The sequence below is a fragment of the Williamsia sp. Y853 genome (assembly GCF_056786495.1).
The window spans coordinates 2458633-2572715 of sequence record NZ_JBXCJC010000001.1; the positions used below are offsets into that span (position 1 = coordinate 2458633).

General features: G+C 63.5%; 110 protein-coding genes, 3 tRNA genes and 1 pseudogene (2 of these 114 only partly in view). 65 read left to right on the top strand and 49 right to left on the bottom strand.

Features of this window, described 5'->3' with window-relative positions; all coding sequences use genetic code 11:
* Nucleotides 1-223 carry the final stretch of a uracil-DNA glycosylase gene (locus AC1TPF_RS11250; RefSeq protein ID WP_482143871.1) on the top strand. The gene continues 458 nt to the left of window position 1, outside the view, so the window shows 223 of its 681 coding nt (coding positions 459-681); its start codon lies beyond the left edge, outside the window; its stop codon occupies nt 221-223.
* A 100-nt stretch (nt 224-323) separates the two neighbouring features.
* Here AC1TPF_RS11250 and AC1TPF_RS11255 read toward each other — a convergent pair whose 3' ends face one another.
* Both AC1TPF_RS11255 and rpmB read right to left on the bottom strand, forming a co-directional pair.
* Complete coding sequence (locus tag AC1TPF_RS11255; protein WP_482143873.1) at nt 324-1142, bottom strand: enoyl-CoA hydratase/isomerase family protein; 819 nt, start codon at nt 1140-1142, stop codon at nt 324-326.
* A gap of 2 nt (nt 1143-1144) precedes the next feature.
* Nucleotides 1145-1336 carry a 50S ribosomal protein L28 gene (gene rpmB / locus AC1TPF_RS11260; protein ID WP_036517975.1) on the bottom strand — a complete coding sequence of 64 codons (192 nt, stop codon included), beginning with the start codon at nt 1334-1336 and terminating at the stop codon, nt 1145-1147.
* Nucleotides 1337-1575: 239 nt separating this feature from the next.
* On the opposite strand from rpmB, the gene AC1TPF_RS11265 reads away from it, so the two are divergent.
* The 4 genes from AC1TPF_RS11265 (at nt 1576) to AC1TPF_RS11280 (ending at nt 7111) form a co-directional block, all read left to right on the top strand.
* Nucleotides 1576-3228 carry a DAK2 domain-containing protein gene (locus AC1TPF_RS11265; protein ID WP_482144087.1) on the top strand — a complete coding sequence of 551 codons (1653 nt, stop codon included), beginning with the start codon at nt 1576-1578 and terminating at the stop codon, nt 3226-3228.
* Nucleotides 3225-5528: an ATP-dependent DNA helicase RecG gene (recG, locus tag AC1TPF_RS11270; RefSeq protein WP_482144089.1), complete on the top strand. Its 2304-nt coding sequence runs from the start codon at nt 3225-3227 to the stop codon at nt 5526-5528. Before AC1TPF_RS11265 ends, recG begins: the two co-directional genes overlap by 4 nt.
* Nucleotides 5529-5550: 22 nt before the next feature.
* Nucleotides 5551-6219, top strand: coding sequence for an HNH endonuclease family protein (locus tag AC1TPF_RS11275; protein ID WP_482135049.1), 669 nt, complete (start codon nt 5551-5553; stop codon nt 6217-6219).
* 157 nt (nt 6220-6376) lie between these two features.
* Entirely contained in the window at nt 6377-7111 is a 735-nt protein-coding gene (locus AC1TPF_RS11280; RefSeq protein ID WP_482135048.1) for an alpha/beta fold hydrolase, read from the top strand.
* 49 nt (nt 7112-7160) lie between these two features.
* Here AC1TPF_RS11280 and AC1TPF_RS11285 read toward each other — a convergent pair whose 3' ends face one another.
* The 5 genes from AC1TPF_RS11285 to AC1TPF_RS11305 form a co-directional block, all read right to left on the bottom strand.
* Nucleotides 7161-8366, bottom strand: a complete 1206-nt coding sequence (locus tag AC1TPF_RS11285; RefSeq protein ID WP_482135047.1) for a CaiB/BaiF CoA transferase family protein — start codon at nt 8364-8366, stop codon at nt 7161-7163.
* Nucleotides 8363-9850, bottom strand: coding sequence for an aldehyde dehydrogenase family protein (locus AC1TPF_RS11290; protein WP_482135046.1), 1488 nt, complete (start codon nt 9848-9850; stop codon nt 8363-8365). Before AC1TPF_RS11290 ends, AC1TPF_RS11285 begins: the two co-directional genes overlap by 4 nt.
* Before the next feature lie 34 nt (nt 9851-9884).
* A complete protein-coding gene (locus tag AC1TPF_RS11295) occupies nt 9885-10820 on the bottom strand; it encodes a TIGR03619 family F420-dependent LLM class oxidoreductase (RefSeq protein ID WP_482135045.1) in 936 nt (311 codons plus the stop codon).
* Nucleotides 10821-10917: 97 nt separating this feature from the next.
* The gene (locus tag AC1TPF_RS11300; protein WP_482143875.1) at nt 10918-11709 is read right to left on the bottom strand and encodes an SDR family oxidoreductase; all 792 of its coding nucleotides are present in this window, start codon (nt 11707-11709) and stop codon (nt 10918-10920) included.
* A 192-nt stretch (nt 11710-11901) separates the two neighbouring features.
* Nucleotides 11902-13479, bottom strand: coding sequence for an ABC transporter substrate-binding protein (locus AC1TPF_RS11305; protein WP_482135043.1), 1578 nt, complete (start codon nt 13477-13479; stop codon nt 11902-11904).
* Nucleotides 13480-13951: 472 nt separating this feature from the next.
* Between AC1TPF_RS11305 and AC1TPF_RS11310 the strand changes: the two genes are divergently transcribed.
* From AC1TPF_RS11310 to AC1TPF_RS11320, 3 genes are all read left to right on the top strand, one after another.
* Complete coding sequence (locus AC1TPF_RS11310) at nt 13952-14710, top strand: SDR family NAD(P)-dependent oxidoreductase (protein WP_482137213.1); 759 nt, start codon at nt 13952-13954, stop codon at nt 14708-14710.
* Nucleotides 14711-14724: 14 nt separating this feature from the next.
* Complete coding sequence (locus AC1TPF_RS11315; protein WP_482135042.1) at nt 14725-15486, top strand: SDR family oxidoreductase; 762 nt, start codon at nt 14725-14727, stop codon at nt 15484-15486.
* Between the two features lie 88 nt (nt 15487-15574).
* Nucleotides 15575-15850 carry a hypothetical protein gene (locus tag AC1TPF_RS11320; protein ID WP_482135041.1) on the top strand — a complete coding sequence of 92 codons (276 nt, stop codon included), beginning with the start codon at nt 15575-15577 and terminating at the stop codon, nt 15848-15850.
* A gap of 67 nt (nt 15851-15917) precedes the next feature.
* On the opposite strand, the gene AC1TPF_RS11325 is transcribed toward AC1TPF_RS11320, so the two are convergent.
* The 10 genes and pseudogenes from AC1TPF_RS11325 to AC1TPF_RS11370 all read right to left on the bottom strand — a co-directional run bounded on the left by AC1TPF_RS11325 (nt 15918) and on the right by AC1TPF_RS11370 (nt 26690).
* Entirely contained in the window at nt 15918-16700 is a 783-nt protein-coding gene (locus AC1TPF_RS11325; RefSeq protein ID WP_482135040.1) for an enoyl-CoA hydratase/isomerase family protein, read from the bottom strand.
* Between the two features lie 107 nt (nt 16701-16807).
* Nucleotides 16808-17782, bottom strand: a complete 975-nt coding sequence (locus tag AC1TPF_RS11330; protein WP_482135039.1) for an NADPH:quinone oxidoreductase family protein — start codon at nt 17780-17782, stop codon at nt 16808-16810.
* A gap of 65 nt (nt 17783-17847) precedes the next feature.
* Nucleotides 17848-19116, bottom strand: a complete 1269-nt coding sequence (locus AC1TPF_RS11335; protein ID WP_482135038.1) for an amidohydrolase family protein — start codon at nt 19114-19116, stop codon at nt 17848-17850.
* Between the two features lie 82 nt (nt 19117-19198).
* A complete protein-coding gene (locus AC1TPF_RS11340) occupies nt 19199-20548 on the bottom strand; it encodes a cytochrome P450 (RefSeq protein ID WP_482135037.1) in 1350 nt (449 codons plus the stop codon).
* Nucleotides 20549-20613: 65 nt separating this feature from the next.
* A pseudogene (locus tag AC1TPF_RS11345) lies at nt 20614-20793 on the bottom strand (ferredoxin); the annotation flags it as partial.
* A 510-nt stretch (nt 20794-21303) separates the two neighbouring features.
* On the bottom strand, nt 21304-22080 hold the full coding sequence (locus tag AC1TPF_RS11350; RefSeq protein ID WP_482143877.1) for an enoyl-CoA hydratase-related protein: 777 nt from the start codon (nt 22078-22080) through the stop codon (nt 21304-21306).
* Entirely contained in the window at nt 22077-23093 is a 1017-nt protein-coding gene (locus tag AC1TPF_RS11355; RefSeq protein ID WP_482135035.1) for a phosphotransferase family protein, read from the bottom strand. The genes AC1TPF_RS11350 and AC1TPF_RS11355 overlap by 4 nt, the downstream gene beginning before the upstream one ends.
* Nucleotides 23093-24394, bottom strand: coding sequence for an acyl-CoA dehydrogenase family protein (locus tag AC1TPF_RS11360; protein WP_482143879.1), 1302 nt, complete (start codon nt 24392-24394; stop codon nt 23093-23095). Before AC1TPF_RS11360 ends, AC1TPF_RS11355 begins: the two co-directional genes overlap by 1 nt.
* A gap of 449 nt (nt 24395-24843) precedes the next feature.
* Nucleotides 24844-25650 (bottom strand): family 1 encapsulin nanocompartment shell protein, encoded by an 807-nt coding sequence (locus tag AC1TPF_RS11365; RefSeq protein WP_482143880.1) that lies wholly within the window; start codon nt 25648-25650, stop codon nt 24844-24846.
* Nucleotides 25647-26690, bottom strand: coding sequence for a Dyp-type peroxidase (locus tag AC1TPF_RS11370; protein WP_482144091.1), 1044 nt, complete (start codon nt 26688-26690; stop codon nt 25647-25649). Before AC1TPF_RS11370 ends, AC1TPF_RS11365 begins: the two co-directional genes overlap by 4 nt.
* Before the next feature lie 318 nt (nt 26691-27008).
* On the opposite strand from AC1TPF_RS11370, the gene AC1TPF_RS11375 reads away from it, so the two are divergent.
* The 13 genes from AC1TPF_RS11375 to holA all read left to right on the top strand — a co-directional run bounded on the left by AC1TPF_RS11375 (nt 27009) and on the right by holA (nt 39206).
* Nucleotides 27009-27503, top strand: a complete 495-nt coding sequence (locus tag AC1TPF_RS11375) for an urease accessory protein UreE (RefSeq protein WP_482135032.1) — start codon at nt 27009-27011, stop codon at nt 27501-27503.
* Nucleotides 27504-27546: 43 nt separating this feature from the next.
* Nucleotides 27547-28338, top strand: a complete 792-nt coding sequence (locus tag AC1TPF_RS11380; protein WP_482143882.1) for a crotonase/enoyl-CoA hydratase family protein — start codon at nt 27547-27549, stop codon at nt 28336-28338.
* A 71-nt stretch (nt 28339-28409) separates the two neighbouring features.
* Nucleotides 28410-29675: a glutamate-5-semialdehyde dehydrogenase gene (locus tag AC1TPF_RS11385; protein ID WP_482135030.1), complete on the top strand. Its 1266-nt coding sequence runs from the start codon at nt 28410-28412 to the stop codon at nt 29673-29675.
* Between the two features lie 59 nt (nt 29676-29734).
* Complete coding sequence (locus tag AC1TPF_RS11390) at nt 29735-30616, top strand: AAA family ATPase (protein ID WP_482135029.1); 882 nt, start codon at nt 29735-29737, stop codon at nt 30614-30616.
* Nucleotides 30617-30621: 5 nt separating this feature from the next.
* Complete coding sequence (locus AC1TPF_RS11395) at nt 30622-32019, top strand: vWA domain-containing protein (RefSeq protein WP_482135028.1); 1398 nt, start codon at nt 30622-30624, stop codon at nt 32017-32019.
* Nucleotides 32020-32042: 23 nt separating this feature from the next.
* A complete protein-coding gene (gene nadD, locus AC1TPF_RS11400; protein ID WP_482143884.1) occupies nt 32043-32699 on the top strand; it encodes a nicotinate-nucleotide adenylyltransferase in 657 nt (218 codons plus the stop codon).
* Nucleotides 32696-33115, top strand: coding sequence for a ribosome silencing factor (gene rsfS / locus AC1TPF_RS11405; RefSeq protein ID WP_482135026.1), 420 nt, complete (start codon nt 32696-32698; stop codon nt 33113-33115). Before nadD ends, rsfS begins: the two co-directional genes overlap by 4 nt.
* Nucleotides 33108-33824, top strand: coding sequence for a histidine phosphatase family protein (locus AC1TPF_RS11410; RefSeq protein WP_482135025.1), 717 nt, complete (start codon nt 33108-33110; stop codon nt 33822-33824). Before rsfS ends, AC1TPF_RS11410 begins: the two co-directional genes overlap by 8 nt.
* A 10-nt stretch (nt 33825-33834) precedes the next feature.
* Nucleotides 33835-34617: a diglucosylglycerate octanoyltransferase gene (octT, locus tag AC1TPF_RS11415; protein WP_482143885.1), complete on the top strand. Its 783-nt coding sequence runs from the start codon at nt 33835-33837 to the stop codon at nt 34615-34617.
* Nucleotides 34614-35462: a DegV family protein gene (locus AC1TPF_RS11420; protein WP_482135023.1), complete on the top strand. Its 849-nt coding sequence runs from the start codon at nt 34614-34616 to the stop codon at nt 35460-35462. The genes octT and AC1TPF_RS11420 overlap by 4 nt, the downstream gene beginning before the upstream one ends.
* A 188-nt stretch (nt 35463-35650) precedes the next feature.
* Entirely contained in the window at nt 35651-36688 is a 1038-nt protein-coding gene (locus AC1TPF_RS11425) for a ComEA family DNA-binding protein (protein WP_482143886.1), read from the top strand.
* On the top strand, nt 36685-38097 hold the full coding sequence (locus AC1TPF_RS11430; RefSeq protein ID WP_482135021.1) for a ComEC/Rec2 family competence protein: 1413 nt from the start codon (nt 36685-36687) through the stop codon (nt 38095-38097). The genes AC1TPF_RS11425 and AC1TPF_RS11430 overlap by 4 nt, the downstream gene beginning before the upstream one ends.
* Before the next feature lie 137 nt (nt 38098-38234).
* A complete protein-coding gene (gene holA / locus AC1TPF_RS11435; protein ID WP_482143888.1) occupies nt 38235-39206 on the top strand; it encodes a DNA polymerase III subunit delta in 972 nt (323 codons plus the stop codon).
* A 159-nt stretch (nt 39207-39365) separates the two neighbouring features.
* Here the strand turns inward: holA and rpsT are convergent, their stop codons facing one another.
* Nucleotides 39366-39626, bottom strand: a complete 261-nt coding sequence (gene rpsT / locus AC1TPF_RS11440) for a 30S ribosomal protein S20 (RefSeq protein ID WP_482135019.1) — start codon at nt 39624-39626, stop codon at nt 39366-39368.
* 415 nt (nt 39627-40041) lie between these two features.
* On the opposite strand from rpsT, the gene AC1TPF_RS11445 reads away from it, so the two are divergent.
* From AC1TPF_RS11445 to AC1TPF_RS11455, 3 genes are read left to right on the top strand one after another with little or no spacing between them, the layout of a single operon-like run.
* Nucleotides 40042-41583 carry a circularly permuted type 2 ATP-grasp protein gene (locus tag AC1TPF_RS11445; protein ID WP_482144092.1) on the top strand — a complete coding sequence of 514 codons (1542 nt, stop codon included), beginning with the start codon at nt 40042-40044 and terminating at the stop codon, nt 41581-41583.
* 2 nt (nt 41584-41585) lie between these two features.
* On the top strand, nt 41586-42566 hold the full coding sequence (locus AC1TPF_RS11450) for an alpha-E domain-containing protein (protein WP_482137211.1): 981 nt from the start codon (nt 41586-41588) through the stop codon (nt 42564-42566).
* The gene (locus AC1TPF_RS11455; protein ID WP_482135017.1) at nt 42563-43411 is read left to right on the top strand and encodes a transglutaminase family protein; all 849 of its coding nucleotides are present in this window, start codon (nt 42563-42565) and stop codon (nt 43409-43411) included. Before AC1TPF_RS11450 ends, AC1TPF_RS11455 begins: the two co-directional genes overlap by 4 nt.
* 108 nt (nt 43412-43519) lie before the next feature.
* Here AC1TPF_RS11455 and AC1TPF_RS11460 read toward each other — a convergent pair whose 3' ends face one another.
* Together AC1TPF_RS11460 and AC1TPF_RS11465 are read right to left on the bottom strand one after the other, a co-directional pair.
* Nucleotides 43520-44056 (bottom strand): type II toxin-antitoxin system PemK/MazF family toxin, encoded by a 537-nt coding sequence (locus AC1TPF_RS11460; RefSeq protein WP_482143890.1) that lies wholly within the window; start codon nt 44054-44056, stop codon nt 43520-43522.
* A gap of 9 nt (nt 44057-44065) precedes the next feature.
* Entirely contained in the window at nt 44066-44716 is a 651-nt protein-coding gene (locus AC1TPF_RS11465) for an alpha/beta hydrolase family protein (protein WP_482143892.1), read from the bottom strand.
* Nucleotides 44717-44846: 130 nt separating this feature from the next.
* Here AC1TPF_RS11465 and lepA point away from each other — a divergent pair, with 130 nt between their 5' ends.
* Nucleotides 44847-46697 carry a translation elongation factor 4 gene (gene lepA, locus AC1TPF_RS11470; protein WP_482135014.1) on the top strand — a complete coding sequence of 617 codons (1851 nt, stop codon included), beginning with the start codon at nt 44847-44849 and terminating at the stop codon, nt 46695-46697.
* Between the two features lie 36 nt (nt 46698-46733).
* Nucleotides 46734-48764, top strand: coding sequence for a M3 family metallopeptidase (locus AC1TPF_RS11475; RefSeq protein WP_482135013.1), 2031 nt, complete (start codon nt 46734-46736; stop codon nt 48762-48764).
* Between the two features lie 92 nt (nt 48765-48856).
* Here the strand turns inward: AC1TPF_RS11475 and AC1TPF_RS11480 are convergent, their stop codons facing one another.
* Nucleotides 48857-50884, bottom strand: a complete 2028-nt coding sequence (locus AC1TPF_RS11480; protein WP_482135012.1) for a glycoside hydrolase family 15 protein — start codon at nt 50882-50884, stop codon at nt 48857-48859.
* Between the two features lie 147 nt (nt 50885-51031).
* Here AC1TPF_RS11480 and AC1TPF_RS11485 point away from each other — a divergent pair, with 147 nt between their 5' ends.
* The 6 genes from AC1TPF_RS11485 (at nt 51032) to AC1TPF_RS11510 (ending at nt 55431) form a co-directional block, all read left to right on the top strand.
* Nucleotides 51032-51232 carry a hypothetical protein gene (locus AC1TPF_RS11485; protein WP_482135011.1) on the top strand — a complete coding sequence of 67 codons (201 nt, stop codon included), beginning with the start codon at nt 51032-51034 and terminating at the stop codon, nt 51230-51232.
* A 143-nt stretch (nt 51233-51375) separates the two neighbouring features.
* A complete protein-coding gene (locus tag AC1TPF_RS11490) occupies nt 51376-51465 on the top strand; it encodes an Ms4533A family Cys-rich leader peptide (RefSeq protein WP_482135010.1) in 90 nt (29 codons plus the stop codon).
* Between the two features lie 78 nt (nt 51466-51543).
* Nucleotides 51544-52692: a sulfate ABC transporter substrate-binding protein gene (locus AC1TPF_RS11495; RefSeq protein ID WP_482135009.1), complete on the top strand. Its 1149-nt coding sequence runs from the start codon at nt 51544-51546 to the stop codon at nt 52690-52692.
* A complete protein-coding gene (gene cysT, locus AC1TPF_RS11500; protein WP_482143893.1) occupies nt 52689-53543 on the top strand; it encodes a sulfate ABC transporter permease subunit CysT in 855 nt (284 codons plus the stop codon). Before AC1TPF_RS11495 ends, cysT begins: the two co-directional genes overlap by 4 nt.
* Nucleotides 53540-54436, top strand: coding sequence for a sulfate ABC transporter permease subunit CysW (gene cysW, locus AC1TPF_RS11505; protein WP_482135007.1), 897 nt, complete (start codon nt 53540-53542; stop codon nt 54434-54436). Before cysT ends, cysW begins: the two co-directional genes overlap by 4 nt.
* Nucleotides 54433-55431, top strand: a complete 999-nt coding sequence (locus AC1TPF_RS11510; protein WP_482135006.1) for a sulfate/molybdate ABC transporter ATP-binding protein — start codon at nt 54433-54435, stop codon at nt 55429-55431. The genes cysW and AC1TPF_RS11510 overlap by 4 nt, the downstream gene beginning before the upstream one ends.
* A gap of 107 nt (nt 55432-55538) precedes the next feature.
* Here the strand turns inward: AC1TPF_RS11510 and AC1TPF_RS11515 are convergent, their stop codons facing one another.
* The gene (locus AC1TPF_RS11515; protein WP_482135005.1) at nt 55539-56381 is read right to left on the bottom strand and encodes an alpha/beta fold hydrolase; all 843 of its coding nucleotides are present in this window, start codon (nt 56379-56381) and stop codon (nt 55539-55541) included.
* Nucleotides 56382-56443: 62 nt separating this feature from the next.
* On the opposite strand from AC1TPF_RS11515, the gene AC1TPF_RS11520 reads away from it, so the two are divergent.
* Complete coding sequence (locus AC1TPF_RS11520; RefSeq protein WP_482143895.1) at nt 56444-57049, top strand: TetR/AcrR family transcriptional regulator; 606 nt, start codon at nt 56444-56446, stop codon at nt 57047-57049.
* Between the two features lie 79 nt (nt 57050-57128).
* On the opposite strand, the gene AC1TPF_RS11525 is transcribed toward AC1TPF_RS11520, so the two are convergent.
* The 6 genes from AC1TPF_RS11525 to AC1TPF_RS11550 all read right to left on the bottom strand — a co-directional run bounded on the left by AC1TPF_RS11525 (nt 57129) and on the right by AC1TPF_RS11550 (nt 63555).
* The gene (locus AC1TPF_RS11525) at nt 57129-57863 is read right to left on the bottom strand and encodes a sirohydrochlorin chelatase (protein WP_482143897.1); all 735 of its coding nucleotides are present in this window, start codon (nt 57861-57863) and stop codon (nt 57129-57131) included.
* Entirely contained in the window at nt 57860-59155 is a 1296-nt protein-coding gene (locus AC1TPF_RS11530; protein ID WP_482135002.1) for a sulfate adenylyltransferase subunit 1, read from the bottom strand. Before AC1TPF_RS11530 ends, AC1TPF_RS11525 begins: the two co-directional genes overlap by 4 nt.
* A complete protein-coding gene (gene cysD / locus AC1TPF_RS11535) occupies nt 59155-60138 on the bottom strand; it encodes a sulfate adenylyltransferase subunit CysD (protein ID WP_482143899.1) in 984 nt (327 codons plus the stop codon). The genes AC1TPF_RS11530 and cysD overlap by 1 nt, the downstream gene beginning before the upstream one ends.
* Complete coding sequence (locus AC1TPF_RS11540; protein ID WP_482143901.1) at nt 60135-60866, bottom strand: phosphoadenylyl-sulfate reductase; 732 nt, start codon at nt 60864-60866, stop codon at nt 60135-60137. Before AC1TPF_RS11540 ends, cysD begins: the two co-directional genes overlap by 4 nt.
* Nucleotides 60863-62566, bottom strand: a complete 1704-nt coding sequence (locus AC1TPF_RS11545; RefSeq protein ID WP_482134999.1) for a nitrite/sulfite reductase — start codon at nt 62564-62566, stop codon at nt 60863-60865. The genes AC1TPF_RS11540 and AC1TPF_RS11545 overlap by 4 nt, the downstream gene beginning before the upstream one ends.
* 281 nt (nt 62567-62847) lie before the next feature.
* Nucleotides 62848-63555, bottom strand: a complete 708-nt coding sequence (locus AC1TPF_RS11550) for a potassium channel family protein (RefSeq protein ID WP_482134998.1) — start codon at nt 63553-63555, stop codon at nt 62848-62850.
* Between the two features lie 71 nt (nt 63556-63626).
* On the opposite strand from AC1TPF_RS11550, the gene hemW reads away from it, so the two are divergent.
* Nucleotides 63627-64799 carry a radical SAM family heme chaperone HemW gene (gene hemW, locus AC1TPF_RS11555; RefSeq protein ID WP_482134997.1) on the top strand — a complete coding sequence of 391 codons (1173 nt, stop codon included), beginning with the start codon at nt 63627-63629 and terminating at the stop codon, nt 64797-64799.
* Here hemW and AC1TPF_RS11560 read toward each other — a convergent pair.
* Nucleotides 64711-65145: a type II toxin-antitoxin system VapB family antitoxin gene (locus AC1TPF_RS11560; RefSeq protein WP_482134996.1), complete on the bottom strand. Its 435-nt coding sequence runs from the start codon at nt 65143-65145 to the stop codon at nt 64711-64713. The two genes, hemW and AC1TPF_RS11560, sit on opposite strands and share 89 nt — an antisense overlap.
* A gap of 111 nt (nt 65146-65256) precedes the next feature.
* On the opposite strand from AC1TPF_RS11560, the gene hrcA reads away from it, so the two are divergent.
* From hrcA to AC1TPF_RS11625, 13 genes are all read left to right on the top strand, one after another.
* Entirely contained in the window at nt 65257-66291 is a 1035-nt protein-coding gene (hrcA, locus tag AC1TPF_RS11565; protein WP_482134995.1) for a heat-inducible transcriptional repressor HrcA, read from the top strand.
* 95 nt (nt 66292-66386) lie between these two features.
* On the top strand, nt 66387-67550 hold the full coding sequence (dnaJ, locus tag AC1TPF_RS11570) for a molecular chaperone DnaJ (RefSeq protein WP_482143903.1): 1164 nt from the start codon (nt 66387-66389) through the stop codon (nt 67548-67550).
* Nucleotides 67551-67560: 10 nt separating this feature from the next.
* On the top strand, nt 67561-68322 hold the full coding sequence (locus AC1TPF_RS11575; protein ID WP_482143905.1) for a 16S rRNA (uracil(1498)-N(3))-methyltransferase: 762 nt from the start codon (nt 67561-67563) through the stop codon (nt 68320-68322).
* Nucleotides 68316-69092: an alpha/beta hydrolase family protein gene (locus tag AC1TPF_RS11580; protein WP_482143907.1), complete on the top strand. Its 777-nt coding sequence runs from the start codon at nt 68316-68318 to the stop codon at nt 69090-69092. Before AC1TPF_RS11575 ends, AC1TPF_RS11580 begins: the two co-directional genes overlap by 7 nt.
* 122 nt (nt 69093-69214) lie before the next feature.
* Nucleotides 69215-70282: a PhoH family protein gene (locus AC1TPF_RS11585; protein ID WP_482134991.1), complete on the top strand. Its 1068-nt coding sequence runs from the start codon at nt 69215-69217 to the stop codon at nt 70280-70282.
* A gap of 76 nt (nt 70283-70358) precedes the next feature.
* The gene (gene ybeY, locus AC1TPF_RS11590; RefSeq protein WP_482134990.1) at nt 70359-70910 is read left to right on the top strand and encodes an rRNA maturation RNase YbeY; all 552 of its coding nucleotides are present in this window, start codon (nt 70359-70361) and stop codon (nt 70908-70910) included.
* A gap of 6 nt (nt 70911-70916) precedes the next feature.
* Nucleotides 70917-72332 carry a hemolysin family protein gene (locus AC1TPF_RS11595; RefSeq protein ID WP_482143909.1) on the top strand — a complete coding sequence of 472 codons (1416 nt, stop codon included), beginning with the start codon at nt 70917-70919 and terminating at the stop codon, nt 72330-72332.
* Nucleotides 72329-72703 (top strand): cytidine deaminase, encoded by a 375-nt coding sequence (locus AC1TPF_RS11600; protein ID WP_482134988.1) that lies wholly within the window; start codon nt 72329-72331, stop codon nt 72701-72703. Before AC1TPF_RS11595 ends, AC1TPF_RS11600 begins: the two co-directional genes overlap by 4 nt.
* The gene (era, locus tag AC1TPF_RS11605; RefSeq protein ID WP_482134987.1) at nt 72700-73620 is read left to right on the top strand and encodes a GTPase Era; all 921 of its coding nucleotides are present in this window, start codon (nt 72700-72702) and stop codon (nt 73618-73620) included. Before AC1TPF_RS11600 ends, era begins: the two co-directional genes overlap by 4 nt.
* 53 nt (nt 73621-73673) lie before the next feature.
* A complete protein-coding gene (locus AC1TPF_RS11610) occupies nt 73674-75050 on the top strand; it encodes a YhgE/Pip domain-containing protein (protein ID WP_482134986.1) in 1377 nt (458 codons plus the stop codon).
* A 63-nt stretch (nt 75051-75113) separates the two neighbouring features.
* Complete coding sequence (recO, locus tag AC1TPF_RS11615; protein WP_482134985.1) at nt 75114-75941, top strand: DNA repair protein RecO; 828 nt, start codon at nt 75114-75116, stop codon at nt 75939-75941.
* Nucleotides 75904-76725: an isoprenyl transferase gene (locus AC1TPF_RS11620; protein WP_482134984.1), complete on the top strand. Its 822-nt coding sequence runs from the start codon at nt 75904-75906 to the stop codon at nt 76723-76725. The genes recO and AC1TPF_RS11620 overlap by 38 nt, the downstream gene beginning before the upstream one ends.
* A complete protein-coding gene (locus AC1TPF_RS11625) occupies nt 76718-77122 on the top strand; it encodes a hypothetical protein (RefSeq protein WP_482134983.1) in 405 nt (134 codons plus the stop codon). Before AC1TPF_RS11620 ends, AC1TPF_RS11625 begins: the two co-directional genes overlap by 8 nt.
* Before the next feature lie 45 nt (nt 77123-77167).
* Here AC1TPF_RS11625 and AC1TPF_RS11630 read toward each other — a convergent pair whose 3' ends face one another.
* Both AC1TPF_RS11630 and AC1TPF_RS11635 read right to left on the bottom strand, forming a co-directional pair.
* Nucleotides 77168-77581, bottom strand: a complete 414-nt coding sequence (locus tag AC1TPF_RS11630; protein WP_482134982.1) for a Fur family transcriptional regulator — start codon at nt 77579-77581, stop codon at nt 77168-77170.
* Nucleotides 77578-77907 carry an ArsR/SmtB family transcription factor gene (locus tag AC1TPF_RS11635; protein ID WP_482134981.1) on the bottom strand — a complete coding sequence of 110 codons (330 nt, stop codon included), beginning with the start codon at nt 77905-77907 and terminating at the stop codon, nt 77578-77580. The genes AC1TPF_RS11630 and AC1TPF_RS11635 overlap by 4 nt, the downstream gene beginning before the upstream one ends.
* A 168-nt stretch (nt 77908-78075) precedes the next feature.
* Here AC1TPF_RS11635 and AC1TPF_RS11640 point away from each other — a divergent pair, with 168 nt between their 5' ends.
* The 5 genes from AC1TPF_RS11640 to dnaG all read left to right on the top strand — a co-directional run bounded on the left by AC1TPF_RS11640 (nt 78076) and on the right by dnaG (nt 83952).
* Nucleotides 78076-79464 (top strand): glycine--tRNA ligase, encoded by a 1389-nt coding sequence (locus AC1TPF_RS11640; protein ID WP_482143911.1) that lies wholly within the window; start codon nt 78076-78078, stop codon nt 79462-79464.
* 67 nt (nt 79465-79531) lie between these two features.
* Entirely contained in the window at nt 79532-80032 is a 501-nt protein-coding gene (locus AC1TPF_RS11645) for a hypothetical protein (RefSeq protein WP_482134979.1), read from the top strand.
* A 150-nt stretch (nt 80033-80182) separates the two neighbouring features.
* Complete coding sequence (locus AC1TPF_RS11650; RefSeq protein WP_482134978.1) at nt 80183-80659, top strand: cold-shock protein; 477 nt, start codon at nt 80183-80185, stop codon at nt 80657-80659.
* 1 nt (nt 80660) lies between these two features.
* Nucleotides 80661-81956, top strand: coding sequence for a deoxyguanosinetriphosphate triphosphohydrolase (locus tag AC1TPF_RS11655; protein WP_482137210.1), 1296 nt, complete (start codon nt 80661-80663; stop codon nt 81954-81956).
* A gap of 49 nt (nt 81957-82005) precedes the next feature.
* Nucleotides 82006-83952 (top strand): DNA primase, encoded by a 1947-nt coding sequence (dnaG, locus tag AC1TPF_RS11660; protein WP_482134977.1) that lies wholly within the window; start codon nt 82006-82008, stop codon nt 83950-83952.
* Nucleotides 83953-83974: 22 nt separating this feature from the next.
* On the opposite strand, the gene AC1TPF_RS11665 is transcribed toward dnaG, so the two are convergent.
* The gene (locus AC1TPF_RS11665; RefSeq protein WP_482134976.1) at nt 83975-84220 is read right to left on the bottom strand and encodes a hypothetical protein; all 246 of its coding nucleotides are present in this window, start codon (nt 84218-84220) and stop codon (nt 83975-83977) included.
* 190 nt (nt 84221-84410) lie between these two features.
* On the opposite strand from AC1TPF_RS11665, the gene AC1TPF_RS11670 reads away from it, so the two are divergent.
* Both AC1TPF_RS11670 and AC1TPF_RS11675 read left to right on the top strand, forming a co-directional pair.
* Nucleotides 84411-84483 (top strand) — tRNA-Asn (locus AC1TPF_RS11670).
* Nucleotides 84484-84703: 220 nt separating this feature from the next.
* Nucleotides 84704-84780, top strand: a tRNA-Ile gene (locus AC1TPF_RS11675).
* 29 nt (nt 84781-84809) lie between these two features.
* On the opposite strand, the gene AC1TPF_RS11680 is transcribed toward AC1TPF_RS11675, so the two are convergent.
* The 5 genes from AC1TPF_RS11680 to AC1TPF_RS11700 form a co-directional block, all read right to left on the bottom strand.
* Entirely contained in the window at nt 84810-86459 is a 1650-nt protein-coding gene (locus AC1TPF_RS11680; RefSeq protein WP_482143913.1) for a DHA2 family efflux MFS transporter permease subunit, read from the bottom strand.
* A gap of 545 nt (nt 86460-87004) precedes the next feature.
* Nucleotides 87005-87334 (bottom strand): histone-like nucleoid-structuring protein Lsr2, encoded by a 330-nt coding sequence (locus tag AC1TPF_RS11685; RefSeq protein WP_482134973.1) that lies wholly within the window; start codon nt 87332-87334, stop codon nt 87005-87007.
* Between the two features lie 253 nt (nt 87335-87587).
* Nucleotides 87588-90416 (bottom strand): AfsR/SARP family transcriptional regulator, encoded by a 2829-nt coding sequence (locus tag AC1TPF_RS11690; RefSeq protein ID WP_482143915.1) that lies wholly within the window; start codon nt 90414-90416, stop codon nt 87588-87590.
* An 81-nt stretch (nt 90417-90497) separates the two neighbouring features.
* The gene (locus AC1TPF_RS11695; protein WP_482134971.1) at nt 90498-91220 is read right to left on the bottom strand and encodes a GntR family transcriptional regulator; all 723 of its coding nucleotides are present in this window, start codon (nt 91218-91220) and stop codon (nt 90498-90500) included.
* A gap of 33 nt (nt 91221-91253) precedes the next feature.
* Nucleotides 91254-92393 (bottom strand): acyl-CoA dehydrogenase family protein, encoded by a 1140-nt coding sequence (locus tag AC1TPF_RS11700; protein ID WP_482143917.1) that lies wholly within the window; start codon nt 92391-92393, stop codon nt 91254-91256.
* 136 nt (nt 92394-92529) lie between these two features.
* On the opposite strand from AC1TPF_RS11700, the gene AC1TPF_RS11705 reads away from it, so the two are divergent.
* Nucleotides 92530-93378, top strand: a complete 849-nt coding sequence (locus tag AC1TPF_RS11705) for a hypothetical protein (RefSeq protein ID WP_482134969.1) — start codon at nt 92530-92532, stop codon at nt 93376-93378.
* Nucleotides 93379-93402: 24 nt separating this feature from the next.
* On the opposite strand, the gene AC1TPF_RS11710 is transcribed toward AC1TPF_RS11705, so the two are convergent.
* Nucleotides 93403-94674: a TetR/AcrR family transcriptional regulator gene (locus tag AC1TPF_RS11710; RefSeq protein WP_482134968.1), complete on the bottom strand. Its 1272-nt coding sequence runs from the start codon at nt 94672-94674 to the stop codon at nt 93403-93405.
* 174 nt (nt 94675-94848) lie between these two features.
* Here AC1TPF_RS11710 and AC1TPF_RS11715 point away from each other — a divergent pair, with 174 nt between their 5' ends.
* From AC1TPF_RS11715 to AC1TPF_RS11735, 5 genes are all read left to right on the top strand, one after another.
* On the top strand, nt 94849-95664 hold the full coding sequence (locus tag AC1TPF_RS11715; RefSeq protein WP_482143918.1) for an enoyl-CoA hydratase-related protein: 816 nt from the start codon (nt 94849-94851) through the stop codon (nt 95662-95664).
* Nucleotides 95665-95726: 62 nt separating this feature from the next.
* A complete protein-coding gene (gene fadD5 / locus AC1TPF_RS11720; RefSeq protein WP_482134965.1) occupies nt 95727-97328 on the top strand; it encodes a fatty-acid--CoA ligase FadD5 in 1602 nt (533 codons plus the stop codon).
* Between the two features lie 154 nt (nt 97329-97482).
* On the top strand, nt 97483-98619 hold the full coding sequence (locus AC1TPF_RS11725; protein ID WP_482134964.1) for an NDMA-dependent alcohol dehydrogenase: 1137 nt from the start codon (nt 97483-97485) through the stop codon (nt 98617-98619).
* 128 nt (nt 98620-98747) lie between these two features.
* Nucleotides 98748-99563, top strand: a complete 816-nt coding sequence (locus tag AC1TPF_RS11730; protein ID WP_482143920.1) for a serine hydrolase domain-containing protein — start codon at nt 98748-98750, stop codon at nt 99561-99563.
* Nucleotides 99564-99703: 140 nt separating this feature from the next.
* On the top strand, nt 99704-100222 hold the full coding sequence (locus AC1TPF_RS11735) for a DUF3145 domain-containing protein (RefSeq protein ID WP_482143922.1): 519 nt from the start codon (nt 99704-99706) through the stop codon (nt 100220-100222).
* Between the two features lie 90 nt (nt 100223-100312).
* Here the strand turns inward: AC1TPF_RS11735 and AC1TPF_RS11740 are convergent, their stop codons facing one another.
* The 6 genes from AC1TPF_RS11740 to aceE all read right to left on the bottom strand — a co-directional run bounded on the left by AC1TPF_RS11740 (nt 100313) and on the right by aceE (nt 108777).
* Entirely contained in the window at nt 100313-101764 is a 1452-nt protein-coding gene (locus AC1TPF_RS11740; RefSeq protein ID WP_482134961.1) for an acyl-CoA carboxylase subunit beta, read from the bottom strand.
* Between the two features lie 53 nt (nt 101765-101817).
* Nucleotides 101818-103083 carry a KasA/KasB family beta-ketoacyl-ACP synthase gene (locus AC1TPF_RS11745; protein ID WP_482143924.1) on the bottom strand — a complete coding sequence of 422 codons (1266 nt, stop codon included), beginning with the start codon at nt 103081-103083 and terminating at the stop codon, nt 101818-101820.
* Between the two features lie 6 nt (nt 103084-103089).
* Nucleotides 103090-103401 (bottom strand): meromycolate extension acyl carrier protein AcpM, encoded by a 312-nt coding sequence (gene acpM, locus AC1TPF_RS11750; protein WP_482134959.1) that lies wholly within the window; start codon nt 103399-103401, stop codon nt 103090-103092.
* Nucleotides 103402-103534: 133 nt separating this feature from the next.
* Nucleotides 103535-104443 carry an ACP S-malonyltransferase gene (locus AC1TPF_RS11755; RefSeq protein ID WP_482137209.1) on the bottom strand — a complete coding sequence of 303 codons (909 nt, stop codon included), beginning with the start codon at nt 104441-104443 and terminating at the stop codon, nt 103535-103537.
* 163 nt (nt 104444-104606) lie between these two features.
* Nucleotides 104607-105905, bottom strand: a complete 1299-nt coding sequence (locus AC1TPF_RS11760; protein ID WP_482134958.1) for a PucR family transcriptional regulator — start codon at nt 105903-105905, stop codon at nt 104607-104609.
* Between the two features lie 106 nt (nt 105906-106011).
* Complete coding sequence (aceE, locus tag AC1TPF_RS11765; protein WP_482134957.1) at nt 106012-108777, bottom strand: pyruvate dehydrogenase (acetyl-transferring), homodimeric type; 2766 nt, start codon at nt 108775-108777, stop codon at nt 106012-106014.
* 295 nt (nt 108778-109072) lie between these two features.
* On the opposite strand from aceE, the gene AC1TPF_RS11770 reads away from it, so the two are divergent.
* From AC1TPF_RS11770 to AC1TPF_RS11785, 4 genes are all read left to right on the top strand, one after another.
* Nucleotides 109073-109507: a hypothetical protein gene (locus AC1TPF_RS11770; RefSeq protein ID WP_482143926.1), complete on the top strand. Its 435-nt coding sequence runs from the start codon at nt 109073-109075 to the stop codon at nt 109505-109507.
* Nucleotides 109508-109612: 105 nt separating this feature from the next.
* A complete protein-coding gene (locus AC1TPF_RS11775) occupies nt 109613-110035 on the top strand; it encodes a DUF3052 domain-containing protein (RefSeq protein WP_482134955.1) in 423 nt (140 codons plus the stop codon).
* Nucleotides 110032-110514: a peroxiredoxin gene (locus AC1TPF_RS11780; protein WP_482134954.1), complete on the top strand. Its 483-nt coding sequence runs from the start codon at nt 110032-110034 to the stop codon at nt 110512-110514. The genes AC1TPF_RS11775 and AC1TPF_RS11780 overlap by 4 nt, the downstream gene beginning before the upstream one ends.
* Before the next feature lie 96 nt (nt 110515-110610).
* Nucleotides 110611-110682: transfer RNA gene (locus tag AC1TPF_RS11785), tRNA-Val, on the top strand.
* An 87-nt stretch (nt 110683-110769) separates the two neighbouring features.
* Here AC1TPF_RS11785 and AC1TPF_RS11790 read toward each other — a convergent pair.
* Genes AC1TPF_RS11790 through AC1TPF_RS11805 form a run of 4 tightly spaced genes read right to left on the bottom strand, consistent with a single transcriptional unit; the run spans nt 110770 to nt 112841 of the window.
* Nucleotides 110770-111867, bottom strand: a complete 1098-nt coding sequence (locus AC1TPF_RS11790) for an SPFH domain-containing protein (protein ID WP_482143928.1) — start codon at nt 111865-111867, stop codon at nt 110770-110772.
* A gap of 24 nt (nt 111868-111891) precedes the next feature.
* Complete coding sequence (locus tag AC1TPF_RS11795) at nt 111892-112125, bottom strand: hypothetical protein (RefSeq protein WP_482134952.1); 234 nt, start codon at nt 112123-112125, stop codon at nt 111892-111894.
* 20 nt (nt 112126-112145) lie between these two features.
* Nucleotides 112146-112355 carry a hypothetical protein gene (locus tag AC1TPF_RS11800; protein ID WP_482134951.1) on the bottom strand — a complete coding sequence of 70 codons (210 nt, stop codon included), beginning with the start codon at nt 112353-112355 and terminating at the stop codon, nt 112146-112148.
* Between the two features lie 27 nt (nt 112356-112382).
* Nucleotides 112383-112841 carry an OsmC family protein gene (locus tag AC1TPF_RS11805; protein ID WP_482143929.1) on the bottom strand — a complete coding sequence of 153 codons (459 nt, stop codon included), beginning with the start codon at nt 112839-112841 and terminating at the stop codon, nt 112383-112385.
* 49 nt (nt 112842-112890) lie between these two features.
* Here AC1TPF_RS11805 and AC1TPF_RS11810 point away from each other — a divergent pair, with 49 nt between their 5' ends.
* Nucleotides 112891-113517 (top strand): ion transporter, encoded by a 627-nt coding sequence (locus AC1TPF_RS11810; protein WP_482143931.1) that lies wholly within the window; start codon nt 112891-112893, stop codon nt 113515-113517.
* Here AC1TPF_RS11810 and AC1TPF_RS11815 read toward each other — a convergent pair.
* Nucleotides 113502-114083 carry the 3' portion of a helix-turn-helix transcriptional regulator gene (locus AC1TPF_RS11815; RefSeq protein ID WP_482143933.1) on the bottom strand. The gene runs 387 nt beyond the window's last position, so only the last 582 of its 969 coding nucleotides appear in the window; the start codon falls outside the window, past its right edge; its stop codon occupies nt 113502-113504. The two genes, AC1TPF_RS11810 and AC1TPF_RS11815, sit on opposite strands and share 16 nt — an antisense overlap.

The window sequence follows — 114083 nt, forward strand, 5'->3', positions numbered from 1 at the left end:
CATCAAGGCATTGGCGGCCCGCGACCAACCGTTGGTTGCCATCTTGTGGGGCAAGGATGCCGCGTCGTTGCAGCCGTGGCTACCCGGGGTCGCGACGATCATCTCGCCGCATCCGTCGCCGCTGTCGGCCCGTCGGGGATTCTTCGGTTCGAAGCCGTTCTCCCGGGCCAACACTGCACTGGTGGAGCAGGGTGGCACGGAAATCGATTGGCGCCTACCCTGACCGGATCCGAGATCTGGCGGCATCCGAACACAAAAAATGGCCACCCGCGGAAAAGCGGGTGGCCATTTTCAGGTGTGAATGTGCTTCAGTTCAAAAAGACTCAGCTGTTGGCGTTGACCGCCGCGTAGTCCGGCTTGGTCTTGCCGACAAACGCGTTGACACCCTCGATGCCGTCCGGCAATGCGGACAGTGCAGCGATCGACTCTGCTTCGGCGTCGAGCTGCTCGGTGAGCGAGCGGGTCGCCGATGCGTTCAGGAGCTTGCGCGTGGCCGTGAGCGTGCGCCACGGGCCGGCCGCGATCGAGGCTGCAGCAGCCTCGGCGGTGACCAGCACCTGATCGTCTTCGACCACACGCGAGATCAGGCCGAGGTCGAGTGCCTCGGCGGCGTCGACCGCGCGGTTGGTCAAGATGATGTCGCGTGCACGTGCGGCACCAATGACCCGCGGCAGCGTCCAGGTGAGGCCGCCGTCGGGGGTCAGTCCGATGCCGAGGTATGCCGGACGGAGCTTCGTCGAGGTACCGGCGATGGCAACGTCACAGTGCGTGACGATGCTCATTCCGGCACCTGCGGCCCAGCCGTGCACCGCGGCAACGATCGGTACGTTCGCAGAGTTCAGCGCGCGGATGAAGTCGTGGAAGTCACCGGCCAGTCCGGCCAGGAACTCGGCACGATCGTCGGCAGAAGCGAAGTCGCGGACGTTGCCGCCCGCACAGAAATTCGCTCCGGTACCGACGAGCAGCACCGCACCCGCCTTGATCTCGCCGCGGGCCAACTGACGCAGCGCAACAGCGCCACGATCGAAGTAGACCCGGTCCAGCGAGTTACCGGCCTTGTCTGAGGCGATGGCAATGCGGAGCACGCCATCGATGAGTTGAACTGAGTCGGAATCGGTCGGAGTGGACCGCAACTCGGTCACACTCAGCCCCGAACGACTTTGCCGGCCTTCAGGCAAGAGGTGCAAACATTGATCCGCTTGCGGTTTCCGGGGGCAACCTGCGCACGCACGGACTGGATGTTGGGATTCCAGCGCCGGTTTGTACGCCGGTGTGAGTGCGAGACCGACTTACCGAAGCCGGGGCCCTTGGCGCATACGTCGCAGACGGCAGCCATCGTCGAACTCCTTCAATGAGAAATTAGGTGGTCATCGGCCCAGAGTTGTCGACACGGATGCCGACGCCCAATGGGCAACCCTGCAAGGATAGCTGTCACCGGGCCCGTGATCCAAATGGTGGTCAAACCCCTGGCCAGAGATGGTCACCGAACGACTCTGTCGGCCTCTCAGATTAGTCTGTGTGTCAGACCACAAGATGGAGGTGCGGCACGTGGTGGATCCGGTCGGGGCGCCTGCAATGGACCCAGGTGTGTTGCGGGATTGGATCCATGGTGCCGTGACCAGCCTCGATCTGGTGCGCGCCGAGATCAACGATCTGAATGTCTTCCCGATTCCGGACTCCGACACCGGCAGCAACATGCTGCACACGATGCATTCGGCTGCTCTGGCAGTTGACGCGCTCGACGACGATGCCGACACCCCGGCCGTCGCCCGGGCCATGGCCGAGGGCGCTGTGGCGAAGGCCCGGGGTAACTCCGGGATCATCCTGTCGCAGGTTCTGGTCGGATTGGCCGACGCGGCCGAGATCAATGCCATCGGGGGCCGGGTCTCCTTCAACAAGCTGTGGGTCGCGGGCCTGAGGCTGGGCTCGTTGGCCGCGACCCGGGCCGTCAGCGAACCTCGTGAGGGCACAGTGCTGACTCTGCTGCGGCGGTCGGCGGAGAACGCTGCCGACCATGCCGAGTCCACCCCCGCCGACCTGGCGCGCGCCATCGCCGACGGTTGTTCCGACGACCTCGAGCTCACACAGTCGCAACTGGATGTCCTGGCCCAGGCGGGGGTGGTGGATGCCGGTGGTCGGGGACTTCTGGTGATCTTCGATGAGCTCGTCAAGGTGCTGACCGGTGTGTCGACCCGCCGCCGTCGGTACCAGGGCGCGTTGGTCGGCGGTGGGGATTGGATCGGGCACCAGGTCGGTGAGTCGTGTGACAGCGACGACGAGATGGACTTCGAGGTGATGTACCTGCTCAACGGTGCCGCCGCCGACCAGATCTCGACGCTGCGCACCAACCTCGGCGACCTCGGCGACGCCGTGGTGATCGTCGGCGACAGCGCGGACGACGGTGCGGGCGAGCGTTTTTCCATCCACGTCCACACCTGCGAGCCGGGTGCCGCGATCGAAGCGGGCGTGGCACTCGGCCGCGTGAGCGACATCAGGATCAGCTGTTTCCTGCTCGATGCCCACCGGGGACAAGAAGACAAGGCCTCGCGTCCACCGCGTCGCAGGCGTGCAGTCGTCGCAGTTGTCACCGGCGACGAGGCCGCGGAGTTGTTCGAGCACGAAGGCGCCGTGGTTGTTCGTGCCGACACCGGTGGCGAGGGCGAGTTGGATGCCGAGGTGCTGGCGAAGGCGATCATCGATGTCGACAGTGCGCACGTGATCTTGATGGGTAACGGAGCGCTACCGGCCCAGGACCTGGTTGCCGTGGCCGCGGCTGCGCGCTCGCGGGAACGTTCGGTGGTGATCTTGCCCGGCGGTTCGATGGTGCAGAGCCTGGCGGCGATGGCCGTCCATGATCCCGGTGAGTTGGCCGACGACGACGCGTACGCGATGGCCGATGCCGCCGCTGCCACCCGATTTGGTGCCGTGGTCACGGCCACCGAGCGAACCCTGACGTTCGCCGGAACCTGCGAACCCGGCGACCATCTGGGTCTCATCGGCGATGGCGTACTCGTGATCCATCCCGAGATCATCGGCGCGGCTGCCGGTTTGATCGATCTTCTGCTGAGCACCGGTGGCGAGATGGTCAGTGTGCTCGCCGGGCGTAATCTCGACCCCGAGGTGCTCGAGCAACTCGAACATCATGTGAACACCGTGCACCCCGGAGTCGAGTTCGTGAGCTTTCCGGGTGGGCAGGTGGGCGAACTGCTTCAGGTGGGAGTCGAATAGCAGTGGTGGCATTGTCGGAGTCGCTCGATGTCGTGTTGGGAGCGAAGGCTGCCGATCTGCTGGCCGAGCAGATCAACGTGAACACCGTCGGCGAGTTGTTGCGGTATGTACCCGATCGCTACGTCAAACAGGGTGACCTGTCCGGCGAACGCAAACCCGAGCCGGGGGAACGTCTGACTGTGGTGGCCCGGGTCGAGGACAGCAAAACCATCCCGATCCGGAACTCGCGCCGCAAGATGACCAAACTTGTTGTCTTCGATGGGAATTTCCGCATCTCGGTGACGTTCTTCAATTCGCCGTGGATCGCGTCGAAGCTCCCGAAGGGCTCCCGCGTGATGATGGCCGGTGAGGTGAAGTACTTCAACAAAGAACTGCAGCTCACCCACCCCAACTGGCTGAAGTTGCCCGAAGACGGCACGTCGATCGAAGCGGACGACGCGGTGGGTTCGGCCCTGATGCAGGGTATCGCGAAGGCGTTGGCGACCGATGCCGGTAGCGGTGAAAAAGTCGACGGCACAATCGATTTCTCAGAGTTCCTGCGCGACGTCATACCGGTGTACCGGGCCACTGCCAAGCTGCAGGCCTGGACGATCTGGCAGTGCGTGCGTGCGGTACTGGGGTATCTCGATCCGATCGAGGATTCCTTGCCCGACGACGAGCGCAAGGCCCGCGGGCTGATCGGCGCCGACGAGGCGCTGCGCAAGATCCACATCCCCGAAGGGCAGAACGACATCGACCAGGCGTCAGCGCGCCTGAAGTTCGACGAAGCGCTGGCACTCCAACTGGCGCTGGCACAACGCAGATATGTGGATCGCGGCGCGGAAGGCCCCTCCTGCCCCCACGTGGACGGCGGCCTCGAAGACCGGTTCCTCAAGCGCCTACCGTTCACGCTGACCGACGGACAGAACGAGGTCATCGACGAGATCACCGCGGATATGGCACGTCCGGAATCTGAGGGACTGACCAAGGTCGCGCCGATGAGCCGACTACTGCAGGGTGAGGTCGGATCGGGTAAGACCCTGGTGGCGTTGCTCAGCATGCTCCGGGTGATCGACAACGGCTACCAGTGTGCACTGCTCGCACCTACCGAAGTTCTTGCCGCGCAGCACTTCCGGACACTGGAAAACATGCTGGGCGGATTGGCCAAAGAGGGCCAACTCGAGGGGGAGGAGGGTGCCACCCGCATCGCCCTCATCACCGGCTCGATGAAGACCGCGGCCAAACGCACCGCACTCCTCGAGACGGTCACCGGTCAGGTGGGCATCCTCATCGGCACGCACGCCCTGCTGCAAGAGCATGTCGACTTCTTCAACCTGGGTTTTGTTGTCGTCGACGAGCAACACAGATTCGGTGTGGAACAACGGGATACGCTCCGCTCGCGGGGCCGCGACGACATCGTGCCGCATCTGTTGGTGATGACCGCGACCCCGATTCCGCGCACGGTCGCGATGACCGTGTTCGGTGACCTCGAGACGTCGACGCTGCGGGAACTGCCGCGGGGTCGTCAGCCGATCACCACCAGCGTGGTGCCCAAGGGCAACCCGAAGTGGGTGCAGCGGGCCTGGGAACGTGTCGACGAGGAAGTGCAGGCCGGGCGTCAGGTCTATGTGGTGTGTGCGCGGATCGGCGATGACGGCACCGCTGCCGGCCAGAAGTCGGCGCAGAAATCGAGTGAGGCGGGTGGTGAGCCGGCCATCGCAGCGGTCGACATGTACAACACCTTGTCGACGGGTCCGCTGGGCAAGTATCGAATCGAGTTGCTGCACGGGCGGCTTCATTCCGATGACAAAGCTCAGGTGATGGCCGACTTCACGGCAGGCGATGTCGACATCCTGGTCTCGACCACCGTGATCGAGGTCGGTGTCGATGTCCCCAACGCCACCACGATGGTGATCGTCGATGCCGAACGGTTCGGCGTGAGCCAGCTGCATCAGCTGCGTGGTCGTGTCGGTCGTGGTGGGTTGCCGGGTCTGTGTTTGTTGATGACCGGCGCGGCAGATATGTCGCCGGCCATGGAACGTTTGCGGGCTGTCGCGGCGTCCAATGACGGGTTCGAATTGTCGCTCGTGGATCTGGCTCAGCGAAGGGAGGGTGATCTGCTTGGCTCGCTCCAGTCCGGTCAGACCTCCTCGCTCCGGTTCCTCTCGCTCCTCACAGACGGTGACCTCATCGACGACACGAGGGCCCTGGCCGACGAGGTGGTCAGCTCGGACCTCACCCTGGTCGAGCACAAACCGATGGCAGCGCTTGTCGATTCGATTCTGGGGCCGGTCCGGCTGGCGTTTTTGGACAAGTCCTAGCGGAGGGCAACTCTCGGCCCGGGTGTGGGCGTTACTGGTTGTTTTTGCTGCCTCGGCTGTTGTGGTCGCCGGTGTCGGGATTGCGATCAACCGCCCGCAAGCCATCTCACCCGACGCGCAGCGGCTGCTCGGTGAGCTGACGCTGATTCCGGCACTCGCCGCCCGGCCGGATGCGCCGGACTACGACCGCAGCGCCTTTGGTACCGCCTGGACGGACGACACCGATGCGGGTGGTTCACGCAACGGATGCGACACCCGCAACGACATCCTTGACCGTGATCTTCAGGACAAGACCTTTGCGGTGACGAGTGGTTGCGTTCGCGCAGTCGCCACCGGCGAGTTCCGTAGCCCCTACAGCGGTCGGTGGGTGGTCTTCCGGCGTGGGCAGGGGACCGGCGCCAAGGTTCAGATCGACCACATCGTCCCGCTGTCTTTTGCTTGGGATATGGGTGCCCGGAACTGGAGTTCGCGAGTGCGGCAACGCTTTGCCAATGATCCGGCGAATCTGGTGGCGGTCGATGGCGACGCGAATCAGGACAAGAGTGACAAACAGCCGTCGCGGTGGATGCCGGAGAACGAGTCATTTCACTGTCAATATGCGGCCCAGTTCGTGGTGGTGATGCGGACCTACGGGCTGTATCTCGATGCCCTGTCCGTGCCGGTGTTGAAGTCGGCACTGCGTCGTTGCTGACGTGGTGTCGCGATCGGGCGGCGCCGATTTATTGCATTGCTATAGATGAATTGCAGAATGCAATCGGTAGGAAATTGTCTATCGCCGACAGATTGTTCATTGGAACAAAAGAGAAATTTGCTTTACTCTTCCGGAAACAACCGTTCAGGAGAAGACAATGGCGCAGTCGTACACATTCGTGCTGGTACATGGGGCGTGGCATACCGGAAAACATTGGGCCCCAGTGGTGGAGTTTCTGGAGAAGGCCGGGCATCGGGTGCATACTCCGACAGTCGCCGGTTTCGGCGAGGAGAAATCGACTGCTTCGCACGCAGATGGCGTTGATTCGGTGCTGCAGTACATCAATGATCGTGAACTAACAGATTTTGTTCTCCTCGGACACAGCTTTGGCGGCACGATCATCTCGAAGGTCGCCGAACAGATTCCCGAACGCATTCGACGTCTTGTCTATTGGAACGCTTTCGTCCTCGCGGACGGAAATAGCATCAACGATGAATCTCCGGCGCATTATGGAGAAATGACTCAAGCGTTCGCGGTGGACGGCATGTTTATGCTTCCGTGGGATGTGTGGCGGGAAGCATTCCTGAATGATGCCGATCGTGATGTCGCGTTGCGAGCCTACGAGACCATCTGCGCGACCCCTGTCAGGATGCTGGAGGACAAGCTCGAGCTGAGCAAGTTCTACGAACTCATCGCGGCCGGTCAACTACGCGCCTCTTACTTGAACTGCACCGACGACACCGCCATGCCTCACGGCGAGTTCGCATGGCATCCCAGGTTCTCCAGCCGGTTGGGCCTGTGCCGGATCGTGCAGACGCCGGGGAGCCATGAACTGATGTTCACCGCCCCTGCTCGGCTTGCGGAAAAGATCGTCGAGGCGGGCCGCGACTGACCGGGGCAGCCCGCCGTCGACCGTGCCGAAGTCGTCGTCGAGCGGGCGGTCAGGTCACTCCGCCCGCGATTTTCAGCGTGACGATGCGATCCCAATCGAAGCCCAGCTCGGCGAGAATTTCGTCGGTGTGGGCGGCGAACTCGGGTCCGGGGCCGAGCTCGGGTGCAGTGACATCGAACTGCACCGGGTTGGCGGCCAGTGTCAGTTCGCCCGCCGGCAGCATATATTCATTGGCCACGACCTGCGCGTCGTTGGACACCTGCAACGAATCCTGCACCGGTGCCCACGGGCCCGCCAAGGTGGCGAAACGCTCCGTCCATTCTGCCAGGGTTCGGCCGGCGAGGACTTCACGAAGAATAGTCACTGCCACATCGGTATTGGCGGCGATCAGCGCGGCGTCGGCGAAGCGGGGATCGTCCGCGAGATCGGGACGGTCGATATGGTGGCACACATCGGCCCAGAATTTGGCAGGCTGCAACATGACGAAGGTCAGGTAGCGCCCATCGGCCGTGGCGTACAGTCCGGACAGTGGATTGGTAAGGGCGCCATGCTCACCGGGCACAGGAGCAACCATCGCTTCGCCGACGTGTGCCGACAATGCGAGCCCGTGTCCCATGGCCCAGACGCCGCTACTCAAGAGAGATACGTCGACGACGGACGTAGCACCCGTGCGTTCACGTTTGAGAAGGGCTGCGGCAACGCCGCCCGCGAGGTTTGTGCCCGAGATCGTGTCTCCGAACGCGGGCCCCGGCGGAAAGACCATCCCCTCCATATCTGGAGGTGTGAGCGTGGCGGCGACACCGGCTCTGGCCCAGAAGGCGGTCATGTCGTATCCGCCCTTGTCTGCCTCCACACCTCGCGGGCCCAGTGCGCTGCCCCGTGCGAAGACGATCTTCGGGTTCACGGAGCGCACATCGTCCACGTCGATTCCGAACCTGGCCCGGGCCTGCGGTAGGAAACTGGTGAGGAACACGTCCGAGGTGCGGATGAGCTCGTTCAGCACCTCCTTGCCTTCCGGTCGGCCCATGTCGAGGCCGATGCTGCGCTTACCTCGATTGGCATGTTCGACATTGGGGTTGGGGTCACCCTCGACCTTCATCGGTCCGATCTGACGAAGGCCACGCTGCGGATCTCCGGTGACCGCGTGTTCGACTTTGATGACGTCTGCCCCCCAGTCGGCGAGCACTGCGCCCGCTGAAGGAACGAAGCCGTACATCGCTACCTCGAGAACACGGAAACCTTCGAGTGGCTTCATTTGGTCACCGTCGCAAAGGCTTTGATCTGCAGGAATTCTTCCAGTCCGGCGGTACCCATCTCTCTGCCGATGCCGGACTGTTTGTAGCCGCCGAAAGGAACATCGGGAGAGAAGTAGCTGCCGCCGTTGACGCTGAAGGTCCCGGTCCGGATCCGGCGGCCGATGGCTATCGCCCGGTCGTCGTCGGCGCCCAAGACACCACCCGAGAGTCCGTACTTCGAATTGTTGGCAATCTGCACGGCGTGCTCGTCGTCATCGAACGGGATGACTGCGAGGACAGGGCCGAAGACCTCTTCCTGTGCGAGTTCGCTGTCCGGGTCGACATTCGCGAGCAGTGTCGGCGTGTAGAAGTATCCGGGATTGACCTGCTTGCCACCGGTCACGAGTGTCGCGCCGGCCTCGATTGCCCGCTGGACCAAGGCGTCCACCTTGTCCCGTTGGCGTTCGCTGATGAGCGGGCCCATGTAGGTCGCCGGATCGGACGGATCACCGTAGGGCACATGCTCGAGCAGACCGGCCACCCTGGCAACGATTTCGTCGTGATGGGCCCGCGGCACGAGCAGCCGGGTGGTGAGCGCGCAACCTTGCCCGGCGTTGGAACAGATTGTGAACGCCGCGAATTGTGCGACCGTGGCAAAGTCTGCGTCTTCGAGCACAATCAGCGCCGACTTGCCGCCCAGCTCCAAGAACACCTTCTTCAGACTCGCGCTCGCTGCCGCCATGATCTGAGCGCCAACGGGTGTGGACCCGGTGAAGGTGACGACATCGACATCAGGGTGCGTGGTCATCATCTGACCCACCTCCACCGCAGTCGAGGACAAGACGTTCACCACGCCTGCCGGGATATCGGTGTGCTCGGCGATCAGCTCGCCCAAGGCCAGCGTGATGAGCGGTGTGTCCGGAGCTCCCTTGAGGATCACCGTGCATCCGGCAGCGAGCGCAGGAACCACCTTGGCCAGCGCAAGCTGGTTCGGGTAGTTGTACGCGATGATCGCCGAAACGACGCCGGCGGCTTCTTTCTCGATCCAGCGGTTGTGCTTCTGTCCCTTGATCTCGACTTCGCCGAGCTCTTCGGTCAGCGGGTACGTGCGCAGCAGGTCGGCGTAGTAGCGGACGATCCCGACAGGTGTGTCGAGCTGGCTACCGAGCGTACTGAGGTGGGACGCGCCGACTTCGGCGATCGTCAATTCGCGAAATTCCTCGATGTTGTCGAGCAGTGCTCGGTGCAGCTGGTCGAGGCACGTGATGCGGAACTCGACGTCGGTGGCCCAGTTGGTGGTTTCGAACGCCTTCCGCGCCGCAGCGATGGCTTGTTCAGTCTCGTCGACACCCGCGTCCGGCGCGTGACCGAGGAGCTCGCCGGTAGCGGGATTGATCGACGCAAACGTCTGCGTGGTCGTGACGAGCTCTCCGTTGATGAGCAGGCGCCGATCGAGAGTGCCCGACTGAGGGTTGTCGGGAACTGAGATGTTCTGAGATGTCATACGTTCTCCTGGGTGGATTCGAGCATTCGGTTGATCACTGTCGAAGCTGTGTTGCAGCCGCTTCTGCGACCTCGTCGAGGAGCGGAAGTATGGTGCTCGCACCGGCTGTGGGGATGTCGATGAGTACTCTGTGAACGCCCAGTTCTCCGAGCCGGTCGATGATCTCACCGATGCTCGGCCGGATCTTCTGGAGTACGACCACCTGCAGGTCCGCGAGGTCCCGGCCGGCTCCATTCCACGCCGAATGCAGCTGGGGGAGTTGGGTTCCGAGGGTGTCGACCACATCGTTACCCATCGGGATCCAGCCGTCGCCCCATTCGGCAATGCGCCGAAAGTTGATGGGACTGGCCCGCGATCCCAGCAGTATCGGTGGATGCGGGTCTTGCAGTGGTTTGGGCCAAACCCTGCTCGGCGACAACCGAACATGGTCACCCGCGTAAGTGGCTTCGTCCGCTGTCCAGAGCGTCTTCATGAGTTCGATCTTCTCGGTGACAACCGCGTACTTGGCCTCCGCAGCGAAGCCGTGATCCTCGGATTCGTCGTTGTTCCAACCAAACCCGACACCCATCACGAATCGGCCCCCCGACATCACATCCAGCGTGGCGATCGCCTTGGCATAGGAGATCGGATCATGGCCACCGGGAAGCGCGACGCAGGTGCCGATGACGAGATTTGTTGTCGCGGCCACCTGCGCGAGTCCGACCAGCGGATCCCACAAACGAAAGTAACGCTCCGGCATTTCTCCGCCACCGGGGAACGGTGACCGGCGCGCACTGGGAATGTGTGAGTGTTCAGGCAAGAACAGGGAATCGAACCCGCGCTCCTCGGCGGCCAGGGCCAGATCGACAAGAGGCATCGACTGGTCGGTGCCACCGTAGTGCAGTCCGACCGCAGGCCGGAAAGCGTCAGTTCCGTTGCTTCGCCGACCGGACCTGCTGCCGTCGTGTGACGCGCGGGCAGCGCTGTTCATCGCAGTACCTTCCTGTCTGGGCTCCGGCGAAGCGGCTGCGTGTGCCGGATTCGGTTGTGGGCTCGAAACACGCTGTCCTGGTGGAGGATCGACTTCATTAAAGCTGGTTTGTTGCTTCGGCACTTGTGCGTATGGTGTCCATCCGGCTCTCGATGGTGTCGAGGTAATGCGGGTGAGTGATGATGTAGGGCAGATTCTGCGCTATGCCTCGGGCCACATGGTCGCCCGCTGTTGCCGGATCCATGGCGCTGTTCCCAGTTCCCTTGTTGTGACCGACATCCGTGACATGGCCACCCAAGCTTGCCGTGTTCTGATCGAGGTTCGACACCACCAAACCAGGGCACAGCACGGATACCCCGATACCGTGCGGCGCCATTTCGGTACGCAGAGCCTCGGATAAGGCAATGACAGCGCTCTTCGCCGCGCTGTACGCGCCCCGGCCCGGGGCGCCCGAGAGCAACCCCATCACCGACGCTGTGTTGACGATGTGTGCGCGCCCGCGTGCGCGCATGTCCGGGCCGAATGTTGCGACGCCGTTGAACACTCCGGTCAGATCGATGGCGATGAGCATGTCGAAAGTCTCCGGGTCCATGTCGATCACATCGCACCCATTGAAACCGATTCCAGCGTTGTTGACCAGGATGTCGACTGGTCCGAAGGCAGCTTCGGATTTGGACTTGGCCACCGCCCATGCCGCGCGATCGCGTACGTCGAGCGCAACTCCCTGGAACCCGGACCCACGCGATCCGATAGCCGTTTCCAGCGATTTCCGGTTGATGTCGGCAATGGTGATCGAGATGCCGCGATCGGCCAGTGCACCGGCGATTCCGAGGCCGATACCGCTTGCGCCACCGGTTATGAATGCGTGACGCGCAGAGGATAGATCCATGCTTTGAACTCCGTTCGAGATGTCCATCGGTGTCATGAAAACTACTGGGAATCTGATGGATTGGACATGCTGTTCGATCGCCACGAAGGCTTCGTGGTGCTCTCCGGAACTCGGCTACTCCCACGTCGAGTGTCAATGCGCGGGAGTAACCGAGTTGGATGTCGTGGCGAGCGGTCGGTGCCGCGTTGGGCGCTAGTTTGTCATCCAGATCTTTTCGGGCAGTGGTGAACCCAGGGTGTACAGCTGAACTCCGTGCACGTTTTTGGCGTACATCACCGAAGGCGCCGCCTTGATGTACCACGATGCCGGCACCAATGTGGTGAGACGCTCCTGAACGGTTTCGTACGCCGCCTTGCGCTCGTCTGTCCCTTCAGCAAGGCGACCGGCATCGAGGGCGTCGTTGAGTTCCGGGTCATCGAGGCCGGAGAAGTTCCCGGGGGAGTCGCCGTGGAAGGCGGTCCACAACGCGTAATCCGGATCTTGGGTGACCGCGGACGAGACGATCATGTCGAAGTCGCGGGCGCCGGCCCGTGCGGTGACAGCACCGTAGTCGCCGACCTCGACCTCGACGTTGACATTGTCGAACTCGCTCAGTTGGGCCTGCACTGATTCGCCGGCCCCTTTCGTTTCCGTTGTGGGGTACGCGAGGAACGAGAAGGAGACCGGGTTTCCCTCTGCTGCAAGCTCATTGAACAGCTCCTGGGCAACTTTTTTGTTCTGCTCATTGAGTGGGATATCAGCGTAATAGGGGGATCCTTCAGGGAACAGTGTCTGAGGAACCTGGCCGGTACCGAAGTAGACGGTTGAGTTGATCACTTCCGGATCGAGGGCGAGTGCGACTGCCCGGCGAGCCCGTTCATCTTGGAACGGCGCGCGAGCAGAGTTCATGACGAGGAGCTGACCGCCACCGGCGGACACGATCTCGGTGGAGATTCCGGCGGCTTCGGCCTTGTCCAGGGTGGACCAGCTGGCCTCCATGCTGAGATCGGTGCCGCCTGTCGATATCGCGTTGAAACGCTGCTCGGTGTCGGCCACGGTGCGGATGTTGATCTTGTCGAGATAGGGCCTGGGTGCATCCCAGTAGTCGGGATTCTTCTCGAGTTCGATCTGGTTTTGGCGGCTCCAGCTGGTCAGGGTGAATGGGCCTGCACCGACTGGGTTTTCGTCGAAGGCCTTCCGACCCTTCTGCAGAGCCGCCGGCGAGGCGATCCAGTTCATCGCGGTCGTCAAGATGCCCTGCGCGAAATGTGGATTGCGTGCTGCCAATGTCACTTTCAGTGTGGTGGGGTCGACCACCTCGGAGTTGCTGACCTGTGCCGCCTGTCGGACGGCGGTGGAGCCCAGGTTGGGGTCGCGCAGTCGGTCCCAGTTGAACTTGACGGCCGCGGCGTCGAGCGGAGTGCCGTCGGTGAAGGTGAGTCCGGGCTGCAGCGTGAGGTTGAAAGTGTTGCCGCCATCGGTGGTGGCGAAGCCCGTTGCCATGTTGTATTCGACCTCGAGTGTCTCGAGATTGTTGATCATCAGCGTTCCGTAGAGGGCGTTTCCGAGTATCGGCTGATGCGCCCAGGTGTTCGACAAGGCGGCCGGGTCCAGGCTGCGCGGTTCACCCATCTGAATCGTGCGCAGCGTTCCGCCCGCCACCGGATCGCCGACGTCGGCCGCCGATCCGGAGCCAGAATTCTCGGAATCCGTGCCGGCGCAAGAGCTCAGGAGCAGCGTGGCGGCGCATGCCGCCGCAACTGCAGTAACAACGTATCTGGATCGGAACATCATCGACCTCTCGGGAAAGGTTGGGAAACCACAGGAACCGCGGACTAGAAAAGTGTGAGGTGTGACTGGTGAGGCGGAGTCTCCACACAGACGATTCGTTGGGAGGGCCTGGGAACCAACGGTTCTCTTCTGTGAACCGTGCGCTCCGCCGACCATCCGAATCAAGCGCGTGACCCTAGTAGGAGAACACAACTCTCGAAAAAAAAGAACAGCGGAGTCGAAACTTTCCGAGACTTCGGCGTACCAGGTGGCCTTTTCTGCTTCGTCCGATAATTCCGGATCGAAATCGTTGACAGAACTGTTTCGATAAGACGCCGAATCGAGTTGTGTATGGCTAGTATACGCAATTCACCGGCGAGGTTCTTCGGGGATCTGAGGCCGGCGGAACGATGTTGTAAATTCCGTTCTCAAAACCGAAAAGGGGCTATTCAAAACGTGTTCACATCGGGCATGATTGACCTCTGTGAACACTTTGGAACATCTCCACGACCTGGCCGGAAAAGTTGCGATCGTCACGGGTGGATCCCGTGGCATTGGTAGAGCGGTTGCCCAAATTCTTGCCGAAGCGGGAGCAGACGTCGTGATCGCGTCCCGGAAGCTCGACTCATGCGAGCGCGCCGCCGACGAAGTGATGGCATCGACTGGGCGCAAGGTACTTCCGATTGCGTGTCACGTCGGACATTGGGATGACTGTGAGCGTCTGATCGACCGGACACTCGAACACTTCGGCAGACTCGACGTGCTGGTGAACAACGCCGGTATGTCACCGCCCTACAAGAATCTCGATGACATCACCGAGGACTTGTACGACAAGACGCTCGGAGTTAATCTGAAGGGGCCCTTCAGATTGGCCGTCCGCGCCGGAACCCACATGGCCGAGAACGGCGGCGGTTCCATCATCAATATCGGTACTGCCGGATCCCTCGTCGCCAGCGTCAGGGAGTTGCCCTACGCATGTGCCAAGGCCGGTCTCAATGCCCTGACAGTTGGATTGGCCGATGCATTTGCGCCGACAGTGCGGGTCAACGCCATTCTGCCCGGTCCCTTCCGGACGGATATCTCCAAGTCTTGGGCGCCGGCCGAGGGGGAAGATGCGCCGTTCGTGCCACTTCGGCGCATGGGACGACCGGAAGAGATCGGTCCACTAGCACTCCATCTGGCCAGTGCTGCATCAAGTTTCACCACAGGGGCGATCATTCGTGTCGACGGTGGAGTCACCCGAAAAGTCTGATGAAGAAGGAATCAATGACCGATAATCAGCTGTTGCAAGGCAAAGTGGCCATCGTCACCGGAGCCGGAGGAGGGATTGGCAGTACGTATTCGAAGGGGCTCGCCGAGGCGGGTGCAGCCGTGGTTTTGGCTGACGTGAATCTCGAAGCCGCGACCGCGGCAGCTGAGAAGCTGTCCGCGGCAGGCCATCGCGTCCTCCCTGTTCGTGTCGATGTGAGCGACGAAGCCAGTACAAAAGAGATGGCGGCCACCGCGGCCGATCATTTCGGGTCGGTCGACATCCTGGTGAACAATGCGGGGTTGATGGCAGAGGTGGTCGGTGAAGGGTCCCTCACCATGATGGATCTCGAACTCTGGAACCGCACTCTCGCAGTGAATCTCACCGGTCCGCTCCTTTGTAGTCGTGCAGTGGTGCCGTACATGAAGGAGCGCGGCTACGGCAAGATCGTGAACCAGTCGTCGAGTGGTGCATTCATGGCCGCACAGGCATATGGCGTTACCAAGCTGGGGTTGGTGAGCATGACGGTGTCACTGGCGCGGGAGTTGGCGCCGTTCGGGATTCGGGTGAATGCGATCGCGCCGGGCATGGTCAACACGGAAGCCGGCTCGATCGCATCGCCCCCGGAGCTCAAGGAAATGGTCAAACACGCAATTCCGTTCCCCTTCGGAGAACCGGAGGAGCTGAATCCGGGTCTGCTGTACCTCGTTTCGTCGGGCAGTGACTGGGTGACCGGCCACACTCTCAACATTGACGGCGGCTGGGTTGTACGGGTCTGAAGTCGCTTCTTCACAACACTTCTAACAGTCAGGAATTCGCATGAAGCATTACTTGCTGGTTGAATCACATCCTTCCCATCCTGATCGATTGGACGAATTCAACAAATGGTACGACGAGGTCCACATACCGGAGGTGGTGGCGCTTGACGGGTTTGTCGCCGGAACTCGACTCGTGGCGGCGGATCCAGACGGCGGTCCGTCGGTGACGCTCTACGAACTCGAGGGTGATCCCCACAAGGCGAAGGAAAATGTACATCTCGCGGCGGCGGCGAAGCAGTTGAACATGTCGGATTCGCTGAGTTATGGACCGATCCCGACAATGCGGATCATGGCTGTGAAGTCGGAGTATTCCAAGCCGCGTTGATTGGGTAAAGGGTAAAAGTATTCGAGGCCGTCATCTCCGGATGACGGCCTCGAATGTTTTTCTAGTGTCAGCTCGGCAGGTTCGCCGGAATCCAATTCGGATCACGCTTTTCCATGAATGCTCGCATTCCCTCGCGCGGCTCTTGCGACGTTTCGAGCGCGCCGAACATCGTCTCGTAGTCGAACAGCCCGTATCGCTCGTTGAGCATTCGTTTGACCTGAGCTCGTGCGATCGGCGCCGATTGCAATATCTCACGTGCTGCCTGGAGTGCGGCCGACCGCAGGTCTTCGTGCGGCACCACCCTGGAGATCACCCCGAGTCGCAGTGCCTCCGCCGCATCGAATTTGCGTGCGGACAATATCAAATCGCGTGCTGCCGCGAGTCCGACATGTGCGGGCAAAGCGGCGGCGAAGGTCGCGTCCGGGATTCCGCGCAACAGTTCGGGCACGCGGAACGTGGCCCGGTCGCTGGCGACGGCGATGTCGGACATCATCGCAACCAGTAGTCCGCCGGCCTGACAGATTCCGTTGACGGCGGAAATCACTGGTGCGCGGCTGTCCCGGATGGTCAGGAAGGGTACGACATCGCTGCCCGAAAGGCCCTCCGGCAGGTTGTCACCAGGCTCGGTGCGTCCACCCAGATCGCCGCCGGGTGCAAATACGTCGTCGACTCCGGTGATGATCAGCGCGGCCAGGTCCCGATCGGAGTTGACGAGGCGAACCGCTCGTTTCAAGCCGTAATACATCGCAGGGGTGAATGCGTTTCGAGCCGACGGCCGATCGATGGTGCACCATCCGATGGAACCGTCGCGCTCGAATCGTAAACCGTTGGCTCCTAAGTCATCTCCCATGGGGACACCTACTCCATTCTTGGTTTTGAGAACGATGATCTCGCAAAGGCGAAGCCCGGGAACACCGTTCCCGGGCTTCCCGAAACTGTTGTTGGTGTGGACTGACGTCAGGCAGTCAGGTCGATGAGCACTTTTCCAATCGCTTGACCATCTGCGACCATCCGGAGAGCGTCTGCGGTCTTGTCGAGTGGGAACTCGGCGCCGATGTGCGGGACCGCACGCCCGGAGACGAGTAGATCGGTGAGCTCGGCCTCATTTCGGCGGAACTCTTCCGGCGGGATGTCTTTGAATTGGAAACCGTTGACCTGCACACCTTTTACCAATATCAGGTTGAGCGGAATCTTCGGAATGACACCGGATGCGTACCCTATCGTGATGAAGCGACCGCCCGGGCGTAGTGCCCGCAGAGCAGGCTCTGAGAGATCGCCACCCACCGGATCAGCAACGATATCGGCACCTTGGGGGAGCGCAGCCTTCAATGCCGTTCGCAGATCGTCGGTGCGATGGTTGATGAGGTTGCTTGCGCCGTACGACGCTGCCACGTCGAGCTTTTGGGTGCTCGACGCTACTGCGGTGACCGTTGCGCCGAGTGCAACGCCGAGCTGAACGGCTGCGATTCCGACGCCACCACCGGCACCGAGAACGATCAATTCGTCGCCAGGCTTGAGGTGAGCCACCGATCGGAGCGTGTGGTACGCCGTCCGGTGGGCCACCCCGAAGGCTGCGGCGACGCGCGTCTCTACACCGTCCGGGATCCGGCGGAGCGTGAGCTTGTCGGAGGCGATGATGATCTCCTCGGCGAAGGCGCCGACGAACCCGGTACCCGCAACGCGCTCGCCCACGGCGACCGAGTCGACTCCGTCGGCGGCTTCGGCCACCACGCCGGCGAATTCACTGCCGGGAGTGAATGGCGTCGGGACGGTGACCTGATACTTGTTGGCCACCAGTAGTACGTCCGAGAAGTTGACGGCTGCGGACTCGATGCGGATCCGTACCTGCCCTGCCTCCAATGGGGGTGAGGGGAGTGCTTCGATCGTGATGGTCTCGGGGGTCCCGTAGTCCGAACAGATTGCAGCGCGCATATGAAATCACTTTCCTGGACGGTTGGGGCGTCGCGACGCTCGGGAATTGCCTGTTGCCGTGGCCGCTACTGCGTGGCAGCGAGTTCGTAGCGGCGGCGGTATTCCTCTTTGGACGTCTCGCGGATGTCGACGTCGGTAGCGCGAGCACGGAGTGCGCCCACTGTGGCGTCCTCGCGCGCAATGTGTTTGAACGGATCCCAGCCGAAGAAGTTCGCGGCATTCTGATGGGTGATCTTGTTGATCTCGTCGTCCGAGCACTCGGAATCGTCGAGCTCGGCCTTCAGGATCTCCGGTGACCGGGGCCAGGTGGAGTCCGAGTGCGGGTAGTCGCACTCCCAGGCGATGGTGTCGATGCCCAACTTGTTGCGGTTGCTGAGACCACTGGGCTCGGTGATGTAGCAGGCGAGGAAGTTGTCTCGCCACACGTCGGTAGGTGTTTTACCCCTGGGTAGGAACGTGAATCCGGTCCACGACTGATTGACGATATTGCGCTCCAGCCGGTCGAGCCACGGTGCGACCCATCCGATGCCGCCCTCACTCATGGCAATCTTGAGTTCAGGGAACTTCTGGAAGGCTCCGCTGAGCATTATGTCGGTTGCGGCGATGGTGGAGATCAGCGGTGTCAACACCATCATGCTGTCGATGTTGGCCCCTTCCGGCCGTTGGATCAGGCTGAAGCCGCCACCGATGTGCAGGCTCAGGACGATTCCGTGTTCCACGCATGCGGCGAAGATCGGGTCCCAGTAGCCGGACGCGAAGTCGGGGTAGCCCGACCCGTAGGGCGTCTCCGGGATACTGATCGACCGGCATCCCATGGCGGCCAGGCGGTGGACCTCTTGGACCGACTCGTCGATGTCGAAGAAGGGGAGGATGCCCAGCGGGATGAAGCGGCCGGGATGGGCGTCGGGGACCTCGCCGACCACCCAGTCGTTGAACGCCCTGCAGGCCGCCAGCGACAGGGCCTTGTCGGGCAGGCTCGCCAGGTGGGTGCCGGCGAAGCCGGGGAAGGTGGCGAACAATGTGGAGGCGAGGATGCCGTTGGCGTCCATGTCCCGAACGCGCAGGTCCATGTCGTAGACGGCCGGTCGCATTTCGGCGTACCCGGTGGGGTCCATGCCCCATTCACCCTTCGGCCACGAGATGACGGCGTTGAGTCCGGAGCTGCCGACCACCTTGTCCTGGAACTGCCAGGCCTGGACCCGCGGGTTCCGTGGATTGGCGGTCAGTTTCGGCGCCTGGTCCATGAGGTGCTTGGGGAAGTGCTTTTCGAAGATGTCGGCAGGTTCGACCACGTGGTCGTCGATGCTGACCATCACCATGTCGTCAATGTTCATCGGGGATCGATCCTCTCCATGGTTGCGCAGAGATGTCGGCAACCTCGTCAATTCAGGTGGTGGACTTAGAGCTGTGTCGGTCCTACTTCTGTGCCGTGATCGGTGCGGCGAGCCCCTGCTCGTCGACGATCCGTTGAATTTTCACCAGCGTCTCGTCGAGTCCGGCGCCGATTCGCGGGCCGGGGGTGAAGGTGGCCGGGAGTTGACGCATGCCCTGGATCATGCCGATGGAGTCGTAGTGCACGGCGCCTTCTGGGTCGCAGTGGTAGTCCGGCATCCGATCGAGCACTGCCACGAGCATGCGCTTGAACACTGTTCGCGCCAGGTTCGACCCGATGCAGCGGTGGACGCCCAGTCCGAAACTCAAGTGCCGGTTGGCTGTACGTTCGAGATCGACCTTGTTGGGCTCGTCGAAGACCGATGGATCCCGGTTGGCCATCGCCCACGAGAGGAACAGGCGCTCACCTTCCTTGAACTCGATGCCGTTGATTTCACCGTCTTCGGAGAAGGTGCGGCCGTCACCGGGTGTCGGACAGAAGAAGCGTAAAAACTCTTCCGTCGCCGAGTCCAACATCGTGTCCCGCTCCCGGCTGAGGATCTCGCGTTGGTCGGGATTCTGTGACAACCATTCAATCGAGTGGGACGTCAGTGCTGTGGTCGTGTCGAACCCTCCGCCAATGAGCAGACTGATGACGCCGAGAAGCTCTGCATCGTCCGGCTTCTCGCCGTTGATGGTGGCGCGGACAATCGCGTCGACGAGCCCGGGCCGCGGGTTCTCCCGGATTTCATGGAGATTGAGCAGGAGGTCTGCACCCATGGCTTGGTGCAGGGCACTGATCCGCTGAATGTCGGGCGAATCAGGCGGGGTGTACATGGCCGCGTGCACAGGTTCGCAGTAGGCGGTCCACTTCACAACCGGGATGCCCAGCATGGCCAGCGTGATGACTGCCGGAACGATATTCGCCAGATCATCGATGAAATCGATGCTGCCCGTTTCGATCTTCTCGTCGATGCTGGCTCGGATCACCTCATCGATGATCGGGACCCACTTCTTGATGGCAGCGGGCGACAGATAGGGGTTGAGGATCGCGCGAAATTCGCGATGTTCGGGATCATCCATTTCCAGGATGCCGCCACGGATGCGGCCTGCCGACCTGATCGCAGTCGGGATCATGATCCCCTTGTATCCGCGGCGGACTCCCTTGATGTCGTTGTCGTTTGACAATCCGACCGATCGGGCGAGGGTGAAGACTTCTTCGGCACCTGCGGCAACCCAGTGGCCGTCGTAGGTGTCAGACCAGGCCATCGGGCACTTGGACTGCATCTCCTCGGTGATCTTCGAGAAGTTGTCGCGATAGTCCGCTGCGTGCCGGTCGAACTGGAATACCGGTGCCCTGCGATTGGTCTGTGCTGCAACGTTGTCGGTGCTCATCGCGCTGTCCTCTCTGGTGTCTTGCCGGCGGCGTTTGCGGATTGGGGGTCGCCCGAAAAGGTGCTGATTGCCTGCTCCGGGCAGGAACGGACAGCCTCTCGCACACTCTCCTCGAGATCGGCAGGAACATCACCGTCGATTGCCGTCGCATGACCATCGATATCGCTCAGATCGAACACGTCCGGTGCGGCCATCGCGCACAACGTGTGCCCTTGGCATAGTTCTGGGTCGACCTTTACCTTCACGATTGCCTCAATTCGTAGCTGAATCATTGTGCGATTTCAGACCGTTACGATTCCCGTTCGGTTTCATCGGTTGACTGGCGGTAGACGCTGTCGGTGCGGGCCTGAACACGAAAAACGTTGTAGTGCAACAGTCTTGCAGGGAACCTGTGTCGGACCATGGTGGTCGATGTCTTCAGATGGTGGGGAACGCGCCAGGATTCGCGGCACCCGTGACGCAAATCACTGATCTGGAGAAGACCATACCGCTGGAAGGGTGGAATGTGAAGGTTTCCGGAGAAATCGATCCAAATTGTTTTCGGCGAGAGATGCTCTACCGCAAGAGAGTTGGTGAAACGACGAGGGATTTCCGGGCGATGGTTTCGCGATGATGATGCCTGGGAGGGCATGGCTGATCCGGACCCGTTGCGTGTCATCAAATGTTGTCTGGAGCACGGGGAACGGGACGCATGTACTCAGGTGCGTTCGTTGTTTGCCGGTTCCTATCCGGGCACGCCGGTACACATCGCAGTGCTACCGTCCCTGCCAGTTCGGTTCGCGTTTCTCGATGAATGCCAGGGCGCCTTCTTTGGCGTCGTCGCTGCGGAAGACGATCTCGCGCTGCTGGGCGAGCCGCTTTTCGGCGGCTGCGGCGTCGGTGACCGAGAGTCGGACGAGCTCTTTGCAGGCTGCCAGGCCCAGAGGAGCGTTGGCCGCGACGCGTTCTGCGTAGGCAATGGCGTTGTCCAGCACGTCTTCCGGTGCGGCGACGGCATTGACCAGGCCGATCTGGTATGCCCGGTCGGCGGTGAAATAGTCGCCGGTCATTGTCATCTCGAAGGCGATACCCAGCGGGATGCGGGTTCCGAGGGACGTCCCGCCGCCGGCGGGGAAGAGGCCGCGCTTGATCTCGGGTAGCCCGAACTCGGCTGTGGACGACGCGACGATGATGTCGCAGCCGAGGAGCAGTTCGAGGCCACCGCCGATGGCGGTGCCGTTGGCGGCACCGATCACCGGCACGGAAAGGCCGCCGGCAGCGAGGCGGGTGAAGCCTTCGGAGGTGAAGTTGCCACCGTCGGCGAAGTCGCGGAGGTCCATTCCGGCACAGAAGGCGCGGTCGCCGGTCCCGGTCAGGACGATGGCGCGGATCTCCGGGTCGGCTTCTGCCTCGAGCGCGGCGCTGCCGATACCGCGAAGCAGGCTGCCGGTCATCGCATTTCGGGCCTCAGGTCGGTTCAGACGCAGGACCAGGACAGCCCCGCGCCGCTCTGTGATGAGTTCGTCAGCGCTTTTCCCGGTCCTGGTGATCATGACTTGTAGTCGCTCGATGCTGCGAACTCGGCTGCTTCCCGCATCAGCTTGGTGATGACCGGGCCGTAGGCCTGCAACTTGATGTCGTCACCGGCACGCTGGAAACCCTGCTCGAGGATGATGGCGAGTTTCCACTTGGCCAGCACCAGGTAGTAGTCCAGATCGTCGACCTGGCGGCCCGACACCTTGGAGTAGTGGTTGACTATCTCATCGCGCGAGGGCATCCCGGACAGGTCGACATAGCTCGCCTTCGATGCCTCGGGTGCGTTGGTGTCCTCGGGCCAGCCCTGAACCATCCAGGCCAGGTCCAGCTTCGGGTCGCCGACGGTACCCATCTCCCAGTCGACGATAGCGGCGAGCTGGGCCGGGGCGCCTTCCTTGAACATGACATTGGCGAACTGGTAGTCGCCGTGCATGATTCCGGGGATGAAGTCGATCGGCTTGTGAGCGTTCAGCCAGGCGGTGGCCTCGCTCATACCCTCGAGTTCACGGCCCTTGATCCGATCGAAGAATCGGGTCCACCGCGACACCTGGCGTTCGTGGAAGCCGTCGGGCCGGCCCAGATCGCCGAGGCCCTGGGCCTTCCAATCGACCTTCGACAGCAGCGCGATACCCTCGGCCAGCTGATATGCCAGGCCTTTTCGCAATTCGAGGTCGGAGGTGAAGGGTTCCTTCCACTGCTTGTTGTCCATCGGCGACCAGCCGTCGACGTAGCCCATCAGGTAGAACGAGCGCCCCAGGACCGAGGTGTCGGAGCAAGCAGCAATCGCTTCGGTGTGCGGCACATCGGTGCCCTCGAGGGCCTCGATGATGCGCCATTCGCGCATGATGCCCTCATCGCGGTCGGCCGGCGCGGCGGTCGGCGGCATCCGGATCACCGAAACATGTTCTCCGCGAGTGAGTTTGTAGATTTCGTTCTGCGTTCCGCCGGAGAGGAACTTGGCCTCGAGCGGTTCGCCCTTGCCGGGCAGTCCGGCCTCGTCCATCCAGTCCGCGAGCTTAATCAGGTCCATCAGAGGTTCCCCACTTCGAGTTCGAGAAATTCGGCGTATTTGGCTTTGGCTGCAGCTTGTTTGCGAGGGATCCACTCGGTGGGCCACAGGTCGTCGGTGCCGGTGTAGTCGCGCAATACCTGCTTGGCGACGGTCATCTTGTGGACCTCGGTCGGGCCGTCGGCCAGACCCATCACCGCGGCGCCGTGCACCATGGTCAGGAACGGCATCTCGTTGGTCACACCGAGGGCGCCGTGTACTTGCATTGCCCGCCAAGCGATGTCGTGCAGGACCGTGGGCATGACCACCTTCGCGGTGGCGATGTCTTTACGGACCTTCTTGTAATCGTTGTACTTGTCGATCTTCCAGGCCGTGTTCAGCACGAACAACCGGAACTGTGCCAACTGGGCGTACGAGTCGGCGATGTAGCCCTGGATGAACTGCTTGTCGGCCAGCCGGCTGCCGGCGGTCTCGCGGCTCAGCACCCGCTCGCACATCATGTCGATCGCCTTCTGCGCCAACCCGATCGTGCGCATCGCGTGATGGATCCGGCCACCGCCGAGCCGGGTCTGCGCCACCGCGAACGCCTGACCTTCGCCGCCGAGCAGTGCGCTGTCGGGGACGCGGACGTTGTCGTAGTGGATCAGGGCGTGGGTGCCTTCATCCATCGGCTCGCCGAACAGTCCGACGTTGCGTTCGATGATGACGCCCGGGGTGTCGGTGGGGACCAGGAACATCGACATGCCCTTGTACGCGCTCACCTCAGGGTTGGTGACAACCATGACGATGAGGAACGACGCGGTCTTGGCGTTCGATGAAAAGTACTTGTAGCCGTTGATGATCCAGTGATCGCCGTCGCGGACCGCGCTGGTCTTGAACTGCGTCGGATCGGCGCCGGCCTGCGGCTCGGTCATCGAGTAGCTCGAGAAGCATTCGCCGTCGAGCAACGGCTGCAGGTACTGCTTCTTCTGGTCCGGGGTGCCGTAGTGGGCGATGATCTCGGCGTTGCCCGTGTCGGGCGCCTGGCAGCCGAACACGATCGGCGCCCACGACGAACGGCCCAGGATCTCGTTGAGCAGGGCCAGCTGCAGCTGGCCGTAGCCCTGACCGCCCAGGTCCGGGCCCAGATGGGTCGCCCACAAACCCTGATCACGAACCTGCTGCTTGAGAGGGTCGATCGCCTTGCGACGTCCCCCGTCGAGCGGGACGAACTGCATATGCGGCCACGCGTGATCGAGTGGTTCGACTTCTTCGCGGACAAATTCATCGGCCCAGTCCAGTTTCGCCTGGTACTGCGGGTCGGTCTCAAAATCCCATGCCATGGAGGCCTCCTCGTTCCGTGCGAGAATAGCATTCTGCTCGTTCGGAATGCAATTCTTATAGTTGGGAAGAGTGTTCCATTGGTGATTGAGAAAATGGGCACGCGGGAGCGACCGGCAAGGTCTGGACCAGGCGGTCTGCTGTGATTTGTGTGTTCGCAAGGGGTCGGCAGCGTTCACGTGAAGTTCGTGCGCCGAGCCGAGCCGAGTCGCGGAGCCTCGTTGAGGCGGTCACGGTTTCTGCGCGGTATCGGCGTGGTCGGACAGTGGCGTGCACGCAGCGATGGGGGCGCAAGAATGTGATCTTGAAACCGCTTGAGAGGACCGATTTCAGGGATTATGGATCGCCGAAATCGTCAGAGATCTAGACCTGTGGAGGCGATGGGTGTTCAACACCGACCTCGGCCGACGCCGCGGGTCGAAGAAGCGGCGCCGGCCCGAGTTGGAGCCGTTCAGATACCGGTGGTCACAAACGGAACCGCTGCCTCACCGGTGTAGACGAGGAAGGTGAAGGACTCCTGGAAGTACAGGTTGATTCCGTTCGCATCGTGGGAGTCGTAGCCGATCGAAACGTCTTGTCCGATGGTGAGATCGAAGTCGCCGCCACGGGTGCTCAGCAGGAACGCCTCATCAATGGCAGGGGCCCAGATGATGTCGCCATCGATCACGCGCTGCAGATGCTGGATGATCGGGTAGCCATGATTGGAGGTCTCGTTGACCTTCAACCACACGTCGGCGCTCAGTGCCAACGAGTACGGACCGCTCACCGACGACAGGCGGAGCCGGCTCAACGCCTGGCTGATCGCCTCGGGGTATTCGCGAACATCGCTGGGTAGCTTGATCGGATCGCCCGGGGCCTGGCTGCGGATGCCCGCGATGCCTGCGGCGGAATAGCCTTCGAAGATGGCGCGGTCCTCGGCCTGGGCAAGGCTGCGCGCCGCCTCGATGACCGGATCCCAATCGGAGTCCTGCGCACCGCGGTCGACGTCGTCGACTGCCTGGCGGCTGACCGTGAACGGAACCTTCAATTCGATGATCGACTGCGACGTGCGGGCGCTGGCTTCGATACCAGCGCGCGGTGCGTCGATGGGAAGGCGACGTCCGGTGGTGACCGCGGCGAGTTCCAACCCGTGCGGACCGTTGACGTCGACGAGTCGACGACCGGCACTGTTGCGCTTGAAGGTTCGGGTCGCCTCCTCCTCGATCTCTTTCCAGGCCGCAGCAGAGATCGGCGCGAGTTCGCGGTGCAGGTTGTTCATTTTTCCTCCGTGGTCAACTGCCGGCGCCGGGAGAGGTCGCCGATTCGAAGCGACCCCAAGTCGGGGACCGTGTCGGTGGTGATGGTTTCGGGATCGTTCGTGTCGTCTTCAGCCGTTTCGGATTCACCGGTCGGGAGCTCGGGCGGATCGTCGAGAAATTCGATGGTGGGCGCAAAGTAGCGACTACCGGTGACGGCGGTGGAGAAGTCGAGTAGCCGGTCGTAATTGCCCTCGGGCTTACCGATGAACATGTTGCGCAACATTTCGTCGGTCACTTCAGGACCGGCCGAGTAGCCGATGAACAACGTTCCGAACTCGTCCTGGCCCACCGTGCCGAATGGCATGTTGTAGCGCACGATCTGCACCTGCTCACCGTCTTCGTTTTCGATGACAGTCAGCGCGGTATGGGAATTGGACGGTTTGGTGTCGTCGTCCATTTCGATGTTGTCCCACTTGGTCCGGCCGAAGACCCGTTCCTGCTCGTCGGTGCCTGTCGCCTTCCAGGCAGCCATGTCGTGCAGATACTTCTGGATCAAGACATAACTGCCACCGGCAAAGTCAGGGTCGTCGTCGGCGTCGACGATCACTGCCCGCACGGCCGCGGGACCATCAGGGTTTTCGGTGCCGTCGACGAACTCGACCATCGAGCGCATGTCGAACAACCGGAATCCGTGGACTTCGTCGACCACGGTTACGGCGCCCTGGAGTGCATCGGTGATCTGCTTGGCCATCTCAAAACAGGTGTCCATGGGCCTGGCGCGGATGTGGAAGAGCAGGTCGCCGTCTGTTGCCGGTGCCGTGTGCACCGCACCTTGCAGCGGGACAAAGGGGGCCAGGCCAGCGGGCCGCCGACCGGTGAACAGTCGGTCCCAGACGTCTGACCCGATGCCGACCACACACGTCAGCTGGGAATCGGGAACTCGTGTGGCGACCGATCGGATGAGCCCGGTGACACCGGAAAGGAAATCCCAGACCTGCGCTTCGGCGCCCTCCTTGACAGTGGCAACCAGGAAGATGGAGGTTTCCGGTAGCCGCGTCAGAATGGGTTGCGGTGTCGGGCCTTCAGAATCGATGATGATCGTTGCCTTCCGCCTGCTGATGGACCTATCCGAATTACGTTAGCGTTCCTCGGAGCCGTTGGGTGCGTTGACACCCCACCTGACAATTGTGCACGGACTGCGTCCCGAATACATGAGTCGAATGTCCCGTGTGGGGATGGCGCGCAAAGATATCGTTAGAACTTGGTGCGCGATGTATTCAAGCCCCGGGACGATGGGTAGAACGATAGACGTGAGACCACATCAAAAGCCGCGTCCCAGTGCAGAATTCGATCCCGACCCACTCCAGCAGGTGGATCTGTGACACTCACGACGATCTTGCCGACCCTGCGCGCGAGCATCCCGGACCCGATCAACAGTTCTTTGTGGCCCGACCACACAACCACCACCGTGACGGACGTTCTTGTCGACGGTCTGTCGATGACACACCTCATCGAATTGTCGGGAACGCCCGCGGTCTATCCGAGTCGCACTCCGGGGCGAGGCGTGGTGATGATGCGCGTGGTGGAAGCCCGCACCATCGGTCCACGCCGTCGGATGATCTGCGTCGATTTCGCTGCCGAACGAGTGCAACTGGTCTGGTCCGAGGCCCGCTTGATCGGCCGGGTATCGACTGCACGAGTGGAGTCGACCGACATCGGTTCGAAGGGGCGAGAATGCGCGCTCACCCTGCCGCGCCCGGCGGATATCTTGCCCGGTGACGTGCTGGCCGCACCCTGTGAGATGCCACTGCAGTTGTGGTTGCCCGACCGGCCCGCAGGATTGGCGGCAGAGGTCTTTTCGCCGACTGCGTAACCGGCTACGTTCGGGGGTGACCCGACCCCGGGAGGTGGCCGAGATGACATCCGCGCCGATATCTATGCCGGTGAAGGTGGACCGAGACGGTCCGGTGACCATGATCAGCATCAACCGGCCTGAGATTCGGAACGCCGTTGACGGCGTGACAGCGCAGGCCCTGGCCGACGCCTTCCGGGCCTTCGACGTCGATCCCGATGCGTCGGTGGCGGTGCTGCACGGTGAGGGCGGAACATTCTGCGCCGGCGCCGATCTCAAGGCCGTGGCATCCGGTCGCAACGTGAACCGGGTGGCGGCCGATGGCGACGGTCCGATGGGGCCGACTCGAATGCGATTGTCCAAGCCCGTCATCGCGGCCATCGACGGGCATGCGGTGGCAGGCGGTTTGGAACTCGCGTTGTGGGCAGACCTCCGGGTCGCCGACGAAGGCGCCGTTCTCGGAGTGTTCTGCCGTCGATGGGGTGTACCGCTCATCGACGGCGGCACCGTGCGGCTACCGCAATTGATCGGAATGTCGCGGGCCATGGACCTGATCCTGACCGGACGCCCGGTGTCAGCGGGCGAAGCCGGTCAGATGGGGCTGGTCAACCGGGTGGTGCCGGCCGGCGAAGCGGTGTCGGCGGCCCGGCAACTCGCCCACGAACTGGCCGCGTTCCCACAGACCTGCATGCGCCACGACCGGCTCTCCGTGCTCGAACAGGAAGGGCTCTGTGAAGAGGACGCCATCCTCAACGAGTACGGCCATGGCGTGAGGTCACTGTCGACAGAGACCGTTGCAGGCGCGACCCGGTTCGCCGGGGGAGCGGGTCGACACGGGTCGTTCGACGAAGAGTGAGGACAAGGATCGAAGCCGGTGAGGTGTCGGTCGGCGAGAACGTCGATCTCATCACCACCTATTCTGGATAAATGAGTGCCACCACCACGACTCCGGCCGACATCGAACAGATCGTGCGCGGCCAGGCGACCGCCGCCAAAGCCGCATCTCGCGTGCTCGCGGGCCTGACCACCGATCAGAAGAACCGGGTTCTGCACGACTCCGCCGAGGCATTGCTCAGGCAGGCTGATTCGATCCTGGCCGCCAACGCCGAAGATGTCGCGAGGGCCGAGGCCGCCGGGACCGAGGCCAGCCTGATCGATCGGCTGCGTTTGACGGCCGATCGGATCGACGGCATCGCCACCGGACTGCGCCAGGTGGCCGGACTGCCCGACCCGATCGGCGATGTGATCGCGGGCAAAACCCTGCCCAACGGCATGCAGTTGCGGCAGGTGCGGGTACCGCTCGGTGTGGTGGGCATGGTTTACGAAGCCCGCCCCAATGTCACCGTCGACGCGTTCGGCATCGCGCTCAAGTCGGGCAATGTGGCGCTGCTGCGTGGCTCGTCGTCGGCGGCCAGTTCGAATGCCGAACTCGTCCGGATCCTGCGCGACACCCTGACCGCCGCCGGTCTGCCTGCCGATGCGGTGCAATTGCTGCCGTCGGAAGACCGGTCCAGCGTCACCCACCTCATCCGGGCCCGCGGGCTCGTCGACGTGGTGATCCCACGCGGTGGTGCCGGCTTGATCAAGGCAGTGGTCGAGAACGCCACGGTGCCGACCATCGAAACCGGAACCGGCAACTGCCACATCTACATTCACTCGGCGGCTGATCTCGACATGGCCGAGGACCTCGTCCTCAACTCCAAGACCCGGCGGCCCAGTGTCTGCAACACCGCCGAGACCGTCCTCATCGATCAGGCGATCGCCCCGGCCGCGTTGCCCCGACTGACCCAGGCGTTGCAGAGCGCCGGGGTGATCATCCACGGCGACGAACCGGGCATGGTCCCGGCCACCGAAACCGATTGGGCCGATGAGTACCTGACGCTCGACATCGCCGTGAAGATCGTCGCGGGTATCGACGAGGCCGTCGACCACATCGATCGATACGGCACCAGCCACACCGAGGCGATCGTCACCGCCGACCTGGCTGCGGCCACGGAGTTCACCCAGCGCGTCGACGCCGCAGCTGTCATGGTGAATGCCTCCACCGCGTTCACCGACGGCGAGCAGTTCGGATTCGGTGCCGAGATCGGCATCTCCACCCAGAAGCTGCACGCCCGTGGCCCGATGGGTCTCCCAGAACTGACCTCCACCAAGTGGATCGCCTGGGGCAACGGCCAGACCCGGCCCCGCTAGCCCAAGCCGCCGGCCCTGAACCCGCTGCCCGTCCAACCAGATACCCAGGAGCAAAAACGATGGCCGTAGAGCCCAGTTTCACCGACGTGCCCGGCGTACGCGAGACGCTAGCCGGCGTTGGGTACCTGGCCGACGAGGCAACCTCGACGTCGGTGTTCCTTGCCGACCGGCTGGGTAAACCGCTGCTCGTCGAAGGCCCCGCCGGTGTCGGCAAAACCGAGTTGGCGCGTGCGATCGCGCAGTCCACGGGCGCCGATCTGGTGCGATTGCAGTGCTACGAGGGCATCGACGAGGCCCGCGCGCTCTACGAGTGGAACCACGCCAAGCAGATCCTGGCGATCCAGGCGACCGGCCAGCGCGGCTGGGACGAGACCAAGGCCGATATCTTCTCCGACGAGTTCCTGTTGCCGCGTCCGCTGCTGAAAGCCATCACCCAGCCCGGACCGACCGTGTTGCTGATCGACGAAGTCGACAAGGCCGACGTCGACATCGAAGGCCTGCTCCTCGAGGTCCTCAGCGATTTCGCTATCACGATCCCCGAGATGGGCACGGTCACCGCCGCGCGGCGACCGATCGTGCTGTTGACGTCCAATGCGACCCGCGAGCTGTCCGAGGCCCTCAAGCGCCGCTGCCTGTTCCTGTTCATCGATTTCCCCGACGCGGCGCGTGAGCGGGAAATCCTGGCCAGCCGGGTGCCTCAGCTCGCCGAGTCGGTCGCGAAGGAACTCGTCCGCATCATCGGGGTCCTGCGCACCCTCGACATCCGCAAGAAGCCGTCGGTGGCCGAGACGATCGACTGGGCCAACACGCTGCTGGCCCTGGGCGTCGGCGAGAAGCCGGGAACAGAGATCGACAACGCGCTCATCGCGCAAACCCTGGGGGTCGTCCTCAAGCACCGTCCGGACGTGGCCACCGCCCTCAAGGAACTGAAGCTGAGCTGAGCACCGTGACCGCTCCCTTCATCACCCAGCTCACCGGGTTCGTCGACGACCTCCGGGCCCGCGGGATCGTGGTCGGGCCTGCGAACCTGATCGACGCCGGGGAGGCAACCGCGGTCCTCGATCTTCTCGACCGCGAAAGCTTCCGCGAGGGGATGGCCTGCACGCTGCTCCACGACAACGGGCACCGCAGGGTCTTCGATTCTGTCTTCAACCTGTGGTTCCCGCTCGGCGCCGGCGACCGCAGCGGCGACCTGGACGAGGCGTTCACCCGGGACGCCGACGGCAAGATCAAGACCGAGGCCGTACGTGACCGCCTCGCCGAACTCCTGGCGGACGATTCACCGGAATCCGAGGCAGAGCTGGCCAGATTCGCGGCGATGATCGTCGCGGAGATGGGCAAATATCAGGCGACCCGGGATTCGGCCTACTCCACCTATCAGGCGATGTCGGCGGTTGATCCGCAGACGCTGATCGCCCGGATCGCCGCGGCGATGGCCGTCGCGGGCGGCGGCACCGAGGCCGACGGCAGAGATCCGGTCTTCCGCAAGGCCGCCGCCGACCGGGTCAGGCAGTTCCGGACGTTGATCGACAACGAGACCAAACGCCGGATGGCCGAGCGCAACGGCCGCGAACGGGTGTCGCAGTACGCGGTGCCGAACCTGCCCGAACGGATCAACTTCCTGTCCGCAGGCGCGGCCGAGGTCGCCGAGGTCCGTCGCACCGTCGCACCGTTGGCGCGCCTACTCGCATCCCGACTGGAGATCCGCAGGCGGCGTGCCCACCGCGGCGCGATCGACGTCCGCAAAACGTTGCGCGCATCGATGTCCACCGGGGGAGTCCCGATCGATCTGGTGCGACGCAAGCCGCGTCCGGGCCGCCCCGAACTGGTGGTGCTCTGCGATGTATCGGGCTCGGTCGCCGGGTTCTCCCAGTTCACTCTCCAGCTCGTTTATGCCTTGCGGCAACAGTTTTCGAAGGTCCGGGTGTTCGCGTTCGTCGACACCGTGGACGAGGTGACCGAGTTCTTCGACGGCCCCGACCTCGACGTCGCCGTTGCGATTCACGACATGGTGAAGAACGCCCGGCTGATCACCCGTGACGGTCACTCCGACTACGGCCATGCGTTCGCAGGCTTCGCCGACGGGCATCTGGACGCACTGACGCGACGCGGTGCGCTGCTCATCCTGGGGGACGGCCGCAACAACTATCGCGACCCGAAGCTCGACGCGCTGACCAAGATGGTCGATCACACCAGGCATGCCTATTGGCTCAATCCGGAGGCCGCTGTCAACTGGGATTCGGGGGACTCGATCGCCGCAACCTACTCCGATGTGATTGACATGCATGAATGCCGGAACGCCTCCCAACTGGCAAAGGTGATCGCCAACCTGCTGCCCGTATGAGCTGATCAGTAGACTCAATCCTCATGCCCGAAACGACACCCCTCTCCCGCGCCTCCAAAGGTCGGAAGATCGGTGTCATGGGCGGCACCTTCGACCCCGTCCACAACGGCCACCTGGTCGCTGCGAGCGAGGTCGCGGACCGCTTTGGTCTCGACGAGGTCATCTTTGTCCCCACCGGCCGGCCCTGGCAGAAGTTCAAGACCGACGCCGGGGTCAGCCCGCCCGAAGACCGCTATCTAATGACCGTGATCGCAACCGCGTCCAACCCACGGTTCTCGGTAAGCCGGGTGGACCTCGACCGCGAAGGCGACACCTACACGGTCGACACGCTGCGTGATCTGCGCCGCATGAACCCCGACGCGGAGTTGTTCTTCATCACGGGTGCGGACGCGCTGGCATCGATCTTGTCTTGGCAGGACTGGGAAGTGTTGTTCGAGTTGTCGAGCTTTGTCGGGGTTTCCCGTCCCGGCTACGAACTCGGCGCAGCACATCTGGACAGGCATCTGCAGAAGCTCCCTCCCGATACCCTCCATCTGATGGAGATACCGGCGTTGGCGATTTCGTCAACGGACTGCCGCGAGCGTGCGGCGGCCGGACGGCCGGTCTGGTACCTGGTACCGGACGGAGTGGTGCAGTACATCAGTAAGAGAAAGCTCTACCAATCGAAAGGCACTCTGTGACAGCGTCACCCGAGGCGGTCGCCATGTCCGCCGTCGCCGCCCATGCGGCCGCCGACAAACTGGCCGCCAATGTGATCGTTCTCGATGTTTCCGAGCAGTTGGTCATCACCGACTGTTTTGTCATCGCATCGGCCGACAATGAACGACAGGTCAGCGCCATCGTTGACGAGGTCGAGGAAAAACTGCGCGAAGCCGGCCACAAGGCGGTCCGGCGTGAAGGCACCCGTGAAGGGCGCTGGACGCTGCTCGACTACATCGACGTGGTCATCCACGTACTCCATGAAGAGGAGCGCGAGTTCTACGCCCTCGAACGTCTGTGGAAGGACTGCCCGGTCCTCGACATCCCAGGGCTCGACACCCCCGTGATCGCGACCGGCGGTGACGACGAAGACACCGAAAGCTCGAACAATGAATGAGTTGTTGCGTCCGGACGGACACGACTCCAGCGTTGAACGGATGACGCCGGTCGTGCGTCGGCTCGTGCTGCTTCGGCACGGGCAGACCGACTACAACGCAACAAGCCGGATGCAAGGACAGCTCGACACCGATCTGTCCGAGCTCGGTATCCGGCAGGCCGCCGCCGCGGCCAAGGTGCTCGCCGCCAGAGAACCGCGTCTGATCATCTCTTCGGACCTGCGGCGGGCGCGAGACACCGCGGCTGCTCTGGCCGAGCAGGTCGGCCTCGAGGTCGGGTTGGACAAGCGGCTGCGCGAAACCCACCTCGGCGAGTGGCAGGGGCTGACCCACCACGAGGTCGATGCACTGCTGCCCGGTGCCCGCCGCATCTGGCGCGACGACGCCACCTGGACCCCGCCCGGTGGCGAGAGCCGCGTCGACGTGGCCCGCCGGAGCATGCCTCTGGTGGAGGAACTCGTTGCCGGACTTGGTGATTGGGGTCGCGGCGACAACGCTGACGCACCGGTTGTCCTGGTGGCACACGGTGGGGCGATCGCGGCCCTGACCGCCGGGCTGCTCGGACTCCCCATCAGTCACTGGCCGCTGTTCGGTGGACTGGCCAACACCAGTTGGGTCCAGCTCAGCGGGCACGGTGAAGACAACGACACCACCTGGCGGCTCGACGTGTGGAATGCGTCCGCCGAGGTCTCCGATCTGGCAGTCCAGTGAGCGGCTTGCAATGAGCCTGGACATCGCGTCGCCGGGGGGCGGCAGTCTGTTGGTGCTGTCGGATTCGCTGGCCTACTACGGGCCCAAGGGCGGATTGCCTGCCAACGATCCGCGGATCTGGCCGACCTTGGTCGCCAAAGAGTTGGGCCTGGAGCTCGAACTGTTCGGACGGATCGGCTGGACCAGCCGCGACGTCTGGTGGGCACTGACCCAGGATCCGAACATCTGGGCTGCGGTCCCGAGGGCGAGCGCGGTCGTCTTTGCTTTCGGCGGGATGGATTCGCTGCCGTCGCCGTTACCGACCGCTTTGCGCGAGCAGATCCGCTACGTGCGGCCGCCGTGGTTGCGACAGTACGTCCGTGACGGCTACGGGTGGCTTCAGCCGCGGCTGGCCCGGACCGGCTGGCCGTTGGCACTGCCACCGGCGCTGACAGCTGACTATCTCGGCAAGATCCACGAGGCCCTGACCGCGATCCGGCCCGACCTGCCGGTGGTGGCCTGCCTGCCGTCGACGCATCGCAGTCCCTACTACGGCAACGTCCACAAGGGGCGACCACAAACGGTGGCCGCAATGACCGAGTGGGCGCAGGCGGCGCAGGTGCCGCTCGTTGATCTGATGCCGCCGACCGCGGCGCATTTCGACCGCGGCGAAGGAAATCCGGACGGCATTCACTGGGGCTTCGGTTGTCACCGCGAGGTGGCTGATCTTGTTCAGGCCGCCGTGTCCGGCGCCCTCACGACTTCCGACGCCCTCACGATTCCCGATGCACCGACGACTAACGTGTCCCTGTGACCGTTGTCATAGTGACCGACTCCTCGGCACGCCTGCCGAATGCGCTGCGCGAGCGGTACCGCATCAGGCAGGTGCCGTTGCATGTCTTGTCGGGGGATCTCGATCTGCGGGAAGACGTCGACGAGATCGGTCCCGACATCTACAACAACCCGCAGACGACCACCTCGGGTGTGACACCCGCCGACCTCGAGGCCGCGTACGCGCGTGCCGTCGAGGAAAGCGACGGCGACGGAGTGGTGGCGGTCCACCTGTCCCGGCGGTTCAGTGGCACGTGGGGTTCGGCGCGTGTGGTTGCCGAGAAGTTCCAGGGCCACATCCGGGTGGTCGACTCACGGACGGTCGGGCTCGGGGTCGGGTTCTCTGCCCTTGCCGCGGCGCAGACTGCCGAAGCCGGCGCCGATATGGACCGTGTGTACGAAGCGGCGATCCGGGTCGGGTCGACGACAGAGTGCCTGCTGTGTGTGCAGCAACTGGAGAATTTGCGGTCGAGTGGACGGATCGGCGCCACCACCAGATTGTTTGCCTCGGCGCTCGCGATCAAGCCCATTCTGAGAGTGGTCGACGGGACGCTGGTCCTCAAGGAGAAGCAGCGGACCACGTCCAAGGCCATCGCCAAGATCATCGATTCCGGTGTCGAGATCGCCGACCAGCGGCCCGTGACCCTCGGTGTACAGCATTGTGAGGCACCGGATCTCGCGGCGCAGATCATCGAAGCGCTGCAGTCCAAGCTGACCATCACCTCGCTGGTGCAGTCCGATTTCGGTCCGGTGTTGTCGCGGCATGTGGGTAGCGGGGCCGTGGGTATCGCGGTGGCGACATCACTGGACCCGATCGACCTCCCCTGAGTTTCCCTCTTTCTCAAACGCTCCAACTGTACGAAGATGCTCCACAAATATGTGGAGCGTCTTCGTATAGGTGGAGCGTCTGGAGGCTGATGCCGAGGTTGTCCACAGTTCGCTGCTGTGCCCACAGGATCGGCGTCGGGGCAGCTTTGTCGAGGTGAAGTGGCGGGCCGGTTTCCTACGGTTCGGCCATGAGAAGCAATCTCGATCGCTTGACGGGACCGGATTCACCCGCGGCGCCACCCGAACCGCTGCAGTCACCGTGGGGGCAGTTCGAACCGACCCAGTTCGAACCGACCCAGTCGGAACCGATGCCGTCGGAACCGGCGCAGATCGATGCGCCCCGGTTTGAAGGGGCACGGTCTGAACCTGCTGCGCCCGACTGGTTGGGGTCGGCGCAGTGGTTGCATGGAAGTCAGTCGTACGAGCCTGAGCCCGCTGATCCCGCTGAGGTCGATGACGGGTATCGGCCACGGTGGGCCGAGGAGGGCGACTACCTTGACCCCGAAGGGCCACTGAAGCGTCGGTGGCGCTCGACACCGGCGGCTGCCATCGCGCTGGTTGCGGTGGGGCTGTGCGCCACCGCCATCGCCTTGTACACGGCCTTTGCCAGTGGCGATACGGGTCCGCAGGTTCCGGTGAACTTTCCCGCAACTGCCGGGGTGGCCGCACCGATCACCAGTTCGAGTGCAGGTGTGGCAGCTCCTGAAAGTGCACAGGCCCCAGTCGAACTCGTGGTCAGTGTGGTGGGTCTGGTGCATCGGCCAGGTCTGGTCCGTCTGTCTCCGCAGTCTCGGGTGGCCGATGCCATCAGCAAGGCAGGCGGTGCGAAGAACGGCGCAGATCTGTTGTCGCTGAACATGGCTCAGCCGCTTCGCGACGGCGATCAGATCCTGGTCGGGTTCGCCGATCCGGAGGGTGGAGTGCAGATGCGCAGCGCGGTGATTCCGGTCGACGGTTCCGGGGGCACCGGTGCCACGACAGCGGCGCCTGCACCAACCGGTTCCGCGCCGGCTGGGACCGCACCTGCAGCAGGGGGACTGGTCAACATCAACACCGCGACCGAGATCGAGCTGGACACCTTGCCCGGCGTGGGACCGGTGACCGCGGCGTCGATCATCGCCTGGCGGCAGGCCAACGGCAACTTCGCTTCCATTGACCAACTGGCGGAGGTCGACGGGATCGGGCCCGGGCGTCTGGAGAAACTCCGGGGCAAGGTCACGGTGTGACGGGTTCTGTGGCATCGACTGGTCGGATGCGCACCCGGCTCGACATGCGGTTGGCGCCCGCTGCGGCCGGGAGTTGGCTGATTTCGACTCTGGGAGTGCTCAGTTCGATCCCGGTCACCGCCGCTGCGGCAGGTACGGCTTCGCTGAGCGTGATCGTGATGATCGTCGCGATGATGCGTGGCTCGCGAATGGTGATGCTGCCCTTGCTGATCGGATTCGCCGGAACTCTGGCCGGGTTCGGATGGGCGATGGTCCTCCGGCAGCATCACATCGCGTCGAATCCGTTGGCAGATCATGGCGTGCGGGGGAGCAAGGCAACCGCCACGGTGCGGATCTCCGACGATCCGAAGATCATCGCACGCACCGACCGGGTGGTCGTGGCGGTGACAGTGGTCGGTGTGCGTGGTCGTTCGGTCCCGACAGTCGGTGCCACCGTGCTGGCCCCGATCGATGGATGGCTGGAATTGATTCCGGGGCAACAGGTATCTGCGGTGTTCACGGTGTCGAAGCCTCGCAGGCCAGATCTGACCGTCGCCACACTCACCACCTCTGGCGCGCCGACGAAAGTCCGTGGCCCACCGGCCCATCAGCGTTGGGCGGGTGCGGTGCGAGCGCAGTTTCAGCAGGTGTCGTCGCAGGCGCTGGGGGAGCCCGAATCAGGCCTGTTGCCGGGTTTGGTGCTGGGGGACACCTCGGCATTGAGTGACGACTTGAAAGACAGTTTCCGGGCCTGCGGGCTGACCCACCTGACGGCTGTGTCCGGAGCCAACTTCGCGATCATCATCGGCGCACTGCTACTGGGGGTGCGTTGGCTCGGTGCCGGTCCGCGTCTTGCGGTGGCACTGACAGCCATTGCCATCGTGGTGTTCGTGATCTTGGTCCGGCCGAGCCCGAGCGTCGTCCGGGCGGCGGTGATGGGTGGGGTGGGGTTGTCGGCGCTGTTGATCCGTCGACGCTCGCAGGCCATGCCTGCGCTCTGTGCGGCGATCATGACGCTGCTGATGATCTGGCCGGCCTTCGCGGTACAGCCGGGCTTCCTGCTGTCGGTGATCGCCACTGCCGGGCTCATCGTGCTGGCACCTGTTGTCGCGGAATGGCTGCGGAATCATCATGTTCCGGTCGGTGTTGCCGAACTGCTCGCGGTGGCGGTGGTCGCGCAGGTGGTGACCACTCCGGTCGTCCTGCTGATCAGTGGACAGATCAGCATGATCGCGATCGTGGCAAATCTGGCGGTGGCGCTGGTGGTGGCACCGATCACCGTGCTGGGTACCTGCGCGGCGGTGGTGGCGATGATGTGGCCACCGGTCGCGGCGGTCCTCGCGCGGTTCACCGGCCCCGAACTCTGGTGGATGGTGTGGGTGGCCGAAAACCTCAGCCGCGTTCCGTTCGCGACGTTGACGCTCTGGTAGTCAACCCGTTTCAGACTCCCGCTCACAAATCTCACGCCCGCGCGGTCTGCAGAGCACGCGGGCGTGAGATCAGCGCGCGGGAGCAAGAGCAGTGAGCGGGGACGGGAAGTCGGGAGGTGTCGCAGCTGTCTGGCACGATGAGGCGTGTGAACAGCGTGCATCTGATCCTCGGTGATGACGAATTCCTGGCCGAACGAGCGACGTCCGCGGTGATAGCAGAAGTCCGTGCGACGGTCGACAACCCCGAGGACATCCCGATCACGCGGCTGCGGGCCGGTGATGCGACGGCTCCGGAACTGGCTGAGCTGCTGAGTCCTTCGCTGTTTGCCGAAGACCGGATCATCATCCTGGATGCTGCCGGTGAGGCCGGGAAAGAGCCGGCGAAACTGGTCACCGAGGTGGGTGAGAATCCGCCGGACGGTGTCACGCTCGTCGTCTGCCATTCCGGTGGTGGGCGCGCGAAGTCGATGGTTCCGGCGCTGCGTAAAGCAGGGGCCGAGATCCATGAATGTGCCAAGTTACCGCCGTGGGAGATGGGCACGTTCGTGCGCAGCGAGTTCCTGCGGCTCGGTGTGAAGGCCAACCGCAACGTGGTCGACAAACTCGTCGAGTCGGTCCGTGCCAACCTGCGCGATCTGGCGGCGGCGTGTGCACAGCTGGTCGCCGACACCGGTGGCAAGGTCACCGTCGAATCCATTACGCGGTACTACTCGGGTCGTCCGGAGATCAAGGGCTTCGACGTCGCCGACCTGGCTGTCGGCGGAGATCGGGCCGGAGCACTGGAGGCCTTGCAGTGGGCACACCATCACGGCGTTGCGCACGTGCTCGTGGCCGATGCGCTCGGTGAATCCATCCACGGGATCGCGCGGGTGTACGGGATGGGTAAATCCAATCCGAATGCCATCGCCTCGGAGTTGGGGATGACGCAGGGCCGGGCCAAGCGTGTCCAGGCGCAGGCAATCGGATGGGACGCACCGTCGATCGCGCGGGCAATGTCGGTGGTCGCCACGCTGAACGGCGATGTGAAAGGTCAGGCTGCCGACGCCGACTTCAGTCTGCAGCGGGCCGTGGCCGAGATTGCTGATCTGCGACCGTCGCCGCGTCGCTAGCGCGTCCACCCCAGAGCAGCTCCACGCCACAGCCCCTCCACCTCAGGGCCTGTCACACGCAACTTTCGGATACAACAAACACCCCGACGACTGCGTGGGAGCCGCCAGGGTGATCGCGTCTAGCTTGAAGTTATGATGCCCGGTTAAGGGCGGGGCACATCAGAGCTTGTTCAGCGCCAATGCCATTGCCGACTTCTTGTTGGCGGCCTGGTTCGAGTGGATGACACCCTTGGTGGCAGCCTTGTCCAGCTTCTTGCCGGTGGCAACCAGAAGATCGGAAGCCTTGTCCTTCTCGCCGGACGCAACGGCCTCGCGGAATGAACGGATCGCGGTACGCAAGGCCGACTTGGTCGACTGGTTACGCAGTCGTGCAGCTTCGTTGGTCTTGTTCCGCTTGATCTGAGACTTGATGTTTGCCACGCGTGTATTTTCCTTAGCTCAAAGATGGTCGTTTCGGTGTCAGCACCAGCGAGCCACGTTACCAGCCGGGCCACTGTGACCCAAATTGTCGACCGGGCCCGAGATAGTGACGCAGCCAATAGCGCGCCGTGGTCAGCCGATATTGATCACTTACGGCACCATATGTCAGATGACGGCGGCAACATCAGCAGGTTCGAAGCGTGCGGGAGCATCTCGGGGTAACGGGAGCAAGCCAATCGCGGGGGACACTCCAACAGTCAAGAAGAAGGCCGCGAAGGTGGCGGGCACACGCGCGGCGCGTGACAAGGCGCCTGCGAAGAAACCTGCTGCCGGCGCGACGACGAAGTCGGCGAACGACGCAGTCGGGATCTTCGAGGGATATGAGGCGGGCCCGTACCGTGCGGCCTTTGACGAGATGTTCGACGGCTATGACAGCGCCGAGGTCCGTGGTCCGTACAAGGGCATCCACAAGGCACTCGGCAGCTATGACGGCGCCGATCTGGACGCCCGGGTCGACGCACTGGGCAGGGCATTCATCGACCAGGGCATCACGTTCTCGCACTCGGGTCAGGAACGTCCCTTCCCGCTCGACGTTGTTCCCCGGGTCATCTCCGCTGGTGAGTGGGCAAAGCTCGAACGCGGCATCACGCAACGCGTGAAGGCACTGGAGATGTTCCTCGACGACATCTACGGCGACCAGGTCATCCTGCGTGACGGCGTGGTGCCGAAGAGGCTGATCACCTCCTGTGAGCATTTTCATCGCCAGGCCATGGGCATCCGTCCGCCCAACGGTGTGCGGATCCATGTGGCGGGTATCGACCTGATCCGCGACGAGCACGGTGACTTCCGCGTGCTCGAAGACAACCTGCGGTCACCCTCGGGTGTGTCGTATGTGATGGAGAACCGGCGCACGATGGCCCGGGTGTTCCCCGACCTGTTCGCCTCCCATCGAGTGCGCGCGGTCGGCGACTATTCGTCGCACCTGCTGCGGGCCCTGCGGGCATCGGCGGCGTTCAACGAGGCCGATCCGAATGTTGTGGTCCTGACCCCCGGTGTGGCCAATTCGGCGTACTTCGAACACTCGTTGCTCGCTCGCCAGATGGGTGTCGAGCTCGTCGAAGGCCGAGACCTGTTCTGCCGTGACAACATTGTCTACATGCGCACCACCGAAGGTGAGCAGCGTGTGGATGTCATCTATCGCCGTATCGACGACGACTTCCTCGACCCCATGCAGTTCCGCCCCGATTCGATGCTCGGTGTGGCCGGGTTGTTGAACGCCGCGCGGGCAGGCAACGTCGTGATCTCCAGCGCCGTCGGCAACGGAGTGGGTGACGACAAGCTGACCTACACCTACGTTCCCGAGATCATCGAGTATTACCTGGGGGAGAAGCCGAGCCTGGGCAATGTCGACACATTGCGTTGCTGGCTCGAAGACGAGTGCGAAGAGGTTCTCGACCGCATCGACGAACTCGTCGTCAAACCTGTCGAAGGATCGGGTGGTTACGGCATCGTGTTCGGACCGGATGCCACAGCGGATGAGTTGAATGTGTTGGCCCGCAAGGTTCGTCAGGATCCGCGCGGCTGGATCGCGCAACCGGTGGTGCAGCTCTCGACCGTCCCCACCAAGATCGGGGGACAGTTGGCGCCCAGGCATGTGGACCTGCGGCCGTTTGCGGTGAACGACGGCGAATCGGTGTGGGTGCTGCCCGGTGGGCTGACGCGGGTTGCGCTGCCCGAGGGTTCGCTGGTGGTCAACTCCAGTCAGGGTGGCGGCTCCAAGGACACCTGGGTGCTCGCCACCCGCAGCTCTGCCGAAGAGCGGGAACTGGCCGGCGACGAATTGGTGAGTCCGTCGCACATCTCCACACCCAGCGCGCCGACCGAACAGGGACCCGACATCGCGACACAGCAGGATCAGCAGCAGCAACAACAGCAGCAGCAAGGCGGTGGCCGCTGATGATGCTGGCCCGAAATGCTGAGTCGCTCTACTGGATCGGTCGCTACGTCGAACGTGCCGACGACACCGCCCGCATCCTCGATGTCGCGGTCCATCAGCTCCTCGAGGACACCACCGTTGACCCGGATGCGCGGTGTCGGCTGGTCCTGCAGGTCCTGGGAATGGAGCTGCCCCCGAAAAGTGAGGCACTGGATGCCTGGTCGCTGACCGAGCGCGTCGCGTACTCGAAGACCCTGCCAGGCTCGATCGTCGACAGCGTCGGCCATGCTCGCGAGAATGCCCGCGGGGCAAGGGAAGTCACGTCGAGTGAGATGTGGGAGTGTCTGAACACCACGTACAACGGCCTCGGTGATGCCGAACGGGTTGCCCGCAAGTTGGGACCCTACGAGTTCCTCGCCTACGTGAAGAACCGCGCTGCGATGTTCGCCGGATTGGCCGACGCCACCCTGAGCCACGACGACGGGTACCGCTACCTGTTGTTGGGACGTTCTGTGGAGCGGGTCGATATGACCGTCCGAATGCTGTTGTCGCGGGCCGGGGATCGCTCGGGCTCACCGGCCTGGGTCACCGTCCTGCGTTCGGCGGGCGCCCACGACACCTATCTGCGGACCTACCGCGGCGCCCTCGACGCGACCCGTGTCGTCGAATTCATGTTGCTCGACCGACTGTTCCCGCGGTCGGTGTTCCACGCCATCAATCTGGCCGAACAGCAGCTCCTCGAACTCGACAATCGCCCCAGCCGCGTCGGCGCGCGGGCCGAGGCACAGCGTCTGCTCGGACGTGCACGCAGCGGCCTGGAGTTCATGCAACCGGGAATTCTGTTGCAAGACCTGCAACCTCGACTGGTGGACCTGCAGGAGACCTGCCGGGAAGTGAGTGAGGCCGTGACGGCGCAGTACTTCCACGTCTCGCCCTATGTCGCGTGGGCCGGGGTATCGGCCAGCGATTCCGTAGACCGTTTCATCGAGGAGAGTGAACTGTGAGCTGGCGTCTGCGGGTTGTGCATTCGACGGGTTTTGCCTACAACGCCCCGGTCACATCGTCGTACAACGAGGCCCGGCTCACGCCTCGCAGCGACACTCGCCAGAACGTGATCATCAACCGCGTCGAGACCATTCCGGCCACTCGTTCATACCGCTACACCGACTACTGGGGTACCGCGGTCACCGCGTTCGACCTGCACGCCCCGCACGAGGAGCTGGAGGTCTCGGGGATGTCGGTCGTCGAGACCGAACCCGACGAAATACCCAGCGAGGAAGAACAACTCGATTGGGACGACCTGCACTCCTACGGCGTCATCGACAGGTATGACGAGCTCCTCAGCAATACCGGCTATGTGCCCAACAGCCGTCAGCTGACGCAGATCGCAAAGCGATTGACCAAAGGGATGACTCCGCAGGAAGCGGTACTCGCGGTCTGCCAGTGGGTGAATACGGAAATGGAATACGTGCCGGGCACCACCGGCGTGCACACCTCGGCCGTCGACGCCTGGAAGGAAAAGAAGGGCGTCTGCCAGGACTACGCGCATCTGTGCCTGGTGATGTTGCGGAGCCTGGGTATCCCATCGCGCTACGTATCCGGGTACCTGCATCCGAACCGGAAAGCGGCCATCAACCGAACCGTCGAAGGCCAGTCTCACGCGTGGATCGAATCCTGGACCGGCAGATGGTGGGGCTACGACCCGACCAACGATGTGACGATCACCGAGCGGCATGTGTCGGTGGGCGTCGGTCGCGACTACTCCGACGTGACACCGCTCAAGGGCATCTACACCGGGGCCGGCGCGAAGGACCTCGAAGTGAAGGTCGAGATCACCCGGTTGGCCTGACCGATCTGTACGCCCTGAAAACTGTTGTATAGCGGGTGTCCGAGGGCAAATATCCCTCGGCACCTGCCTATTTCACAGTTTTCAGGGCTGTTGTGTTCAGTGTCGCTTTCAGTGCCAGCCGTATCTGCTGCGCAGGACCGCGGCCACCTGATCGAACTGCGCGCGGGGCACGATGGCGCCTTCGCGGCGGATCCCGTTCTCGGCGATGTCGAGGACACGATCGAGCCGGATGAAGCTTTCCCGTTTCTCTCGATCCCACGATCCGGTGCCGATACTGACCCAGTCCCGGTCGTCGCGACGATGCTGCTGGCTCGAGAGCATCAGGCCGAGCAAGGTGTTGTCGTCGCGGCCGACGACCAACACGGGTCGGTCCTTGCCCTGAGTGGGATCCTCTTCGAATTCGACCCATGTCCAAACGATTTCGCCGGGGTCGGCGTTGCCGTCGGCTTCGGGGGAGTACTCGAGTTTGCGGGCACGCTGTCCGGTGGGACGGGTGGGAGTCGGTCCGGACCTGGTGCCGGGCCTTGCCGCCTGCTTGGGCGCAGGCGAGGACTTCTTGCCCGACGACTTGGTCAGTTCGCGCAGCAGCCTCGGGCCGTGTTGCCGGACCAGCGACATCGCCAGTCGGCTGAATTTTCCTGCCATCGGCTCAGCCTATTGGCCGCGGGCAATCGCAAAGAACTCGAAGATCGCGTCGGCGGCGAGTTGGGGTGCGCCAGAGCGGTCCGGTTTGAGGTCGTGCCCGACTTTCGGTAGGTCGATGAGCCGGGTGGGAGCCGGGATCAGATCGAGCGCGGTGGTGAGTTCGTCGGTGGTGGCAAAGGGATCGCTCGCGCCGTGGACCACCAGGACCGGTCGATTGATCGAAGGCAGGTGTTCGGTGCGCAGTCGGTCGGGTTTGCCCGGCGGATGCAGGGGATAGGACGTCAGCACCAGCCCGTCGGCGACGGAAGGGTCGTCGGCCACGACCATCGAGGCCTGTCGTCCGCCGTAGGAGTGGCCACCGACGAGTAGCGGTCCGGTCGATTCACTTCGAAACGCGGCGCACGCGGCCATGATCCCGGCGCGGTCGGCGGCAGCCCCGGACGGGCTGGGAGGACCCTTCGGCCGCTTCTGCCGGTATGGGAGGTCGATCCGGGCCACTGCGACATCACGCTCGCAGAGCAGTTCGGCCATCGCGCGCAGCATCGGTGAATTGTGGTTTCCACCTGCGCCGTGCGCGAGAACCGCCACCGCGAGCGCGGTGCCGGAGGGGCGGTGCAGGGCCCCGACCACACCGTCGGAATCCCAGTCGATGACAGTCATGAACTCACGCTAGCCGCTGCGTAGCGCACCGAATGCCGACACCGCGGCCCGGCCATGAGAAACTGGAGGTCACGCGCGGCGCCAAGACGCCGGGGCGAGCTCGACCAGCATCACCCGCGTCACCCAAGGAGTGAGTTCAATTCCCAGGCTTTCCGACACCACGTTCACTGATCCGGCCAAGATCAGGAACTTCTGCATCATCGCGCACATCGACCACGGCAAGTCGACGCTTGCTGACCGGATGTTGCAGGTCACCGGAGTCGTCGACGGTCGCGACATGCGCGCGCAGTACCTCGACCGGATGGACATCGAGCGGGAACGCGGCATCACCATCAAGGCACAGAACGTGCGGCTGCCGTGGAACGTCGACGGCACCGACTACGTGATGCACCTGATCGACACCCCCGGCCACGTCGACTTCACCTATGAGGTCTCGCGGGCGCTGGAGGCGTGTGAAGGTGCGGTGCTGTTGGTGGACGCGGCCCAAGGCATCGAAGCGCAGACGCTGGCGAACCTCTACCTCGCGCTCGACAAAGAGCTGACGATCATTCCGGTGCTCAACAAGATCGATCTGCCTGCCGCCGACCCTGATCGGTACGCCGCGGAGATCGCGCACATCATCGGCTGCGAGCCCGACGACGTGCTGCGGGTGTCGGGCAAAACCGGTGTCGGCGTCACCGAGTTGCTCGACGAGGTCGTGAAGCTCATCCCGGCGCCGGTCGGCGATCCGGACGCTCCGGCCCGCGCGATGATCTTCGACTCCGTCTACGACACCTACCGCGGTGTGGTGACCTACGTGCGTGTGGTCGACGGGAGGGTCGTGCCCCGCGAGAAGATCAAGATGATGTCGACCGGGACCACCCATGAACTACTCGAGGTCGGCATCGTCTCTCCTGACCCGAAACCCTCGAAGGGGCTCGGTGTCGGCGAGGTCGGCTACCTCATCACCGGTGTGAAGGATGTCCGCCAGTCGAAGGTCGGTGACACGATCACCTTGGCGCGCAACGGTGCGACCGAGCCGCTCACCGGCTATCGCGAACCGCGGCCGATGGTCTACTCGGGGCTCTATCCGGTGGACGGGTCGGACTATCCGGTCCTGCGTGAAGCACTGGACAAACTGCAGCTCAACGACGCCGCCTTGGCTTACGAGCCGGAGACCTCGGTGGCACTGGGCTTCGGCTTCCGCTGCGGCTTCCTGGGGCTCCTCCATATGGAGATCAGCCGGGAGCGCCTCGAGCGCGAGTTCGGCCTCAACCTGATCTCCACCGCGCCCAACGTGGTCTATCGGGTCGAGATGGAAGACGGCACCGAGCACGTCGTCACCAACCCGTCCGACTGGCCAGAGGGCAAGGCCCGCAACATCTACGAGCCGGTCGTGAAAACCACGATCATCTCGCCCAGTGAGTTCGTCGGTTCGATCATGGAGCTGTGCCAGTCACGGCGCGGTGAGCTCGGCGGTATGGACTACCTGTCGGAGACCCGGGTCGAACTCCGTTACACGCTGCCGATGGCGGAGATCATCTTCGACTTCTTCGATTTGCTCAAGTCGCGGACCCGCGGTTACGCCAGCCTTGATTACGAGGAGTCCGGCGAGCAGATCTCGCAGCTGGTCAAGGTCGACATCTTGTTGCAGGGTGAGGCGGTGGATGCGTTCAGTGCGATTGTCCACAAGGACGGCGCCATGGCCTACGCCACCAAGATGACCACCAAGCTCAAAGAGCTGATCCCGCGTCAGCAGTTCGAGGTGCCGATCCAGGCCGCCATCGGGTCGAAGATCATTGCGCGAGAGAACATTCGGGCCATCCGGAAGGACGTGCTCGCCAAGTGCTACGGCGGTGACATCAGTCGTAAACGCAAGCTCCTCGAGAAGCAAAAAGAGGGCAAGAAGCGGATGAAGACGATCGGTCGCGTCGAGGTTCCGCAGGAGGCGTTCGTGGCGGCGCTGTCCTCGGATGACCCAAGCGACAAGAAGGGCAAGTAGCAGGAGACTTCGGGCGCGCGACACTACGATCGGTCCATGGCATCCAACCCTGTCCTGATTCCCAGTGTGCACCTGCACGGCCTGCCCGACTTCCCGTCGATCAGCGACGACGATTTTCTGCCTGCTTTCGATGAGGCGATGGCCGAGCATCTGCGTGAGGTCGACAAGATCGCCGGGCAAAAGGCCGAGCCGACGTTCGCCAACACGGTGGAAGCGCTCGAACGCAGTGGTCAGGCGCTGGCCAGGGCGGCGGGGATCTTCTACAACCTCACCGGTGCCGATACGAATCCGCAGCGCAATGCGATCTCCACGGAGCTTGCACCGAAGCTGACGGCCCACGCCAACACGATCGCGCTGAATCCGGGGCTGTTCGCGCGGATCAACCAGCTGTTCGAGACCCGGAAAAGTCTCGATCTGGATGAACCGTCGATGCGGTTGCTCGAGAAGCGTCATCGGGAGGCGATCCGGGCAGGCGCCGGACTCGACGTCGAACAGCAGCCACGGATGCGCGAGATCTCGGAGCGTCTGGCCACCCTGACAACCGAATTCGGGCAACGCGTCCTCGAGGGCAGCAACGAGGCCGCGGTCCTGGTCGACACCGAGGACAAGCTTGCGGGACTGTCCGATGGGCAGATCGCGGCGGCTCGCCGGGCAGCCAAGGACGCAGGCCATCCGTCGGGCTACCTGCTTGCCATCGAGTTGCCGACGAGCCAGTCCACGGTTGCCTCCCTGGAGGATTCGGAAACCCGACACCGGGTGTTCGAGGCCTCGGTGACGCGCTGCGCCCAGGGCGGCCCCAACGACACCCGCGACATCGTCCTCGAGATCGTCAGGTTGCGCGCCGAACGCGCACGGATGCTCGGCTACCGCGATCACGCCGAGTTCGTGATCGCAGAGGAGACCGCGCCCAGCCCAGAGGCGGTCGAAGACCTGTTGTCCGACCTGGTGGCATCGGCCATGCGAGCCGGCGGACGTGAACTGACCGCGCTGTCCGTCGAGCACGGTACGGAGATCGGCGCGGCCGACCTCACCTATCTGTTGGCCAAAGCCGATCAGCAACGCGCCGCGGTGCCCCTGGACACGTTCTCCGACTACCTCGAACTCAACTCGGTCCTCACGAAGGGTGTGTTCTATGCGGCCGGCCGGCTCTACGGATTGTCGTTCCGGGAGCTGACGGATCTGCCCGTCTACCATCCCGACGTACGCGTCTGGGAGGTGCTCGACCGGTCGAACACGTCAGTCGGATTGTTCCTCGGCGACTTCTACGCCCGGCCCAGCAAACGCGGCGGGGCGTGGATGAACAACTTCGTCGACCAGAGCTACCTGCTCGACAAGCGTCCGGTGGTGGTCAACGTCCTGAACCTCACCAAACCCGAAGAGGGGCAACCATGTCTGCTGACGATGGATCAGCTGACCACGTTGTTCCACGAGTTCGGCCATGCCCTGCACGGGTTGTTGTCGGCGGTCAAGTACCCGTCGCAGTCGGGAACGTCGGTGCCCAGGGACTTCGTCGAGTTCCCATCCCAGGTCAACGAGATGTGGGCCCTGCACCCGCAGGTGCTCGACAACTACGCGACGCACCACAGGACCGGAGCGCCGATTCCACCCGAGCTGGCGGACGCGGCCCGCGCCGATGCCGACGTCGAATCAGTGCACGGCACAATCGAATACCTGGCCGCGGCTGTCCTCGACATGGCCTGGCATCGGGTCACCATCGACGATGAGATCACCGACGTCGAGACCTTCGAGAAGGCCGCATTGGTGAAGGCCGGTGCGTCGTCCGACCTGATCCCGCCGCGGTACCGCAGCTCGTACTTCAACCACATCTTCGGTGGCGGCTACTCGGCAGGCTATTACTCCTACATCTGGTCCGAGGTCCTCGACGCCGAGACCGAGCAATGGTTCCTCGACGGAGGTGGACTCTCCGCAGAACGCGGTGCCGGCTTCGTGGCAACCACGTTGTCCCGTGGCGACAGCACCGATCCGATCACGGCGCATCAAGAACTCCTGGGCCGTCCCGCCGAGATCGACCCGCTCCTGCGTCGCCGGGGGCTCCTCCCGACCTGACCCCGACCACCCAAACGCTCCACAATTACGAAGACGCTCCACATATTTGTGGAGCGTCTTCGTATAACCGGAGCGTTTGGGGTGGACCGTGGTCAGTTGGCGGGGATGAAGGTGTTGTGGCCCTGGGCTTCTTCGGCCCGGATCACGTGCATCACGGCATTGATCAACGCCAGGTGGGTGAAGGCCTGCGGAAAGTTCCCGAGATGGCGGCCGGTGTGTGGCTCGATCTCTTCGGCGTAGAGCTTGAGCGGGCTGGCGTAGTTCAGCAGTCGCTCACACAGGGTCTTCGCGCGCGGCAGTTCACCGATCTCCACGAGCGCCGACACCAACCAGAACGAACAGATGGTGAATGAACCCTCTTCGCCGGACAGGCCGTCGTCGGTTTCTTCGACGCGGTAGCGGAGCACGAGTCCGTTCTCGCTCAGCTCGTCGGCGATCGCGAGCACGGTGTTGCGCACGCGGGGATCATCAGAGGGGAGGAACCGCAGCAGGGGGACCAGCAGCAGTGACGCGTCGAGCGCGTCGTCGCCGTAGCGCTGGGTGAAGATGCCGCGATCGTTCACACCGAATTCGAGGATGTCGGCCTTGATGTCGTCGGCGATCTCATTCCACGTATTCGCATAGGACGTCTCGCCGTGGATGGCCGCGAGTTTGGCCCCGCGGTCCAGGGCTATCCAGCACATGACCTTGGACGAGGTGAAATGCTGTGGCTCGCCGCGTACTTCCCAGATGCCGCGGTCGGGTTTGCGCCAGTGTTTGACCGCCTCTTCGACCTGAGCTTTCAGGACCGGCCACAACGTTTCGGACACCGTTTCGGTGGCCTTGGTGTTGAGGTAGACCGAGTCGAGCATGGTGCCCCAGATGTCGTGCTGGCTCTGGTTGTAGGCGCCGTTGCCGATGCGGACGGGCCGGGCTCCGTCGTAGCCGGAGAGATGATTGAGTTCGGCTTCTTCGAGCGTGCGTTCACCACCGACGCCATACATCACCTGCAACGGATGATGCTCACCGTTGGTGGCGCCGGAGACGTCGGCGATGAACGAGAAGAAGTCGCTGGCCTCGCGGTCGAGGCCCAGGGTGTACAGACCCCACAGGGCAAAGGTCGAGTCGCGTACCCACGCGTAGCGATAGTCCCAGTTGCGTTCACCCTGAGGTGTTTCCGGCAACGAGGTGGTGGCCGCCGCCAGCAGGGCGCCGGTGGGTGAATAGGTCAGCCCCTTGAGGGTCAGGGCGCTGCGCTGCAAGTAGTTGCGCCACGGGTGGTCCGGGAAGGTGCCGATGTTGATCCATTGCCGCCAGCTCTCGGAGGTCTCCCACATCATCTGGGCGGCCTCTGCCCAGTCCTGCGGAGGCGGCTGACTGCCCCAGCTCATGGCGACGTAGTGGTTGTCGCCTTCCACCATGCGGGTACGTGCTCGGGCTTCGCGTCCCTCGAGCCCGAGTTTGAGGCTTGTGGTCAATTTCAATGACTGCACGTCGCCTGCTGCGACACCGGTCGCGGTGGCTATCGCCTCGCTGTACGCCGGGCCTGCGTATTCCCACTTGGTGCCGCCGCGGTGATAGTCGAAGGCGGGTTCGCAGCTCATCGCCAGCTCTACCGTGCCGTTCACACAACGGACCGTACGGAGCAGGACGTGCTTGGCGTCCCAGTCGGTGGGGGTGCGTCGGTGTGTGCGCGATCGGGCCTCGTTGTCGTGCCAGGGACCCATCACCAGTGCATCGCGGACGATGAGCCAGCCGGTGTCGGTCTGCCAGGTGGTCTCGACCATCAGGCTGCCGGGTAGGTAGCGGCGGTCGACCGGGACGTTCACACCGTAGGGCGCCAGTCTGAAATGGCCCGCGCTACGGTCGAGGACGGCGCCGAACACGCTGGGGGAGTCCGGGCGGGGGACACACATCCATTCCACCGAGCCGTTACGGGCGATCAGGCAGTTGCATTCGCAGTCGGACAGGAATGCGTAGTCGCCGATCGGCGGGAACGCATTCTGCGGCATTCCGGGAGAGGCACTGGGTGCTGGTGAGCTCAGGGCGGAATGCGTCGTTTTGTGGGTCGTGCCCGTCGGACCGGGTGTGCCGGTGTCGGTGAGGCCAGAGATGCTGCTGTCCTCGGATGTGGTTGTCATGGATCCATCATGGTGGCGGCCGTACTCCGCTGCCACCGGTGCAGGGATTTCGGTCAGAGACGGGTGGGGCGGACCCCGGACCTCTGGTGATGGCACCCGTGGACTTTTAATCACGGTGATCAAAAATGGAGGGGATAGGGTGGTCCGGTGGATTCATTGACCCGATGGTGGGATGGCGTCGAAGAGTGGCTGACGTCGTTGTCGTTCGTGCCGCAGATACTCGTCTGCGTGGCGATCGTCGTCCCGCTCGCCGTTGGCATCGCTGTGTTGATGAATGTGCTGGTAGATGCATCGTTTCGGCTCTTTGACCGCCGCGATTCCGCTGACGTCGATGGAGGGGAACGGTAATGCCGCGCTCGAAGGTGACAGTTGCGTTGATTGCTCTGGTTGTTTTGGTTGTCGTCGCCTGGTTCTTTTTGCGCTGAGTTGCCGTGACCGGTCCCCGAGGTGGTCGGGTTCACACGCCGAATTCTGGTGCTAGTGTTCCGCCTATGTCTGCAGCCAGTGGTTACCGCGTGCGCCATACGTTGGCGCTCATCGCGGTTGACTATCGCTGCGTTTTCGACGCTCTCTGTCGTTGAACGCCGTCTTGTTCGGGCGCTGAGCCCGCCGACTCGCTCTTCCATCACCTTCTGACCGTGAAACAAGGGGACACAACTATGCTTTTCCGATTCTCGCGCCATGCGCGGCCACGGGGGCGAAAGCGTTGGACAGACCTGTCCGTCGCCGGTTCGCTCACCGTGCTTGTCGTATCGGCGCTGGTGTTGTCGGGCTGCGGGGGCGGCTCGACAGATGAGCCCGGAGGCCAGGACATCTCCAGTGGTTCGCGGCATCTGAATCTCTATGCCTACGCGGTGCCGAAGATCGGCTTCGACGCGATCATCCCGGCGTTCCGCGATACACCCGAAGGTGAGGGCATCGGTTTCTCGGCTTCTTATGGAGCCTCGGGTGATCAGTCGCGCAAGGTCGCCCGCCGGGTGCCGGCCGATGTGGTCAACTTCTCGGTCGCGCCGGACATCACACGGTTGGTGAAAGCCGGTGTGGTGGACAAGGATTGGGCTGAGTTGTACCCCAACGGGAGCACCCCGTTCGGTTCGGTGGTGGCGTTGGTGGTTCGTGAGGGCAACCCCAAGAACATTCAGACCTGGGACGACCTGCTCAAGCCGGGCGTCCAGGTGGTCACGCCGAACCCGGGCAGCTCGGGTTCGGCCAAATGGAACCTGCTGGCACCGTTCGCCGCGAAGAGCAAGGGTGGCGTCGACAAGCAGGCCGGCCTCGACTACGTCGCGGAACTCGTTCGCGATCACACCCGGATCCAGCCGAAGTCCGGACGTGAGGCCACCACGGCCTTCGAACAGGGCCAGGGCGATGTGCTGATCAGCTATGAGAACGAAGCGATCTTCCTCAAGAACCAGAACGCGACGTCCGAGCCCAGCCAGCGGGTCGACTACGTGATCCCCTCCGAGACCTTCAAGATCGAGAACCCGGTCGCGGTGGTGAACTTCAGTGAGGAGAAGGAAGCGGCCAACGCCTTCGTCAAATACCTGTTCACCCCTGCTGCGCAACGGATCTGGGCAGAGAACGGATTCCGTCCGGTTGATGAGTCGGTGATCGAGGAGACCAAGTCGCTTTTCCCGGGCGACATCGCCAAACTCTGGACGATCAAGGAATTGGGCGCTGTTCTCGGTGAAGGAACCGCTGCCAAGAACGACGGCAAAGACCTCAAAGGTTGGTCCGCAGTGGACAAGGCGCTGTTCGGCACATCGGGTGCCATCACCGAGATCTACAACGCCGGAGGCAAGGTATGACCAGCACTGAAGTATCAGCAGTGAAGCCGCCCCCCGCCGCCAGACCAACCAAGCGCACCTGGGGCAGCGTGGGCCCACTGAGCGTCGGCGTTGCGATGCTGTGGCTCACCGTGATCGTGCTCCTGCCGCTCGCCGCGATCACCAGCGAGGCGTTCGACGACGGGTGGAGTGGTTTCTGGGAAGCCTTCACCGCCGAAGCGGCCATCGACACCCTCAAGATCACGGTTCTGGTCTCGCTGGTCGTCGCCCTGATCAACGTGGTGATGGGCACGATCATCGCCTGGGTGCTGGTCCGTGACGAGTTCCCGGGCAAGCGATTCGTCAACGCCCTGATCGATCTTCCGTTCGCTCTGCCGACGATCGTCGCCAGCCTCGTGCTGCTGTCGCTCTACGGCCCGAACAGCCCGATCGATATCGAACTCAATGCCACCAAGCCCGCGCTGGTCATCGCGTTGGCCTTCGTGACGCTCCCGTTCGTGGTGCGTCAGGTGCAGCCGGTGTTGATCGAGATCGACAAAGAGGTCGAGGAGGCCGCGGCGTCCCTCGGCGCCACCAACTGGGTGATCTGGTGGAGGATCATCTTCCCGGCTCTGGCCCCGGCGGTCCTGTCCGGTGCCGGCCTCGCCTTCACCCGTGCCATCGGTGAGTTCGGATCCGTCGTGCTGATCGGCGGCAACATTCCCGGCGATACGCAGGTTGCCTCGCAGTACATCCAGCAGCAGATCGAGATCGACTCACCCGTCGACGCTGCGACCGTCTCGGTGATGTTGCTGTTGATCGCGTTTGTGGTGCTGCTGGTACTACGCGTTGCGGGTCGTCGGACCTCACGCCGTGAGGAGATGAGCTCATGAAACTGTCTGCCTTCCCGCGTATCTCGTTGCGCATCATCGCGCTGCTCTATCTGTTCGTCCTGCTGGTGATCCCGGTCGGGCTCATCTTCTGGCGGTCCTTCGAACACGGCCTCGGACAGTTCTGGGACTGGATCACCACCCCGGCCGCGATCTCGGCCCTTCAGTTGAGTTTGTTGATCGTCGCGATTGTGGTGCCGCTCAACGTGATCTTCGGTGTGTTCACCGCACTGGCGCTGGCACGTGGTCGATTCCGTGGCCGCGGTGTGGTCGAGGCGATCGTCGATCTCCCGTTCGCTGTCTCACCGATTGTTGTCGGTGTGGCCCTGATCCTGCTGTGGGGTTACGGCGGTTGGTTCGGTGGTCTGGAGAGCCTGGGATTCCGGGTGATCTTCGGCCTGCCGGGCATGGTGCTCGCCACACTGTTCGTGACGCTGCCCTTTGTGGTCCGTGAGGTCGAGCCGGTGCTGCGTGAGATCGGTACCGAACAGGAAGAGGCCGCGGCAACACTCGGTGCCAATGGATGGCAGACGTTCTGGCGGATCACCTTGCCTGCCATCCGGTGGGGTCTGTCCTACGGCATCGTGTTGACCATTGCCCGTGCGCTGGGTGAGTACGGCGCCGTGATCATGGTGTCGTCCAACCTGCCGGGTGTTTCGCAGACGCTGACCTTGCTGGTGTCGTCGCGGTACACCGACGACTACAACGAGTACGGCGCATATGCCGCCGCGACTCTGTTGATGATCATCGCAATCATCGTGTTGCTGCTGATGACCCTGGTCGGGCAGAGAACCGAAACCAATCAAATACCCCGCCGACGCGCGAGCAAAGAGGCCGATGCGTCCGTTGCCCCGGCTCCCACCAGCCCGAAAGCCCAGGAGAGTGAACTGGTATGACCATCTCGGTAATTGACGCGAACAAACGCTACGGAGATTTCGCCGCGCTCGACAACGTATCGATCGACATCCCGGTCGGCTCGCTGACCGCATTGCTCGGACCGTCCGGATCGGGCAAGTCGACACTCCTGCGGGCGATCGCCGGTCTCGACCAGCTCGACTCGGGAACCGTGCTCATCAACGGCGACGACGTCACCCGCGTGTCGCCGCAGAACCGCGATATCGGATTCGTGTTCCAGCACTACGCCGCGTTCAAGCACATGACGGTGCGGGACAACGTCGCGTTCGGGTTGAAGATCCGTAAGCGCCCGAAGCCCGAAATCAAGAAGAAGGTCGACGAGCTGCTCGAGGTTGTCGGGCTGGCCGGCTTCCAAACCCGTTACCCGGCCCAGCTTTCGGGTGGCCAGCGTCAGCGGATGGCGTTGGCGCGGGCACTTGCCGTCGACCCGAAGGTGCTCCTGCTCGACGAGCCCTTCGGTGCCCTCGACGCCAAGGTCCGCGAAGATCTGCGGGCGTGGCTCCGTCGACTGCACGACGAGGTGCACGTGACCACCGTCCTGGTGACCCACGATCAGCAGGAAGCGCTCGACGTCGCCGATCGGATCGCGGTGCTCAACAAGGGGCGCATCGAGCAGATCGGCACTCCGTCGGATCTCTACGATCGTCCGGAGAATCAGTTCGTGATGTCCTTCCTCGGTTCGGTTGCCAAGCTCAACGGAGTTCTGGTGCGACCCCACGACATTCGGGTTGGTCGCACACCTGATCTGGCGTTGGAGACCGCCGGCAAGGCGGCTGCGGAGACAGGCGTCTTGAAGGCCAGGGTCAAGCGTGTGGTGTACCTGGGTTTCGAAGTTCGGGTGGAGTTCGAGAATCTCGCCACGCACGAGGACTTCCACGCGCAGATCACCCGCGGCGACGCGGCGGCACTGGGTCTGAACGAGGGCGAGGAGGTGTACGTGCGGGCCACCCACGTCCCTGAGGCCGCCCTCGCCTGATCCCATACCCCCGCAAACGCTCCACCTGTACGAAGACGCTCCACAAATTTGTGGAGCGTCTTCGTATTTCCGGAGCGTTTGCGGGTCAGGCGGCCGCGAGGCATTGGTCAGGTGGTCTGCAGGAACTCGGTGATGAGTTCGGCGGTGCGTTCTGGTTGGTCGAGCATGATCAGGACGTAGGCGTCGTCGATCTCGACGAGTCGTCCTTGGGGGAGTAGGTCGACCAATCGGCGGCCGTGATCACGCGGCATCACCTTGGTCTCCGGTGCCCACAGCACCAACGCCGGACCGGTGAACTGACGTAGCTTCTCGGTGTTGGCGACCAAGGTGGCTTTGTCGTAAGAAGTTCCGCGGCCATAGGCGAGTACGTCGCGGCGGACGTCGGCCGAGGCGAGGCCGGGATCGGTCCATGCGGTGATGATGTCGTCGGGGATGGGCTTCTTGGCCATCAGTCCGAGCACCATCGGGGTTCGGCGAAGGATCCGGCTGCGGAACTGACGAAGCGCGAACTTGATTCCGCCGGGCACCGTGGCCGCGAGGACGGCCATCTTTCCCGGGAATCCGGGAGGAAAGTTGTCGAATGCTTCGGCCGGGCAGATCACGAGGCGGCTCACCCGTTGTCCGGTCTGCAGTTCGGGTAAGAACAGGGGTCCGCCCCAGTCGCTGAGCACAACTGTTGCGTCCCGCAGGTCCAGCGCTGCCAGGAAGTCGGAGAGAACGCCGACCATCCCGGGCATGGTCAGGTCGGCGTCGGGCTTCATCGGGATGCGATGGCTGCCGAGGGGTAGAACCGGCAGGAGATATCGAAATGTGTTGGGTAGCAGTGGTAATACCAGGTCCCACTGGTGGTCGTTCATGAGCAGGCCGTGGGTGAACACCACCGGCGGCCCGTGCGGATCGCCGGCCTCCCGATATTCGATGGTGCCGGCGGTCAGTTCGACGTTCTCCATCAGGATCTCCTAGAGCGTTCGTTCTAGAGCGACTGTTCTAGTATGGAATGCAGGAGGTTCGGATGGCAAGGGGTACCCGCGAGACAATCTTGACGGCCGCTGTCGAACTCATGCGTGTCCACGGTTACGCGGCACTGAGCATGAAGCAGATAGTGGTGTCGTCGGGTGCGCCGATCGGCTCGATCTACCACCACTTTCCAGAGGGCAAGGCGCAGATCGCGAGGGAAGCGCTGATCAATTCCGGGGTCGCCTACGCTGCGGTCATTCCCATGGTGATGGCCGACCAATCGGAATTGGGCGCCGGGATCAGGGCGGCGTTTACCCAGGCCGCCGATGACATGGAGCTGACGGGATACGCGAACATGTGCCCGGTGTCGACCGTCGCCGGAGAGGTCGCCAACGCCGACGAATCATTGCGGCTGGCTGCGGCATCGGTATTCGGTGATTGGATCACGCTCGGGCGCATGTACTTTCAGAGTCGTGGTCTGGACGAAGATCTCGCCGAAGAAGTCGTCACCGCAATCATCTGTTCGCTCGAGGGAGCGTTTGTGATGGCACGAACGATGCGAAGCAAGGCGCCGTTGCTCGCGGCCGGTCGGGCGCTGTCGGGGACGTACGACGGAATCCCGCTCCTGCCCGTGCCATCTGGCGCCCAAACGCTCCACTAATACAAGAATGCTCCACAAATATGTGGAGCATTCTTGTATTAGTGGAGCGTTTGCGGGGGAGCGGGGCGGGGCGGGGGTGTCAGACGTAGACGCGGGAACCAGTGGGGAGTGCGGCGCGGTAGCGGTCGCAGACGACGTCGATCAGGGCCGGGTGAGCTCCGAGTGGTCCGGCGATCTGGGCGCCGGGGGCGAGGTTGTCGACGGCGTTGTCGAACCGTTCGGTCAGCAGCCCTGCCGACAGGAAATACGGGCTGACAACGATGCGACGAGCGCCCTCGCCACGCAGTCGGGCGATGGCTGCACGCAGGTTGCAGTCGTCCTCGCCCAGGCGGGTGGCGAACACGAGTTGCACCATCGGCGTACCGATTTCGAGTGCCAGCTCGGTGGCGCGGCGCCGGACGGCGTCGTCGGCCGCGGTGTCACTGGATCCGACCGCGGTCATCAGGACACCGTCGGTGGGTCGCAGGCCGACCTGATCGAGTCGCTGCGTCAATGCGGTGATGATCCGGGGGTCACCGCCCAGAGTTGGCAACTGGCGGACCGTCAGAGTTGGGTTGGTGGCGCAGGCCTGATCAACCAGCGCGGGCAGGTCGATCTTGCTGTGGAATGCCTCCGACAGCAGCAGCGGTGCCAGCAGAACCTCGCCGCTGCAGCCGGCCAGAACCTGCGACACCGCGGGGGTGTTCAGGTCGAGATAGGCCAGCCGGACATCCACGTCGCGCAGGCGGGCGCGGACGGCCGCGGTGATCCGCTCCACAGTGGCCGCGAACCGGGGATCGCGGCTACCGTGGGCAGCAAGAACCAGTGTTGTCACACAAGCTCTTTCAGGTGCAACGTGGACAGGGCGTCACCCACCAGGCCGGCGCCGAGAGTGTTGCCACCCTGCGGATCGATCAGCAGGAAGCTGCCGGTCTCGCGGTTGGTGTTGTAGTCGTCGGCACTGACCGGCTGTGCGGTCTGCACCGAGATGCGACCGATCTGGTTCAGCTCCAGCGAATCCGGTGATTCACGCAAGACCAGTTCCTGCTCGTCGAAGAGCACTTCGAGTTCGCCGACGATGGCCTGGGTGGTGCGGGCCCCGTGCTTGAGTAGCAGTCGGGCGCCGGGACGCAGCGGCTTGTCTCCCAGCCAGCAGACCGTTGCGCTGAACTGTGAGATCGGTTCGGGCGCGTCGGCAACGGCGGCGATGACATCGCCGCGGGATACATCGACGTCCTCGGCGAGGATGAGGGTGATGCTGCGGCCGGTGTGTGCCGATTCGAGCGAACCGTCCGCCGTGTCGATTCGTTCGACCGTGGTGCGGGTGCCGGACGGCAGGATCACCACCTCGTCACCGACGGTCACGCGGCCGGCGGCGACCTGACCGGCATAGCCGCGGTAGTCCGGGTATTCCGCTGTGCGCGGCCGGATCACGTACTGGACCGGGAACCGGAACCCGACCGGCTTGCGATCCTCGCTGGCAGGTACCGATTCCAGGTGCTCGATCAGCGTGGGGCCGTTGTAGTACGGCGTCTTGTCTGATCGGATGGCCACGTTGTCACCGTGCAGCGCGGACACCGGGATCGACACGACGCGTTCGGCGCTCCAGCCGAGCGACGTTGTCATGTCGGTGAATTCGGTGCGGATCTCGTTGAAGACCTTCTCGGGGTCGTCGACGAGGTCGATCTTGTTGACTGCCAACACCAATCGGGGTACACCGAGCAGTGCCATCACTGCGGCGTGGCGACGGGTCTGCGAGATGACACCCTTGCGGGCGTCGACAAGCAGGATCACCAGTCCGGCGGTGGAGGCGCCCGAGACGGTGTTGCGGGTGTACTGCACGTGTCCGGGGGTGTCGGCCAGAACAAACGACCGGGTCGGAGTGGCGAAGTAGCGGTAGGCGACATCGATGGTGATGCCCTGCTCGCGCTCGGCGCGTAGACCGTCGACCAGCAGCGACAGGTCGGGCTGGTCGAGACCGCGGTCCACCGACGCCCGGGTGACGGCGTCGATCTGGTCGGCCAGAACCGATTTGGTGTCGTAGAGCAACCGGCCAACCAGGGTGGACTTGCCGTCGTCGACGCTGCCGGCTGTTGCCAGTCGGAGCAGATCAGTAGCGTGATTCATCAGAAGTAGCCTTCTCGTTTGCGGTCTTCCATGGCGGCTTCGGACACGCGGTCGTCGCCGCGGGTGGCTCCGCGTTCGGTGAGTCGGGAAGCGGCGACCTCGGCCAGCACGGCTTCGTTGTCGGTGGCGTCGGACAGAACCGCGCCGGTGGTGGAGCCGTCGCCCACGGTCCGGTAACGAACCGAAAGGGTCTGCAGCTCTTCGCCTTCGGCCGGACCGCCCCAGACGCCCGGGGTCATCCACATACCGTCACGTGAGTAGACCTCACGCTGATGGGCGTAGTAGATCGACGGGAGGAGTACCTGCTCGCGGGCGATGTAACGCCAGACGTCGAGTTCGGTCCAGTTGGACAGCGGGAACACCCGGACGTGCTCACCCGGTGCGTGCTTGCCGTTGTAGAGGTTCCACAGCTCGGGGCGCTGACGCTTCGGATCCCACTGGCCGAATGCGTTGCGGAGCGAGAAGATCCGCTCTTTGGCGCGGGAGCGCTCCTCGTCGCGGCGGGCGCCACCGAAGACCGCGTCGAAGCGGTTCTCGGTGATGCCGTCGAGCAGTGGCACCGTCTGCAGCGGGTTGCGGATGCCGTCGGGCCGCTCGGTGAGCCGACCGTCGGCGAGGTAATCCTCGACCTTTGCGACGTGCAGACGCAGGTTGTGGCGGGCCACCACGTCGTCGCGGAACGCCAAGACCTCGGGCAGGTTGTGCCCGGTGTCGACGTGCAGTAGCGAGAACGGCAGCGGGGCCGGCCAGAAGGCCTTCAGGGCAACGTGCAGCAGGACGGTGGAATCCTTGCCTCCGGAGAAGAGGATCACCGGACGCTCGAACTCTCCGGCGACCTCACGGAAGATGTGGATCGCCTCGGACTCGAGGGCGTCGAGAGTGGTGAACTCATCGGCGGTTTCAACAGGCAGGGTTTCGACAGGCAGGGTGTCGGCGGGCAGGGTGTCGACAGGGAAGGTGTTGGTGCTCTGTTCGATGGTCATGAGGCGTGCAACCCGCATTCTGTTTTGGCCAGACCGGCCCAGCGGCCGCTTCGTGGATCGGCACCGGCAATCGGCTTGCTGGTGCAGGGCGCGCATCCGATGGATGGATAGCCCTCGTCGACAAGGGGATTGACGAGTACGCCGTTGGTGTCGATGTAGTTCTGGAACTGCTCGTCGGTCCAGGCGGCCAGCGGATTGATCTTCACCAGACCGAAGGCATCGTCGAACGAGATCAGTGGGGCATCGGCCCGGGTGGGGGATTCGACCCGGCGGATTCCGCTGACCCAGGCCCGGTAACCCGAGAGCTCCCGCTTCAGCGGCACCACCTTGCGAAGGCGGCAGCATTCAGCGGGGTTGGTGGCGAACAGGTTGCGTCCCACGATGGCGTCCTGCTCGGCCACGCTCTGCTCGGCCACCGCATTGACGATCTCGACGCCGTACACCTGCTCGACCGCATCGCGCGTTCCGATGGTCTCGGCGAAGTGATAGCCGGTGTCGAGGAAGAGCACCTTGAGCTTGTTCCCGCCGAGCTGCTCGGAATCGATCGCGCCCGCCGCAACATCGATCAGGACGGCATCCTGCATGTTCGACGCGACCAGAAAGTCGCTACCGAATGTGTCTGCGGTCCAACGGAAAAGATCCTGCGCGGAGGCATCGGGTCCAAGTTCTGCGGCGCCGGCCTGGGCCAGCTCACGCAATTCCGCTTCATTACGAACTGCGGTACTCATCGCAAATCCTCCTCATCGGCACGGATCGCCCACTGGGCGAAGCGTTCCCCTTCATTGCGTTCCTTGACGAAGTTGCGGACAACCCGCTCCATGTAGTCACCGATATCGGTCGAGAGCACCTTGTGCTGGCGCAGCTTTCGGCCGAATGCGGAATCTTGCCCGAGGCTGCCACCGAGGTGAACCTGGAAACCCTCGACCGTCTTGCCCGCGTCGTCTTCGACGAGCATGCCCTTGAAGCCGATGTCGGCGATCTGGGCGCGGGCGCAGGAGTTGGGGCAGCCATTGATGTTGACCGTGATCGGCACGTCGAGCTGGTCGTTTATGTCGGCCAGCCGAGTTTCGAGCTCGGGAACCAAGATCTGCGAACGCTTGCGGGTCTCGGTGAACGAGAGCTTGCAGAACTCGATGCCCGAGCAGGCCATCAGGTTGCGACGCCACGGTGACGGGCGGGCCTCGAGGCCGTGCTGTGACACCTCTTCGATGAGCTGCTCGACCTTGTCGTCGGGGACGTCGAGGACAACCAGCTTCTGGTACGGCGTGAACCGGACACGGTCGGAGCCGGCGCGCTGCGCGGCATCGGCGACTGCGGTCAGTTTGGTACCGGAGACGCGGCCGGCGATGGCGGCGAACCCGACCGAGTTCAGGCCGTTCTTGAGCCGCTGAACGCCGATGTGATCACGAGGGGCGGTCAGCGGTGTGGGCGCCGGTCCGTCGATCAGCTTGCGGCCCAAGTACTCGTCTTCGAGAACCTGACGGAACTTTTCGATGCCCCAGTCCTTGATCAGGAACTTCAGGCGCGCCTTGGTGCGCAGTCGGCGGTAGCCGTAGTCGCGGAAGACCGAGACGACGCCTTCCCAGACGTCGGGGACCTCGTCGAGCGGGATCCACGCGCCGACCCGCTGCGCGAGCATCGGGTTGGTCGAAAGGCCGCCGCCGACCCAGAGGTCGAGTCCGGGACCGTGTTCGGGATGGTTGACACCGATGAACGCGATGTCGTTGATCTCGTGGGCGACGTCCTGCAGGCCGGAGATCGCGGTCTTGAACTTGCGGGGCAGGTTCGAGTATTTCGGATCGCCGATGTAGCGGCGGACGATCTCGTCGATCGCGGGAGTGGGGTCGAGGACCTCGTCGAGCGCTTCACCCGCGAGCGGGGATCCCAGGATGATGCGGGGGCAGTCGCCGCAGGCTTCGGTGGTCTTGAGTCCGACGGCCTCGAGGCGGCTGAAGATCTCCGGGACGTTGCGGATGTCGATCCAGTGGTACTGAACGTTCTCCCGGTCGGAGAGATCGGCGGTGTCGCGGCCGAACTCCGTCGACAGTTGGCCGACGGTACGCAGCTGCTCGGTGGTCAGCGCACCGCCGTCGCACCGCACCCGGAGCATGAAGTGCTTGGCCTCGAGGATGTCGATGTTGTCGTCACCGGTCCAGGTGCCGTCGTAGCCCTCGGCGCGTTGGGTGTAGAGCCCCCACCAGCGCATCCGGCCACGCAGATCCTGCTTGTCGATGGAGTCGAAGCCCTGTTTGGAGTAGATGTTCTCGATCCTGGCCCGAACGTTGAGCGGGTTGTCGTCTTTCTTGACCTGCTCGTTGGGGTTCTGCGGTTCGCGGTAGCCGAGCGCCCACTGACCTTCTGCCCGGCGTTTGGTGGGACGCGCGCGGCGCTGCGGCGGCTTTCCGGGGGCGTCGGTCGTCGACGTCATGATGCTCCTGTCTGACGGATCCATTCAGGGCAGCGCTGGGCATGTGCCGATGGCACCCGAATGATCCTGCGAAATGAAGTGAGGGGGAAGCCGTGAGTGGCACGTATGAGAACCCGGTGCGATCCCGGACTGCGGGACGCGAAGCGGACGTGCTGGTTACATGCGACACAGCGCGCTGCATGCGCGCTTGAGATCAATGTGCCGCCGCATTGCGAGCCACACCCCTTGAGAAGTCACGTCGCCCATAGTGCCACGGCCCCCCTCGATGCGTCTACTTGGGCTTACTTCGACTCATGCTGAGTGGAAGTCGGCCGGTCGGATTGTTTCGCCTTCAAATCAGAGTCAACAACCCGTGAGGAGGAGTCATTCCGAGGTGGAAGCTTTCCATTGCGCATGTCGCGGCTCCATTGCACGGCGGCGAGGATGACTTTGATCCCCACCCCGACAACGATGAGGTTGAGCACCATCTGGACGCTGACCACGGCACGGGAGACATCGACGGCGGCGGTGATGTCACCGAAGCCGACGGTCGCGAAGACCGAGAGCGTGAAGTAGAGCGCACTCATCCGCGAAAGTTCTTCGGTGAACTGGTCCGGATTGTTGTCCGACAACATGAAGTAGCCCAGCGAGAACGCAAGCAGGTAGATCGGCACGATGATCGCCAGGGCTTCGATGGCGTGAACGGCCGGGACGTGCGATCTCAGTATCTTACCTACCTGCCAGACCGCGGTGATCGTCGCGATGACCAGGAATGCGATCACGATCAACAGCCCGGCCCAGTCGCTGAACCTGTCCCAGGGGAAAACGAAGTAGGCGACGAGGTAGGCCAGAACAGTGATCACCGACCGCACCAGCGCCCAGACGAACATGGTCGTCGGCCAGTCCGGTTTGGTGGCCTCGTGCGCACCAGCCCTCCGTGCGTCCACCACAGGCGTGCCCGGCCCGCCTGTGCCAGACCCGCCTGTGTCCGACTCGTCTGTGGTTGGCATGGCATGACCCCTGTCGCGTGAAGTCGTCCTGAGTTTGTTGTGACCAGCGTGCCTGGGATGATCGTTTTACGATGGAAAACTTTCTGATTCCGCAGTCCAGTAGTGCCACACCGCTGGGGCTCTACATCCACGTGCCATTCTGTGCCACGCGCTGTGGGTACTGCGACTTCAACACCTATACCCCTGGTGAGCTGGGCAGTGCCTCGTCGCCGGACCAGTGGATGACCGCGCTGGACGGAGAGCTGGAGATGGCCGCCCGGCAGTTGACTCCGGTGCGTCCGGTCTCGACGATATTTGTCGGCGGCGGCACGCCCTCGCTCCTCGGTGCGGCCGGGCTCGCACAGGTCTTGACGTCGGTGCGGAACTACTTCGACATCGCCGACGGCGCCGAGATCACCACCGAGTCCAACCCGGAGTCGACATCACCGGAGTTCTTTTCCGGAATCGCGGCGGCCGGGTTCAACCGGGTGTCACTCGGAATGCAGTCTGCCGCAAGCCATGTGCTCGCGGTCCTCGATCGCACCCACACCCCCGGCCGGGCGGTGACCGCCGCGCGGGAAGCACGCGCCGCCGGGATCGAGCACGTCAATCTCGACCTGATCTACGGGACGCCGGGTGAACGGGATGAGGATCTGGCGCTGTCGCTGGACGCAGTCCTGGAGGCAGGCGTCGATCACGTCTCGGCCTATGCGCTCATCGTCGAAGACGGGACGGCGCTGGCCCGGCGGATTCGGCGAGGCGATCTGCCTGCTCCCGACGACGATGTGCTGGCCAGTCGGTACGAGATGATCGATTCGCGGCTCACCGCGGCGGGGATGCGTTGGTACGAGGTGTCGAACTGGGCCCGACCCGATGTCGCGGGCGCCGAGTGCCGTCACAATCTCGGTTACTGGGACAGCGCGGACTGGTGGGGTGCCGGGCCCGGCGCGCATTCGCACGTGGCCGGGGTCCGCTGGTGGAATCACAAGCATCCGGCCAGGTACGCGGCCGCAGTGGCCGCCGGCGACCTGCCGGTGGCAGGCAGTGAGGAACTGACCCCCGAGGATCAGCACACCGAGACGGTGATGCTGACCGTTCGGCGATCGAGTGGGTTGCCGTGGACCGAACTGGACGCCGGTGAGCAGTCCCGGGCTCGTCAGGCGATTGCCGACGGACTCATCGAGTTGGTCGGCGATGACCTGGTTCTGACCAACCGTGGTCGGCTACTCGCGGACGGCGTCGTCCGAAACCTGTTGGCGGGGTAGGTAGATCATTTGTGCTGTCCATGTTCTCCGGATTGGCCGAGGCGGCGGAGAGATGGTCGAGGTCGAGTAGTCGGGCATGGATGACGTTCCGGTTCCGGAGCGCTGACCGCACGGCCCGGTGCAGTCCGTCCTCGAGGTAGATCTCTCCGTGCCATTGCACGGCGTGCGCGAACAGGTCGCCGTAGAAGGTCGAATCCTCGGACAACAGCTTGTCCAGGGCGAGCACGGTGGTGACGGTTGTCAGTTGGTCGAGCCGGAGTTGCCTCGGTGGGATCTTGGCCCAGTCGCGGATCGACAGCTGATGGTCCGGATACGGTTTGCCGTCGCGGACGCCCTTGAAAATCACCGGTTCACCGTAACCGGTATCGGTCGCCGTAGACTGGTCAAACGCCGTGAGGGCGAATACGTCCCTCACCGAACACGCAAACGCCAACGTGAGGGCTGGAGGTGACCGCTCGTGTCGAGCACTGAGGACCGTCGTTTCGAGGTTCTGCGCGCGATCGTGACCGACTACGTCGCCACGCAGGAACCGATCGGATCCAAGGCGCTGGTCGATCGTCACCATCTCGGTGTGTCGAGTGCCACAGTCCGGAACGACATGGCGGTACTCGAGGCCGAGGGCTACATCACGCAGCCGCACACGAGTTCGGGGCGAGTGCCAACGGACAAGGGCTACCGGTTGTTTGTCGACCGGATCAGCGAGGTCAAGCCGATCTCGAAGATCGAGCGCCGCGCGATCCTGAGCTTCCTCGACTCCGGCGTCGATCTCGATGACGTGCTGCGGCGTTCGGTGCAATTGCTGGCGCAGCTGACCCGGCAGGTGGCCGTGATCCAGTACCCGGTGCTCTCGTCGTCGGCGGTACGCCATCTCGAGGTGGTCTCGCTGACACCGTCCCGGTTGTTGCTGGTGGTGATCACCGACACCGGACGGGTGGAACAGCGCATCGTCGATCTCGGTGATGACCTGGGCGACCGCGATATCGCGCAGCTGCGGGACATGTTCTCGGCGGCGCTGAACGGACAGCGACTCGATGTCGCCTCGCATGCAGTGGCCGAACTGGCCAACCAGGCGCCCGAAGATCTCCGCCAGCCGTTCATCCGGGTGGCCACGGTGCTGGTCGAGACCCTTGTGGAACGGTCCGCCGACCGGTTGGTGCTCGGTGGCACATCGAACCTCGCCCGTGCCGCCGCTGACTTCGCGCCGATGGCAGGCGCGATGGGTTCGGTGCTCGAGGCACTCGAGGAGCAGGTGGTGGTCCTCAAACTGCTGGCTGCCACCCAGAACACCGGAACCGTGACGGTTCAGATCGGTGAGGAGACCCGCGAGGAGAACCTGAGAGGTACGGCGGTGGTTTCGACCGGGTACGGTGCCTCGGGAACAGTATTCGGCGGGCTCGGAGTCCTGGGCCCGACTCGGATGGACTACCCGGGAACAATTGCCTCGGTCGCGGCCGTTGCCAGATATGTCGGCGAGGTTCTCGCCGACCGATGACGTGCAACGAAGCACATTGACCAATAAACAGAGATATTCCGGACACCGGTTGGGTGAACTTCCGGAACTGAAGAGAGAACGGATAACGCATCGCCGTGGCACGTGATTACTACGGGATTCTGGGCGTCGAACGGGGTGCCACTGATCAGGAGATCAAGCGCGCGTACCGCAAATTGGCACGTGAGCTGCACCCCGACGTCAATCCCGACGAGTCCGCCCAAGCCCGATTCCAGGACATTTCGGCCGCCTATGAGGTGCTGACCGATCCGGAGAAGCGCCGCATCGTCGACGCCGGTGGTGACCCGCTGGCATCGGCCGGTGCCGGTGCCGGTGGCTACGGCGGTTTCGGCAACGGTGGATTCAGCGGTGGCCTCGGTGACGTGTTCGAGGCGTTCTTCGGCAATGCCGGCGGCGGTTCCGGGCGTGGACCACGTGGACGAGTGCAGGCCGGGTCGGATGCGTTGCTGCGGATGAAGCTCGACCTCGACGAGTGTGCGGCCGGGGTCAGCAAAGAAGTCAACGTCGACACGGCCGTGCTGTGTGACGTGTGTACCGGATCGGGTACCAACGGTGACAGCAAGCCGGTCACCTGTGCGACCTGTCAGGGTGCCGGTGAGATCCAGTCGGTCCAGCGCTCGTTCCTCGGCCAGGTCATGACGTCGCGACCATGCCCCACCTGCAACGGTGCAGGCGAGACCATTCCCGACCCCTGCCACAAGTGTGGCGGCGACGGACGTGTCCGGGCCCGGCGCAAGCTGACGGTCAAGATCCCGGCCGGTGTCGGCGACGGGATGCGCGTGCGCCTGGTCGGCCAGGGTGAGGTCGGACCCGGTGGCGGACCTGCCGGTGACCTGTACGTCGAGGTTGTCGAAGTACCGCACAGTGTGTTCGTCCGTGACGGCGACGACCTGCACTGCACCGTGCGGGTGCCGATGGTCGATGCGGCCCTTGGTGGCGAGCTGGAGATCGACACGGTCCTGGGTGGATCCACCAAGGTGACCATCGAACCGGGCACGCAGCCAGGTCAGGTCTCGAAGGTTCGCGGACAGGGCATGCCCCATCTGCACACCGGCGTGCGAGGCACACTCCACGTGCATCTCGATGTCGTGGTGCCCACTCGCCTCGATGCGCAGCAGACCGCGAAACTCAAGGAATACCGCAAGCTCTCGGAGAATGATCAGATCGAGCTGGTGAACAGCGAATCGTCCAACACCGGCGGATTGTTCTCGCGCCTGCGCAACGCATTCGCCGGGCGCTGACACCGCAGCGATGAGCCCACCGCTGTTCTGGGTCGACCATGTGCCGGACGCAGGCAACGACGTCCTCCTTGACGGAGACGAAGGACGGCATGCCGTCACCGTCACCAGAGTTGTTGTCGGCGAACGGATCATCCTCGGCGACGGTGCCGGGATGACCGGGCTGTGCGAGGTGATCGCCACCGAGGGCAAGTCGGCGCTGCATGCCCGGGTCCTGGAAACCGTTGCCACCCCGTCACCTGTTCCCCGGGTGACGGTGGTTCAGGCGCTGCCCAAATCCGAACGGTCCGAACTCGCCGTCGATCTCGCCACCGAGGCCGGCGCCGACGAGATCGTGCCCTGGCAGAGTGCCCGTTGCGTCGCCAGATGGATTGGGCCGAAGGCTGACAAGGGTGTGGCCAAGTGGAGGTCGGCGGCGATTGCGGCCGCCAAACAGAGTCGCCGGGCCCACATTCCGCACATCGCCCCGCTGGCCCGGACCAGTGACGTGCGATCGATGGCCTCCGACGTCGTCGTGCGCGGGGGTGTGGTTGCGGTACTCCATGAATCCGCGACCACCAGCCTGCGTTCGCTGGAACTCGATGTTCCCGAGATCATGCTCGTGGTGGGTCCCGAAGGCGGACTTGATGATTCCGAGATCGACGATCTGACCGCCGTCGGCGCCACGGCAGTGCTGCTCGGCCCGGAGGTGTTGCGCACGTCGAGTGCGGCCGCGGTGGCACTCGGTGCGATCGGTGCCCTCACGCCGCGGTGGGAGGTGCGCTCCCGGTGGTGAACTCCGTCAAACGGGTGAAAGTCGCCTATGGGGAACGTAATTCACAGTTCGGTCATGTCTACCTGCCTCAGATTCCGGTGACGGGTTCGGTGCCGGTGATCGTGCTCATCCACGGCGGGTTCTGGAGCACCGAGTTCGCGCTCACCATCGAGACCGCGGTCGCGCGTGATCTGGCCGCACGCGGCGCGGTGGTCTGGAACATCGAGTACCGCCGCGTCGGCGAGGACGGTGGGGGCTGGCCACGCACCGGCAACGATGTGATCGCCGCGATCTCCGCACTCGATGCACCGGTCCGCTATGCGCTGCCCGAGGAGATCCTGAGCAGGATCGACTGGTCGAAGGTCAGCGTCATCGGGCACTCGGCGGGTGGGCAGCTGGCCGTCTGGGCAACCGCGCGGCTCGGCGCCCGAACCAAGAAGTCGGCCATCTCCACCGTCATCGCCCAGGCCGCGCCCTTGGACCTCCAGGTTCGCGAACGCACGTCCCGCCCGTCCCTGCGGGCGTTGATGGGCGGTTCGATCACCGATTTCCCGGCTCGATATGCCGATGCCTCGCCGGTGGACCAGCCGGTCTTCGGAGCACACGTGGTGGCCATCCATGGAACCGAGGACACTGCGGTCCCGGTCGAGGTCAGCCGCGACTACGTGCGTCGCGCCGGTGCGGCCGGTCAGTCGGCCGAGCTGATCGAGGTCGCAGGTGAGGGGCACGACGTGTTCGTCGATCCGCGGAGCCGGGGGCATCGCGAAACGGTCCGGGTGCTCGGGATATGAGGGCCTCGGCAACGCGATATGAGGGTCTTGACAGGACGCGAAATATTGATGTGAATCGCGGCGTTTGATGGACGTAGAATCAAAGCACCGACAAATCTGGCAGAGCAGGAGAAATACTTTTCGTGAGTGATGACAACAGCGCGATCCGGGCGCGGAGCGGCGCGGCTGGAAGCAAGGCGCCTGGCGCGGTGATCTCGACAATCGAAGTGTCGCCCGATGTCATCTTCGGACTGCTCGGTGCCGGTGACCAAAACCTCAAAGAACTCGAATCGCATCTCGCCGCAGACATTCATGTCCGGGGCAACGCCGTCACATTGACCGGGGTGTCTGCCGACATCGCGCTCGCCGAGCGGGTGCTCTCGGAACTGGTGTCGGTGGTCCGCCGGGGCACCCAGTTGAACCCTGACCTGGTCCGGCACAGCGTGCGCATGCTGACCGACGGTTCCGGACAGTCGCCTGCCGAGGTCCTGAGCCTGGACATCATCTCGCGCCGTGGCAAGACGATCCGCCCGAAAACGCTCAACCAGAAGCACTATGTCGACGCCATCGACAAGAACACGATCGTGTTCGGGATGGGGCCTGCCGGTACCGGCAAGACGTACCTGGCGATGGCCAAGGCCGTGCAGTCGTTGCAGAACAAAGAGGTCAGCCGCATCATCCTGACCCGTCCCGCGGTCGAAGCGGGCGAGCGGCTGGGGTTCTTGCCCGGCACGCTGCACGAGAAGATCGACCCGTACCTGCGTCCGCTGCATGATGCGCTGCACGACATGATGGATCCCGAGGCCATTCCCAAGCTGATGGAAGCCGGTGTCATCGAGGTCGCGCCGCTGGCATACATGCGTGGCCGCACCCTGAACGACGCCTTCATCATTCTCGACGAGGCCCAGAACACCACGGCCGAGCAGATGAAGATGTTCCTGACCCGCCTCGGGTTCGGGTCCAAGATCGTGGTGACCGGCGACGGTACGCAGATCGACCTCCCCGCCGGTGGCTCCGAGAGCGGACTGCGCGCTGCCGCCCGCATCCTCGAAGGCATCGACGACATCCACTTCTCGCATATGACCAGCGCCGACGTGGTCCGGCACCGCCTGGTGTCCGACATTGTCGACGCGTACGGGCGCGCCGAGGCCGCCAACGAGTTGCACGGAAACCGCGCCCAGCGCCGTGCCGGAAATGGGCGACACCGATGAGGATCCCGGCTTTGAGTTTGTCAGTTCACGCGAGGCGACGACGCCGAAGTACCCCCGGCGACGCCAGGAGGCAGGCATGAGCATCGAGGTGGCCAACGAATCCGGTATCGAGGTGCCGGAGGAGATGCTGATCGACGTCGCGACGTTCGCGCTCGGCCGCATGGACGTGCACCCGGCAGCAGAGCTGTCGATGGTGTTGGTGGACAACGAGACGATGGCAGAGCTGCACATGCGGTGGATGGATCTGCCAGGGCCCACCGACGTGATGAGTTTCCCGATGGACGAACTCAGTCCAGGTGGACGGCCAGATACGGCCGGACCCGGTCCGTCGATGCTCGGCGACATCGTGCTCTGCCCGGAGTTCGCGGCCGAGCAGGCCACCAACGCACGGCACTCCACCGATCACGAACTGTCGGTGCTGACCGTGCACGGCGTGCTGCATCTCCTCGGTTTCGATCATGCCGAGCCCGAGGAGGAGAAGTTGATGTTCGGACTCCAGGGCCAGATCATCGAAGAGTGGTACGACGACCGCCGGTCGCGTGCGCGCGCCGCCCGTGTTGCCGAGCGTGACGCAAAGCTTTTGAACAACATCGGTTTCGGAGAAGACAAACCGGCTGGGGAGAGCTGATCACCGGTGCTTTCTGACTTGTTGCCGCTGCTTGCTGCGGTGGCGCTGGTGCCCATAGGCGGACTTTTTGCCGCTGTCGACAATGCTCTGATGACGGTTTCCCCGGCGCGGGTGGACGACCTGGTGAAGGACGGCCGCCCCGGCGCCCGACGGTTGCGGGATGTGCTGTCCGCCCGGCCGAAGTACGTGGCATTGACAGTGCTGCTGCGTATCACGGCCGAGACCGCGGCCACCGTGGCCGCGGCCGTCTACGCGATGGACAAGCTCGGAACCGCCTGGGGCGTCGTGGTCGTGGTTGCGGGCATGGCTGTGATCAATTACGTCGTGATCGGTGTCGGGCCGCGGACCCTGGGTGCGCAGCATGCCTATTCGATCGCGGTGAACTCGGCGGCAGTATTGCAGGCCATCGGCGTACTCCTGACGCCGCTGACCAGACTTCTCATCACACTCGGTAACGCCATCACGCCCGGTAAGGGTTTCCGAAACGGGCCGTTCGCGACCGAGGTCGAGCTGCGTGAGGTCGTCGACATGGCCGAGCTCACCGGTGTGGTCGCGGCCGGGGAACGCAAGATGATCCAGTCGGTTTTCGACCTCGGCGACACCAGCGCTCGTGAGGTGATGGTTCCGCGCGGTGAGATGGTGTGGATCGAGTCCACCAAATCTGCCGCGCAGGCGATCTCGCTCGCCGTGCGCTCCGGACATTCCCGTCTTCCGGTGATCGGTGAGAGCCCGGACGACGTACTCGGTGTCGTGTACCTCAAAGACCTTGTCCAGCGCCTGCTTCCGCCTGCGCAGCCGTCTGCTGTCGAGGTGCGGGAGTTGATGCGTGCGCCGGAGTTCATCCCCGATTCCAAGCCACTCGACAAGGTCCTCGCCGACATGCAGCGCAGCCACAACCACATGGCGGTGCTGGTCGATGAATACGGCGGCGTCGCCGGTCTGCTGACCATCGAGGATGTGCTCGAGGAGATCGTCGGTGAGATCAACGACGAATACGACAGCGATGAGGTACCGCCCATCGAACCGCTCGAGGACGGGTCCGGCGGTTACCGGGTGTCGTCGCGACTTCCGGTCCAGGACCTCGCAGAACTACTTGATGTCGAGATCGACGAGGACGACGTCGAAACCGTCGGTGGTCTTTTCGGGCTCGTGCTCGGCCGGGTGCCGTTGCCCGGTGCGACCGTCGAATTGCACGGCCTGCGGCTGGTTGCCGAAGGCGGACCCAACCGGCAGGGCCGCGTTCGCATCGCGTCCGTGGTGGTCCACAAGATCCCCGAAAAAGAGCTCGAAAAGAAGAAAAAGCGCAAGAAGAAGCGGGACAGCGCACCGGATTCTGACGAGTCCGACATGAAACAGGTTGAGCAGGCCGACAACTCGCCGGAGATCACGGAACGTTCCGATCGGCACGAGGAGGCCTCATGACGTCTGAACCGGTTGAATCGGAACTTGATGCCGAAGACAACAAGCTGCTGACCCTGGCCCGCGGTGCGATGGCCCGGGCCGGTGCGACCTCCGGGGCCGCGGTCCGCGACTCCGACGGACGTACTTATGCGGCCGGACCTGTCGAACTTGCCGCACTACAACTCTCGGCGCTCCAGGTGGCCATCGCGATGGCGCTCGCCAGCGGTGCAGAAGGACTCGAAGCGGGGCTGCTTGTCGGCGGTCCCGCGACTACCGGGGGTCGTGCAGACACGGACCCCGGACTGGCGGCGCTGACTGAAGTGAGCTCGTCGGCGTACGCGATCGTCGCGGACGCAGGAGGCGGGAACCCGCGTCGATTGGATCAACGATGACAGCTCAGTCCGAAGATTTCCGTTCCGGTTTCGTGTGTTTTGTGGGCCGTCCCAACACCGGCAAGTCGACGCTGACGAATGCTCTGGTCGGCGAGAAGATCGCGATCACCTCCAGTCGTCCGCAGACCACCCGCCACACCATCCGCGGCATCGTCAATCGTGATGACGCACAGCTGATCCTGGTGGACACCCCCGGCCTGCACCGGCCGCGGACGCTGCTCGGCAAACGCCTGAACGATCTGGTGCGCGACACCTACTCCGAAGTCGACGCGATCGGTTTCTGCGTCCCCGCCGACGAGAAGATCGGGCCCGGCGACCGGTGGATCGCGGAGCAACTGCGGGAGATGGCACCCAAGACACCCGTGGTCGGCCTGGTCACCAAGATCGACAAGGTCAAGCCCGAACGCATTGCGCAGCAACTGATGGCACTGTCGGAGCTCCTCGGGCCCGACAGCGAGATCATTCCTGTCTCCGCCACCAAGGGCAAACAACTCGACGTACTCATCGACGTCCTGCGCGGGCTGATGGAGCCCGGTCCGGCGTTCTATCCGGACGGTGAACTCACCGACGAACCCGAGACCGTACTGATGGCCGAGTTCATCAGGGAGGCAGCGCTCGAAGGCGTCCACGACGAATTGCCGCACTCTCTGGCCGTGGTCATCGAGGAGATCGTCGAACGCGAACGCCGCGACGATCAGATCCCGATGGTCGACGTCCACGCCATCCTGTACGTCGAGCGGAGCAGCCAAAAAGGCATCATCATCGGCAAACAGGGTGCCCGCCTCAAGGAGGTCGGCACAGTGGCCCGAAAGCAGATCGAAAAGATGCTCGGCGCCAAGGTCTACCTCGATCTCCACGTGAAGATCGCGAAGGACTGGCAGCGGGATCCCAAACAAATGGGGCGCCTCGGCTTCTGACCGGTCGGCGATTCGCAGCCACGACCCGGTACCGGCAGGGTTGAATTGGCGGTATGACGGAACCCGGACAGCCGGAAGGCAAACACGAACTTCCGCCAGGGTCGCTCGACGCCGGCCTTGCGGCGGAGTTGCGGTCGTGGAAGCTGTGGACCTTTCCGGTAACTGTTGTGGTGCTGGTGATGGGCCTGCTCGGGTTCATGTACATGGCGCCGGTGGTCAATCCGGAAAAGTACCTCGACGACTTTCCGATCGTGGTGGTCGACGCCGACACCGGGGCCCTGCAACCCGGCACCACCGATGAGATGCAATATCTGGGCAAAGAGCTGATCGCGGGCCTCAAGGCCGGCGTCGACGAGCAATATCCGGGCAAGTTCGATCTGCAGGTCGTCGACCGCCAGACCGCGCTTGATCGGCTCGACAATGCGAAGGCGTACGGAGCGATAGTCGTACCCGCCGACTTCAGTTCGGCCAGCTTTGCGTTTCTAGGTTCGGCGATCGGCGACACCGAGGTCCCGCAGCCCGTGATCGAGGTGTTGACGAACCCGGGAGCGGGTGCGTTCACCGTGCAGATCGCCACGTTGTTCTTCAATCAGGCGATGGAGCAGGTGAACACCCAGTTCGGCGAGAGGCTGACTGCCGCACTCGTCGAACAGACCGATGCGGCCGGCGTCAAGGTCACCGGCGCCAGTCTGACCGCCATCAGCAAACCGATCGATATCAAGGCCTCGGAGGCGAACCCGCTTCCGGACTCTGCCGGCAGAGGTCTGACTGCCTTCTACCTCGGGTTGCTGCTGATCCTGGCCGGTTTCACCGGAACGATGATCGTCTCCGCCATCGTCGACGGCAGACTCGGGTTCGCGCCGCTCGAGATAGGACCGTTCTACCGGTTGCGCGAACGCTTACCGTCCTCGCGGCTCGGGACGATGGTGATCAAGTGGTCGGCGATGTTCCTTGTCGCGATCATCGTTTCGGGGTTTTACGTACTGATCTGCGAGTGGGTGGGTATGTACACACCCAACAAGATGGCGCTGTGGATGTTCGGGGTGCTGGTGATCACCGGCATCGGTGTCCTCGCCAATGCGATCCTGGCGATCTTCGGTAACGCCGGCCTGATCATCAATCTGATCTACTTCGTCATCCTCGGCATACCCTCTTCAGGTGGCACGGTGCCGTTGGAGGCGGTGCCCGGGTTCGTCCGCGGGTTGGCCGTGGTGGAACCGTTGCACCAGGCATTCGTGGGATTGCGTTCGATCCTGTACTTCGATGCGAATGTCGATGCCGGTCTGTTCGAGGCCGTTGTCATGTTCGTGATCTTCACCCTGGTCGGACTGATCGCCGGGCCGATCGCCTGCATCTTGTATGACCGCAAGGGGCTGATCCGTCGTCCACCGGAGCCGGCCGCTCACCCGGGAGTCCACGAAGCAGTGTGATCAGAAATCCGGGGCAGGCATGTCGCGGTGCGGTTGGTCGGTGGGGAGTGGAAGACTGACCAAGTGAGGTTGTATCGCGATGAGGCCGTTGTCCTCCGCCAGCACAAGCTGGGGGAGGCCGACCGAATCATCACGTTGCTGACCAAGGAACACGGGCTGGTCCGTGCGGTTGCCAAAGGGGTACGGCGCACCCGGTCGAAGTTCGGTGCCCGGCTCGAACCGTTTGCGCATGTCGATCTGCTGCTGCACCCGGGCCGCAACCTCGACATCATCACCCAGGTCTACAGCCTCGACACCTTTGCCTCGGCCATCGTGTCCGATTACGGTCGCTACACCACGGCCTGCGCGGTCCTCGAAACCGCGGAACGGCTCGCCGGTGAAGAGCGGGCCCCGGCCGACCGCCTTCAACGACTGACGGTGGGTGCACTCCGGGCGATCGCGGCAGGAGAGCGTCCCAAAGAATTTGTACTGGATGCGTTCTTGCTTCGGGCCATGGATTTCGCGGGATGGATGCCGGCGCTGGAACATTGCGCTCGCTGCGGAGATCCGGGCCCGCACCGGGCTTTTCACGTCGCCGCGGGCGGCTCGGTGTGTGTGCACTGTCGTCCGGCCGGATCGGCGACGCCCTCACCCGGCGTCCTCGATCTGATGGACGCGCTCTACCGTGGCCAATGGGAACACACCACCGAGGCGACCGACTCCGCTCGGCGGCAGGCCAGTGGATTGACCGCGGCGCACCTGCAGTGGCACCTCGAACGGCAGCTACGCACGTTGCCGCTGATCGAGCGCGAGGCCCCTCATCGCGGTCTGGCGGCCGCCGGTGCGAATGCCGATACCGGCAGGAAGGACACACGTGATCGCGCGACGGCGCAACACAGCGCAGCAGGCTGAACCGGTAAAAGAGGTCCGGCCACCGGATCCACATCCGTCCGGAGCCCGCCCGCCGGCGATTCCACCGCAATTCGTACCCAAGCATGTTGCTCTGGTGATGGATGGCAACGGACGGTGGGCCACCGATCAGGGACTGCCCCGCACCGAAGGCCACAAGCGCGGCGAGGCCGTCTTGATGGACACCGTCTGCGGCTGCATCGAGATGGGTGTCGGCTGGCTGTCGGCGTACGCGTTCTCCACCGAGAACTGGAGTCGCAGCCCGGACGAGGTGAAGTTCCTGATGGGCTTCAACCGCGACGTCATCCGTCGTCGTCGCGACGAGATGAACGAGATGGGTGTGCGGGTCCGGTGGGCCGGTCGTCGACCGCGGTTGTGGCGCAGCGTCATCCGCGAACTCGAGGTCGCCGAGGAGCTCACCAAGGACAACACCGTGATGACGTTGACGATGTGCGTCAACTACGGTGGGCGGGCCGAGATCGCGGACGCGGCCAAAGAGATCGCTCGTCGTGCCGCCGCCGGGACACTCGATCCGGAACGGATCACCGAAGCTTCCTTCGCCAAGTATCTCGACGAGCCGGACATGCCCGATGTGGACCTGTTCCTGCGTCCGTCGGGGGAACAGCGGATCTCCAACTTCCTGCTCTGGCAATCGGCCTACGCCGAAATGGTGTACCAGCACAAGCTCTTTCCCGACTTCGACCGCCGCGACCTCTGGGACGCGTGCGTGGAGTATGCGAGCCGGGACCGGCGTTTCGGCGGGGTACCGGGGTCTACCGGTGCCTGAGGACAACGGGGAGTCCGGCCTCATCGAGCGGACCGCAGCGCTGTTGGCCCCGGAGATGTCGGTGCAGCGCGGCGACGACGATTCGCTGACCATCTACCACCAGGGGACGGTGGTCTCGATGAGGGCGCTCGCGCTGGCGCCGGGTCTCGATGTGCTGTCGCTGACGCAGGTGCTGGCGTGGGATCTACCGGTCACCGAACAGTTGCGCACCGACGTGGAAGCCGCCTCTGGTGCCTCCAACTTCGGCACCGTCAAACTGGCGGTCCACGAGGTGACCGCAGATGTGCTGCTGCACTACACGTTTCCGGCCGGAACCCTGAGCGACGACGCGCTGCGAACCATGCTGCTGATGGTGCTCGGGACCGGCGCGGACGTCGGCGTCACCATCCGCGGCTGACCTATCACCGTCGAGCGGGCCGAACACGCCGCCTGCGGGCCGAGGTCACGAGCAGGATTGGCAGCGACCGAAGATCTCGACGGTGTGGCTGATGTCGGTGAAGCCGTGTTGTGCGGCGACGTCGGTGGCCCACTGCTCCACACTGTCGGCTTGGATCTCGACCGTGCTGCCGCATTCTCGGCAGACTAGGTGATGGTGATGATGCGCCGACGAGCAGAACCGATAGACCGATTCGCCGTTGTCGGTACGTAGGACGTCGACTTGGCCGGCATCGGCCAACGCCTGCAGATTCCGGTAGACGGTGGTGAGCCCGATCGACTGGCCTGCGGCCTTGAGTTGGTCATGCAGATACTGAGCCGAGCGGAACTCCTCGCTACCGGAGAGGAGTTCGGCGATCGCGCTGCGCTGTCGGGTGGAGCGGACACCGGTGACCGGGCGCTGTTCGGTACCCGAACTCATGAATCGCTCTCCTCGGTCGCGTGTGCGATGGCGTCGGTGACGATATGCGCGAGATGGTCGTCGACCAATGAGTAGACGACCTCGCGCCCAGAGCGTTCACCGTGAACCACACCCGCTGATTTGAGCACGCGCAGATGCTGGCTGATCAGTGGCTGGGGTACCGCCAGAGTTCCCACCAATTCGTGGACGCACCGGCCGCCGCCGAGTAATTGCAGCACGATCGCGATCCGCACGGGGGCGGACAGTGCCCGCAGTAGTTCGCCTGCAGCGTCCAGCGCCTTCTTGTCGACGGCGGTGGAAGCCGGGGTTGCGTGCTGACTTGTCACAGGGCACTTCCGTAGCGGCGGGGGGAATCGAGCGGCTGTTGGAAACCATTTTCATATGCGTGAGCGGCCATGTCAAACAAGCACATCCTGACGCGGGTTCGCACCGCCCGATGAGGCGGGCGCCCGCCGGGCGTCAGGTGCCCCGCGGCGCCCGATAGGCTGTGATCCGTGGCAGGCAAAACCAATCTCGTGGAAACCGTAGTCAACCTCTGTAAACGCCGGGGGTTGGTGTATCAGTGTGGAGAGATCTACGGCGGCACCAAATCGGCGTGGGACTACGGGCCCTTGGGTGTTGAACTCAAGGACAACATCAAGAAGCAGTGGTGGCGCAACATGGTCACCTCCCGCGACGACGTCGTCGGGCTCGATTCGTCTGTGATCCTCCCGCGCAAGGTGTGGGAAGCGTCCGGACACGTCGAGACGTTCAGCGATCCGCTCGTCGAGTCGCTGCACACGCATAAGCGTTACCGCGCCGATCACCTCATCGAGGCATACGAGAACAAGCACGGACATCTGCCGCCCAACGGCTTGGCAGACATCAACGATCCGGACACCGGTCAGCCCGGTGCGTGGACCGAACCCCGCGCATTCTCTGGTTTGATGAAGACCTATCTCGGCCCTGTCGATGATGAGGCAGGACTGCACTATCTGCGTCCAGAGACCGCTCAGGGCATCTTCATCAACTTCAAGAACGTGATGACGACGTCGCGTAAGAAGCCGCCGTTCGGCATCGGCCAGATCGGTAAGAGCTTCCGCAACGAGATCACACCCGGCAACTTCATCTTCCGCACGCGTGAGTTCGAGCAGATGGAAATGGAGTTCTTCGTCAAGCCGGGCGAGGACGAGCAGTGGCATCAGTACTGGATCGATCACCGGCTGAAGTGGTACACGGATCTGGGTATCGATCCGGAGAACCTGCGTCTGTTCGACCATCCCAAGGAAAAGCTCTCGCACTATTCCAAGGGCACCGTCGACGTCGAATACCGATTCGGTTTTGCCGGCGGTGAGTGGGGCGAGCTCGAGGGCATCGCCAACCGCACCGACTTCGACCTCAGCACCCACATGAAGCACTCCGGCGAGGACCTGTCGTACTTCGATCAGGCCACCGGCGAGCGCTACACGCCGTACGTGATCGAGCCGGCAGCCGGCCTGACGCGTTCGCTGATGGCGTTCCTGTGTGATGCCTACACCGAGGAGCAGGTGCCGAACGCCAAGGGCGGCACCGACACTCGAACGGTACTGAAGATCGACCGTCGACTCGCGCCGGTCAAGGTCGCGGTGCTCCCGCTCTCGCGTAACGAGCAGCTCTCGCCCAAGGCGAAGGCGCTGGCCGCCGAGCTCCGGCGGAACTGGAACGTCGAATTCGACGACGCCCAGGGCATCGGCAAGCGTTACCGCCGTCAGGACGAGATCGGTACACCGTTCTGCGTCACGGTCGACTTCGAAACACTCGACGATCAGGCGGTCACCGTGCGCGAGCGCGACACCATGACGCAGGAACGCGTCGCCCTGGACAAGGTTGTCGACTACCTGGCAGTCCGGCTGATCGGCTGCTGAGATCCGCTTCGATTGCTTATGATCGCCAAACGGCAACGAGGCTGACACGTAGAGGTCGGAGCGACTGATGAAGAAGATCCACAGGTCATTGTCCGACGAGGAATACCGTCTGGTCCGGAAGACCAAACGGAAGAAACTCGCGGATCTCGATGAGGACGCTCTGATCGACCTGCACATGCGCACGCGGCGGGCGCGGAACAAGCATGTGAAGAACTATCGGCAGGCGGGCGCCGCCAAGGTCACCAAGAAGGGTGGCCGGGGCGTCGCGCGTCCCGCCAACGCCGACAATGCGGCCCGAGCCGAAGTGTTCGAGGCCGCATTGTCGCGGGTCAGTCGTCAGCTCGGGGTGATTGCGAAGAAGAGCGCTGCCGACCTCAAGGACCTTCGCCTGGGTCAGGCCAAAGGCGACGGTAAGTCGTTCAGCGGGTCGGCCGAGGGCAAGGGCAAGGTCATCTCCGCAGGCAAAGACCGTGTCGATGCGACGCGTAAGTCATCCGGCCGCAAAAAATACGAGGCCTCTTCGAAGGCTGCGGGTAAGCGACGCCAGGCCAAGAAGGACCACCGTTAGCCCACGCGCGTCACTTTCGCAGTCGATTCGGCAGGCCCGTGGCCGGTTGGGTGTATGAACCGGCCGGTATCTGAGATACTGAAGGTTGGGCAAGCCGTTCGGCCACACATGGGGTGAGGTCGGTATATGCGGCGAGAGAGTGGGTAAACCGTGTCTGTGAGTGGAAAAATCGTTCATTTCGACGCCAACAAGGGCTTCGGATTCTTGGCGCCTGATGCCGGCGGCTCGGATGTCTTCCTGCATATCAACGACATCGACATCGACGAGAGTTCCCTCAAACCGGGCGCTGAGGTCGAGTTCGACATCGAAGAGACCGACCGTGGATCCAAGGCGGTCAATCTCGTGGTGACCGGAGCGGCGCCTGCCGGTGCCGCACCCGAGCGTCCGCGTCGCGAAGAGCGGGCACGTCCGGAACGTCGCCATGAGGAGAGCCGTGGCGCCGGTCGTGACGATCGTCGTCGGCCGTCGCGTAGCAATGATTCGGCGACGCTCGATTCGGGTGCGTTCTCGGAGGAGATCACCGAGCTGCTGCTCGATGCCTCCGGAACCTTGACCGCAACCCAGATCCTGGCGATCCGTCAGCGTGTCACCGATTTCGCGATCGCTCGCGGCTGGGTGCTTGACTGACTTGTCGGCGGATACACCGCCCGCGGTTCTCCGTGCCGACTACGACGAATCCGACGTAGAGCGGCCGATTCCGGAGGGCGTGAAGGTTGCTGGGCTGACCGGCACCCGCAATGACTACCGCAGTGCGTTCGCCCGCGACCGCGCTCGCGTACTGCACTGCGCGGCACTGCGCCGGTTGGCCGACAAGACCCAGGTCGTGGGTCCACACGAAGGTGATACCCCGCGTACCCGACTGACCCATTCATTGGAAGTGGGTCAGATCGGGCGGGGCATCGCCATCGGTATCGGTTGCGATCCGGATCTGGTCGAGCTGGCCGGACTGGCGCACGACATCGGCCATCCGCCGTACGGACACAACGGTGAACGGGCGCTGGACGAGGTCGCCAGTGCGTTCGGCGGGTTCGAGGGCAACGCGCAGAACTTGCGCATCCTGACCAGGCTCGAGCCGAAACTCCTTGATTCGCAAGGCCGTAGCGTCGGGCTGAACCTGACGCGGGCGTCGCTCGATGCCACGTTGAAATATCCGTGGACACGCAAGAAGCCCGGTAGCAAGTTCGGTGCGTACGACGACGATGCCGCCGCGCTGGCGTGGATCCGGAACGGTCGTACCGATACCCGGCAGTCGCTCGAGTGTCAGGTGATGGACTGGTCCGACGATGTCGCGTACTCCGTCCACGACGTCGAAGACGGTGTGATGGCCGGGCGTATCGATCTTCGCAGCCTCGGTGACCGGACCGAACAGCGCGATCTGGCCGCAGTGGGCCTAAAGGAATTCCCGGACCTGGAAGAAAACGTTCTGGTCGAGGCCGCGGCGCGGTTGTGGGCGATGGACATCGTGCAAGATGTCGGCGCCTACGACGGCACCATGATCCGGTTGGTGGCGCTCAAACGTCTGACCAGTGAGCTCGTGGGACGGTTCGCATCGGCGGCCATCACCACCACCCGTCGAGAGTCGTCCGAGCGGGCGGTCTGTCGTTATGAGGCAGACCTCGTCGTCCCGCCGATCGTCGCCGCCGAGGTCGCGATGCTCAAGACGCTGGCGCTGCGGTTCATCTTCTCCGATCCGCGGCACCGGTCTCATCAGGCCCGTCAGCGTGACCGCATCCACCGGGTGGCCAACTGGCTCCTCCACGCCGCGCCCGGTGGTCTGGATCCGTTGCTGGTACCGGCCTGGAATTCCGCAGCCGACGACGCCGCTCGAGTGCGGGTCGTCGTTGATCAGATCGCCTCGATGACCGAAGGACGCCTCGAGCGGATGGATCGTCAGAACATGGGCGCATCGGCCCACCTGGGCTAAACGTCGGGGGCAGGCGGACTCATAAGGAGTTCCGCCTAGACTGATCTGCGTGGCAGGCCGAATTCCCGATCGTGACATCACGGCAATCCGTGAAAGCACGCACATCGAGGAGATTGTCGGCGACTACGTCGCGCTTCGCAAGGCGGGCGCCGACTCATTGAAGGGGCTCTGCCCCTTCCACGACGAGAAGTCGCCGTCGTTCCATGTGCGTCCCAACCATGGACACTTCCACTGCTTCGGCTGTGGTGAGGGCGGCGACGTCTATTCGTTCCTCCAGAAGGTCGAACACGTCAGCTTCGTCGAAGCCGTCGAGCAGCTGGCCGATCGGATCGGCTATCAGATCAGCTACGAGGGTGGTGGCACCAGTGTCGTGCGTGATCGCGGGACCCGCGCGCGGCTGGTGGCAGCCAACGCAGCGGCGCAGAAGTACTACGCCGAACAGCTGAAGTCGCCGGAGGCCCAAAAGGCCCGCGACTATCTCACGGAACGGTCCTTCGACGGCGCAACGGCACTGCGGTTCGGCTGCGGCTATGCGCCGGCCGGCTGGGACACGATGACCAAGGCTCTGATGACGCAGGGATTCGAGTTCGCCGAACTCGAGGCGGCCGGTCTGTCGAAGCAAGGTCAGCGCGGACCGATCGACCGGTTCCATCGTCGCCTGTTGTGGCCGATCCGGAACCTCGGCGGCGACATCATCGGCTTCGGTGCCCGCAAGTTGTTCGACGACGACAACCTCGGCAAATACATGAACACGCCAGAGACCATGCTGTACAAGAAATCTCAGGTGCTGTTCGGTCTCGATCACGCCAAGAAGAACATCGCCAAGGGACATCAGGCGGTGGTGGTCGAGGGATACACCGACGTCATGGCCATGCACCTGGCCGGCGTGACCACCGCGGTTGCGTCGTGTGGAACCGCCTTCGGCGAAGACCATCTGGCATTGTTGCGGCGGCTGATGATGGACGACAGCTACTTCCGCGGCGAGGTGATCTACACATTCGACGGCGACGACGCCGGAAGAGCTGCGGCACTGAAGGCTTTTGAGGGCGAGCAGAGTATCGCCGGACAGACCTTCGTTGCGGTGGCCCCGGACGGTATGGATCCGTGTGAGCTGCGGCAGATCCATGGTGATGCCGCGGTCCGGGATCTGATCGCCCGTCGTATCCCGATGTTCGAGTTCGCGGTCAAGGCACTGCTGGGCAACCATGATCTGGACACCGCAGAAGGCCGCGTGCATGCGCTGCGCGATGCGGTACCGGTTGTGGCCCGGATTCGTGATGTGGCGCTGCGGGGCGAGTACGCGCGCCAGCTGGCCGGATGGGTGGGCTGGGAAGAAGTCCCGCAGGTGTTGCAGCGAGTGCGTGAGGAATCCGTCAGGCAGGCGAAGGTCGCGCGGTCGGGTGCCCCCGACACCTCGAAGTCGCGGGACCGGCGGGTGCAGACGACAACCCCCTCGGTGCCCGAACCGGATATCGACGCGAAGAACCCGGGAGTGGTGCGGCCACGGCCGTCCGACCCGAAGTTGTGGGCCCAGCGCGAGGCCCTCAAATCGGCGCTGCAGTATCCGGCCATCGCCGGTACCGTCTTCGACTCGTTGCCGCAGGAGTGCTTCACCGAGCCCGCCTACCAGCTGATCCGGGCGGCGATCGAGGCTGCCGGGGGCACCAGCGCATCCCATGGGGGAGCGCAGTGGGTCGAGACGATCGGTCAGTCGATGGACGGCGCGGTTCTGGAGTCGTTGGTCACAGAACTTGCGGTCGAGTCGATGCTGGTGTCGGAGAACATGATCCCGAAGTACATCGGCAGCGTGCTCGCCAGGCTCCAGGAAGTCTGGGTTGGCTCTCAGATCGCTGATCTGAAGTCGAAACTGCGCCGGATGTCACCAGGGGACGACCCAGACGCCTATAACGCTCTATTTGGCGATCTGGTGGCCTTGGAGGCCTATCGGCGGAGTCTGCTGGAGCTGGCCGTGGGACCGGACGAGAACACGGCCTAGTTCGGCCGGGTGTTCGTCGTGCTCAGTTGTTCCGGTATTCGTCCGGACCGAGCACGGTCGTCTCTTCATCGATGGTCCGCAATTCCGTCAGCTTCGGCTGCGTGCTGATCTTCTCGGAGAGCTTCTGCCTGCCGACGTCCACGGCTTTCTTGGTGGCCGGGGACTCGGCGATGGAGCGGTACGCCCGGTTGATCTGCTCGTAGCGCTTTCGGCCGGCCTTGGCCCCCAGGACGTAGCCAATGCCGAGTGCAGCGAGAAATCGAACCATAAGTGCTCAGGCCTCCGTGGTGCAGTGCGCAGCGGACGTCGTCGGTGCGTCCGCCGGGGTGGTGTTCCCATCCTGCCTGATCCCGTCGAGGGTGGGGGAAACTGGCCTACAAAATGCCTGTCACCAGCACGATTTGGCACTCAACCACCCTCATGCGCTAAAGTTCTTTTCGGCCGAAGGGCCAAGATATTCCCCCATAGCTCAATTGGCAGAGCATTCGACTGTTAATCGAAGGGTTACTGGTTCAAGTCCAGTTGGGGGAGCGCAAAGGTCCAGGTCACCCGGTTTCCGCCGAGAGATCTGGACCTTTTTTGCACCCGTCGTCGCCCACGGACCGGTGATCGATGTCCACGATCGTCGACTGCTGTTGGTCCGCACTTCGCCGGCGCATGGCCAACGCGCCGTGGCGGGGGGCGGGTTACGCGAAAGAGGCGCTCACTCGGTAGCATCAGCGAGGTTTGTGGCGACGATTTCGCCGCACATGGGGCGGTAGCTCAGTTGGTTAGAGCCGTGGACTCATAATCCATAGGTCGCGGGTTCGAGCCCCGCCCGCCCCACCATGGTCTCGCGGGTGGACCCCCTTTCGGGCTCATTGCGACGCGATTTTTCGGGCACTCGCCCTGACCCGCAGCGCCCCGAGCAGACCCACCGCCAGGAAGGCCGCGGACACGTAGAGCGAGTAGCGCGTTGCCTCGGCAAACCCGTCGGACAACAAACGCACCACGTCCGGCCCCGTTTCCCTCAGTTGCCCGTGGCCGCCCTGTTCTCGAAGGGCTCCGATGGCACTGCCCGCGGATTCCCGTGTCGCGTCGGAGAGTCGAGTGGCTTCCGGCGGCGGTACTCCGCCTGATTCGAGTGTGTCCGGCAGGTTTTTCGACAACCCGAAAGCCAACACCGCACCGACCACGGCAGTTCCGATGGCTGAACCCAACTGTCGGACGGTGCTCTGTGTTGCTGATCCTTGACCTGATTCCTGCGGCGGTATGTCAGCCAGGGTGATTCCGGTGAGCTGCGCGGAAGCGAGTCCGAGTCCGGTTCCATAGATCACCAGGAGTAGGGCCAAAAGCCACGGTGCCACAGTCGAAGTGACGAATACCGCGACGACGATCACCCCGACGAGTTCCAGGAGCAATCCCAGGATCACCGTCCCGGGGGCACCGATGAGTGCGGTGAGATGCCTTGCGAGCGAACCGGATATGAATGCGCCGCCTGCCATGGCCGCGAGTACGAAGCCGGCCCCCATCGTGCTCAGACCCAGCGCGTTGACGAGATAGAGAGGCATGACGAACAGCAGTCCGAACTCGGCGATCGCCACCGTCATGGCCGTTACGTTGCCCCAGCTGAATGTAGATGTGCGAAAGAGGTTCAAGTCCAGGATCGCGGACCGATGGACTCGCCCGCGATGTCCCTCCCACAACACAAATGCGATCAGCAAGACGATCCCGATCGTGCCGATCGTCGGCACCACGGACAGTGGTGCGTCAGTCGACCACGTCAGTCCGAATAGATGCAGATCTGCTTTCTGCGTCCACCAGCCGAGCGTGCCACCTTCGATGAGGGCGAAGATCAATGCGCCGAAACCCAAGGCACTCAGTAGCAGTCCCGGTACGTCCAGTCCCGGTTCGAGGACGCCGGCGCGCGTTTCGGGAACCACCACGAACGTCGCGATCAGTAGGGCGACGCCGATCGGAACGTTGATGATGAAGATCCACGGCCAGGTGAAGTCCGTGGTGATCCAGCCTCCGAGCAGTGGCCCGATTGCGGCAACGCCTGCGATGACGGCACCCCACACACCGAATGCGACCGCTCTGTCCTTGCCGCGGAAGATGGAGTTCATCGTGGACAACGTGGCAGGCAGGACACATGCGCCACCGACACCCTGCACAGCTCTGGCCATGATCAAGCTGGTCGCACTGTCTGCCGTGGCGGCCACAAGGCTGCCGATAACGAAAATCGTGATTCCGACGACGTACAGCCGGCGACGACCCAATCTGTCGCCGAGGCGGCCTGCGGTGAGCAGGAGTGCGGCAAAGATCACCGAGTAGAGACTGTTGACCCATTGGGCGTCGTCGAAGTTCAACTTCAGATCGTCGACCAGAACCGGGAGCGCCACACCCACAATGGTTCCGTCGATGACGATCATCGCCAGGCCGCCGACCAGAACTATCAGGGCGGCCCACCTATGCCTGGCCACTGAATTCTCGGGCTCCGGCGGGGTCTGTGTATTCGGCTTGTCCATGTCACACTCCTGAGAGGGTGGATTGGTGGATTCACCATATGCCGGTGTGGCGGCCCTGATGCAGCAAATGCTCCGCCTGGATCGATCTGCTCCACTTACACGCGTCCCACGTGGAGCGTTGCGAATAGGCGGAGCGCTTATGAGCGAAATTTGAGCGGTGTGACGCCGATGGGCGTTAAGTTCTTGCGCGCCAGTAGGTGTCACGAAACCATCGTTGATGGAAACGAATTATGTTGTGCTGCAGCGGAGTACGAGGCCCTCGTTGGATGAGTGTGCGGGGTAGTCGAAAACCTTGCGGATTCGTGCGTCGTCAGCGAGAGGAATACCCCGGAAATCGAGAAGTGTGACCTGCGCAATAGGTGGTCCCCACCGTGACTTGCACGATGGGGTGCTCGTCAGGACTGCAGATCGCCGGTACGGGGAATTGGTCTGACAAATGCGTCTGCCCCAACCCTGGTCGGGGTCGGGGCAGACGTGTTCTGGCCGCGCTACGCGGTGGTCCGTGCCCTATTTGTGCGCAATGGCGGGCTCGGATGCGGTGATGTCTAGTGCACTTCGTCGTATGCTTCGATGATCGCTCCCGGAATTCGACCCCGGTCGCTGATCTCGTATCCCTCTTCTTTGGCCCACTCCCGAATCGCTTGTGTGGGAGCCTTTTCGACCTTCTCCGCTGCCCGGCCGCCCTGGCGGGAGGTGTTGACACGCCGCGATGCGCTCAGGTACTTGGCGAGTACCCGGCGGAATTGTTCTGCGTGCTTCGGGGAAGTATCGAACTCATATTGTTTGCCATCGAGTCCCCATCGCACGGTCTCGAATTCTTCGAGAACCTTTCCGTCGAGGTCGTCGATGAACTCTACTACTTGCTTCTTAGCCACTTCTGGACTCTCCACTCATTTTTGCGACCGACGAACACCAATTCGAGGCTGATGGAGGTCAATCATAACAACTTGACCTGAGAAGAAGGCAAAAGAACGCAATAGTTGGGGGTTCGACAAGTCCAAGCATAGATCTGATGGCTTAGAACATCGGCATACAGCGCTCTGATCGTGGATCCCGACATCAACCGAGCGGTGCGCAGATCACTACCGACTTGTCCGTATTACGTTAGGGAATCGGATGGAAATCAGATCAAGAGATCTCTGTTGATCCCGCCCATTCTTGAACCAGACCGCGGATCTCGTCGCGGGTCATTGCGCGGCCGGTTGATGATTCGCTGGCGAAGACCTCTGGGTCCATCTCCGAGCGCATGGTCGCACCAAAAGAGGCGAGCTCGACCACGTCCATCTTCTCCGGGCTGTAGCCGGTGAGTTCGGTCATGTTGTCGACGACACCGATGAGACGGCTCGCGATGTCATGGCGCCCGCGCCGGAAAAGGGCATATGCCAATGTGAACAGCGCGACCATCCAAGAGGTGAGGTCGTAGGCCCGTTCGCAGTATCCGACCATCTGGGCCAGCTTGCGCTCTGCGGGACCATCCCACTTCCCTTGGGCGATATCACTTTTGGCATGTATCCAGAGTGCGGATGCGCCCAGCCAGTCGTAGCCGCAGTCGCGTGCGGTCGCGACGGCGGCATCCAGGTATTCACCCGCCGATACGTGGTTGCCTGCGCGGAAGTCTGCGGTACCCAAGGACATCAAGGCCTCGCCGACAGTCCATGGTGAGTTGTACCTACGACCGATCTCGAGTGCTTCGTCGGCATGTATCCGGGCGGCGTCGACCACGCCGGAGCCGGCTTCGAAAAAGGCCAGTGTCACCGTGGCGTCGCCGCGGGCGACTTGTTCGACCCCGTCATCGGACCGGATATCGAACTCGGCACAGACCTCGCCGAGGCGGGTCAATGCTGCAAACAGGGCCGGGAGGTCGGCGCCGAGGTAGCACATGATCGCGCGACCGGCGATCGCGCGCGACCGGGTGGCGATGGGTACGCTTGTCGGAGCGTCGACAGCGGGTTCGAGCATGCGCATGCCCTCGTCGGCGAAACCCCGCCGAAACCAGAACCAATAAACATTGCCGACAATCTCGAGATATGTCCGCGAATGGGGGTCGACGCAGTCGATCGCAGCGCGGACATTGGCCATCTCGGCGTCGAGGCGACGGGTCCACTGCAAGCAGCGTGGGCCGCGTAGACCCAGATAGGCGGCGGTGGCAAGAGTGACCACCCAGTCGATGTGGGCCTGACGTAGATATGCGGCGCGTTCCGGATCCTGCTGCACCTGTGCGTAGCTGCGGAGGGTTTCGAGCATCATGTAGCGGCGGGGATCACCGCCCATGACCTTGAGCATCGATTTGTTCACCAGTGCGGTCAGGTCGGCGAGGAGTCCGCGGTGGCCGGTGACCTGCTTTGCGGCATCGAGGTCGAAGCCGCCTGTGAAGACCGCGAGATCGCAGAACAACTGCCGCTCGTTCACGGTCAACGACTGGTAGGAACCCTCGATGGCGGCCTGCATCGTGGCATGCCGTTTGTTGGTCCGGGGTCCACCGCGGAGGATCTCGAATCGATCGTCGAGCATGTCGATGATCTGCCGGACCGACAGTGTTGCCGATTGGCCGGCTGCGAGCTCGATCGCCAGCGGCATGTGATCGAGTGCAGCGCAAAGTGTTTCGATGTCCTCGGGCGTGGCGTCGGCTGCGGCGGAACCGGCACGTTCGAGGAAGAGTTCGGCCGAGTCCGCGAGAGGAGGCATCTCGAAGGTCGATTCTCCGGCGACACCCAATGCCTCACGACTCGTGGCGAGTATCCGGACCCGTGGGCACGTGCGCAGGATCGCGGTTGTCAACGCTGCGACCTCGTCGAGTCGGTGTTCGCAATTGTCCAGTACGAGAAGGAAATCGCGGTCGTGCAACAGCGACGTCAGCACCGGGATCCCGCCGTTGAGTGTCAGGCCGAGCGCGGAGACAACCGTGTCGAGTACCGCGGCGGCACTCTGTGCGCCGGCGAGTTCGGCCAGCCATGGGCCGTCGATGTCTTTGCGTTCTCGGGCCACCTCGAGTGCGGCCCGGGTCTTGCCCATGCCCCCGGGGCCGACGAGTGTGACAAGGCGTTGTTCGGCGACGAGGTCGGCGATGTCCTTGATCTGTTCGACACGTCCGACCAGAGAGGTCAGAGCCAACGGTATGTTCCCGGTGGGGCGTTCAGGATTCGCGGTCGGACCCGATTTCGGTGTCGCCCGGAGATCGGGTTGCCCCGACATCAGGAACGAGTCCTGGTTCAGGATCGCACTCTGGAGATCGAGCAGGCTCTGACGTGGATCGGTACCGAGTTCGTCGGCAATACGTTCGCGGGCCGTTCGCAGCGATGCGAGCGCATCACCCTGGTTGCCGGCCCGGTACTGCGCCAGCGCCAACAGTTCCCATGCGCGTTCCCGGAGCGGGTCGGCCGCGACGATGGCTTCGAGCCCCGCAGTGACCGCGGCGTATTCGCCGCAATCGGACCGGGCCGCGAGGTGATCTTCGAGGGCATCGTCGCGAAGGCGTTCGAGGCGGACGGACTCGATGGCGGCGAACTCCCAGTTGGCGGCGTCGGCATAGGCTGGGCCCCACCATAATTCGAGGGCCTCGGCCAACGTGTGCCGCGCTGCGTCGGCGTTTCCCGCGGCCAACTGATCGTGACCTGCCTTTGCCAGGGTCTCGAATCTGCCGGCATCGACCTGTTGGGGGTCGATGGTGAGCGCGTATCCGGTGCCGCGGCGGACGAGGATCGCAGGGGCCGATCGACCACGTTCGGGTTCGAGCGCTTTGCGGAGCGAAGCCACATAACCCTGGAGAGTCAGTTGAGCGGACCGCGGGGGAGTGTCGCGCCAGAGGTCGTCTATCAAGCCGGTATCGGGGACCATCTGGCCACGGGCCATCACCAGTCGGGCGAGCAGAGCGCGGGGGAGTGGTCCACCGAGTGCAACCGGTTCGCCGTCCCGGATGACAGTGAGCGCGCCGAGTACTCGCACCGATATGTCTGGCATGCCATGAGAATAGAGAATCGAGACCATCGCGTCAGATCGGTTTGTCGATCCAGTCGTGGGCGACAGCTGCGTGGATTGCCTTCAGCGCTTTGTTGTCGCGTCGGCGTCGGGGTCCTCTGCCCACAGGCCGATGGATTCCAGATGACGGGTCAGACGTTCGGCGCCATCGGTGAACTGGCGTCGGGTCTGCGCGATCACCTCGTCGCGATCGCCGTTGCGATAGGCGTCGATGAGTTTCGCATGGCTCTCGCAGGCAACTGCTCCCCACTGTGGGTCATTGGCATAGAGCTCATGTGGTGTGTAGCGGGTGGCGTTGAGCAGGAACCAAGCCAGTTTGCCGCCGTCGGCGATGCGGTTGTGGACGCGATGGAACTCGAACTCGGCAGTGGTGACGTCGGCGGGACGCCCGGATTCGACCGCGACCCTGAGCTCGTCGTTGAGTTCGGTGAGTTCGGTGAGTTGTGCCGGCGTCACCGTTTTCGCGATCCGGACCGCGAGTTCGACGGCCAGCACGCCTTGGAGCCAGAAGATGTCCTCGACATCCTGTCGGGTCAGGTCGGCGACCACATATCCGCGATGCGGTGCCAGATTGACCATCCCCTCACCACGCAGGGTGAGCAGTGCCTCGCGCACCGGCGTCACACTGACCTGCAGGTCGACGGCTGTTTCGTCCATCCGGATGAACTCACCCGGGCGGATGGAGCCGGTCATGATGAGATGACGAAGATGGCCGGCCACCTCCTCGGAGAGTTGAGGTCGCCTGCGTAGCGAGTTTCGGGATGTGGCCGCTCGCGATGTGGTCATCAGTGCAAATTACCGCCCGTAGGTCTTGGCAAATCACAGACCGTAGGTCTTGCCGATGATGTCGCGCTGGATCTCGTTGGTTCCGCCATACACGGTGGAAATGATCGCGCCCCGCATCAGGCGCTCTGCATCGAATTCCGTTGCGTAGCCGTATCCACCCATCATCTGCATGCCGTCGATGGTCATCGCCTTGGAGACCTCGGTGGCCTTGAGCTTGGCCATCGACGCTTCGCGCGGCAGCATCTTTGTCGGGTCCGCGTCAGACTGTGCGGCCACGCTGTAGACGAGCAGCTTGGTGCATTCGATCTCGGTGGCATGGTCGGCCAGGCGGTGCCGCAGTGCCTGGAAAGTACCCACCGGGCGGCCGAATTGCTTGCGCTCGCTGACGAATTCGAGGGTGTTGGTGAACGCGCGTTCCGCGACGCCGAGTTGCATGGCGGCCAGGATGAGGCGTTCGGTGTTGAGCCCGCCCATGAGCTGGTTCCAGCCGTTGCCGACCTCGCCGACGACCGCGCTGTCCGGTACACGCACATTGGTGAAATAGAGGTCGTTGACCTCGCGGCCGCCGAGTGTGTCGATCCCGCTGATCTCCAGACCTTCGGTACCCGCAGGAATGTGGAACTGGGTCAGGCCCTCGTGCTTCTTGCCGGTGCGATCCGTGCGGGCGACGAGCAGGATGCTCTTGGCGAAGTGCGCGTTGGAGCACCAGGTCTTCTGTCCGTTGATGACCCAGCCGCCGTCGACCTTCTCGGCCCGGCAAGTGAGGGCGGCGACGTCGGAACCCGCCCCGGGTTCGGACATCGAGATCGAGAGTGACTCGCCCGCAACCACATCGGCGAGGACTTCTTTTTTCAACTGCTCGTTTGCGAACTTCTGGTAGGCCGCGGCCGTGATCAGGGTCGGACCGATTCCACCGATCGGGGCGTTGCCACGCATCGCTTCTTCGAGCAGGATGCACATCTCCATGTTTCCGGCGCCGGCGCCGCCGTACTCCTCGGGCACCAGGATTCCGGCCCATCCGAGGTCGGCCATCTTCTTGTAGAGCTCCACCGAGTGCAGCTCTGTGCCGCCTGCGGTCAGTGCGTCGCGTTGTTCGCGGGTGCCTGCCTCGCGGGCGCAGAAATCTGCGACCGACTTGGCGAAGTCGGTCTGTTCAGACGTGAAAGTGGTCATGACGATGCTCCTGGCTAGGGGTTCGGCTCGGGCTGAACCTAACACATCACATATATTTGATGGAATACCTGCAGATGGGCGACTGGCGTGCGGGAGGCGGTGTGGTGCAGGTCTCTGGAGGGCTTACATTGGCGGCATGAGTCCGAAAGCGAAGGTTGATCGAACCGGGGAACCCGGCGACGAGCAGGTAGCACCTGAACCCGCGACGACCATGTCCGCGCCGACCGAGCCCCCGGCGCCGACGACAGCCGAAACCGAGATCACGGCGACCGACACCGATTCCGAGGTCCGGTCGGATCCGTCGCCCTTCGATTCCGCCGAGTTCCTCGAGGCGAATCGCCGGAACCGCGACAAGATGCGCGCGACCGCCGAGGCCAAGCGAGCCAAGGAAGCGGCCCGCGCGCAGCGGCGCTCCAATCGTGGAGGTGGCGTCGGGGCGAAGTCGGCTGAGTCGGCCGGCGATGCGCCGGTCCGTCGAAGTGTCGGCTGGTTGGTTCCGGTGCTCTCGGTCCTGCTGATCGCGGCGTTGGTGGCGACCGGGGTGCTGGCCTACCTGTATCGCGAGGCCGACAACCGGGCGTCCGGCGACGATCAGCTCAACGAACTGCGACCCGGCGCGGTCGAGGTTGCAGGTCAATATGCCGCGGATCTGCTGACCTACGACTCCGCGAACTTCGCCGAGCTCGATTCGCGGATCACCGACATTTCGACCCCGGCATTCGCCAAGGACTTCATCGAGGGGTCGAGGCAGGCTCGTGAAGGCAGCGCGAGTGCGCAGGCGGTTGCATCGGCGAAAGTCAAAGAGGCCGCACTGCAATCGATTTCACCGACCACCGCGGTGGTACTGGTGGCGATGGATCAGAGGGTCAAGTCGCCGCAAACAGATGCCGAACTGCCCGAAGGGATTTCGTATCAGTCGATGGTCAAGGTGACGCTCGCACTGGTGGACGGGGTATGGCTGCTCGCGGACCTCGCGGTCGTCTGAGCCAAATCGCCATCCTGGGCGGGGTCAGGTGCTCGGGCGCAGGATCGTGGTCATCACGGCCTCGATGCGACGCTTGGTGGCCGGACGGGGATCGTAACGCACCCAGTTGCCGAGGTCGAGAACGGTGTTGAAGGCCGCGTGCACCAGGTACCGGGCCTCGACGGGATGCACGCCCGGCCTGACCTGGCCGACCAGTTGTGCCCACTCCTCGACGTTGCGACGTTGCTGATCACGGAGTTCGACCCGTTGGGGTTCGGGCACACTGCCGATTTCTGACAGGTAGAGGTTGAGCAGATCGCTGTTCGCGAACGAGAGATCGACGTATTTGCCGACCAGTTTGTCGACGGCTTCGTCCGGTGTCGCGGACTCGGCGAGGGCGTCGCTGATTCCCGCGGTGATGCGTTCGCTGGCCCGCGAAAAGGCGGTCGACAGCATGGCGACCTTGGTGTCGAAGTGTCGGTACACGCCCGACTGGTTCATGCCGACCGCGGCGCCGATCTCTTCCATCGTCACGTCGTGGAATCCGCGCGCACTCATCAACCGGATCGCTTCGGTCAGCAGCGCCTCGCGCTTTGATGCCATCGGAAGTCCAACAGGTGCGGCCGGTCGTGCGGTCGATGGTGTCAGATCGTTCGGCGGCAGATCGGTACGTGCCACATTCATTGCGGCGTCGAGGATCACGGCCTCGATCCGCTTGCGGGGTAACGAGGCCCGGTGCGTGGTGATCGATCCGATGACGCTGAGCACCGCGCCGCTGAGGTATTGCGCATCGGTGCCGAGGCGACCCGGCTGCGGTGTACCCCCGGTCGCCAGGTCCGGGTGTATCTGGTCCAGAAGTGCGGCGAACCGGGCATGCATCCGGCCGACCAGCTCACCGAGGTGCCTGCGGTCCTCTGGATTCAGGTATCGCGCCTCCCATCGGTAGAGGGCGCCACGGGATCGGTTCTCGATCGTGGTCCGGGTGAGTTCGGTGATGAGCAGATGCAACTCGCGTTCGGGATCGCCTGGCAGGACCGGCACCTGTGCGATCGCGTGATCCAGGTCGGAGCCAAGGGTTCGGACCGTCTCGGAGAACAGTGCGTACTTGTTGGGGAAGTGTCGATACAGCGCCGGGCCGCTGATGCCCACCTGCCCGGCGATCTGATCGACACCGGTGGCGAAATAACCCTGTTCGCTGAAGGACTCGGCGGCCACACGAATTATCTGTTCGCGGCGGTCCTTCGGTCGCTGCCGAGTTTTCGGTGCGACGGCAGCGGGTGTGGGGGCGTCGTTGACGCGTCCGTTGGCGGAAGCCATTTATCCATGTTAGCGGCAGGTACCGATCATCTGCACCAGAGGGGCCGGGTCCCGCCGACCAGCGAGGACAAGCGCTCGCAAACACTTGACGCGTCCGGCGTGGATCTGACAAGTTAATGTGGATTCACGTGATCTACATCGCAATTGTGAGTATTTGAGCTTAGGGTGGCGACCATGCCAGGGGACAAAGGCCTGATTACATCTGTCGACGATCGGGGCGTTGCACGCGTCCTGATCAACCGGCCTACCCGGAAGAACTCCATCGACTCGGCGGCAAACACAGCGCTGACCGAAGTGTTCGGGAAGTGGGCGGTCGACCCCTCGGTTCGGGTCGTGGTCATCGGGGCTCCGGGCCGGGACTTCTGCACCGGCGCCGACCTCATCGAAATGGCCACGGCACCGCCGCCGACCTCCGAGGACGAAGCGCGCCTGCGCGCCGAGCGGACCATCAATGCCGGTTCCGACGTCGTCCGGGCGATCCGGGGGTTGCAGGTTCCGGTCGTCGCGGTTGTCGATGGTGCGGCGGTCGGCATCGGCGCCTCGATCGCCTTTGCCTCGGACCTGATCTATGCCTCCGACACGGCGTACTTTCTACTCGCCTTCGTCAACATCGGTCTGATGCCCGACGGCGCCGCGACGGCGACAGTCGCTGCGGCCGTCGGTCGCGCCCGCGCCAATGAACTGGCGCTGCTCGGTGAGCGCCTGCCTGCGACCCAGGCGTTCACCGACGGACTGGTGACCGCTGTTCTGCCGTCAGAAGCGTTGTCGGAGAAGGTTGATCAAGTCGTGGACAAGCTACTCTCGGCGTCGCCCCGGGCACTGGCCCTGACCAAGAAGGCCATCGATGCCCAGACGATGACCGGCTTCGATCTGGCTTTGCAGCTGGAGACCGAAGGTCAGACAGAACTGTTGCAATCACCCGAATTCGCGGCTCTCATCACCGCATTCGCACGTGGCAAAAAGGCAAAACCGACGGCGGCATCTCAGTAGCATTCGAAACATCATCGCCGGGGGTCGATTTCGGCGAATGGTACATAACAAGGAAGCGGAAAATGACGAGCACCACATTGCCCCAATCCGATCATCTCGTCTCCGAACCGTTCCGGTCTCGGCGCAACAACTGGAACACCCATGTCCGTCGCCACGCGGCGATGAAGCCCGACGCGGCCGCCTTACGGTTCGGCGGGCAGAACACCTCGTGGAAGCAACTGGACGACCGGTCCACCGCATTCGCCGCAGCGCTGTACCGCCGCGGGGTGCGCTTCGGTGACCGGGTGCTGGTGTTGATGCTCAACCGCAGCGAATACGTCGAGGTGATCTTCGGCGCCAACCTGATCGGTGCGATCGCGGTGCCGGTCAACATCCGGATGACACCGCCCGAGATCGGCTTCCTGATCGCCGATTCGGGTGCCACCGTGATCGTCACCGAGTCGCTGCTTGCCCCGCTGGCAGATGCGGTCCGGGGGAGTACGCCCGGTGTCGAGAACCTGGTCATCGTCGGGCCCTCCGATGTGGAAAATGCTCTCGACTTCGAGACCCTCCTCGCCGAGGATCCGTCCGACCTGCCGGCGATCGATGTGCCCGAGAACTCGACCGCCATGATCATGTACACCTCGGGAACCACGGGTAAACCCAAGGGCGCCATGCTTTCTCATTCGAACATGCAGGCGCAGGCGGTGACGTGTATCACGGCACTGCAGATTCGAATCGACGACATCGGCTCGTGTGTGGCACCGATGTTCCACATCGCGGCGATGGGTGCGATGGCACCGCTGTTCTACATGGGCGTGCCCACGGTGATCCATCCACTGGGTGCATTCGATCCCGAGGCGTTGCTGGATGTTCTGGAGGCAGAACGGATCACATCGATCTTCCTGGTGCCTGCACAGTGGCAGGTCGTGTGTGCCGTCCAGCAGGCCAAGCCGCGCAACCTCAAACTCCGGGTCATCTCGTGGGGCGCGGCGCCGGCCTCGGACACCGTGTTGCGCGCGATGTCCGACACCTTCCCGGATGCGGTGAACGTCGCGGTGTTCGGGCAGACCGAGATGTCGCCGATCACCTGTGTGCTCGAAGGCAAGGATGCGTTGCGCAAACTCGGTTCGGTGGGTCAGGTGATCCCGGCCGTGCAGGCACGCGTGGTCGATGCGGAGATGAACGATGTCCCGGTGGGTGAGGTCGGCGAGATCGTCTACCGCGGTCCGACGATGATGGAAGGCTATTGGCAGAACCCACAGGGGACGGCGGATGCGTTTGCCGGTGGGTGGTTCCATTCCGGAGATCTGGTGCGAATGGACGAAGAGGGGTTCGTCTACGTCGTCGATCGCAAGAAAGACATGATCATCTCCGGTGGCGAGAACATCTACTGCGCCGAGGTCGAGAATGCGCTCTTCGCCCATCCGAAGATCCTCGAGGCCGCGGTGGTGGGCCAGGCCGATGATCGCTGGGGCGAGGTACCGGTGGCGATCGTCGTCTTGAAGCCGGAGCAGACGCTCGAGTTCGACGAACTCATCGAGTTCCTGAACGAACACCTCGCACGGTTCAAGCAGCCGAAGGAACTGATCATCATCGATGAATTGCCGCGCAACGCGTCCGGCAAGGTCATCAAGCCGTCGCTTCGCAAGGAGTATGGCGGCAAGGATGCCGGGCTGCACTGACCACTTATACAAACTGCCACTGGCGGCAAAACTGAAACACGTTACACTTTTTTCAAGACCGTGACTGCGGTCACTGTCCGGCTGGAAGATGCCGCTCCGGCCAAGGCCGGGCGGGCTTTTGTAGGCACCTTGCGTGCCGCGATTGGGAGGTTCGATGAAGACAAAAGGCGCATTGCTCAGGAACTTCAACGAGAAGTGGGCGATCGAGGAGATCGAAATCGGTGACCCGCGGTGCAGCGAGGTCAAAATCCGGATGGAAGCTGCGGGCATGTGCCACTCCGACCACCATCTGGTGACCGGTGGGATCCCGATGGGTGGGTTCCCCGTGCTCGGTGGGCACGAGGGTGCCGGCGTTATCGAGCAGGTCGGTGAGGGTGTCACCGATTTCGAGGTCGGCGACCACGTGGTGCTCTCGTTCATCCCGTCGTGTGGCAAGTGTCCGTCGTGTCGATCGGGCCTGAGCAACCTGTGCGACTTCGGCGCCATGCTCCTGCAAGGTGAAGCGGTGTCGGATCATACGTTCCGAATCCAGACCGCCGCAGGGGAGAACGTCTACCCGATGACCCTGCTCGGCACCTTCTCGCCGTACATGGTGGTGCACGAGACGTCCGTCGTGAAGATCGACCCGTCGATCCCGTTCGAGGTCGCCTGCCTCGTAGGTTGTGGTGTGCCGACCGGGTACGGATCGGCCACCCACAGCGCCAATGTGAAGCCGGGAGAAGACGTAGCGATCGTCGGCTGTGGAGGTGTGGGTATCGCTGCGCTCCAGGGCGCCGTGATCTCGGGTGCCCGCAACGTCTTCGCCATCGATCCGGTGGAGTGGAAGCGCGAGCAAGCTCTGAAGTTCGGCGCGACCCACGCGTTTGCCAGCGTCGAAGAGGCGGCCATGACCATCGCCGAGGTGACCGCCGGAGCCATGGCCAAGAAGGTCATCGTCACCGTCGGTGAGGTGCAGGGCAAGGACGTCGACCTGTGGATGGGCATCACCGCCAAGGCCGGTACCTGCGTGCTGACCGCCATGGGCAACATGATGGAAACCGATGTGACGCTCAACCTCGCGATGCTGACACTGCTCCAGAAGAATCTGCAGGGCACGATCTTCGGCGGCTCCAGCCCCAAGATCGATATCCCGCAACTGCTCTCGATGTACAAGCTCGGCAAGCTCAACCTCGATGACATGGTCACGCGGCAGTACCGCCTCGACCAGATCAACGAGGGCTACCAGGACATGCTGGACGGCAAGAACATTCGCGGCGTGATTCGTTACACCGACGAGGACCGCACCGTCTGATCGCTGGATCCAACCCAACGGCCGCGGGCCGGTGAGTGCCACGCACTCACCGGCCCGCGGCCGTTGTGATGTGTTCGTCGTGGTGTCCGGGCCGGGGCAGTTGCCGCGCACGCACCGGGCGTGATGGCATGGGCACCATGCTCAAGCAACTCGACAGCTGGCCCGTGGATCTGGTCTCGGCGGCGGTGGTGTCCGGTGGACAGGTGATCGAACAATACGGTGACACCGAGCACGTGTTCGCACTCGCGTCGGTGACCAAACTGCTTGCCGCGCACGCGGCGCTTGTGGCGATCGAGGAGGGCGCAATCGAACTCGATCAATCGGCAGGCCCGCCCGGCTCCACCGTGCGGCACCTACTCGCGCACGCCTCGGGCCTCGACTTCGGCAGCCGCGAGGCCGTGGCAGGCGTGGGGGAGCAGCGCATCTATTCGAGCGCCGGGTTCGAGGTGCTGGCCGAGTTGATCGAGACCGAGGCCGACATCGCCTTCGACGAATACCTCGCGCAGGCCATCTGCGAACCGCTCGGGATGACGTCGACCACCCTGCGCGGCTCGGCCGGGCACGGGGCGGATTCGTCGGTTGCGGATCTGGCCGCGTTCGCCGGGGAACTACTCGCGCCGAAGTTGGTCTCCGCGGACTTGTTTCGCGAGGCGACATCGGTGCAGTTCCCGGGGCTGGACGGCTTCGTCCCGGGGTATGGCAAACACCGGCCCTGCGACTGGGGCCTGGGGTATGAGGTGCGCTCGCACAAGAGTCCGCACTGGACGGGGAGCCAGAACAGCCCGGAGACCTTCGGTCACTTCGGCCAGTCGGGGACGTTCCTGTGGGTGGACCCGGCGTTGTCCGCGGCCTGTGTGGTTCTCACCGATCGGGCCTTCGGCGCCTGGGCGAAGCCGCTGTGGAGTGACTTCAACGATTCACTGGTGTCAGCTCTTTCGGATTGAAAACTATTTTCACTCAATACGCATGCGACACTAGCGCAACACGGGTCACTTGAGGCACAATAAATAACAAGTGTGTGGTATCCACTGTGGTTTCGCCAGGCGTTGGGGAAGACGTTCCTCGTCGAAACCGGAGGTGGAAAGTGCGCAACCTTAATCAGTTTGCGGACGTAACGGCAGGTGTGGTTTTTGTACATTCCGCACCGGTCGCGTTGTGCCCGCACGTCGAGTGGGCTCTCTCGTCGACCCTTGATGCCCGCGCGAATCTGAAGTGGTCTGCACAAGAGGCGAGTCCCGGCCTGCAGCGTGCCACCGTCGATTGGGTCGGACCGGTCGGAACGGGAGCGCGCATTGCCAACGCTCTGCGCGAATGGTCCGCCTTGCGGTTCGAGGTCACCGAGAACGCCAGCGACGGCGTGGACGGTGAACGCTTCTGCTTTGTGCCCGGGCTCGGTCTGTGGCGTGGGTCGATGAGTGCCAACGGTGATGTGATCGTCGGCGAGATGCAACTGCGATCGCTCATGGAATCGCACGCCGACGGGATGGAACTCGCCGGTGCACTCGATGCCGCACTCGGTACGGCCTGGGATGAGGCATTGGAGTCGTTCCGCATGGGCGGCGCCGGCGCCGAGGTCACCTGGCTGCACCAGCGCGTGGGCTGACCGCGTACAACACCCAAGACACAACAAAGGCGGGCCCGGACTGAAAAGTCCGGGCCCGCCTTTGTTGTGTCTTCAGATCACCGCGTCAGATCACAAGGGGATGTTCTTGTGGCGTCCGCGGCGAGCCGGTGCCGAAGCGAGTGCCTCGGCGATGATGCTGCGGGTCTTGGCCGGGTCGATGATCTCGTCGACCACACCGATGGACTGGGCGCGGCCCACGCCACCGGCGATGGCTTCGTGCTCGACGGCCAGACGCTCGTGCAGTGCGTCGCGCTCGTCATCGGGTGCGGCAGCGAGTGCCTTCTTGTGCAGGATGCCGACCGCGGCCTTGGCGCCCATCACGGCGACCTCGGAACCGGGCCACGCGAAGACTGCCGTGGCGCCCAATGCTCGCGAGTTCATCGCGATGTAGGCACCGCCGTAGATCTTGCGGGTCACCAGCGTGACGCGGGGGACCGAGCATTCGGCAAACGCGTGCAGCAGCTTTGCGCCGCGGCGCACGACGCCGTCCCATTCCTGGCCGACACCGGGCAGGTAACCCGGGACGTCGGTCATCACGATCAGCGGGACGCCGAACGCGTCGCAGAGACGGACGAACCGAGCCGCCTTCTCAGCGCTCTCGGAGTTGAGGCAACCACCCATCCGCAGCGGGTTGTTGGCGATGACGCCAACGCTGCGTCCGGAGAGCCTGCCGAAACCGATCGTGATGTTCGGTGCCCATTTTGCCTGCAGCTCTTCGAAACTCGAGATCTCGGTTTCGCCGTCCGCAGCCACATCGGTGTCGAGCAGGGCCCGCACGATCGGATGCACGTCGTATGCACGACGGTTGGACTCGGGCATCAGGGCCCGCAGGTCGGTATCGCCGGCCTCGGCCTTCTGCCGACTGAAATGTCCCTGCTGACCGAAGGTTCCGATCAGGCGACGGGCACGCCAGTAGGCGTCGGGCTCGGAGTCGGCGGTGATGTGCGAGACACCCGACTTCTTGCCGTGGGTCAGTGGCCCACCGAGCGACTCCATGTCGACGATCTCGCCGGTGACGCTCTTGACGACGTCCGGTCCGGTGACGAACACGCGGCCGGCAGGCGCCATGATGACCACATCGGTCAGGGCCGGTCCGTATGCCGCTCCGCCTGCGGCGAAGCCGACGACGATCGAGATCTGAGGGATGTATCCGGAAGCCCGGACCATCGCTTCGAACACCTGGCCGACGGCGTGGAGGGCTTCGACACCCTCAGCCAGCCGGGCGCCGCCGGAATGCCAGATCCCGACAACCGGGGCCTGCTCGGCGATGGCGGTATCGATGGAGTTGACGATGTGCTTGCAGCCCACCACCCCCATGGCCCCGCCCATCACGGTGCCGTCGGTGCAGTAGGCGACGGTGCGGACACCGTTCACCCGCCCGACAGCAGCCTGCACGCCCGACTTGTCGCGGGGGTGCAGCAACGACATGGATGCTTCGTCGAAGAAATTGGTCAACCGCAGCAAGGGATCCCGAGGATCGATGGATTCCTCTTGCTGTGTGATCGGGGCCATGGTGGTCATGAATCTCCTTAGATCTTCAGCGCCCGGTGAGAACTGGCTCAGGGGCGGCGGGTTCAGTAGCGCCCAAAGGCGAGCGCAACGTTGTGCCCACCGAATCCGAACGAGTTGTTGATGGCGTAGTCGATCTGTCCGTAACGCGGCTCTCCGTGAACCACGTCGAGATCGCACTCCGGATCCTGATTGTCGAGATTCAGCGTCGGGGGAATGACGCCCTCTTCGATGGCCTTGATCGTCAGGATCGACTCCAGCGCACCCACAGCGCCGATGGAATGCCCGAGGGCAGACTTCGGTGCATATACCGCTGCGTGGTTACCCACCGCGATGTTGATCGCCAGGGCCTCGGCGGTATCGCCGACCGAGGTGGACGTGGCGTGTGCGTTGACATGCGTGATGTCGGATTTCCCCAGACCAGCGGTCTGCAGAGCTCGTGACATCGCGCGTGCTGCGCCGGTGCCCTCCGGGTCAGGTGCGACCAGGTGGTACCCATCGGATGTGATCCCGCCACCGAGCAGACGCGCATGGATGTGCGCGCCACGGGCGATGGCGTGATCTTCGCGTTCGATGACCATCAGTGCAGCGGCCTCACCGAAGACAAAGCCGTCACGGTCTTTGTCGAACGGACGAGACGCGGCGGCCGGGTCCTCGTTGCGGGTACTCATCGCCCGCATCATTGCGAAGCTGGCGATGGGGACCGAGTCGATATGACCCTCCACGCCACCGGTGACGACCATGTCGGCGTCACCCATGACGATCTGACGCCAAGCGTGTGCGATCGCTTCAGAACCCGAGGAGCAGGCCGAAACCGGTGTGATCACACCGGCCTTGGCACCGATCTCGAGTCCGACAACCGCGGCCGGCCCATTGGGCATGGCCATCGGCACGGCGAGCGGGGAGACCTTGCGGTAGTTGCCGGTGCTGTGCATCGCGTTGTAGGCCTCGATGAGTGCGTCACCGCCACCCAGACCGGTACCGATCACAACGCCGAGGCGCTCTTTCTCGATATCCGGTTCGCCTGCCTGCGCCCACAGACGCTTGCCCATGACATAGGCGATCCGCTCGGTGTAGGCCATGCGTCGGGCCTGGACCCGACTGACCTCGGTCGAGGGATCTTTCACCAGACGCCCACCGAACCGGACCGGGAGATCGAACTCCTCGACCCAGTCATCGGTGAGAGTCTTGATGCCGCTCTCTCCGGCGAGAAGACCCTTCCACGTCGAATCGAGGTCTTCGCCGATGGAGGTGGTCGCGACCATGGAGGTCACCACCACGTTCGGGAAATTCCCGCCGAGGGTGGAGTATTCGCGAAGAGAGTTGGTCACGGTCTGTCACTCACCGGTGTTCTTGTCGGAGTCGAGCTTTGCGCGGATGGCGTCGGCGGCACCGGCGTTCTCGGCTTCGAGCTTCTGGATGTAGTTCACGGCGTCACCAACGGTGCGCAGTCCGGCGAGGTCCTCATCGGGGATCTTGACGCCGTACTTGTCTTCGGTCTGCACTGCGATTTCGACCATCGACAGCGAATCGATGTCGAGGTCGTCGACGAACGACTTCTCTACAGTCACCTCAGAGGGTTCAATGCCGGTGACCTCCTCGATGATCTCAGCGAGTCCGGCAATGATTTCTTCCTGGGCGGCGGCCACTGTGTGGCTCCCTTCATGTTCGTGTTCGAGTGTTTCCGGAGGAGCAGCGCAGGTGCGCTGCTATGGACGGATGTGGCGAGCAACTGTGCTCTGTACATCTCCCGGGGACAGCGGCACAGGCGTGCCGCCGTCGCTATCCAAGTTCGGTGATGCCCGCGAGGTTGTCGGGGGTCTTGAGCGCGAGGGTCGGTGTTCCTTTCAGCTCGCGCTTTGCGATTCCGACGAGAGTGCCGGCGGGGGGCAGCTCGATCAGTCCGGTGGTGGAGAGCTCTCGCATCGTCTGCGAGCACAGGTCCCACCGCACGGGCCGGGTGACCTGCGCGACGAGTTTATCGAGTGCGTCGCGACCGGTGGTGACCGGTGCCCCGTCTGAGTTGGAGAGCAGGGGCCGCGTCGGCTGAGATGGGTTGATGTCGGCTGCCGCGCGTGCAACAGCGTCCTGGGCCGGGGCCATGTATCGCGTGTGGAACGCGCCGGCGACGGCGAGCTTGCGGACACGTGCCTTCTCCGGCGGGTTGGCGATCAATTCGTCGATGGCGGCGATCGTGCCGGCTGCCACGATCTGTCCGGCCGCATTGCGATTGGCCGGAACCAGGTCGAGTTCTTCGAGGCGCGCCAGCACTGTTGCTTCGTCGCCACCGAGCACAGCGGCCATGGTGGTGGGCTCGAGAGCGCAGGCCTTGGCCATCTCGGCGCCGCGGATTGCGGCCAGCGACACGGCCTCATCGGCGGTCAGTACGCCTGCGATCGCGGCGGCGGCCAATTCGCCGACGGAATGGCCTGCGACCAGGGTGTCCAAGGGCAATGGGGAACGCTTGTCGATCTCGTCATAGGCGAGCAGTGCCGAGGCGACCACCAGGGGTTGGGTGACCGCGGTGTCGGTGATCTCGTCCGCCGTTGCGGTGGTCCCCAGGCGTGCGATGTCGAGGCCTGTCAGCTTCGACCAGGTCGCGACCTGGTCGCGTGCGCCGGGTAGCTCAAGCCATGGCGTGAGCATTCCGACGGTCTGAGAGCCCTGTCCGGGCGCAAGCAAGGTGAGCACCTGATCAGAGAACACCCTATTTGCCCTCGACGAAGGTGTTGGACGCAATGAACCTTGGGCGACCCCTTTGTGGGATCCCCACAAAATTGCACAACAGCGTGCCTACATCGTCATCTCACCGACATCCGTTACACCGTTGTGAATTGATGCACAACCGTAGCTTTTACTCTTTGGAGCCTGTGACAGGAGTGACTGTAGGGAAAATTGTGCGCATGTCGTGTCTGACCCGTGCCAGTCTGCCGACGGTGGTTGCCACTCTCAGTACATAAGCATCACGGGGGTTCATTGGATCGCGACCAGTAATGTCCGAAATTCTCTTTAGTCGATATCTGACAGTATTTGGATGGACGAAGAGTTGCCGTGCACACGATTCGACCGACCCGCCGGAGTCCAGATAGGCGTCGAGAGTGGACGTCAGGGTGTCGCCACTTTTGGCGAGTGGCATGACCAGCGCATCGCTCAAAGTGGTCATGGCGGCCTGGTCGCCGAGCAGAGCGCGTTCGGGCAGGAGCTCGAGGGAGTGGACCGGACGGGGTGCACTGGGCCAGCCGGCGACCGCCTCGATGCCGGCCAGGGCGTCGATGGCGCTGGCGTGGGCGGCACCCAGGTTGGGCCTGGTCGGCCCGATGACCACAGGCCCGTCGGCAAAGAGGACCAGCAGGTCGGTGATGAACGGGTCACCGATCGTCACCGGACCGCTGACGATCGCGACGAGGAGACTGCCCTGGACCACCGACAGCGCAGCGCGGTCATGCTGACGTGCGGTGTTGTGCACTGCAAGAGGAACCGAGACGTTGCGCTCGGGCGGCGGCATGCCCACGACGACGGTGGCGGTGGCTTCGGTGTCCCAGTTGAGCGCGGCCGCGCGGGACAGCAGGGTGGGGCCGGTGTCACCGCGGACCACGGCATCGACCACGAGCGCCTCGAGCCGTGAGTCCCAGGCGCCGCGGGACTCTGCGGCGGACGCATAGATCGAGGCCGCGGCAAACCCGATCTCGCGGCCGTAGCGCAGGACGGCTTCGGTCAGCGCGCGGAGCTGCGCGTCGTTGCGGGCGAGGAGCGGCAGCCACTTCTCGAAGAATTCCATCGCGACCCGGACCATCTCGACGGTCTGCAGCAGGCTGATCCGGCGGGCGAGGTCCTGGGGCACCACCTGGAAGGCCTGCACGGTGAACTTGACGTTGCCTTCGGGATCCTGCAGCCATTCGACAAAGTTCACGACCGCGGTCTGGACCACGAGTTGGACGCCGGCCCGCTGACCCGCTTCGAGATCCTCGAAGTAAGGCAGCTGGTCTTGCATCGAATGGACGGCCTCGGTGGCCAGCCGTCCGCTGTACTGCTTCACGCGGCGGAGCAGGGTGTCCGGCAGGGCGTCGTGAACATTCGCCGGTGCAGGGACATGGGCGCCGCGCGGGCCGAAGAGATCGCCTACGGGCTGATCACCCGTACGGGACTCAGTCATGGCTTCAATCTATGTCAGTCCGGTGCACGATTGGGACATGTCGACCGCAAACAGCCGACCGCCCACCCGTTGTACAACGGATGGGCGGTCGGTGTGGTGCGAAGGATCAGGCGCCGGGACCGGGATCGCTGGTCTGCTTCGGGGCAGCCAGTACATCTTCGATCTGATACTTCTCGGCGGCCTCGGCGGCAACCTTGATATCGATGTGACCCTCGCGGGCGAGTGCCGAGAGGACACCGACCGCGATGGATTCACCATCGACGTTGAAGTAGCGGCGTGCGGCCGGTCGGGTGTCGGAGAATCCGAAACCGTCGGTGCCCAGGGTGAGATAGGTGCCCGGGACCCAGGCGCGGATCAGCTCCGGGACACCCCTCATGTAGTCGGTCGCCGCAACGAACGGTCCGGAGGCATCGGCAAGGACCTCCGTCAGGTAGGGCTGCGGATGGCTGCCTGCCGGTTCACGCAACGCTGCCTTCTCGTACTCGACCCCGTCACGGGCGAGCTCGCCCCAGGACGTCACTGAGTAGATGCTCGCGCCGACATTCCAGTCATCGGCCAGCAGCTGCTGTGCCTTGAGGGCGCTCGGCATTGCGACACCCGAGACCAGGATGTTGGCCGGGTACTGCTTGCCCTCTGGAGCATCGGCGAACTGGTAGATGCCCTTGAGAACGCCTGCGACATCAAGGTTTTCGGGCTGTGCCGGCTGTGTGATCGGCTCGTTGTAGATGGTGATGTAGTAGAAGATGTTCTCGGGATCTTCGCCGTACATCCGCCGCAGACCATCGGAGATGATGTGCGCCAGCTCGTAACCGAACGCGGGGTCATAGGCCACTGCCGCCGGGTTGGTCGAGGCCAGCACGAGTGAATGACCATCGGCGTGTTGCAGACCCTCACCGGTCAGGGTGGTGCGTCCGGCGGTGGCGCCGAGCACGAATCCGCGGGCCATCTGGTCGGCCGCGGCCCACAAGCCGTCGCCCGTGCGCTGGAACCCGAACATCGAATAGAAGATGTACAGCGGGATCATCGGCTCATCGTGGGTGGCATACGAGGTGCCGACCGCGGTGAACGAGGCCGTGGATCCGGCTTCGTTGATGCCCTCGTGCAGGATCTGGCCCTGCGGGCTCTCCTTGTAGGCCAGCATGAGTTCGGCGTCGACCGAGGTGTACAGCTGGCCGTTACGGTTGTAGATCTTGAGCGTCGGGAACCAGGAGTCCATACCGAACGTGCGGGCCTCGTCCGGGATGATCGGCACCAGGCGCTTGCCGATCTCCTTGTCGCGCATCAGTTCCTTGAAGATGCGCACGATGGCCATCGTCGTGGCGACCTGCTGCTTGCCCGAACCCTTGCTCGCGAGCTTGATGGCACCGCTGGTGTCGGGCTTGAGCACCTTGCTCTTGGTGCGCCGCGCCGGCAGGAACCCACCCAGTTGCTTGCGGCGATCGAGCATGTACTCGATCTCCGGTGAGTCGGCCCCGGGGTGGTAGTACGGCGGCAGGTACGGATCTTTTTCAAGCTCGGCATCGCTGATCGGGATGCGGGTGCTGTCCCGGAAGTCCTTGAGATCGTCGAGGGTCAGCTTCTTCATCTGGTGCGTGGCGTTGCGGCCCTCGAAGTGCTTGCCGAGTGTGTAGCCCTTGATGGTGTGGGCCAGGATCACCGTCGGCTGCCCCTTGTGGGCCATCGCCGATGCGTACGCCGCGTGGACCTTGCGGTAGTCGTGGCCACCACGCTTGAGGCCCCAGATCTCGGCGTCACTGAGGTCTTTGACCAGTTCCTTGGTGCGCGGATCGCGACCGAAGAAGTGTTCGCGGACGAACGCGCCGTCGTTGGCCTTGTAGGTCTGGTAGTCGCCGTCGGGGGTGCTGTTCATGAGATTGACCAGCGCACCGTCGCGGTCCTTGTGCAGGAGCGAGTCCCACTCGCGGCCCCAGATCACCTTGATGACGTTCCAGCCCGCGCCGCGGAAGAACGACTCGAGTTCCTGGATGATCTTGCCGTTGCCACGCACCGGGCCGTCGAGACGCTGCAGGTTGCAGTTGACCACGAAGGTCAGGTTGTCGAGACCTTCGGTGGCGGCGACATGCGCCAGGCCACGCGACTCGGGCTCGTCCATCTCACCGTCGCCGAGGAATGCCCAGACGTGCTGATCCTCGGTGTTCTTGATGCCGCGATCGTTCAGGTAGTGGTTGAAGCGCGCCTGATAGATGGCGTTCATGGGACCCAGGCCCATGGAAACCGTTGGGAACTGCCAGAAGTCGGGCATCAACCGCGGATGCGGGTACGACGGCAGGCCGCCGCCTGCGTGGGAGTGCTCCTGGCGGAAGCCGTCCATGCGGGTTTCGTTGATGCGGCCTTCGAGGAAGGCGCGGGCGTAGATGCCGGGGGAGGCGTGGCCCTGGATGAAGATCTGGTCGCCGCCGCCTGCGTGTTCCTGGCCGCGGAAGAAGTGGTTGAAGCCGACCTCGTAGAGCGCAGCGGACGACGCGTAGGTGGAGATGTGGCCACCGACGCCGACGCCGGGACGCTGGGCGCGGTGCACCATGACGGCGGCGTTCCAGCGGATGAATGAGCGGAAGCGGCGCTCGACCTCTTCGTCGCCCGGGAACCAGGGCTCGTTCTCGGTCGGGATCGTGTTGACGTAGTCGGTGGACGTCAGGGACGGGATCGACACCCGTTTCTCACCGGCTCGTTCGAGCAGCCGCAGCAGGAGGTAGCGGGCCCGGCCGGGCCCGGCATGTTCGAGGAGTCCGTCGAATGAATCGAGCCATTCGTCTGTCTCACTCGGGTCGATGTCGGGGAGGTAGGACGCAACACCTTCCCGGATGACCCGTACTCGGGCCTGGTTCTTTGGTGCGTGAGTGCTGTCAGTCACTGCGTGCTCTTTCTCCTCGAGTCACTCGGCAGCGGTGGCTGCCGTAACGGGATCGACCCGCCGGAACCGGGGTGTGGTTCGGCGTTGTCTCAATCGTGCCGCAAGTGATGTGCGTTGGCATCGGTGTGCGGCAAAGTAACCCTACCCACGGGCGTTTCGTCGCCGGTTTGCGCGCTCGTCGTGCAGTATCTGGACTGTGAAGGTTTGGGGTGTGGCCGTCGTTGCGGTAATCGGATTGGGCGTTTGCGGGTGCGCGACCACGATTGACGGCTCGAGTTCTGTCGATGGTGGCCAGGTGTCCGCGTATCGGAGTGACATTTCAGTGGCCGCGGTGCAGTCGCAGGCCGCCGAATCGTCGCGACGCGCGCAAGCGGCCAGAAATATCACGCTGGAATTGTGTTCGCAGTTCACCACCACCGTGGTGACGATGCTGAACAGTTACAACGACTTCGTGACCAAACTCAATGAAGTGCAGTCCTATTCGGCAGTCGGTGGCGCCGCACAAGTGGCCATCGATCAGCTCAAAGCCGGTGAGCAGGCGATCAACACCAAATTGGTGCCTGACGTGGAGCCCTCGGTGGGCCGACTCGTACGCGCATTCTTCGTCAGAAATCAGGAGTTGGTGCGCGCCATCGAGGGCCAAAATCAGTCCGGACTGAACGATCCGGCGGCTCGCTGGATCGAGTCTCGGAACAAGGCGGTGGACGCTTGCGGGCAACTGTCCAGTTGAAAAAGCGGCATTCGGCTTGCAACTTGGGGGTTTACCCTGTTCGCTTGAGTGATCAAAGTGGGCACGGAGCGTGTTCACCCATTTTTTTGACAGGAGGTCGTCGCGTTGGTTGCCGCTTCAGATGGTGATCGTGCCCAAAAGCTGGGAGTGACAGCGGGCATGATTGTGCAAGAACTGGGGTGGGATGAGGACACCGACGACGACCTGCGCGGCCTCATCGAAGACACCATCGACGCTGAGATGGTCGACGAGGACTCGGACGAGGTCATCGACATGGTTGTGCTGTGGTGGCGCGACGGTGACGGAGATCTGGTCGATGCGCTGATGGATGCCATCACGCCCCTCGCCGACGACGGTTTCGTTTGGGTCTTGTCCCCGAAGACCGGGGCTGACGGCTACGTCGACCCCACAGAAGTCGCAGAGGCGGCTCCTACCGCAGGGCTCACCCAGACCAGTGCCGTCAGTTTCGGCGAATGGCTCGGGTCACGTTTGGTCCAACCGAAGACGCGGGTCGGCAAGAGAGCATGACTTCCTCTCTCGGTCGGGAGCTCGAGGTGGGAACCGAGGCTCCCGACTTCAGCCTGCGTGATCAAAACAATCAGGTGGTCAGCCTCTCCGACTACCGCGGCAAGAAGAACGTTCTGCTGGTGTTCTTTCCACTGGCGTTCACCGGAACCTGTGAAGGCGAACTGAGCATGGTCCGGGATCGGTTGCCGTTGTTCTCGAACGAGACTTCCGAGTTCGTTGCGGTGTCGGTGGGCAGTTCGCCCACACACAAGGTGTGGTCGTCGGCTCAGGGATACCTGTTCCCGATCCTGGCCGACTTCTGGCCGCACGGCGAGGTGGCCCAGGCCTATGGGGTCCTGAACAAGGACAAGGGCTACCCGAACCGCGGAACATTCGTCGTCGACAAGACCGGAATCATCACTTTTTCGGAAATGATGGATCCCGGTCAGGTCCGTGACCAGTCGCTTTGGGAGAAAGCTCTGGCCACGCTAAATTCTTGAGTGTGTCCGGCACCTTCGGGTGATCGGATGGGCGGCGAGTCCGAATGTTTTCTCTCGCCGTCGCGGCTGGCGAACTCGCCTTCGTTCAGCCGCCATGCGCGTATAGCTCAGCGGTAGAGCTCTGGTCTTACACACCAGTGGTCGGGGGTTCAAATCCCTCTGCGCGCACCGACATCGAACAACGGGCAAGTCCGCTCACAGTCCTCACACCCGCTCGCTCTGTAGTGCGAGCGAATGTGAGAAACGCGAGCGGCGTCAGCTTTCTTCTGTTTTCTGGCCGAATCGGCCCTGCACGGTATCGAGGATCGAGATCCCCTGTGCGACGACCGAGGTCGCCAGTTCGTTGACACCCTGCGCCCCGTTGAACACGGTGAGGTTGGCGCCGGCCAAACCCTTGGACACCGCTTCGACGAGTTCGGGCAGCTGCTCGATCAGCAGCTGGTCGAGGGAGATGCGATCGTTCTCAGCCGCGGCAGCGGACTGGATCCTGATGGCGGCGGCCTCGGCTTCGGCCAGGATCCGCGTGCGCTGTGCGTCGGCCTCGGCAGGTTTGATCACCTCGGACAGAAGCTGACGCTCGCGCAGCTCCGCCGTGGTCTGAGCCAATTTGGTCTGTTCCGTGGTGATCTCCTGGGTCACGCGGGCCTGGGCGAGTGGACCGGCCTGAGCGGCTTCGGCGTTGGCCTTGTCGGTCTCGGACTTGATCTCGGCCCGCTTGAGGGCGGTTTCGCGCTCGTAGTCCGCCTGCGCCCGTGCAGATTTCTGCTGAGCTTCGACGGCTTGCTGCTCGGCAGCTGCCTGGGCGACCGCGGCATCGCGCTGCACCCGCGCGACCTCGGGGGCGGCGAGCGACTTGATGTAACCCGAACCGAGGTCGTCGATCGACTGGATCTGGAAGGAGTCGACCTTCAACCCGATCAGGGTCAACTCGCGCTTCGAAGCATCGAGAACCTGCCGGGCCAGCGTGTCGCGTTCACGAATGATCTGCTCAACGGTCATCGAACCGACGATGGAGCGCAGATGTCCCGAAAAGATCTGCCCGGTCAACTGATTCATCTCGTTGGATTGTTCGGAGATGAATCGCTGTCCGGCGTTGACAATCGATTCCGTGTCCGACCCCACCTTGTGTGCGATGACCGCGCGGACCTTGAGCTGGATGCCCTGGGTGGTCACGCAGGTCTCTTCGATGGCGGCCTCATGCATCGCCAGCGACAGGTAACTGACGCGGCGGAAGAACGGCATCACCCACTTGCCATGACCGATGATCACCAGGAATGGCGCGTTCTCGTCGTGCGACTTCTTTCCGGAGATGATCATCGCCTCGTCGGGTTCGGGCACGTGATAACCGAGCATCTGTCGTCCTGCTTTCAGTTGTATTCACCAGTTGTCTTGGCGTGCAGCCGCATCCGGCGTTGGGAACCATTTTTCGACGATCAGGCTCCCGTCGTCGGTCCTGTCGATCACCAAGATGCTGTCGCCGCGAGCGATGTCGATCGACGACGTCGCGACAAATAGTTGGCTTGCGCCACTCACGTTGAGGACGACCTCACCATATCCACCGGCCTCGATGGAGAGGTACACGGTGCCGAGCTTGCCGACCATCGGATCCACGGGCGCCGTGACTCTGGGACTCAGCGGTTCTTGCGCAATTTGAAGAGCTTGATGCCGTTGGCAATCGCGACGACGGGCCAGCAGATGATGGCCACCCAAACGCTGAGGCTGTGCTCGCCGTTGGCGATGTCGTAGATCGCAAGGGCGGTCAAGAGAATCGAGACGATCAAGACGATCACGAGGAGGTTCTTGGTGAGCGAGGCGCTCTTCGCCGAATCAGTGGTGGTCACGGGTCGAATATAGCCGGGGTGATGACTTCATTCGATGTGAATTGTCGCGGTGACCGTGACGTCCGAGTTCAACGAATTGGCGATGTAACACTCGTGGTGGGCCTGCTCGACAAGGGCCAGAACGTGATCGGGGTCCGTGCCAGGCACCACCCAGATGGTCGGAGAGAGTTCAATCGTGCCGATGCGGATCGGTGTGTCGGCATCGTCCATTGCCGCGGAGGCATCGTCCTCGTAGCCGAGGACATCGATTCCGGCGCGAGCGGCAACGGCAAGGAATGACAGCAACTGACATGAACTCGCTGCCAGCACAACAAGTTGTTCAGGATTCATCAACTGTTCGCTGCCCCGGAAATGCGGATCGGCGCTCAGTCCGATCTCGTCGACAGCTGGTGGCGTCACTCCCCGGTGATCTCGCGAATATGCGCGATATCCGCTGCCGGTCGAACCCTGCCAGACGAGATGCGATGAATACGTGTGAGTCGCCATGAGTCACCGTAACTTCTGAGCAGAACACGAAGGTGATTGTGTTGTGGTCGTGGAGAACATTGTGGGAGGCCGGGTCGACAAGCTCGGGCTCTGGGAGAAGCGCACCGAGTGGCCCTTGGCAATCGTTGCTGTGATCTTCCTTGTCGCCTATTCGATGCAAGTTCTGGCCCGCCCGGAGGGGATGGCCGAACGCGCGCTGTCGGCGGTGGTTGCGGTGACGTGGCTGGCGTTCGCCGCGGACTACGTTTGCCGACTGCTGTTGTCTACGCAGCGGTTTCGGTGGTTCTACCGACACCTCATCGACCTTGCTATTGTCGCCTTGCCCATCCTGCGGCCGCTGCGACTCCTGCGGCTGGTCATCTTGATCGGCGTATTCCAGAAGGTGGTCGGGGGTGTCATCCGAGGACGGGTGATCATCTACACGGTGGCCAGTGCGATCCTGCTCATCTATGTTGCGTCGCTCGCGATTCTGGAAGCCGAGCGACCTCATGCCGACGCAGGAATACGGTCATTCGGCGAGGCGCTGTGGTGCAACCAGGCGGCAACCGCGGCGCATATCGATCTGCTCCGGAGTGAGGTCGCAGAGCTCAAGGTGTTGCTGGCGGCCGCGATTCCCGTGCCACTGGCGGGTGGCGCCGCGGCAGCCGACCCGAACTCTGATCAGGCATTGCGATAACGCTCGGCGGTCTTGAGGTGGAAGTCTGCGACGATGCGGCATTCGGTGCGTAATTCGGCTGGGGAGATGATCGTGAAGTCGGCGTCGAAGGCGTACAGCCAGCGGGCAATTGACGTCAGTGACTTACCGAAGAGCGACACCTCGCAGCTGTTGACATCACCTGACTCGACCTCGCCCCAGGCGGCATCGACCATCTCGGCGACCTGTTCGAGTGGACTGTGGATCCGAACGCGGGCAGTGGACTGGTGGTACACCGACCCGATGCTGCTGGCGATGAACGCCGCAGCGCCGCCTTCGGGGAGTTCGCGTGGGGTGAAGCGGGGGCCGGTCGGGATCTTCGGGGTCATTCGATCGACGCGGAATGAGCGCCAGTCGTTGCGCCCGAGGTCCCAGGCCAGCAGGTACCAGCGTAATCCGCTGCGCACCAGCCGATAAGGTTCCACCTCGCGGCGGGTCTCGGCGCCGTCGCGGGCACGGTAATCGAAACGCAGGCGTTCATGACGATGGCAGACTGCCGCCACGTCGGACAGGACGGCCGCCTCGACCTGGGACACGTGTGTCCGCGT

Excerpts from the sequence above, each read along its gene's own strand:
- rpmB (WP_036517975.1), bottom strand. The coding sequence starts at position 1,336 with ATGGCTGCCGTCTGCGACGTATGCGCCAAGGGCCCCGGCTTCGGTAAG.
- AC1TPF_RS11265 (WP_482144087.1), top strand. The coding sequence starts at position 1,576 with ATGGACCCAGGTGTGTTGCGGGATTGGATCCATGGTGCCGTGACCAGC.
- AC1TPF_RS11280 (WP_482135048.1), top strand. The coding sequence starts at position 6,377 with ATGGCGCAGTCGTACACATTCGTGCTGGTACATGGGGCGTGGCATACC.
- AC1TPF_RS11285 (WP_482135047.1), bottom strand. The coding sequence starts at position 8,366 with ATGAAGCCACTCGAAGGTTTCCGTGTTCTCGAGGTAGCGATGTACGGC.
- AC1TPF_RS11290 (WP_482135046.1), bottom strand. The coding sequence starts at position 9,850 with ATGACATCTCAGAACATCTCAGTTCCCGACAACCCTCAGTCGGGCACT.
- AC1TPF_RS11295 (WP_482135045.1), bottom strand. The coding sequence starts at position 10,820 with ATGAACAGCGCTGCCCGCGCGTCACACGACGGCAGCAGGTCCGGTCGG.
- AC1TPF_RS11300 (WP_482143875.1), bottom strand. The coding sequence starts at position 11,709 with ATGGATCTATCCTCTGCGCGTCACGCATTCATAACCGGTGGCGCAAGC.
- AC1TPF_RS11305 (WP_482135043.1), bottom strand. The coding sequence starts at position 13,479 with ATGTTCCGATCCAGATACGTTGTTACTGCAGTTGCGGCGGCATGCGCC.
- AC1TPF_RS11315 (WP_482135042.1), top strand. The coding sequence starts at position 14,725 with ATGACCGATAATCAGCTGTTGCAAGGCAAAGTGGCCATCGTCACCGGA.
- AC1TPF_RS11325 (WP_482135040.1), bottom strand. The coding sequence starts at position 16,700 with ATGGGAGATGACTTAGGAGCCAACGGTTTACGATTCGAGCGCGACGGT.
- AC1TPF_RS11330 (WP_482135039.1), bottom strand. The coding sequence starts at position 17,782 with ATGCGCGCTGCAATCTGTTCGGACTACGGGACCCCCGAGACCATCACG.
- AC1TPF_RS11335 (WP_482135038.1), bottom strand. The coding sequence starts at position 19,116 with ATGAACATTGACGACATGGTGATGGTCAGCATCGACGACCACGTGGTC.
- AC1TPF_RS11340 (WP_482135037.1), bottom strand. The coding sequence starts at position 20,548 with ATGAGCACCGACAACGTTGCAGCACAGACCAATCGCAGGGCACCGGTA.
- AC1TPF_RS11350 (WP_482143877.1), bottom strand. The coding sequence starts at position 22,080 with ATGATCACCAGGACCGGGAAAAGCGCTGACGAACTCATCACAGAGCGG.
- AC1TPF_RS11355 (WP_482135035.1), bottom strand. The coding sequence starts at position 23,093 with ATGGACCTGATTAAGCTCGCGGACTGGATGGACGAGGCCGGACTGCCC.
- AC1TPF_RS11360 (WP_482143879.1), bottom strand. The coding sequence starts at position 24,394 with ATGGCATGGGATTTTGAGACCGACCCGCAGTACCAGGCGAAACTGGAC.
- AC1TPF_RS11365 (WP_482143880.1), bottom strand. The coding sequence starts at position 25,650 with ATGAACAACCTGCACCGCGAACTCGCGCCGATCTCTGCTGCGGCCTGG.
- AC1TPF_RS11380 (WP_482143882.1), top strand. The coding sequence starts at position 27,547 with ATGACATCCGCGCCGATATCTATGCCGGTGAAGGTGGACCGAGACGGT.
- AC1TPF_RS11385 (WP_482135030.1), top strand. The coding sequence starts at position 28,410 with ATGAGTGCCACCACCACGACTCCGGCCGACATCGAACAGATCGTGCGC.
- AC1TPF_RS11390 (WP_482135029.1), top strand. The coding sequence starts at position 29,735 with ATGGCCGTAGAGCCCAGTTTCACCGACGTGCCCGGCGTACGCGAGACG.
- nadD (WP_482143884.1), top strand. The coding sequence starts at position 32,043 with ATGCCCGAAACGACACCCCTCTCCCGCGCCTCCAAAGGTCGGAAGATC.
- AC1TPF_RS11410 (WP_482135025.1), top strand. The coding sequence starts at position 33,108 with ATGAATGAGTTGTTGCGTCCGGACGGACACGACTCCAGCGTTGAACGG.
- octT (WP_482143885.1), top strand. The coding sequence starts at position 33,835 with ATGAGCCTGGACATCGCGTCGCCGGGGGGCGGCAGTCTGTTGGTGCTG.
- AC1TPF_RS11425 (WP_482143886.1), top strand. The coding sequence starts at position 35,651 with ATGAGAAGCAATCTCGATCGCTTGACGGGACCGGATTCACCCGCGGCG.
- holA (WP_482143888.1), top strand. The coding sequence starts at position 38,235 with ATGAGGCGTGTGAACAGCGTGCATCTGATCCTCGGTGATGACGAATTC.
- AC1TPF_RS11445 (WP_482144092.1), top strand. The coding sequence starts at position 40,042 with ATGTTCGACGGCTATGACAGCGCCGAGGTCCGTGGTCCGTACAAGGGC.
- AC1TPF_RS11450 (WP_482137211.1), top strand. The coding sequence starts at position 41,586 with ATGCTGGCCCGAAATGCTGAGTCGCTCTACTGGATCGGTCGCTACGTC.
- AC1TPF_RS11460 (WP_482143890.1), bottom strand. The coding sequence starts at position 44,056 with ATGGCAGGAAAATTCAGCCGACTGGCGATGTCGCTGGTCCGGCAACAC.
- AC1TPF_RS11465 (WP_482143892.1), bottom strand. The coding sequence starts at position 44,716 with ATGACTGTCATCGACTGGGATTCCGACGGTGTGGTCGGGGCCCTGCAC.
- AC1TPF_RS11475 (WP_482135013.1), top strand. The coding sequence starts at position 46,734 with ATGGCATCCAACCCTGTCCTGATTCCCAGTGTGCACCTGCACGGCCTG.
- AC1TPF_RS11480 (WP_482135012.1), bottom strand. The coding sequence starts at position 50,884 with ATGACAACCACATCCGAGGACAGCAGCATCTCTGGCCTCACCGACACC.
- AC1TPF_RS11490 (WP_482135010.1), top strand. The coding sequence starts at position 51,376 with ATGTCTGCAGCCAGTGGTTACCGCGTGCGCCATACGTTGGCGCTCATC.
- AC1TPF_RS11495 (WP_482135009.1), top strand. The coding sequence starts at position 51,544 with ATGCTTTTCCGATTCTCGCGCCATGCGCGGCCACGGGGGCGAAAGCGT.
- cysT (WP_482143893.1), top strand. The coding sequence starts at position 52,689 with ATGACCAGCACTGAAGTATCAGCAGTGAAGCCGCCCCCCGCCGCCAGA.
- cysW (WP_482135007.1), top strand. The coding sequence starts at position 53,540 with ATGAAACTGTCTGCCTTCCCGCGTATCTCGTTGCGCATCATCGCGCTG.
- AC1TPF_RS11510 (WP_482135006.1), top strand. The coding sequence starts at position 54,433 with ATGACCATCTCGGTAATTGACGCGAACAAACGCTACGGAGATTTCGCC.
- AC1TPF_RS11515 (WP_482135005.1), bottom strand. The coding sequence starts at position 56,381 with ATGGAGAACGTCGAACTGACCGCCGGCACCATCGAATATCGGGAGGCC.
- AC1TPF_RS11520 (WP_482143895.1), top strand. The coding sequence starts at position 56,444 with ATGGCAAGGGGTACCCGCGAGACAATCTTGACGGCCGCTGTCGAACTC.
- AC1TPF_RS11530 (WP_482135002.1), bottom strand. The coding sequence starts at position 59,155 with ATGAATCACGCTACTGATCTGCTCCGACTGGCAACAGCCGGCAGCGTC.
- cysD (WP_482143899.1), bottom strand. The coding sequence starts at position 60,138 with ATGACCATCGAACAGAGCACCAACACCTTCCCTGTCGACACCCTGCCC.
- AC1TPF_RS11540 (WP_482143901.1), bottom strand. The coding sequence starts at position 60,866 with ATGAGTACCGCAGTTCGTAATGAAGCGGAATTGCGTGAGCTGGCCCAG.
- AC1TPF_RS11545 (WP_482134999.1), bottom strand. The coding sequence starts at position 62,566 with ATGACGTCGACGACCGACGCCCCCGGAAAGCCGCCGCAGCGCCGCGCG.
- AC1TPF_RS11550 (WP_482134998.1), bottom strand. The coding sequence starts at position 63,555 with ATGCCAACCACAGACGAGTCGGACACAGGCGGGTCTGGCACAGGCGGG.
- hemW (WP_482134997.1), top strand. The coding sequence starts at position 63,627 with ATGGAAAACTTTCTGATTCCGCAGTCCAGTAGTGCCACACCGCTGGGG.
- AC1TPF_RS11575 (WP_482143905.1), top strand. The coding sequence starts at position 67,561 with ATGAGCCCACCGCTGTTCTGGGTCGACCATGTGCCGGACGCAGGCAAC.
- ybeY (WP_482134990.1), top strand. The coding sequence starts at position 70,359 with ATGAGCATCGAGGTGGCCAACGAATCCGGTATCGAGGTGCCGGAGGAG.
- AC1TPF_RS11600 (WP_482134988.1), top strand. The coding sequence starts at position 72,329 with ATGACGTCTGAACCGGTTGAATCGGAACTTGATGCCGAAGACAACAAG.
- era (WP_482134987.1), top strand. The coding sequence starts at position 72,700 with ATGACAGCTCAGTCCGAAGATTTCCGTTCCGGTTTCGTGTGTTTTGTG.
- AC1TPF_RS11610 (WP_482134986.1), top strand. The coding sequence starts at position 73,674 with ATGACGGAACCCGGACAGCCGGAAGGCAAACACGAACTTCCGCCAGGG.
- AC1TPF_RS11630 (WP_482134982.1), bottom strand. The coding sequence starts at position 77,581 with ATGAGTTCGGGTACCGAACAGCGCCCGGTCACCGGTGTCCGCTCCACC.
- AC1TPF_RS11645 (WP_482134979.1), top strand. The coding sequence starts at position 79,532 with ATGAAGAAGATCCACAGGTCATTGTCCGACGAGGAATACCGTCTGGTC.
- AC1TPF_RS11665 (WP_482134976.1), bottom strand. The coding sequence starts at position 84,220 with ATGGTTCGATTTCTCGCTGCACTCGGCATTGGCTACGTCCTGGGGGCC.
- AC1TPF_RS11680 (WP_482143913.1), bottom strand. The coding sequence starts at position 86,459 with ATGGACAAGCCGAATACACAGACCCCGCCGGAGCCCGAGAATTCAGTG.
- AC1TPF_RS11690 (WP_482143915.1), bottom strand. The coding sequence starts at position 90,416 with ATGCCAGACATATCGGTGCGAGTACTCGGCGCGCTCACTGTCATCCGG.
- AC1TPF_RS11695 (WP_482134971.1), bottom strand. The coding sequence starts at position 91,220 with ATGACCACATCGCGAGCGGCCACATCCCGAAACTCGCTACGCAGGCGA.
- AC1TPF_RS11700 (WP_482143917.1), bottom strand. The coding sequence starts at position 92,393 with ATGACCACTTTCACGTCTGAACAGACCGACTTCGCCAAGTCGGTCGCA.
- AC1TPF_RS11705 (WP_482134969.1), top strand. The coding sequence starts at position 92,530 with ATGAGTCCGAAAGCGAAGGTTGATCGAACCGGGGAACCCGGCGACGAG.
- AC1TPF_RS11710 (WP_482134968.1), bottom strand. The coding sequence starts at position 94,674 with ATGGCTTCCGCCAACGGACGCGTCAACGACGCCCCCACACCCGCTGCC.
- AC1TPF_RS11715 (WP_482143918.1), top strand. The coding sequence starts at position 94,849 with ATGCCAGGGGACAAAGGCCTGATTACATCTGTCGACGATCGGGGCGTT.
- fadD5 (WP_482134965.1), top strand. The coding sequence starts at position 95,727 with ATGACGAGCACCACATTGCCCCAATCCGATCATCTCGTCTCCGAACCG.
- AC1TPF_RS11725 (WP_482134964.1), top strand. The coding sequence starts at position 97,483 with ATGAAGACAAAAGGCGCATTGCTCAGGAACTTCAACGAGAAGTGGGCG.
- AC1TPF_RS11730 (WP_482143920.1), top strand. The coding sequence starts at position 98,748 with ATGGGCACCATGCTCAAGCAACTCGACAGCTGGCCCGTGGATCTGGTC.
- AC1TPF_RS11740 (WP_482134961.1), bottom strand. The coding sequence starts at position 101,764 with ATGACCACCATGGCCCCGATCACACAGCAAGAGGAATCCATCGATCCT.
- AC1TPF_RS11760 (WP_482134958.1), bottom strand. The coding sequence starts at position 105,905 with ATGACTGAGTCCCGTACGGGTGATCAGCCCGTAGGCGATCTCTTCGGC.
- AC1TPF_RS11780 (WP_482134954.1), top strand. The coding sequence starts at position 110,032 with ATGACTTCCTCTCTCGGTCGGGAGCTCGAGGTGGGAACCGAGGCTCCC.
- AC1TPF_RS11790 (WP_482143928.1), bottom strand. The coding sequence starts at position 111,867 with ATGCTCGGTTATCACGTGCCCGAACCCGACGAGGCGATGATCATCTCC.
- AC1TPF_RS11805 (WP_482143929.1), bottom strand. The coding sequence starts at position 112,841 with ATGGCGACTCACACGTATTCATCGCATCTCGTCTGGCAGGGTTCGACC.